Genomic DNA, 115343 nt, shown 5'->3' with positions numbered 1-115343 from the left:
ACTACGAATATCCTGCTTGAGGCCGCCTATTTTGACCCTGCGACGATAAGACGCAGCAGAAAAAAACTTGATCTGGTGACCGAGTCGTCATCGCGTTTCGAAAAAGGGGCGGATCCCAATGGTATCCCGTATGCTATCGACAGAGCGGCATACTTGTTTCAGCAGATTTGCGGCGGAAAGGTGCTTTCGGGAGTGGTTGACTGCTATGCGCGGCGCATCGAGCCGCTCAATATTTCCTTCAGGCCGCAGCGATGTAATTATGTTCTCGGGGCTGATATTCCCGCCAAACGGATGAAGCAGATTCTGACGGATCTGGAGATGAAAGTGGATGGTGAGAGCCCAATGAGAGTTACCGTGCCGACTTTCCGTCCTGATATAGAGCGAGAGATTGACTTTGTTGAAGAGGTGGGGCGAATCGAAGGCTACGACAACATGCCGGATGCCACCACCAATATCGGTCCGCTGTTTACGCCGATGCATTACGAGGACAGGTTCCGATCCGAATTGCGAAAGATTATGCTCGGCTGCGGTTTTGATGAAATGGTCAATCACGGGTTGACCGACAGCCAGCGCTCGAAAATCCTGAACCCGGAACTAGAGCAGGTCAGGATCGTTAATCCGGTTTCGGAAGATTTGAATGTCATGCGCAATTCGATGATTCCGACCACACTTAGCGTGGTCGGTCACAATATATCCCACCGAAATCTGGATCTCTGCCTGTTTGAGGTGGGAAAGATATACCTGCCGGGAACGGGGGAGGATGACTGGGTGGAAGAGCCCAGATTGGTGGCGGCCGTCACGGGCAATACGGAGCATACCTGGCGGGATCGTCCGCGGCCGTTCGATTATTATGATTTGTCCGGTGTGGTCTCGCGGCTGGCCAGTCACTTCGGGTGGCCCGAAATGAAATTCGAGCCAAAGCCTTTTGGTTTCTTCAGGGAAACAATTTCGTACGAAATAAGTTTTGAGAATCAGTCGGTCGGCATCATCGGACAGCTAACCGACGAGGTCCTTGGACGGTTTGAAATAAAGCAGCCGGTCTATTTGCTTGAATTGGCTCTTACGGCTCTGATGAAGCGCAGCGGAACTCTAAGACAGTATCAGGAACTTCCTATTTATCCCGCGGCCCCTCGTGATATAGCTGTTATAGTCGATGAGGGTGTTCGGGCCGCCGACCTTATCTCCGCTGTGCGCCAGGCCGGGGGAGAAATCGCGGAGTCTGTTGAAATTTTTGATCTGTACAAAGGAAAACAGATCGAGAAGGGCAAAAAATCGGTAGCGATATCGATCATCTATCGTTCGCGTGCGGGTAATTTATCCAGCGAGCAAGTTGATGAACAACAACAGAGTGTTATAAATACATTAAAGCATAACTTTAATGCGCTAATCAGGGATAAGTAGCAATGAATGATAAACTTGACCTTCTGGCGGAAAAAATAGAAAAGGTTGTTCAGCGGCTGGAGGCTATGACCGTTGAAAACCGCTCGCTTAAACAGCAGAACAAGAGCCTGACGGGCGAATTAAATCAGCTTCGTAAGGATTTTGACGTTCTCAAACTCAGTGCTGCTGACCAGTCGGAGAATGCCCGGACCAAATTGACCAGCATTTTGCACCGTCTGGATCAGCTCGAGAGTGTCAGTGAGTAAGTTTTTTCTTGACTTAAATGCCATAATTCGCATAAATTGTTGTAAGTTAGTAGGATAAGAAAATAGCAGATAAGTATTTATAGACCGATGGCAGATTCTTCAACGTCAAACAAAGTGGTCGTGAATATATTCGGCGAAGACTATCCCATCACGGGAGTGACCGACGCCACTTATATATCTCGCATAGCTGGTTACGTTGATGCAAAGATGAAAGAGGCGGCGCAGAGCAGCCGTGTTGTAGCGCGAGATAAGGTCGCCATTTTAGCGGCGATGTCGATTGCCTCCGAGTTGCACGACGCGAAAGAGACCGGCCAGCTCAGTGGTGAGCGGGTCGAGTCCAGGCTCGATGGCTTGTTGTCTCGACTCGACAAGGTTCTTTCAGAGTTGTCGTAGGTCTCCGAGTAAATACCCTGCCCAGGGTCTGCTCTTTTCTTCTCCATAATTTGATAATAGATGAGACATCCGATGACATCATCGGGTGGGAGGAACACATGAACGACGCGATTATTTTTGTCGCCATTGCTGTGGTCGTCGGGATTATCTCGTTTTTCCTGTTCGCCTATCTTGGCCGTCGCAGTATTCTCAAGGAGAAACTGGCGTCGCGGGAAGAAACCAAGCGGATAATTGCCGAAGCCGAAAATGAAGCCAAGATCAAGAAAAAAGAGGCGGTACTCGAGGCTCGCGAAGAGGCTCTGAAATTGAAGGCCGAGTTCGAGCGCGAGTTCGAGCAGAAGCGACGGGAGCTTGATGGTACCGAGAAACGGCTGACCGAACAGCAAACATCACTTCAGAGGAAACTGGAATATCTTGAGGTTCGCGACAAAGAGCTTATAAATAAAGACCGCAATTTACAGGCGCGGGACAAAGGCATTACTTTCCGTGAGAAGCAACTCGATGAGATCATGGCGGCTCAAAACGAGAAGCTTCAGAGGATAGCGCAGATGACCCCCGAGGAAGCCAAAAAGCAGCTGATGGACAACATGATCAGCGCCGCGAAGATGGAGGCCGCCGCCCACATCAAAGACATCAAAGAAAAGGCCGAGCAGGAAGCGGAAAAGTCAGTGAAGGAAATCATCCTTTCATCCATATATCGCTGCGCCGCGGACCATACGGTGGAGTCGACAGTGTCGGTGGTTAACCTTCCGAGCGACGAAATGAAGGGCCGTATTATTGGCCGTGAGGGCCGCAACATTCGCTCGTTCGAGACGGCTACGGGGATTGATGTCATAGTCGACGACACACCCGAAGCGGTGATTCTTTCGGGATACGATCCGGTTCGCCGCGAGATAGCGAGGATGGCGCTGGAGAAATTGATCACCGATGGCCGTATTCATCCCACGCGAATCGAAGAAGTTGTCGAGAAGTCTCAGAAGGAGATGGAGGTCATTGTCAGGGAGGCCGGTGAGCAGGCCTGCTTTGAGCTTGGTGTTCACGGACTGCACCCGGATATAGTTTATCAGCTGGGAAAACTTAATTTCCGTACGTCATACGGCCAGAATGTCCTGGCGCACAGTAAGGAAGTCGCGATACTGGCTGGTCTTATGGCGGCTGAGCTTGAGCTGGATGCCGTGATGGCGAAAAGGTGTGGTCTGCTTCACGATATCGGCAAGGCTATTGACCGCGAGACCGAGGGTACGCACACCAGCATCGGCGCCGATTTCATAAGGCGTTACAAGGAGAACGAACTGGTCGTTAACGCCATTGAGTCGCATCATGCCGATGTTCCGATGAACTCTCCATATCCGGTACTGGTCCAGGCTGCCGATGCCATATCCGGAGCGAGGCCGGGGGCCAGACGCGAACCTCTGGAGGCGTACATCAAGCGCCTGCAGCAGCTCGAAGAACTGGCCGACAGTTTCAAGGGTGTCGCCAAAGCTTATGCTATTCAGGCTGGCCGTGAGATCAGGGTTATCGTCGAGAATGAGGCGCTGGATGACCTTCAGTGCTCGATTCTGGCCGGTGACCTCGCCGATAAGATTGAAAAAGAAATGCAGTATCCGGGGCAAATCAAGGTTACCATTATCAGGGAAACCCGGGCTACCGAATACGCCAAGTAGCAATATTGACAGCCCGGTGTCGTCTGCAGGCGATGCCGGGCCGGTTGGTCGGTTGAATCGGCGGAGACAACCGGCGCTCGATTTTCTGCTCCGCCTTAGAAAGACATTTCAATGTCATCGTTTAGAATCCTTTTCATCGCCGACATCTGTGGCAAGGCGGGCCGGCAGGCTGCCGCCCATCTGACAAAACCGCTTCGAGAAAAATATGCGGCGGACTACGTGATAGCCAATGTCGAGAACGCCGCGGGAGGTTTCGGGATAACTTCGGAGATGTCGCGCAAGGTCTTCTCTTACGGTGTCGATATGCAAACTTCCGGAAATCACATCTGGGATCGAATCGACATCCTAAAGTACTTCGAGACCAAACCCCGACTGCTTCGTCCGGCGAACTATCCGCAGTCAGTACCGGGATGCGGGTGGTATCTCGACGTTGTCAACGGCACCAAAATAGGCATCTTGAATCTCATGGGAAGGACCTACATGAAGGACCTTGACTGTCCGTTCAAAGTTGCCGACCGAGAACTGGCGCACCTTCGCAAAGAAACCAATTTGATTTTTGTAGATTTCCATGCCGAGGCGACCTCGGAGAAGCAGGCGCTCTGCTACTATCTTGATGGATTGGTGACGGCGATTGTGGGTACCCATACGCATGTGCAGACGGCTGATGAGAAGATTACAAAGCGGGGAACAGCCTACATCACCGATGCGGGCATGACCGGTCCTTATGAGTCCGTAATAGGAATGGAAGTGCGGCCATCGCTGGACCGTTTTCTGACAGGTATGCCGATTCGGTTCTCGACGGCAAGTGAGGATGTCAAGATATCGGGTGTGGTAATAGAAGCCAATGCCGAAACGGGAGAGGCGCTGAGCATCACGAGGTTTAAAGAAGATTTTGACCTCAAAAGTTTCGGTAATAAAAACAGCGAAGAAGACGACGATTAAAAGGCATTAAATATGGCGGCGCAACTTATTGTAGGCAAGGATGTTGCCAATAGTATTCGGCAGGGGTTGAAGCCCCGGATAGCGGCCCTGAAGCAGGCCGGCGTTGTACCGGGTCTGGCGACTGTTTTGGTCGGCGATGATCCGGCGTCGGAAACGTATGTTAGCAGCAAGGGAAAAGCCTGCGAGAAGCTCGGAATGTACTCTCGGAATATCCGTCGGGAGGCTTCACTTTGCCAACAGGAGTTGGTTGAGATTGTAAAGGAGCTCAACGCCGATGATCGAATACACGGTATTCTGGTTCAGTCGCCGCTTCCACCGCACATTGATGAATTGGCCGTGACGCTGACAATTTCCCCGGATAAGGATGCCGACGGGTTTCACCCTTACAATGTCGGCATGATGTTGCTCGGCAGAGGAAGGCTTTTGCCCTGTACCCCGCACGGCATTATTAAGTTGCTTGAGTATTATGATATCAATCCGGAAGGAAAAGAGGTCGTGATTATCGGGCGCTCTAATATCGTGGGCAAACCGGTCGCCGCATTGCTGATGCAGAAGGGCAGGATGGCCAATGCCACGGTGACAGTGGCTCACTCCCGCTCAAAGAATCTGGATACCATCGCGCGCCGGGCCGATATACTCATAGCCGCGATCGGCAAGCCGGCGATTGTCAAGGCCGATATGGTCAAGCAGGGCGCGGTTGTGATCGATGTAGGCGTGAACCGTGTCGATGATGACACCGCCGAGAAGGGGTATCGGCTGGTGGGAGATGTTGATTTTGATGCCTGCCTGGAAAGAGCGTCTTTTATAACCCCGGTTCCGGGAGGCGTTGGTCCTATGACAATTGCGATGCTGATGTCTAATACGGTGACAGCGGCTGAAAATATCGCCCGCAGATTGGGCAAAGCGGTTTGAGGCCTGCAACGGCTTTGGCTAATGTTGCAAGGCTTTACATAACCTTACCTCCGCAAAAGAACTTCTATCGAGAGTTCAGGTATAAAAAGAGAGTCTCCAAGGCTTTATTAAAGCCTTTAAGTTGTCTATTATCAAACGATTACAGACTTATTGCCGTATCCGCTTGGCGGAATATTTTTCTGGGCTGATTTTCAAACCGTCATATCGCAAGGGCATATCGTTTGCAGCTTAAAGTTGGACTATATATGATCAAGCAGAAACAGGACTTTTGTTCATCCATGCGAGTGTCTACCGTTGTCATTCTTGTGTTCTTATCGCTGTTGTTGTCAAGCCCAATTTCCATTAAGGCCCAGGTTGAAGAGCAGCCGGTTGACAGCTATGCCGCTTATTTGCTGGATATTCTCGATGCTACCACGATAACGCCGGTCGAAAACCTCGAGGATTTTGCCGTGACGCTGTCTGAGTCGCGGGCCGGGTATGCTTCCGAATACAAGCTCGACTTTCAGCTCAGGCAGAGCACCTACGATCTGCTCAAAAACGGTGGCTTCAAGCTGGCGTTTCCGGTGGGGTTCGCTCTGGGATCCATAGAGAGTATGGTGATAACCGACAACTGTCAGGCATTCAAGCTCGGGGTGGGGAGTTGGGTTGTCGCTGACCAACTGATAACGATATATCTCCAGCCGATTCGCTGTGATGAATGTGAGGAATCCCTGACGCTGGACGCTACGGTAGCGGACACGACCCTTATCGATATTTCGCTGATAATCAATGCCATCATAAACCATCCGGTAGCCGGTGATTACCAGATCGCCGGGGTGGCTTTCAAGCAAAATGGCGCGGTGATAGCGGGGCCGACTTTTTCCCAGGTATTCACGATCACCGCCAATACCGTTAGCTCGATTGTGGTATCTCCGTCAGAAGACATAACGGTGAAGGCCGGCGAGTCGGTGACATTCACTGCTTCGGCGTTTGATGACCTCGATAACGAGGTCGAAGGCGTATCATTTCTCTGGGGTCTCGATTGCGGCGACTGCCTTGGGTATTTTGAGGGTTCCACGCTCCATGTAACGACCCCTGGTGAGGCCCGAGCGGTGGCTTCGGTCAACGGAGTCAGCGGGCAGTCTGGCCTGATTACCGCCAGGCCAGGTAACCTTGCGCGCATGGAGTTGTTCATCTCGGCATCGCAGGTGGTTAAGCAACCGCTTCTGGGACAGGCCTACCTGGTGCTGTACGATGGATTCGGCAATTTGAAAACCGACTACAGTCTCTCCGGAAATCCCATATACCTGCGCACTACCGGCAGTCAACTGGTACCTGACGTCATTGATGATGACGCCCTACTGGTTAACGGTAGTATCGATCTGATACCGGTCGGAATTACATACCAGGGTATGTCCGCGACGACCGCAATCTATGCTGACGACAACACGGTGATGTCGAACTCGGTCAATGTCAGTTTTAACGGTTATGATGTGAGCGATGTTCTCGATGCTCAGGGGAACACCATCAGCGCAGTATATGCCGGTCAGCCGACAACGGTTTCAGTGGAAGTGTTGAGCGATGGAAATATAGTCGCTGAGAGCCCGGCCACCTTGAGAGCGCGTTTCACCTCCATATCAGAGATAACCGAGACAACCTTTGTTCCGGGAGAGCTCGGGCAGATTGTCGTGGTGCCGCTTGGCCTGCCGGTCATTCAGCACGACATGAATGCCGACGAACTCGTAGTGGAACTGACAGCCCGGTTCAACATAGATGGCGAGATATATGAGACTGTAAACATTCGGTCCTATCCGATTGACGTGATACATCCGGCGACATTTGAGTTTGTCGAGGGAAGTTTCAAGCCGGATACGATTCTTGCCGGTTCTTCTTTCACGGCGCAGTTTGCCGTGTTTTCTGACGGGTTCGACCGGCCCATCGACAGCACCAACGTTGCCATACATGTCGTTTCAGCCCCCGGCGGGGATATCCTGGCCACACTTTACGAAGGGTCGCCGGAGTATGCCGGTTTTGATGGGGGGACTATCAGCTACGACGGTCTGGAGAGCCTTCTCGACGCCGCGCTTTCTTTGAGCACCGGATGGTACACGCTGCGGGTGGATTATGTGCTTTATTCGCTCGGGGCGATATTCACGATCGATAATGCCAATCCTGATTCGATATATGTCATCGGCGATGTTGACCTTGTCGTTGATCCGGGCTTGGTCACTCCTTCGGCGGTGGCTGCCGGCGCGCCGGCACAGTTCAGCTTCGTAGTGAATTCAGGCAGTGTTTTTCCCCTGATGGTGGATTTGGAGCAATCATCGTTTACCGTGACCGGCGCCGGTTTTTCAACGTCGACAAGCCTTAACGTTGAAGGCGGAGAGATACTGCCAGGGGACAATTTGTTTACCAGCGGTCAGATTTTTGTGCCACTGACCGAAGAGGGCAATCAACTCAGTTTAGAAGCCAACATTTCCTTCAAAGTCCCCGGCATAGCGGAGGCCGTCGTCTATAACACCGACTTCTCCGGTCTTCTGATAGAGGTTACCTCGCTTCCCGTAATTCAGATAATAAATCTGGAGGCGGTTGCCCCCAATGTTCCCAACGTGAACACCCTGCAGCAGTTTGAGTTGGTGGGGAAAGTGGCCAATCTCAGCTCGGCGCCGGTGATGGCTGCGGAGCTTCGTCTGACAAGCGATGGTTACTCTACGTTTGAGCCGGCGACGATGATGGTAGATATCCCGGCCAATGATACGATTGATGTATCCTGGGATGTCGTCGCCGCTTCAGAGCCCAATACCGCTGAAATCATCATCATGGAACTGGACCACACCGGAGTTACCCATCTCTCACCCGTTGACAATGTGGCTCTTATTACCATTCAGACGCCTGCCGCGCTGGATCTCACCTACAGTTTGTTTGGCGTCGAGAATTCTCTGGCCGATTATGGCAGTGAGATAAGTCTGACCGTGGAACTGGTCAACTACGGCATGGCCGCGACTTCCGATGGTTCTTATCGAATGACCGTCGAGGGACTGGACCTCGACGGAACTGATACCTATGTGGGGTCTATCAGCGCCGACCGGCACATCGAATTTTCATTCACGGCGCCGCAGAAGGACACCATAATCGAAGTTTATTTTGAGTTGACGGTTTTGCCCGATGACCTCAATACGCTCCAAACTGCTGCTATCGAAGATGTGTCTTTCCAGATATTCATAGGTGTCGTGTCCGGAGACGCTGAGCTTTTTGTGGAGATAATCCCGATCGGCACCAACCTGGTCCTGCCGGGCAGACCAAAAGACTTGTTCGAGGTCAACTTGACCAACACCGGTATCTCCGAAGTCACAACCCTGATGCTGGAGAAGATTTCGATTGTGCTGCTCAATGGATTCGGCTATCCCCTTGACGCGATATCAACCATAAATATCGGCAATACCGGTTTCTACGAGGACGACCAGAAGATTACGGGCTTAACCGCCGGCGACAGTGTGCTCATCTTCAACTTCCAGAATTTTATCTTGGAACCGAGGGACAGCCGCCAACTGGTTTTCAAGGCCGAGCTGAAAGAGACGCTGGAATCCGCAGTAGCTTTCCATTTGAGCAAGTCCGGAGTGGAAGCGCGGTTCCTTGAGGGACCGAATGCCGGGCTGCTCGTTCCTGTGACTTCGGACAGCGAGGGAGAGGATATATCGCCGCCGATTTTGTCGGTGAAGGGTTCCAGTCTGTCCGGTTCATTTACGGTGGAAACGAATCCGTTCAATCCCGAGGACCCGTCGCAATCCCCCGTCAGGTTCTCCTATGAATTACCGGCGGCAGCCGATGTTGAGTTCAGGATTTTCACACTGACCGGCGAAGAAGTGTACTCATCGGAATATTCGGCCGGCTCCAGCGGCGGCATCCAGGGTGAGAATCTGATTGAGTGGGACGGCCGCAATGACGACGGGCAGGTAGTGCGCAATGGCGTTTATGTGGCCCAGATGAAGAATGTGTCAAGCGGTGAGATCGCCTACCTGAAGATAGCGGTGGTGAAATGATGTCGAGGCTTCGATTAAACATATTGGTTCTCTCTGCGGTGCTGCTCGCGGCTTCGTCTATGGCCGGTGATGCCGGTCAGGAATCGCCGTTTTCCGCTGGGGCGGGCGCGCGGGCGCTGGGTATGGGGGGAGCCTTTACTTCTCTGGCCAACGATGCATCGACGATGTATTACAATCCGGCCGGTCTTCCGGTTTTGGAGAGCCAGGAGATCTCCCTGATGCACATGGATCTTTTCGAGGGTACCGTCTACAATTTTGCGGGATGGGTTTATCCCGATGTCAAGCTGGGCGGTTTCGGAATAGCCTATATGCGGATTGGGACCGATGATATTATCAGGCGTGAGAATTTTGTCGAGACCGGAAGCTTCGATTACTCGCATTCACAGTTTTTGATTTCTTACGGCCAGCGTCTACAGGGCGGGTTATCTCTCGGTCTGAGTTTTAAGATTGTCAATCAGTCGCTTGATGACCTTTCGGCCTATGGCATCGGATTTGATCTGGGTATGCTGGCGCGTGTGAACAAGTATGTGCGGGCCGGATTGGTTGTGCGCGATATGGTGCCGGCCGAACTGGAGCTGGATCACTCTTCGGAAATTACCCCGATCACTGTCGCGGGAGGTTTATCATTGAACAACCTCGCATTCAGCGACCAGACCAGCCTGAACGCCGCCTTCGAACTGGAGAAAATTGAGAACCGGACCGTCCGGGTTCACACCGGATTGGAACTACTGTACAACGAGACTTACGCGCTTCGCGCCGGTTACGATCGTGACAACTTGTCGTTCGGGGCGGGCCTGAAATACCGACGGCTGAAGATCGATTATGCGTACAGGGTCCTGGAGTTTCTCGATGACAGCCATCGATTCTCCCTGTCGTTCCTGATAGGTCCTTCCATCACCAAGCAGCTCAGGCGCTCCGAGATGCTCGAAGAGCGGCGGGGGTCGGTGCTGCTCGAAGGGGAAAGGCAGAAACAGTTCGAGTTCTACCGGGAGAAGGCCGACAGTTACTATTCCAATTTCCGTCTGGATTCGGCGCTTGTTTATTATCAGCGCGCTCTGGCCTTTGATGAAGACAATGAGGAAATTGTCGGTAAAATCGCGGCGATTGAGAACGCTCTGACGGTGCAGCTTGAGGAACAGCAGAAGATTCGGTCGACAAGGCTGGAACTTCAGAAATCTATCGAAAATTACTACGCGCAGGCCGAGAATTTCTTCGCCAAGAAGTACTATCAGGCGGCGCTTGACATGCTGAACCTGATTTTTGACATCAATCCGAATTACCTCGAGGCCACCGACCTCAAGCGAGAAATCGAGGATGCGATAACCAGGGATATAGCGCTTGAGTTTGATAAGGCTCGAACCGCCGAACAGGAGAAAAACTCCGTGGCGGCTTTGGAATCCTATAACAGGATTCTGGAACTTGATCCCGGCAACGAAGAGGCGATTGCCAACCGTGAAAAGGTAGCGGCCAGTCTGGATATAGCCCAGCAGCTAAATCGCGGTATAGAGCTGTTTAACGCCGGTTCGTATTCCAGGGCAAGGGCGGCTTTTGGCGCGGTAATCCTTGCCGACCGGCAGAATCCGGTGGCTATCGAATACCTCAGGAAGATCGATGCTCTGCAGGAGAAACAGGTTACCCTCGAGGACCTTCAGAAGGACCGCGTTGTGTGGCAGCATTACCTCGACGGCCTGCGCTATATGCGCAATAAAGAGTATGAGAAGGCCATAGAGTCCTGGAATAAGGTTCTGGAGGTCTATCCCAACAACGTGAATACCCTCAATAACATCGAACAGGCGCGCCTTCGTCTGCAATCGGAGGAGTCCGATTAATTGCGCGCTGTCTGTTTTTTAATAGACGAGTACCAATCGCCTTACTACATTTCGACGTATGTTCCGTCGCCCGATTAAAGAAATAAACGCTGAATTCATTGCCGAGGAAAAATTCCTCGACAGTATTCAGAGAACCGTGAGGGAGAGCTGCACGGCCGCCTCGATGTCGCGCAAGGATACGGCGGCGGTGCTGCTGGCTATGGAGGAGGGGGCGACCAATATTATCCGTCATGCCTATCTGTACGAGAAGGGCATAATCCGCCTGCGTATTGTTATCTATAAAAATCTCATTGTCTTCTCTCTGATTGATTTTGGCCGTTCATTCCAGCCCAGCGGGACGGGCGCCCTGGATCTCGAGCGGCTGGTGGAATCCGGTCGCAAGGGGGGGCTCGGCTTCTACATGATTCAGAAGATCATGGATTCGGTCGAATACATCTCCACCGCCGGGTTCAATGAACTGCGGATGATGAAACACATCAGCGAGCCTTCACCGGTGGGGCGTACATTCCTGAGGCGACTTTTCACCCTCCGGGTGAAATTCTCGGTGTGGACTTTCATAATCATGTCGGTCATCATCGGGGTCTCCATCTATTATTTCGATTATCGAACATCCGAGCAGATGTACACCCATAAGCACGAAACCGTTCAGGCGCTTGCCAAGACGATTGCTGATCAGGCGGGCGGGTATTTCATAAATCGACGGTCGGATGTTGAGTTTGATGAGTTGATCGTCAGCTACCGGCGGGCTAACCCCGAACTGAGACTGATAGTTCTCACAGATGCCTCGGGTCTGATCAGGGCTCATTCGGACGACATCCGCAATATCAGGCGCCTCTACCAACCGCCGGCACAGGTGGATACTTCGATTGTAAACAAGCCACAAACCATGGACACCCAGTGGGAAACCCTTTCTTATCTGGTGACCCCAATTATGTCGGGAGAGAGGGTCATTGGTGATGTCCACGTCACATATTCCACCGCCAATATCTATTTCAAGTTGGCGGAATCGCGCAAAAAGACATTTCTGCTTATACTCGTGCTGGTGATAATCGGTATTGCCGGTATTTACCTTCTCTCGAATTACTTCGTGAACCCGATTCTCAATATCACGCGCAGGGTCAGGCGGTTTACCTCGGGAGAATTGGAATCGGAGCTTCCTTTAACCGGCGCCGAGGAGTTTTTTGAAATCAGTAAGGCCTTTAACCAGATGATGACCCGTCTGAGCCAGGACCAGAAGAATATAGTCGAGCGTGAAAAGATGGCCAAGGAGATCGAAGTAGCTTCGGAGATTCAGAAGACTTTGCTGCCACGTCAGTTGCCGAATCTTCCAAGCCTCGAGATCGATGCTTTCTATCGGGCGGCCTCGGTGATCGGAGGAGACCTTTACGATATTTTCGCGATTAGCGAGAATCGGTACTGTATAACGGTTGCTGATGTATCGGGTAAGGGAGTTCCGGCCTCTCTGGTAATGTCAATATTGAGGACGGTTATTCAGATCCGGGCCGATGAGAAGTCTTCGGCCCGCGATATTCTGATAAAAGTAAACGACTATTTGACGGAGAATATACCGGCAGGTATGTTTATCACGGTTTTTCTGGTGATATACGATGCCGCCAAACATCGGATCAGCTTCGTGTCTGCCGGACACAACCCGATGCTTTTTTACAGGTCCGACGAGAAAAGTCTTTCTTTGCTCAATCCCAAGGGAATGCCGCTGGGGATGCCGTTGGCCGATGGGGTTTCTTTCGCCGACAGTCTTGAGGAGTCGAGTTTGACGCTCAGCCACGACGATCTGTTCTTCATTTTCACCGATGGCATTACGGAGGCCAGGGACCGGGACAACCGCCAGTATGGTATGGATCGCCTGACGGGCTTTTTGGACAGCTATCTTTCGGAGAACGGGACGGCGGATGTGGCGTCGCTTTCAAAGGCGATCGTAAACGAACTGGACGATTTTACCGGTTTTCAGAAAACCACCGATGACGTGACTTTTGTGGTGGCACGTTGCAACCTTGCGGTGGAGTCTGTCCGGGCAACATCGAGACCATCGGTGCAAGTCAAGAAGCTTGGGGCCGAGTCGGCCAATGAGAATCCGGGCTGAGTCGTCTAAGATTTTTCTTGCCTGAAAAGCCCAAAACCATTTTAATGCGTAACATCACAATACGTCTGATTCGGGAAGTTCTTTGACGATGGACAACATATCAATATCTCTATCGGAAGGCGCCGGCAACGAAGTGTCCGAGATTCGGGTTGATGGCGTGATCGATACTCTGACAGCGGGCGAACTCGAGGAAGTTATCGATTCTCTGCTGAAAAGGCAGCGGTATAACCTTGTGGTGGATCTGGCCGGTGTGGATTACATATCATCGGCGGGCTGGGGTATATTCATATCACACATCAAGGAAGTGCGGGCCAATGGTGGAGATATCAAACTGGCCAATATGATTTCCAACGTTCATGAGATATACGAACTGCTCGAATTCGACAACGTGTTAGCCGCCTACACATCGGTTGATGAGGCGCGTGATGCCTTCGTGGGTTTCGGCGAACCGGGCGAAAAAAAAAAGGACAAAAGCTGACCCGGCTGACGGTAGTTGATGCCAGCGGGAAGACCCATCGAAATCTCGCCTCATCTCCGCAATCCTCCAAACCAGAGCCGAACTTTCCCCAGGGGCTTCAAGCCGCGGTTTTGAAGCTGGTCGAACAGGACCCGTTTGCCTCGATACGCGAGATTAAGACGATAATCAACGAGCGGCCCGGCGGTTTGCGTACCAGTTGGTGGCAGGTGTTTTCGATTCTCAGGGAAAACAGGCTTTTGACGAGAAGGTCCCGGTTCAAGTACATACTGGGTCGCCGGTAACCCCTTTTTGTTTGACGATTTGCGATTTAGATATATATTTAAATAGGTATTGTTTTCTATAATGGATTTCCTGTTATGGTATTGCAGGACGTATTAATAACGCTCCTGGCATTGCTGAGTGCTCTACTCGGTTTTCTTCTGCTGAGGCGTATCAGGGCAGAGAGGTACTCAAATGCCGCGATAAGGAGCATGCGGCTGGAGGATTTCTCCGATTTCCTTCGCTCGAACAGCGTCGAGGGGAGTATCGTCGAGGTCGCCCGCAAGGTGTCGGAACTACTGATAAATTCCTTTGGCTGCGACCGAATCGTGTTTGTCCGCAAGAAACGGGGGAGCCTGGACCTCAACTATTATCACGGAATTAAGGGGTTCAATCGAACTGATTTTCACGCGGTCTACAGTGACGAAATGGCCGGTGTCCTGAAAAGCGATTTTCTCCCGCGACCGGTGGAGCGCCTGCGCAGGTTTCTCCCCGTTAAATTCCGGGAACATCTCGATAAATTCGGGATGAACATCTATTTCCCGGTCCTGTGGCGGGACAATGTGTATGGCATCTACTTCGTGCGCAGCAATTACGAAATTAACTCGCCGTCCTTTGCCTTTCTCGTTGCCAGTCTGGCCCAGTCTTTGTCGGCGGCCTATCACATAAAATGGCATGAATCCAAGTACGACGCGCTGCACAAGCAGGTGTCCCAAGCCACTCATCGGCCGCCGGCGGTCGTGCCGCAGGAACAATCTTCAGCGGCCAGGTTTCTCAAACTGGTGCGGCATCGTAATACCGAGACTGTCGTAACCAGGCTGATTGACAACTTCCGTGACGCTACGGGAGTCACGCGGTTGGCCTATGTTTACAGTGCGCGAAATGCCGGCAACGCTCCGACGGTATTGAAGCATGGTATGAGTTCTTCGCTGGAAACACCGAGCGATGAATCGCTTCGCGAACTGGCCTTGGTTCTCGACGGCAGACCGCTGTGGGCGGTGTCTGAATTGGATAGAACATCACCGACTATAACCGGATGGGTGGAGCGTCTTAAGGCTAATGGTCTGGAGTATGTAGCTTCATTCCCACCGACCGGCCGTCGCAGCGGCATACTGGCCTGGGGCGGAGGGCAGGACGCCACAGAAGTACAAAAGCAACTCGAGTTGTTTAAAGCCAATGCCTTTCATCTGGTGGAAAACGCCGAATCTTTTGAAAGAGTTGAGGAGTTATCGTATACTGATGATCTCACGGGCCTGGCCAATCAGCGTTACTTTTTCAGACGGCTTTACGAAGAAATTAACCGTGCCAAGCGTTATGACCGGACGCTCGCGCTTATCATTTTCGATCTTGATGAACTAAAGTATATAAACGACACCTACGGTCATCTTGCCGGCGACAGCATCCTTCGCCAGATGGGAGATATTCTTCGCGGGTCGATCCGCGCCATTGACGTGGTGGCCCGGTATGGCGGCGACGAGTTTTGCGCCATTATGCCTGAGGCAGATAGCCAGATGTGCATGCGTTTTATGAATCGTCTCCAATCCGAAATAGTCGCATACAAGTTCGTGGTTGATGATATTCCCGGGCCGATAAATTGCACTGTATCGATGGGGGCGGCAATTTATCCGGACCATGCTGATGAATCTAAGAAGCTCATTTTCGCGGCTGACATGGCTCTTTTGAAGGCAAAGGAGACAGGCCGTAACAAATCCCTCATCTACAGCGCAACGCATTGATTACAAACGGGTTAAGGTGGGGGCGATGCCATTTCATCTTTACAGGCCGCGGGGTACCGTTTATATTCGACCTCTCCTGTAATTTTGAAACCGATATGCTTTTTTGTTGTTTTAAAATAGATTACCCGATTATTACTACCTGAAAGGGAAACAAATTGGTGTTTATGAAACATATGAAATTCAGAACGTACATAGTTGCTGCCATGCTGTTTATGGCAGTTGGATATGCTGTGGGAGCCGAATACCGCATAGGCCCCAGTGATCTTCTGGAGATAAGATTCTGGCAGGACCCCGACCTCAACGTTGATGTGAGGGTGGGACAAGATGGGATGATAAGCCTGGATATTATTGGCCAGATTCAGGCGGCCGGAAAGACGACGATTGAGCTGCAAAACGACATTGTCCGCCAAATGTCTCGTCTGAATACCAGGGTCTCACAGGCTGTAGTGCGGGTGATTGACTATCAGTATCAGTACGTTTTCGTTAAGGGGCAGGTTTTGAATCCCGGTAAACTGACTTTTGAAGAGATTCCGGACCTTTGGACGATAATCAACGAAGCAGGTGGAATCACCGAAACGGGCGATTTGACCCGGGTCACGATCATCCGCGGAGGTACCGACGCCGGCAAGATCGAGGTTGTGGATGTGATCGAGGCGATTGAATCCGGCAGGCTTGACCAGTTGCCCGGGATTCGTCGTCAGGACACGATTGAAATACCCAGAACACCGGCCGGTATTCCGTCGGCTGATATCAGTCAGCAGGTGACACGCAAAAATGTGATATACGTTATCGGAGCGGTTAACGTGCCGGGGCCGATTACTTTTCAGGACGATGTTGATATGATGGAGGCTCTGGCGCTGGCGGGTGGCCCAACCATTGACGCGGACATGAAAAAAGCGCGTATAATCACTAAGGATGGTTATTACGCCCAGACAATCGAAATCAATCTGGAGAAATACTCTCAGCAGGGTGTTCCGTCACGGTACATTATGAAGAAGGAAGACACTTTTGTTCTGCCATATCGGCGGGACAGTTTTCTCGGTATCGGTTTGACCGGAGCCGCCACAGTGGTCGGTATAATCACTTCGGGTGTACTTTTGTATGATGCTCTTACCAGGGATACTGGCACGACCGGTCGATAACCGGTAAATAGCTTTTTAGGGATACAGGACGTGGATGACAATAAGTCTCGACAGATCGATGTAAAAGAAATACTTGCCTTAGTTCTCAGGCGCAAGTGGCTGATTATCCTCCCCGTAATCGTCATTACCATCGTGGCTGCGGTGGGCACTCGTTTTTTGACGCCCAAGTACAGTTCATCGACTATCGTGTGGATCGACAGGTCTTCGAGTGTCTCCCGCGAACTTCTCAACATCGTGGGTGAGCGCCGCGAGACTCGTGAGGAACTTCAGAGCCGGCAATTGGCGTTGGAAACGGAAATTACTTCCAAGAATTTCCTGATTCAACTGATTCAGGAATTGAAGCTTGATAATGATCCTGAAATTACGCGCCAGGCCGCCAAGGCCAGGGAATCGGCCCCCGAGTTTTCACTGGAGCAGCTGAAGTACAATATGTTGGTCGAGAGACTCCGCAAGCAAATATCGGTGACTTTCCACGGGTATGACCAGATTAAAATTACCGTTGAGTCGGCGAGTCCGATTCTGGCGCGTGATATGGCTGACAAACTTGCGGAGATTCTGGCCCGGGAGAGAGCCAAATATGAACTTGAGAGGATTCTGGACAACCAGGCATTTACCGACATGCAGCTGGAGAAAACGGAATATTATTATCGACTCGCCGTGGATTCCATGAATGCCGCGCAAGCCAGGCTATCGAGACTCCGTTTGCCGGAGAATGTCACATCGGAAGAGAACCAGGCTGCGATTCTTTCCAGTATCGATAAGGTAAACCTTGAGCAAATTGATCTCAATCGAGAACTGGAGTCGCTCGTAAAAAATCTGCGTCAGTTCAATCTCGGGGAAGCGAGGCTGCGCTATACTGACACCATGCTGGATCTGAGAACCGCCATTGACGGTTTGGTATCGACCTATGGCGAGATGATGGAAAAATACGAGTGGAGCGCGCAGAACGTCATTAGCGTGAATATCCGGCTGAACACACAGATCAAGGACCTGGAGCACGTTATAGCGCAGGCTGTGAGGACACAATTCGGAGCCTATCCGACGAATCAGCAGGATTTGCTCACGAGGTACTTTGTAGTGCAGGAAAATCTGGACATTTCAAACTCCAAAGAACGGGGCCTTGAACGTCCGCTGGACGATTTGAGACAGAGGATGGCAATGATTCCGAGACTGGAATCGGAGATCGCCGAACTTCAAAGCCGCGTGGAGGAGGCGAGACGCTACCGTGATGCCTTTAGATCGGAGGAGACCACGGTTGGTATTTTATCGGAGCAGGTTAAGGATAGAACCAAGTATCACGTCATCGAACCGGCTGCGTTAGCGCTTGTGCCGGTCTGGCCGGATAAGCCGAAGATAATCCTGCTTGGCTTTGTTCTCGGCCTCGCCCTGGGGGGATGTTTCGTTTTTCTCACGGAGTTATTGGATAATTCTTTTAGACGGGTAGATGAGGTGGAATCGGTCCTGGGCATAGAGGTGCTCGCCGCAATTCCGAAAGTAGATGAGCTAAAGGTGATTCGTTAGGGTATGGAAACTTATCGATTAAACAGCAAGCTGGTTGATGACAGCAAGGAGTATCTGATCCAGACGACCAACGACGTGAGCCTGGGAAGTATATCGTCGGAGGTATACGTCGACGGTTTGCTGGCCGATGTCGTGAATTTGCCGCACCCGGAGCAAATTAAACCCGAAGAGGTGCTTGCTCTGGTGCAGACGACTCACGACGAGAAGAAGAGAGAGATCGAGACGCTCCTGAAGGCGTATCATGAGGCCCTCGAGAGCGCCAATGCCGAAATGATGTATCACATGGGACTGGCGTTTTTCTATCGTCGTTTTTATGGTGAGGCGCAATCGCTGTTCACGACCGCCATCGGACTCAATGAGAGTTATCACGAAGCCTACAACCTACTTGGCCAGACCGAACTGGCGTTAGGCAACGTGGAGGCGTCCAGCAAAGCTGTCCGGTCGGCCGTAGAACTTCGACCACAGTATGCCGATTATCGTAATAATTTCGGCGAAGCGTTGATGGCTTCAATGGCCCTGAAGGAAGCACAGCAGCAGTTCGAAAAGGCGATCGAGATCAATCTTTACTACTCGGATGCTTACTTCAATCTTGGACTGGCCCTGATTCGACAGTCGATGGAAATCGGTATGCGTCAGATGGCTCCAAATCTCACCGCCAAAGCCAACGACTACTTCAACAAGGCGTCGCTGATATATCCGGATTACAAAACGGCCGTGTTCGAAAGAGGGCTGACGGCGCTTAAAGCCGGTGACACCAGGCAGGCCTTTGCGCTGTTAAGAAAAGTACGGGAAGAAAAGAAGGAAGCTCATGCGCGCCGCTACGCTCCTTACTATATGCGATACGCGCTATATCCGCAGTGGATCAACGAGAAGGCGATCGAGGACAGAATAAGCTTTTTGCAGCGGGAGATTGGCAAGAACCCGACGTATGTCGACCTTTATGTAGAGTTGTCCCGGTGTTATCTCGAACACGCCAGAATGACCTGGAAGAAGGGCGTCGAGCAATATAAAAAGACGCTCGATATAAATCCAGGCCTGACCAAGCTGGCAGCACACCTTCAGGAAGCCGAAGATACTTACGACAGAATAAACGAGGCGGTAAAGAAGATTGCGGAATAACAACAAGAAAGCTGAGGCCAAAGGCGAAACATCAGTCATCGATTTGTTTGATCTCGAGTCTCCTTATGTGACCGAGTATCGTCGGCTGTTGTATCGTCTCCAGAACTCGGATCGGGGCAAAGAGCTGAAGTCGATACTGATTACCTCGGCGTTGACCGGCGAGGGGAAATCCACTGTCTGCGCCTTTCTGGCCATGACGGCGTCGATGAAAAAGGGCCTCAAGACGCTTGTTATCGATGCCGACCTCCGACTGCCCACAATTCATAAGCTTTTTGCCATGAACCTGCACCCTGGTCTGATCGAAGTGCTCGCGCGGGGCGAAGATCCGAAAAAGGCGATTAGAAAAACGAAGGTGGATGGACTGGACGTGCTTACGGCCGGCACTCACGGCGGTAATCCGACGGAGGTTTTCGATGCGGAGGCTATCGGACGTCTCGTGGATGATCTCAAGTTTTACTATGACCTGATCATTTTGGATTGTTCGCCTGTTTTGCCTGTGTCTGACCCGATGCTTCTGGCGTCTCAGGTTGACGCAGTCATCATGGTGGTGAAAACGGGCGAGACTCAGAAAGAAGTAGCCCAGCGGGCCCTGGCAATCCTGGATCCTCGAAAAAACAATATCCTCGGCGCGGTTCTTAATAACATGAATCATACGCTGCCTTATTACTATAACTACGACTACTATCGCTATGACTATCATCAAAGCGGTAAAGGGAAAACATCTCCCGGTAATACTCCCCCGACGGTCGAGTCCGGTCCAGCCCAAGAAAAGCAAATCATCAACGATAAGATCATTCGGGAAAACTGATAAAGGCCGGGGCGAACCGGAGACTGTTTTTTAGTCCGGTTCGAACGTTATTACACTGAATTGTCGGGATTTCACGATGTCGGCTCAGCAGCAGAACATCTTTACGGTGGACCTCGAAGAGTGGTTCGTGGTCGAGGTTCTCGCCAACAGGTACTCGTCGGATAAATGGCCGGAGTTGCCGTCGGTGCTTATCCAGAACTCTCTTACACTTCTCGATTTGCTCAATCGCAAGAAGGTCAAGGCGACGTGGTTCGTGCTGGGCTGGTGTGCCGATAAATACCCGGACCTGATTCAGGAGATTTTTGGCTACGGTCATGAAATTGGATGTCACAGCTATTACCACAGGCGGGTCGATTCTCTTTCAAGGGATTTGTTCAAGAAAGACACCGACAGGGCCATAAACGCTATTCTGAAAGCCACCGGTGTGCTACCCTATGGTTACCGTGCCCCCAGCTGGTCGATCAATGCAAGTAATCCGTGGGCCTTTGAAACCCTGGCCGAGATGGGTTTTCTATACGACAGTTCGGTTTTCCCCATAAAGCATGACCTCTACGGTTGGCCGGACGGTCCTCGGCGACTTTTCAGGATGGAGTTTCCGGGGGGGCGTACGATGTATGAACTGCCGGCAACGACCTATCCGCTGTTTGGAAGAAACGTTCCGGTGGGCGGGGGAGGCTATTTCCGCCATTCCCCCTACTGGTATTCGAAACGTATGATTCAGAAAATGAACGGTGAAGGCCAGCCTGTCGTGTTTTATATTCATCCGTGGGAAATTGATCCCAACATTCCCCGGATAGAGGGTCTGTCGCTGTTGCAACGTTTCCGAACCTACAGTTCGACCGCTATCCTGCGCCACAAGGTCGAAAGGCTTCTGGAGGATTTCACCTTCACCACCGCCGCTGAATATATGCAGCTTTTCAAGAAGAAACGAATCGGATTCGAATGACAAAACAACGTTTCTCGCGCCGCTTTGGTCGGTATTGATGTCTTCGCGGGCGTCCCGTCTGTCGAATTTTCAATTTATTCCTTGACTAAACTTGTATAAGTATAAAACATTAATGCGTGAGCAGCTGTGCTAAGTTAAATGAGGAGAAGGTGATGCGAAAATTCTTAATTTTGGTGATGGTTGGGTTCATGTTGGCCTCCAGTGTGGATGCCCGGCGGCCCAAAAAGAAAGCCGGTAGTATAGACGGTGGGAAGTATGTGGACGCCCAGTACAATTTCACGCTGACGATGCCTGAGAATTGGAAATTTAAGATAGGAGATGCCGACGACAAAGCTCGTCTTGTTCTCACACAGAACAACTATAAAATTCCGCCTCAGTATCTCAACGCTTCGGACTATACCAGAATTCCCAGGACGGTAGTATATGTTGATACTACCGGCATGGCAGCCGCGGATTTCATTGACTCGCTGGTGAGTGAAAACTACAGCTCGAGTCAGATGAAAGCCATCTATGCGGAATTCGAAATCCTCTCGAGCGGTGGCGACGGCTCCGGAATGTCAAGGGAGAAACTGGTTCCCAGGCAGCGTCGACCCATGGAAATCGGCGGCGAGCGAGGTCTGATCTGGTCCGGTAAGGTCAAGTACCGCAATGAGATTTCCCTGTCCGAATCCTCGATGGGGGCGGAACGGGTCTATGGCGGTTACGAAGGCTCAATTGTCGGTGTCAAGAAAGGCGACCTGATAATTCTTTTCCACACAATGTGTGAGGAGGATTACTCCGACGATGTCATGACGGAGATGACGACGTTTGTCGGCACACTGGAGTTTTCGAAATAACTTCGAGAAAAAGTTATTGTTTTATCGTGCTGGTTTGGTGATCTTTAGTGACATTTTGCAGCGGCGTTTAAGTCGGTGATAGTGTAGAAACCAGCCAGGATTTGGAGGCGTTATGTGGGCAGTCAGGGCGGTTTTGGTGGCCCTTTTGGTGATTGTCGTGGTGGCTTTCGCCTATTTCAACGTCAGCCCGTCACAGAAGGTGGACGTCAATCTTGTTTACGCTAAGTATCTCGATGTTCCACTGGTGACGGTTGTGTTCTGGTCGTTTGTGGCCGGACTGGTGATGTCCTTGTTTCTGTTCATATCTGTCTATGTTCGGCTATCCGTTCAGGTCAGGGCAGCCACCAGGCGCATCCAGTCTCTGGAGGGCGAGGTTGGCGTCTTGCGCAATCGTCCTATTGAGGAATCGGCCGACCTGCTGAGGGGTTCGGACGAAAAGCGTCTCGAAACAAAATCTCCTTTTGCGGATGGTGAATAATGTTTCCTGAATATCTGTTTACTTTTCTTATACTCTTCGCTGCAGTGGCGGTGTTTTATCTTTTGTATGACCGCTTTCTATACAAGCCGAACAAGCCGCAGACGGATCTTTATGTCGACGCTTTGCGCGATCTGCTCGATGGTCGTCAGGAAAGCGCCTTTACCAAGTTCAGACAAGTAGTGGTTGAGGATTCAAACAATATCGATGCTTATCTCAGGCTTGGTCAGATTCTTCGGGACAACAAGAAACCGGACCGTGCCCTGCAGGTTCATAAAGATCTGACACTCCGGGTCGGGTTGCCGAACGCGCAAAAGTACGAGATTCTAAAACAACTCTACGCTGATTATGTCGATCTGGACAACGCCGATATGGCCCAGGCAGCTCTCAAAGAAATGGTTACGATTAAACCGCGTGATCGCTGGGCGTATATCAAGATGCTCGAAGTCCAGAAGAAAATGCAGGCGTGGGATGAAGCCTATGAAACTGCCGTGATGCTTCTCAAAATAGAGGGCAACAAAACGAAAAAGCCGCTTGCCTCTTTCAAGTATCACCAGGGGGAGGCGCTGTACAAGAAGCGCGAGTACCACAAAGCGCGAATACTGTTCAAGGAGGCACTGGGGTTCGACCCCGCCTATGTCAAGGCCTATCTGGCCATAGGTGATTCCTATTACGATGAGAAGCGCTACGAGGACGCTGTGAGTTTCTGGAATAAACTCATAGCGACCGTTCCCGATGAAGGTCACCAGGTGATTGAAAGGTTGAAAAAGACGCTGTTTGACCTCGGCCGCTATGGTGAAATCAACAGCATTTGCCAGGCAATTCTAAAGCACTCTCCGAAGAATCTCGAGGCCCGATTGTGTCTGGCCGAATTTCATGAGAAGAAGGGGGAGATGGATATTGCCGAGGAGATTCTCAGCAGCATCGTGGATGATTATCCTCATGAAATCAAGGCCGTGGTGGAGTTGATCAGGATCCATCTCCAGAAGGGAGAGAACAAGAAGATCCACGACCTTATCAGAACCATCGAAAACAAAAGACAGAAGCTTCAGTTCCGTGCTGCCAGCAAGATCGCCGATACTTCGCTGATCGGCATTACGAACGAATAAAAATCAACCCTCTTGGGTATTTACAAGCATGAAAAAGCTGTCCTTCATCCTGTCCGTGATTGTGCTATTGCCGCTTCACGTTTCCCGGGCTGACAATATCTTTTCTTTGATTCGAGATGGTAAACTCGATGAGGCGGCGGACTCGCTCTCCGATGTTACCACGGCATCGACCCGTGACGGCAACAGGCTCTTTTATCGTAGCCTGCTTGAGGGCGATGCTGACCAGTCGGCCCGACTTATGGAGGCGGCGCTCAGAAGCTCCGTGGCGCCGATTTACCGTCAGGAAATCTATTACCGTCTGGCTCTCTATCATTTGCTGAAAGAAGACTATACGCGGTTGAGTGAGCTGGTAAGTGAGTACCGGACGCACTGGGAGAACGGCAAGTATCGGGCGGAAATGCAGCGTCTTTCCATACTTATCGATGAACGGCACGCCAATTACGACGCCGCCATCAAGCAGTCGGACCGATATCTGCTCGAGTACAGCTCGGGCGAAGCTAATCACTGGGGTATGGTCGACAAAGCAAGAATAATGCGTCGCTTTGACAAGGATGTCGGCGCGCACAATATGTTGCGCAAGTTGTCGCGGGAAAAGTCGGGACCGGGTGTCGCGGTGGCTTTGTACATGCTGGCCGAGGAAGCCATTCGCCAAAAGCATACCGATGACGCTGTCTTTTACTATAATCTTCTGCGTGAAGCTTATCCGGCTGCCATAGGTCTTGACGCTCTGATGGAGAAGATGGAGAACCTGACCTACTCCGGAGATAATCGCGCCGAAAAACTGACCGGCACATTTTATTCCGTTCAGGTCGGCGTTTTTTCGGTAAAGGATAACGCGGAAAAACAGGCCGATATGTTCAAACAGTACAACCAGAAAGTAGAGATCAGGCAAAAGAACGTATCGGACGTCAAATATCACGTTGTGTATGTGGGCCGTTTTACCGATTATGAAGAGGCCCGTAGATTCAAAACGATGCTGGAGTCAAACCATAAGGAAGCATACCAGGTCGTTGCTCGATGAACAAACCCTCCGATAAATCATCAGCTTCAACCCCCTTGATGCGTCAGTACTATGCCGTAAAGGAGAAGCATCCTGACAAGATTCTTTTCTTCCGGATGGGCGATTTTTATGAAATGTTCGGTGATGACGCGGTGAAGGCGGCTCCCATTCTGGGTATTGCCCTTACCTCGCGATCTCACGGCGCGGCGGAGTCGATTCCACTGGCGGGGGTGCCGTATCACGCCGCCGACCGTTACCTGGCCAAACTGTTGTCTTCGGGCCAGAAGGTTGTCGTGGTGGAGCAGGTTGAAGATCCCAGGACCGCTAAGGGTATCGTGAAAAGGGAAATTGTCGAAATCCTGACGCCTGGTACGGCCACTTTCGAGACTGAGGGGTTCAAACAACGGCCTCAATGTCTGGTGGCGGTGTGTGAAAATAAACGCGGCCTGCTCGGGCTGGCTGCCCTCGATATGACGACGGGCACATTCACCATACACGAAGGGGAATTCGGCGATGCGGTCGAGCGCCTCAAAGTGCTTGATCCATCGGAGATTATCTTTCCCTGCGATGTAGAAAGGGAGGAGTTTCAGCAACGGCTGGGGTTGACCAACGGTGCCTCGATGCTGACGGAGTTCGGCGAATGGAACTTTGACTTCAAAACCGCTGAACGTGACCTCAACGAGCATTTCGGAACCGCCACACTGGAGGGGTTCGGTGTCGCCGACCAGCGGCTGGGTGTATCGGCGGCAGGAGCGATACTCAGGTATCTTAAAGAGAACCACCGGGAGCATCTTTCTCACATCGATAAAATCTCCGGCTTTGATGACAGCGAGCGGATGGCTCTTGACTTCTCCACCGTTCGCAATCTCGAGCTGGTAGAAAATATTGCCCGGGCGACTCAAGAAAACAGCCTGCTGTCGGTAATTGATCGCTGTCAGACGGCTGCCGGCACACGGCGCCTCCGGGCGGCTCTTCTCAGGCCGTTTAAGACTAAACAGAAAATCGATCTCCGACTGGGCGGGGTTTCCGAGCTGGTCAAAAACAGGGAGATGGCGTTTCAGATACGCAGGCACACCCGCCTTCTGACGGATATCGAAATGCTGGCCGGTCGGCTGGGGCTGGGGAAATTAAATCCACGCCAGATGAAGAGCGTCAAAGAAGGTTTGCTTATAAGCAAGGTCATTCGTGAGTTGCTCACCAGAGCGGAAAGCGTTCATCTTGGAACGCTCGGTGGGGCGATTCCTGACAACGAGGAAATCATCGCCAGGATCGGCAGCGCGCTCAGCGACGATCCCCCTCAGGTTACCAACAAGGGTGAAATCTTCAGGCCGGGATACTCCGAACGTCTCGACGCCTTGAACGATTCGATCCGGGACGCCCGGCAGTATATCGCCGGCCTTCAGGCCAAAGAGCGCGAGCGAACCGGCATCACCAATCTGAGAGTCGGCTTCAACAAGGTGTTTGGTTATTATATCGAGATTACCCGGTCGAATCTGGACGCGGTACCCGATGACTACATTCGCAAGCAGACACTGGTGAACGCCGAGCGCTACATTACGCCGGAACTCAAAGAAAAGGAAGAACTGATTCTCAATGCGGAAGAGAAAATATTCCGTCTCGAACAGGAACTCTATCAGGAATTGATGGAGTATCTTAACGGTCATATCAGCGATATAAAGATTACCGGGGATATTCTTGCCGAGGTGGACCTGGTGTCAGCACTGGCGGAACTCGCCGTTGAGAACGGGTATTGCAGACCGGAGATTTACGAAGACACACGACTTAATATTGTCAGCGGGCGCCACCCGGTGATCGAGGCGGTATTGCCACCCGGTACCTTTGTGGCCAATGACGTGAGTTTGTCCGGGGATTCGCTTATACACATTCTTACGGGTCCCAACATGTCGGGTAAATCCACGTATCTTCGTCAAATAGGGCTGATTGTCATACTGGCTCAGGTAGGTTCATATGTGCCTGCCGGCGCCGCTGAGATTGGCCTGGTGGATAGGGTCTTTACGCGCGTGGGGGCGCTGGACAATCTTGCGCGCGGTCAGTCTACCTTCCTGGTGGAGATGATAGAGACAGCCAATATTCTTCACAACGCCACCGATCAATCGCTGGTGTTGCTCGATGAAGTGGGCAGGGGAACCTCGACGTTTGACGGATTGTCCGTGGCCTGGGCGGTTGTGGAGCATATCAACGAAGCAATCCAGGCCCGTACCGTTTTTGCGACCCACTACCACGAGTTGACCGGTATGGCCGAGATTTACGAGAAAGTTCACAACTACCAGGTGGCGGTAAAGAAATGGGAAAGCAAAGTTATATTTCTGCACCAGATTATTCCCGGCGGATGTGATGATTCATACGGCATTGAAGTAGCCAAACTTGCGGGGCTGCCTAAATCCGCGCTCGGCAGGGCGCGCCAGATTCTGAAACTCCTGGAGTCGGGTAAGTTCACTCAGAGTGAACTCGGCAAGGGAATCTATAAACAGAAAGTACAGCCCACGTTGTTTGACGCCAGACCATCGGCCATCGAGCAAACGATTAAAGACGCCGACCTTGACCATCTTACTCCCATTGACGCTCTCAATCTGCTGCGGCAACTCAAAGACGATATGGAGTGACTTGACCTTGGTGGAACAAACGCGCAGATGGATAAGGCCCCTGCCGGAGCGGGTGATTAACAAGATTGCCGCCGGGGAGGTTATCGAGCGGCCCGCCGCGGTTGTAAAGGAACTGGTGGAAAACTCTATCGACGCGGGCGCCACACGCATCGAAATTATCATCGAGAAATCAGGAACCCGCCTGATAAAAATAGTCGATAACGGGTGTGGTATACCGGCCGAGCAGGTAGAGATCGCCTTCTCCCGTCACGCCACCTCGAAAATTGCCAGTTTCGACGACCTGAATAGCCTTTATACCTATGGTTTTCGCGGCGAGGCGCTGCCGTCGGTAGCTTCGATATCGCGTCTTCGTATGGTCACGCGGCCGCATGACGCCACGGTTGGCACCGAGATAATTTACGAGGGCGGGGTACTTCAGTCCAAACAGCCGACCTCAGCTTCACCCGGCACGATAATCGAAGTCGAGAATCTGTTTTACAACACTCCCGCGCGCCGGAAATTCCTCAAGGCGGAAACCACCGAGGCACGGCACATCTCGCGCACGGCTATGGCGCTCGCAATCGGACGACCCGATATCGCGTTCTCATACAACCTCAACGGTAGAAGTATCTTCTCCTTACCGGCCGATTCAGAGCTGTGCGACAGAGTAGCCGCCGTACTGGGAGCGCAGGATAAACTGGTAAAGGTCCAGGGCGAGATGGGACCGGTTAAAGTTTCGGGATATATCGGTTCTCCTGAAATGGTGCAGAACAACCGCTATGGTCAATTTGTCTTTATCAATAGCCGTTATATCTATTCGCCGAGCTTGTCACACGCTCTGGCGGCAGGCTATGGCGAGCTTATCGCACGCGGTACTTTCCCGACCGGGGCGCTACTTCTTACGGTGGATCCGACTGAAGTGGACGTGAATGTTCACCCGACCAAGGCCGAAGTCCGACTCTCGCGCGAAAGAGAGATACACGACGCTGTTTATAGGATTGTGAAGGAATCTCTGCAGCAGGACGGTATCGTACCTGTCTTTAAGCCTTCGGCGCAGTCCGGACCATGGCAGGGAAGTGCATCGGGTTCTGATCGAAGGGCAGGCGGTTATATCCCGGGTGTTCAGGGTCACCACGAAGTCGATTTCAGTCTTCTGAAAGAGTTGTACAAAAAAGCCGGCTCTGAAACGCCGGCAGGAGGGCAGGACGTGGTGCGGGTCGACCGGAGCACCGGCGAAGTGATCGATGAGTTGCGCAGCGGTGCACCGGACGAGGGCGATGCTGCGGCACCGGCGGGTCTTCGCCTTATTGGCCGATTCGCCAATTTATATCTGCTCTTTCAGTCTGGCGATAACCTATATATCATCGACCAGCACACAGCTCATGAGCGCGTGCTCTACGAAGAGATTCTCGCCAAGGTGGAAAGTCAGTCGGTGGAGGCGCAGACGTTGCTCTTTCCGGCCCAGGTAGAGTTGAACCCTGAACTTCTGACTGTATTTGACGAGGCAGCCGAGCTGCTGAATAAATCGGGGTTTACCGTTTCGCATTTTGGCGGGAGAATGGTCAACATCGAAGCGGTGCCGTCGATTCTGTCGCGCAAGTCTCCATCGGAAGCATTCACGAAAGTTCTCGATGATTTCGCCTCGCTCAAAGCCTCCGGTCATGACATGAAAAAAGCCATGGCTCAGTCTATTGCCTGCCGTTCAGCCGTAATGGCGGGCGACAGGCTCTCAGACGAAGAGGCCATTCATTTGATTGGCCGCCTGCTCGAATGCGACAATAGATATTCCTGCCCCCACGGACGTCCTACCTTTGTGAAGCTAACCCGGGAAGATTTGGACAGACAATTTGGCCGTGCCTGAGAAGCCGATACCGATTATCTGCGGCCCCACAGGCTCGGGCAAGACAGCGGCTGCGGTTGAACTGGCCGGCGAATACCCCGTGGAGATAGTCTCGGCCGATTCCCGTCAGATTATTCGCCATCTTGATATCGGCACGGCAAAACCAACACCCGAGCAAAAATCCATGGTCAAATTTCACCTGATTGATCTCATCGAACCGGGGGAACGTTATTGTGCTTTCAGGTTTATCGATGAAGCCAATGAGGCGATAGAAGATATTCTTTCCCGTAAGAAAATCCCTCTCGTGGTCGGCGGCACGGGATTGTATTTAAGGGCGCTGACCGAGGGGGTGGTGGAGATAGAACAGGACGATATGTCGGTGTGCGAAGAACTGGCATCCGAGATGGAAAGTCTGGGCCCGGAGGAAATGTATCGTCGCCTGACAGAGATTGATCCGCTGGAGGCAGCCAAGACCCACCCTCACAACAAGGTGCGGGTTATCCGGGCGTTGGAGATATTCCAACTTACGGGCAAACCGAAATCGGAACTGATGGCTTCGGGAGCCTATCGAAAAGGTAGGTATGAGTTCGAATATTTCTGCCTGACACCTCCGCGCCCGGGTCTTTATGAGGCAATAAACCGGCGTGTTGATCGGATGATGACCGATGGTCTGTTGGAGGAGTTGAAAGTCCTGATTCAAAAAGGATATCGGGAGCGGATCCGAAGAGCTAATGTAATCGGCTATGGCGAACTGCTTGATTATCTTGATGGAAACTTTTCACTGTCTGAAGCTGTAAGCATTATTAAGCAAAACAGCCGAAGATACGCCAAAAGGCAGATGACATGGTTTAGAAGGCAGCCGGACTGCGTATTTTTTGAGGATAGGGAAAGTTTACTCAATTCGATCGACCTTAGGGGCTGGCCCGGCGAAAAATGATACGAGATTAAACTTGACATGGTTTCGAGGGGTGGGTTAAATGTCAACGAGTTAGCTCATTGGGCCTAAAAAAACGGAATTTTCTTCCGATAATTGAAAGAAAAGACAGGAATATCATCATGGATGAGGATATGAGAAAAACACTTCAGACCGCCATCTTACTAACTGTATTAATCCTTTTCACCATTGCCAACATCAGTTGTTCCGGCAAAGGCTCGATGTCATCGCCGCAGATTTATGCCGGTCGGCCACCAGCGGAAGAGACCGATGTTGACTCGGGCAGTTCGTCCGAGGAGGACACGGCCGCGGTGGCAGACAAGCCGTTGCTCGATTTGCTGCTCAACAAGACACCATCCGAACAAGCGCAGACTCAGTCTTCAGACACGACTCAGCGGGAGGATAGTTCCGATCCTCTTGAAAGCGACCCGGACGACTATGAATTAATAGAGGGTGTATTTTACAGTAGTGTCGACCTCGATGACTCAGCGTCGGCTGTCGACGATGACCTCTGGCGTCAATTCGATCTGGCCGAAGAGTATCACGCCATGGGCGTGATCGCCAATCGTGAGGCCAGCTGGGAAGAGGCCCAGTATTATTTTGAAAAGGCTTTGCGCGTGCTGGCTAATATCGACGTTGAGGCCGACTCGGCTCTGACACCCGAGGCGGCGAAATACACCGGTCTTATGGAAGGACTTATTGCGGATTATCGCGTGACGATGCGGTCGTTGGGAAAACTCGACGCCGATGTCTCGCCGACTGTTCTCATCGAGCGGTTCGGCGACCTCGCCAGTCAACTCGGTGATGACACTATGCGGGTTTACCGAAGCGAAGAAGCTCCGGTAACATACGACATTCCGGTCGTAATGAACGAGCGGGTCAAAAGTTCTATCGTCTATTACCAGACTGTAGGAAGAGACGTATTCAACAAGTTCCTTAAGCGCTCGAAAAGGTATACCCCGATGATGAAGAGAATCCTCGCCGAATACGGCCTGCCGCAGGATTTGATCTATCTTTCCATGGTTGAGTCTGGCTACAATCCTCATGCATACTCTTGGGCGAGAGCGATGGGACTGTGGCAATTCATCTCCTCGACCGGACGGTTATATAAGCTTGACCGTAGCTGGTGGTACGATGAGCGCAAGGACCCGATCAAGTCGACCCACGCCGCCTGTCAGTTTCTAAGGGATCTGTACAATCAGTTCGGTTCGTGGGAACTGGCGATGGCCGCCTACAACGGCGGCCCGGGACGTGTGAGTCGTCAGATAAAAAAGCAAAAAACCATCGACTTCTGGAAATTGAAACTGAAACGACAGACTATGGATTACGTGCCGCTGATCATGGCGGCGGCTATTATCGCCAAAAATCCCGAGAAATACGGCTTCTATGATATTGAGCACGAGGATGAGGTTGTTTGGGAAGAGGTGGAAATAGACAAGTGTCTCGAACTGGGTGTTGTGGCCCGGGAGATAGGCTGCAGCGAGGAAGAACTTAAAGAACTGAATCCGGAGCTTCTGAGAAAGTACACCCCTCCGAACACCAAAAAATACACTCTGAAAATTCCGCCCGGAAAAAAGGACCAGTTCTGGGCTGCCTATGACGGTATGCCGTCTCCCAAAGAGACAAGCTGGGTGCAGCACCGCATCAATCGGGGGGAGACCATAAGCAGTATAGCGGCCAAGTATGGTGTCTCCCAATATGCCATTTTCGAGGCCAATAACTTGAGCCAGCGTTCAAAGATATATGAGGGTAAGACGCTGATCGTACCGGTCCCGCTGGATCGTGACTACTCCCAGGCGTCATCGAACCGCAAAAACCTGGATTACTCCGCAAGAAATTCGATATATGTCGTCCGCTCCGGCGATACCATGTGGGATATTGCCAAAGCTTTCGGTACCACTGTCGATGACCTTCGCAGGGACAACTACATCGAGAAAGGTTCTCGAATCTATGTGGGCCAGAAACTGAGAATTCCATCGGGCGCCACACAGCTCAAGGACAAGAACGTCACCTCGAAATCGTCCGCCACGTACGCGTCGACTGAAAGTAGCGGCGGCTCCGATGATGTCAAATCGTATAAAGTGCGGTCAGGCGATACCCTGTGGGACATCGCCCGAAAGTACGGCACGACCACGAGCCAGATCCGCAGGCTGAACGGTCTTGGCCGCTCCAGTCGTATTTATCCCGGACAAGTGCTGAAAGTCGCTTCCGACGATGTCCGGTACGTGATTCACCGGGTGGCGCGGGGCGAGACTCTGGGGGCAATTGCCAGAAGGTACAACACGACTATCGCCCGTATTAGAGCGAATAATAACATTGATGATCCCGACAGGCTCAACATCGGGGAGACACTGAGGATCTATTTAAATTAGACAGGATTCCTATGGCGAAAAGAAGAGATATTATTGTCGGGATTGTGATAGTCACCGTCTTCGTGGTGGCTTTCGTATTTTTTGGGGTAATGTTTGTTGAGATGCTTTCTCCGGAGGGGGAGTTTGAGTTCACGGGAATGGGCGGGAACATTGGTGTGGTGGAAGTCTATGGCGTGATCGACGAGGATTCCGGCCGCAGAGCTATAAGGCTTATCGAAAAGTGGGCGGAGAGTGGTTCGATCAAGGCGATAGTAGTTCATATAAATTCTGGTGGCGGCGGAGTCGCTATTTCTCAGGAGATTTACGACGCCATTCACCGCGCCCGCTTCGACTATGAAAAACCGGTGGTGGCCTCAATGGCCTCCGTTGCGGCGTCGGGCGGTTATTACATCGCTTGCGCCTGCGACAGAGTGGTCGCCAACCCGGGCTCGCTTACCGGCTCGATCGGTGTGATATTCCAGTTCCATACGTTCGAAGGCCTGATGGAGAAAGTCGGCGTTGGGACAGAGACGATAAAGGCGGGCGAGCTAAAAGACGTGGGCAATTACAGTCGGTCAATGACGGCTGAGGAAGAGCTGATGCTTAAATCCGTGGTCATGGATACTTATGAGCAGTTCGTTCAGGTGGTGGCCGACGGCAGGGGCAAGGATATCGAAGAAATCTACCCGCTGGCCGATGGCTCGGTTTTTACGGGTCTACAGGCCTATAACCTTGGCCTGGTAGATACTCTTGGCGGTTTGAACGAGGCACTGGAAGTAGCTGCTGACCTGGCTAACATATCGGGTGAGCCCAGGGCGGTATATCCTTACGAACGCAAAAATGTGACGATTTTTGACCTCCTGGGTAGCGCCGCCAGCCTGCTGGCCCAGCCCGTTAATAAGGTCATTTCCGGGCCGCAGTTGATGTATCTCTATCAGTAACAAGCAAATTTTCTGAAAAAAAGCGCAAAAAACAGTTGATAAACCAATAATTTTCCTTTTCTTTTATGGAAATATTGGGTATCTTTTCCTGCCCCAAAGGGTTAGAAATTTCCCGGAGTGGCAGATTCGACTATATGAAGAGTAAGATTGAAATAAATACCATTAATCAGAATACGTTTTGTCTTGGGAGGACACTGTGACCAAAGCTGATTTAGTTGAAAAGGTTGCCGAGAAAACAGGCCTTACCAGAACAGACGTGGCCGTTGTGGTGGACTCATTTCTCGATACCGTGAAAAAGTCGCTCGAGAACGGCCACAACATCGAAATCAGAGGATTTGGGACCTTTAAGGTTAAGCTACGCAAAGCCCGCAAGGCCCGCAATCCTCGCACCGGTGAAGTTGTACCGGTTCCTGATCGCAAAGTTCCGGTTTTCAAACCGTCGAACGAGTTCAAGAACATGATCACGAAACTGTCTATCTAAGGGACAATCAATGTCAAGATGGAGGATTAATGCCCAGCGGAAAAAAGCGTAAGCGCCTCAAAATTAAGACTCATAAACGGAAAAAACGCAGACGCGCTAATCGTCACAAAAAGAAAGTAAGATAGCTTTTTGATACTGGGAACTATTGTTTCTCCAGTTTTGGAAGATATTTCCGGCTGACGGGACTACGAACACCGGGGCGTGTTCTCCCTGACGGTTTTTTTAAATAGATAATCTTCTGGCAATCAACAGATTAGCCGAGGTGTAGAGTCAATTAATGCCCGCCTACTCAGGTGGGCATTTCTATTGCCTATTATTTCTCGGTGAAATCTGACAGACTCAACATTTGGGCCGTGGCGGCGGTGCTCTTGCTAATCGCCACTCCGCTGAAAGCCGTCGAGCGAGCGGACTTTCTGGTCAATGATGATAATACGACCACAGTCCAGAACGCGCCAAGGCTGGCCGTGGCCGATAAAAACGGATTCGTGATTGTCTGGACAGACCGTCGAGGAAGCACCAACGACATCTATCTCCAGCGATTCGACCCGCAAGGGTATGCTGCCGGCTATAATGCGAAAGTAAACGACGACACCAATAATTCCTATCAATTCGAACCGGCCATCGCGGTCGATCTCTCCGGGCTGTACTCGGTGGTGTGGAAAGATTATCGCAACGATCTCTATCCCTTCGGACCGGATATATACTTCCAGGCCTATGATTCATCGGTCCTCCCGGTTGGAAGCAATGTGAATCTCACGGTCAATGTCCCCGACTCCCTCAAAGAAACGCCCGATCTCGCTCTCGGCGAGTGGGGGGGCGGCGTGGTGGTGTGGGTCGATTACCGCAATCGAAACTGGGATGTTTACGGGCAGATGTTCGAATCAGACGGCAGTCTCGTTGGGACAGATTTCAAGATAAACGACGATATCGGTACGGCTCAGCAGCACGCGCCGCGCGTCTCAGTGTCGCCCCAGGGATGGTTTGTGGTCACCTGGTATGACAACCGTTCCAGTAATGACGATATATTCGTTCAGCGCTTTGACAGCGACGGAAACAGGCTGGGAATAAATGTCAAAGTGAACTCCGACAGCCAGGGAGCCAGGCAGGCGTTTCCCGATGTCGCTGCCGATGGTACGGGAAGATTTACCGTCGCCTGGGTGGACTGGCGCAACGGAGCTTACCCATCCAACCCTGATATCTACGTGAGAACATTCGATACCCTCATGACACCGGTCAAGAGTGATGTTAGGGTGAATTATGACGGCACTCAAAACGCCCAGCGCGAAGCGGCAATAACATCGGATCGCATGGGTAACACCGTGGTGGTCTGGTCGGACTCGACCACCGACGGCTGGAATATCACCGGGCAGATACTTGATAACTCCAGCAACCTGGTCGGATCGAATTTCCGCGTCAACGACTACTTGAGCGGCAACCAGCTTGATCCCGATGTCGGGATGGACGGTGAGTATCGCTATGTCACCTGGGCGGATGATCGCAGCGGGAACTGGGATATTTATGCCTCCATAACACGATATAAACAGCCATCGTTGACTATTACTCCCACTTCAATCAGTCTGGTCATGAACGAGACCGACGCGGTTCCTTCGGCACGGACAGTTGTGGTAAATCATACGGGAGCTGAACCGGTGGATTACACCATTTCGACAACGGTCGATTGGCTCAGCGCTCTTCCGGACTCAGGCGCTACTCCGGACACGGTAAGTGTAACGGTGGCTACGGACACTCTGGTTCAGGGAACCTATTTTGGTACTCTGGTTTTCAGCGACGTGGCCGGTCAGGATTCTTCGCTGGTTGTTTCCGTGAGATTGGACGTGATCGGTCTTCAGAAAGACACGATAAGAATTGACCCGGCAATAGTTGAGGAGGGAGGGGTCGGCAGCACCCCTATTACGGCTGTCATTGTAAACGACCTTGTTCACATCTCACTACCACTTCAATTCGACAAGGATAGCCTGATGGTCGACTCGATTCTTGCCGGACCGACATTGCCGGCTGATGTGGGCCTGCAGTCAACGATCGATACCGCCGGTGGACTCGTCCTGATTGAGTGGACGCCGACAGCAACCATTAGCCCGGGAAGTTACTATCTGGGCGATCTGTACTTTACCGCCGGAGCTGCGAGCGGCGCGTGCTCGATCGACACGGTTTCAAACGACACTCTCCAATTTCGAGTGACAGTGGGGGCCGCCGAATTGATTCCGGATTTCAGCGGCGCCGAGATTACTATTTCTCCGTTGACGGACCTTAGCGGCGATCCGTTGGATGAACTTCCGGGCTCATTTTCCCTCAAGCAAAATTACCCCAACCCATTTAATTCAAGTACTCTCATTAGATATGATTTGCCGGCATTATCTAAAGTAACACTTAAAGTGTATAATATCCTCGGTCAGCCGGTTCGGACGCTGGTTGACAGAGTCCAGCCTTCCGGTTCGTATCGTTTAAGCTGGGATGGCCTCTCTGACGACGGGGATCCCGTGGGGTCGGGCATCTACTTCTATCGTCTCGCAGCGGACCGGATGGTGGCTGTCCGTAAAATGGCCTTATTGAAATAAAGCGGTTCTTCGCGCATAATTTCAAAAATTGCGCTTCCCCCGTAACTTTCTGTTATCCAGAACGTAAACAAACCATGATGAATAAGCAGGTTGAGCGTAACGGAGGAATTATGAGCATTTTGAGAATTTCAACGCTGACTCTTGGGCTTCTGATAACATTGGCTGTCGTAGCCCAGGCGGAGGATACGGGGCGCATTTACGGAAAGATCCAGACCGTCGATGGAGACGTGTTTGAGGGCCTGATCAGGTGGGACAAAAATGAGGGTGGCTGGGTCGACGTTCTTGACGGAGATAAGAATCTTCCCAAAAAGAATCTCAGAAAATCCGAGCGCAAACGTTATCGCGACGAGGGTACGTCGATAAAGATTCTCGGCCTGACCCTTGGAGACAAGTATTCCTCGTGGTCGGATTTCGGAACCGCTCAGTCAGGCATCCGTTTCGGTCACATTAAGTCACTCGAGGTTGTTGATGACGACATGGTATTGCTGACGACGAAATCGGGCATTGAGGTCGAGTTGGAGCACGGTTCTACCGATATCGGCAAAGACATAAGGGAGATTATCATCGAAGACAACCAGGAAGGTGAGATTGAACTCGTCTGGGATGATATCGAATCAATTACTTTCCTGGCTCCGGATAAAGAATATTCGTCAAATTTCGGCGATCGGTTGTATGGTACGCTGACAACGCGCAGAGGAGAGACGTTCAACGGATTCGTCTGCTGGGATATTGATGAGTTGTTCACGGAGGATATCCTCGACGGTGATGAGCGCAACCGCAAAAGAAAGATTCCGTTCGGCAAGATCGCATCCATTGAAAGATACAGCTCCAGCGGAGCGACAGTGAAGCTGGTGGATGGTGACGAAATGCTCCTTCGAGAGTCGAATGATATCGATGATGGCAATCGCGGCATTATTATCTCCGACCCCGCTTTCGGACAGGTGCGCGTGAACTGGGACGAGTTCGAGAAGCTTGATTTCTCCAAGGCCCCCGGAGCGATCGAATATGGTCATTTTGACGGTGGCCAACGGCTTTACGGCACGGTTTACACCGAAGACGGTCAGAAGGTCACGGGTGAGATCCGTTGGGATAATGATGAAGAATATACCTGGGAGATTTTGGACGGCGATTATCATGACATTGAATTCGACATCGAGTTCGGTCTCATTAAAGAGATAAGCAAGCGCTCGTACAGGTCTTGCGATGTTACCGTTTCCGATGGCCGCACTTTCCGTCTTCGCGGCTCGAACGATATTGACGAGGACAATAAGGGTGTTTTCGTGACGCTCGATAACGGCGAAGAAGTGGATATCGACTGGGAAGACTTCGAAAAGGTTGAATTCACCCGAAAGTAAATGTTTGATATAAACGCTCTTTAGTCGCCATACTATTTTCCAAATGTGCCGTCGGGTTTCCCTCCCCTTGGCGGCACATCCTCCCTTCGGGATGTGATTAAGATGCAAATAGAAAGCCCTGAAGTAATTCAGGGCTTTCGCGGTTTATAAATCTTCTCGGAAGGGATTACTGCAGATTGGCCTTTTCTTTGGCCGCCTTGAGTTCCTTCACATGTTCCTTGGCGACCGCCACATCGTTTTTGGCTTTCGGATTCTTGGAGCCGATCCGAATGAAATTCTCCCAGTTGGCTATGTTGGCATCGAAATTCTCGGGGTTGCCCGACTCCACCGCTACCGCGTAGTTGAAGGCCGCACGGTAGTTGTTCGGGTCAACATTCAGAGCGGATTTAAATGCCCCGGCTGCCGAGTTATATTTCTCCTGTGAGAGATAGATGGCGCCAATGGCGGAATGAGCGTTATCGTATTTGGGATCCAGTTCGGCCGACTTCTTCAGGGCATTAATGGCCTGATCCATGTTGCCCGTGTCCTCATAGGCCTTACCCAACATATAGTAAGTCAGATTATCGCCGCCGCCGAGTTGATGGCACTTCGATAAGGCAGCGATGAGTTCTTCGTTGTTTTGCTTGCGATAGTAAACTTTGCCCAGGTCCTTGTAGTACTCAGCGTCGCCGCCCTTGAGGGCGATAGCCTCCTTGAGAGCGATTTCAGCTTCGGCGTATTTCTTGAGAGCGTACTGGACGCGGCCCAGATTGGCGAAGGCATCGGCGTTCTTTTTGTCTTTCTCGGTGGCGGTTTTGAAGTTCTGAAGGGCTTTGTCAAACTGCTTCTGTCTGAAGTATATGGCTCCGAGATTGATGTAGGCGTCGACAAACCCCGCATCCTCACCGATTGCGGCCTCATACGACGTAATCGCGCCAGCCTCGTTGCCGGCTTTTTCGGCGCTCAGGCCGGCATTGAAGTGCTCTTTTGCTTTTTCTGGCTCAGCAAGCAATGTGGCGGGGGCCACCAACGAAGCTGAGAGAACAGCGGTTAGAAACATCAGTGACAAGAAATTTGACTTTCTCTTTTCGAACATAAACACTCCTTACGTTCTCCATTTATACGTTTTACAAATAATGTTCTTAAATGATCCCGTTTTATCACAGAGAGTTTCGATGCTTCAAGAGGGCATCTTTCACCGACTTGTGTTTGAGGGCCAGGATTCTGGCCGCCAGTACGGCAGCATTTTTTGCCCCCGGCGTGCCGATCGCGACAGCCGCCACCGGAATTCCGGGCGGCATTTGAGTAATAGAGAGCAATGAATCGAGACCGTTCAGGGCCGCCGGCAGAGGAACTCCAATTACGGGAAGATTGGAGTGTGCAGCTGCGACTCCCGGCAAAGCAGCCGAAAGTCCCGCCATGGCTATGATTACTTCGTAGCCTTTGGCCTCGGCCCCCGACGTAAGTTCTTTTGTTTTTTCCGGATGACGGTGCGCGGATGATACCTCAATGGTGCCTTCAATGCCGAACGCAGCCAGTTGCTCTTTGCACTTTTCGGCGTATTCGAGATCGGATTTCGAACCGACTATTATTAATACCATAGCCATTTTATAACAACCTCATCAGTTATTAGGTTTCCCGGTCCTGGACCCGATATCGCGACGAAACATGGCGCCGTCAAAGCGAATCTTCGATACCTCCCGGTAGGCTCTTTCGAGAGCCAGCTTGAGAGTCTTATCCATACCCATCACTCCAAGAACCCGACCACCGGCGGTAAGCCACTTTCCGCCCTGCCTGGACGTTCCGGCGTGAAAGACAAAAGAGTTATCGTTATGGACGTCTGACAGCCCCGATATGTTGATGCCGGTCGCATATCTGCCCGGGTATCCGCGCGAGGCCATGACAACGCAGGCGGCTGATTCACTGCGCCAGCCGAGTTTACCAAATGAACCGAGCTTCTGGTTGACAACGGCCATCATAACCTCGGCCAAATCGGATTTAAGCAGAGGAATAACAGCCTGGGTCTCAGGGTCGCCGAATCGACAGTTGAATTCGAGCACTTTCGGACCAGTTTCGGTCAACATGAGGCCCGCGTATAAAACGCCCTTGTAGATAATTTCTTCCTGGGCCAGTCCGTTTATGGTGGGCAGCAAAATGTGTTCATATATCCGCTCCATCATGTCAGCATCCACGAACGGCACCGGGCAGTAGGCACCCATGCCGCCGGTATTCGGACCGCGGTCACCATCGTAAGCTTGTTTGTGGTCCTGACTGGGCAGCAGGGGAAGAACGGTTTTCCCGTCGGCGATTGCCATGATCGATACTTCCTGGCCGGTGAGAAAGGATTCGACGATGATGCGCTCGCCGGCGCCGCCGAAGACCTTCCTGATCATCATCTCATCGATTATTTTCTCCGCCTGCCCAATATCTTTGACAATCACCGCGCCTTTTCCCGCCGCGAGACCATCGGCTTTGATGACCGCCGGAAACTGTACCGACTTGCAAAATCCCATGGCTTCGGCCGCCGTGTCAAAAACCCTGAACGGAGCCGTGGGGATGTGGTGACGGCGCATAAACTCTTTGGAGAATATCTTGCTGCTCTCGAGCTGGGAGGCTCTTTTGTCCGGACCAAAGATTTTGAGTTTTCTTCTCTGGAATTCGTCGACAATTCCCTGAGCCAGCGGAGCTTCAGGCCCCACAACCGTCAGATGGATTTTCTGTTTGGCGGCGAAGTCCGCAAGGCCCTTGATGTTGTCAGCCTTGATGTTAACACATTTCGCCTGCTGGCCGATGCCATCGTTGCCCGGAGCACAGTAAATTTTGTCTACCTTCTTGGAACTCTTGAGCTTCCAGACCAGTGCATGTTCTCTACCGCCGGAACCAACTACCAGTACTTTCATCGTTCCCCAAAAATCTTCTATATTTGGCTGGTTTTCTTAAAACGTAAATTATAAGCCATTCAACCACAAAAGACAAACTGTTTTTTCCAGAGCGACATCTACGGACTATCGTGTCTCCACACTCATTTTAAGGCAAAATCACTGGATGCCACAACAATAGAGAGAAAGATGTTTACTATTTGGCAAAATTGCTTATTTTAGGCTTAATAGTACTCGCCGCAACAGCTTAAACCGAACCTTGCACAGGCTCAAGGAGGGCTCATGTTTCGGATAACATTGTCAGTTATCGTGTTCATCCTCACAGTCACCGTATTGGCCTCAGCAGCGGGGGCTGACAGAATCTCTCAAATCAGAATAAAGCCGATGACAAAACAACAATACCTGGATATGCTCGAAATGGGCATGGATATCAGACGCCAACCCGGACAGGAGTTCGATGCTTTCGCCAATCCATCCGATATTCAAAAACTGCGTCAGAAAGGGATTGGGTTCGATGTCATCCATGACGACGTGCAGGAGTTCTATGTGAGCCGGGCTGAAGAAGCGGACTTCGGCGGATTCATGACCCTCGCTCAAATAGAGACTTATCTTGACGATCTGGCGGCGGCACATCCGACCATAATGACTTCAAAATACTCAATTGGTCTTACAATAGAATGGCGCAACCAGTGGGTGGTCAAGGTGTCCGATAATCCGGGTGTCGATGAAGACGAGCCGGAAGTTTTCTACAACTCTCTCATACACGCCCGTGAGCCTGCCGGAGCGGCTGCTCTGCTGTATTTTCTGGAGTATCTTGTCGCCAATTATGGCACGGACCCCGAAGTTACCTATCTGGTGGACAATCGTGAGCTGTTCTTTTGCCCGGTAGCAAATCCGGATGGTTACTACTACAATGAGGAAATAGCTCCCAACGGCGGCGGTATGTGGCGCAAGAACCGTCGTGAGAACTATGACGGTTCCTACGGTGTTGACCTCAACCGCAACTGGGGCGAGAAGTGGGGTTATGACAACCTGGGCTCAAGCCCGGTACCCAACTACGAGACTTATCGCGGGACCGCGGGCTTTTCCGAACCCGAAACCGAGAATCTTAGAAACTTTATCGTCTCCCGCGATTTTACCATCGTCCACAACTTTCACACATATTCTAACCTGGAATTGTGGTCGCCAAGCTATGACCGGTTCTTTGATTTACGCCAGGAATATTATGCCAACCTGGGCGATACGATAACGCAATACAATAACTACACCCCAGGTGTAGGCTGGACTCTGTATCCGACCAACGGTGACTCTGATGATTGGATTTGGGGCGATACCTTGTCCAAACCGGCGATCATCTCCCTGACTGTTGAAATCGGGTCGAGTTCCGATGGTTTCTGGCCATCGCCGTCGCGTATACCCATACTCTGCGAGCAGAACCTCTATCCTAACCTGTACCTGGCGCAGATCGCCGATAATCCATACGCCATAGCCCCTCCCTTGGTCCCTCAGATTACAAGTCCCGAAGAATCGACCGGCGATTATACAGTAGCCTGGACGCTCGATGATACCGACAACCCCGCTGTCACCTACCGGCTGATGGAATATTCCGACCGACAGGAGGTTGTCGACAATGTCGAGGCCGACTATGGTTACTGGGATGCCGTGTTCTTTTCGCGATCGACCGACAGAGATTATACGGGAAGCTATAGCTGGCACAACGTGTTGAATTACGATGGTTTCGCTTGGCTGCAATCGAGGACGCCTTATGAGGTGAAGACGGGGGATATGTTGCGGATGTGGCTGTGGTACGATATCGAAGCGGGCTGGGATTATTTCTACGCCCAGGTATCGACCGATGGCGGCCTTAGCTTCGAAAACCTGGCGGGCGATTATACAACTAACGATGATCCTAACGGAATGAATCACGGCAACGGTATCACCGGCTCCTCCGGCATTTGGGTTCTCGCCCCGTTCGATCTGACACCATACGAGGGGCAGCAAGTAATCTTTCGCCTATCGTACATCACCGACGACTATTACTATGAAGAGGGTGTCTACATCGATGATATTGAACGGATAGAGATATTCAATACCGTGAACCAGGTGTCGTCCTCCATTACCGACGGTTTCTACAATTTTACGGGCAAGGCTAACGGCGAATACTGGTATAGCGTCGCGGCGACTGACGCCGAGGGACAGGAAGGCTATCTCTCCAAGATGACGCACACGGTCGTCGCGAATACTTTGTGCTGCGTGATTTCCGGTGACATAAATCATGACGGGTTTCTGGATCCGCTCGATGTCACCTATTTCGTGAACTGGTTGTGGAAAAGCGGCTCGGATATTGCGTGTCTCGAGGAAGCTGACTTAAATGGCGATCTTGAGGTCGATCCCCTGGATCTTACATATCTCGTGAACTATATCTGGAAGGGCGGTCCGGCGCCTGCCGGCTGCCATCCGCTTCAATAGACAAGATTTGTCCCGAACAACAGTGCATCACCCCGGCTCGCGGCGCGAACCGGGGTGTTTTTTTGTCAGCATCCATTACTGAAACTTGATTTTCACCAGCATGAAATCCGGGTGGCCGGTGCTTTTAGCGTCTGTCTGTCCGCTCACAATACAATGACCATCGGAGATCATCACGAAGCCGCTTGCCCAATCAGCGCCATCGCTCCCGACAAATTTACTCGCAGCGACCGATCCGTCCGAATCAATCCCGGCGATAAATACATCGTTGTTGTTAAAGGGGGCCTTGGTGACGCCACAGACGAGGACGCTGCCATCGGCGGATGGCTGTATGGAAACGGCGTAATCATAAAATTCATTGCCGAAAGCCCGCGCCCAGAGCTCATTTCCGTCCTTGTCAACTTTGATTACATAAGCGTCCATCAGATCATTACAGTCGGAGAATCCAGCTACGAAGTAGCCGCCGTCGGATGAGGCGCACATGGAGGTTCCCCAATCGAAACCGTGTCCGTGTTCACCGGTGGGATGATAGGCATTTGCCCACTTTTGGTTGCCAGTTGCGTCCGTTTTGATCAAGTAGAAATCGCTGTTGCCGCCTCCGAAGCTGTTGGTGGTCGAACCGATGGCAAAGCCTCCATCGGGCGCAGAAACAATCGAGTTACCCATATCTGTTTTCTCCCCGCCGAAAGTCCGGCTCCAGAGCATCTCCCCGCCGATATCGGTTCTGACCAGGTAAATGTCTTCTTCGCCGGCGCCTTCAGAGGTGGTGTACCCTGCAATAGCAAAGCCGCCGTCGTCTGTTCGACAGACCGCCGTACCGACATCCCAGTTTGCGCCGCCGTACGCGTGTGACCAGATTTGCTGTCCGCTCGGGTCGATTTTGAGCAGGTAAACGTCTTTTTCTCCCGCGCCTATCGATGTAGTGTAGCCGGTGATTACGAAACCGTCCTCGACCGGCAGGACAGCGAGAGCGTAGTCGCTGCCGGGACCGCCGTATGTTCTGGACCAGATAGTGTCGCCGAGGCTGTCTGTATTGATAGCGAGGATGTCAGCGTTATCGCAGCCCTGCGAGAATGTGTAGCCCACCAGCAGGCAGCCGCCATCGGCAGTCGGGCACAACCCGCCAGCGCCATCGGCCGACAACCCTCCGTACTTTTTGGCCCAGATCAAATCATCGCCGGAGAATCCGGCATCGGATACGGTCATAAAGTCAGTCGGCGACATTTTCTCTTCAGATGATTCGGTCTCACGGTTTTCTATTGCCGCCGAAATAGCCGTGGCGTTGGGGATATTGTTATACTGGCCGCGGCTGGAGGTGATCAGGTTGCCGATAATCTGCGGGGCAAAATCGACTCCCTTAAAAATACCACCGGCCGCTTCGAATTCCTGCTGGTATCTGGCGCTGCCGGTGATCGACCTGCCGTTAATAAGGTCAAGCGCTGCCAGCACGCGGACGCCGGCGCAGGAGGCAAAAACGGGAATATCCTTGGATGCTGCCCCGGCGATAAGGCGCATGGTATGATCGTTGCCAATGATATCCGCAAACGGTTCGCGATCGGTGAACTGTGTGGAGGTGAGAAGGACTATGGCGTCAAACCCCGATAAGTCCGCCATCTGCGACAAAAGCGTGTCGACCGTCATAGGCAAGCCGCCGCGCGGGACACTGAATGGCTCGCAGATCGCGACGGTATCGGTGAGTCCGGCGCAGGTAATGGAATAACCGTACTGCTCAAGTGCATCGCGAAGCAGAAAGTAGTTGATGCCGAAACCCTCGGGGACTATGGCGAGAATTCGCTTGCCGTGAGTCTGTTGCTCAGGCTCATTTGAGCAGCCTGTCATGATTATCATAGCGGCGAGCGCCATCAGAATCACTATGGCTGGCGTTTTTCTTCGAGATTCTATCATTGGCGAGGTTCCTCTTTTGGTGTTTGTTTAATTGGCGCACCTGTTTCATAGACGAATCAACCGAGATTTTGTTTCGTTCGGAACGCGCCTTCGCCCTCAGGCGCAACAGTAAGTGTGCCAACAAAATATGGCGCTCTGGCCTCGTTCCCCCAATATGCTGCTCAGAGCGAAGGTTGGCATCAACTGGTGATTCATCGACGTATATTCGCTATCAATCGCGAGACTGTTACGTGCATATTGTAAGGGGTACGGCGCGCAGTCTACGCTGGTCTTGACGTTTTTTTTATGCTGACAGGTTGACGCTGCGGGCATGGGGAGGTACATTGCGTCATTATAATTGAGAAATTTGTCTATTATGCTACCGGCGACATTCAAACAGACTAAATAACGCGCGCCGGTTTCACATGTTTTGAGGTATGGCGGTTCGAGGGTTCTCAAAAGGAGGTTGATATGTACAGATCCGTGAGGGCATGGGGGCTGTCGATGGTTCTGACGCTCACCTGCATGTTGGCCTTTTCCTGTTCGGACAACTCGACGGGGGGAGACGTAGATGATGACGAGGATAATGATGGTCTCGCCCCGAGTGCTATTGTCGATTTACGGGTGGCTGCTGTAAACACCAACTCTGCTTTGCTTCGGTGGACAGCCCCTGGCGATGATGGTTCGACGGGATGTGCCTACGAGTACGATCTTCGAGGATCAACGGATTCCATTACAGCCGCGAATTTTTTATCGGCGATTCAGGCAACGGAGGTTGATCCGCCACTCCCGGCCGGTATGACTCAGGAGTATACCGTGGACGGTCTTCAGTCGGGTCAGAAATACTATTTTGCCATAAAGACCCGCGACGTGGCTGGCAATTGGAGTGGATTATCGAACTGTCTGAGTTTGACCTGTCTCGTTGATGAGGTTGTGGTGTTTGCCGATACGGCTCTGGTGCGGGTGGTTCGCGATACAATTGGGTTGGCTACGGGTGACATTCATTTTTCCGATGTTCAGAATATCACTGATTTTGGCGCGACAGATCTTACAATTGAAGATTTAACAGGTCTGGAGTATTTTGTCTCGGTTCACTTTCTCTTTCTGTACGGTAACAATATCAGTGACCTTACACCATTAGCGGATCTGGATGAGATATTCGCGCTGGGGTTGGCTGACAACAACATTTCGGATTTATCCCCGTTGGCCGGCATGACCGGGCTTCGTCAACTCATCGCAGGGGAGAATCCGATCAGCGATATCACACCGCTGGCCAATATGAGTTATCTTGGCTGGCTCCGGCTCAATTCCACCGATGTAACTGATTTCACGACCCTATATGGGTTGGACTCTTTAACGGAATTGGATCTTGGCAGCAATCAGCTGGGGGACGTCAGTTTTGCGGCTAATCTAACGCAGGTAAAAACTCTAATATTGAATGGCGACAACATTAGCGATGTAACCGCTCTGGGGAGTTTGACGGGATTAGAAATCCTGAACCTTGTCTTCAACCGAATAGCCGATATTACACCGCTTTCAGGATTGACCGGCATTAGGGAATTGAACCTGCGCTACAACGAGATTGTTGACATCGAGCCACTGGTCAACAATCCCGGTTTGGATTCCGGTGACGTCGTGTTCTTACAGAACAATCCCCTTTCAGAGGAATCAGTAAATGAACATATTCCCGCGCTCGAGGCCAGGGATGTGACAGTTTATCATTGATTTTGAGAATTTCTGAAAGCGTCCTGAAGCTTTGAGCCGACGCCGGCGGGCTTACTGCCGGCGTTTCGTTTGTTTGACGACGGCCAGATGTAACCGCTTTTGCCCCAAGCAAAAAGCAGGGGTAAGCAGCGTTTTTTGTGGTCGCCTTTGGATATAATCAGTTGACAAAGCGTCTATAAAATGTTTACTTCAACTTTTCGCGAAGCGGCTTCAGGGGCAAAGCAGCCGAGCGAAGTGTGTGGAATATAACGAAAGGCTTTTGAGGATATCACCATGAAAAAATCAGTGATCTTGCTTGCGGCTCTGTTGTTACTTTTGCTCAATTTGACCGTGATGGCCCAGGAAGAAGAAGAAGAATGGGCTCGCGATATTCTGGAGATGAACTTCTTCGGCGGCGTGGACGGCCCCACCTCGGATATGCTCGAATGGAACGATTCCCTGGGCGCCAAGACAGGTTACAATGTTGGCATGGATATAGGATATTTTATCTCCAACCCACTGGTGGCGGGAATTTCGTTCAGGTTCGCTGAATACTCAATCGCGGCCTACAGTCACGATGAGGCGGCTGCGGATCTCAAGCACCGAATCTATAATCCCCAGGTCTATGCCAAGTATTATCTGATGCCTTATTCGAGCTATTCGCCGTATGTGAAGGCCAACATTGGCCTGACTTTCAACAAGTTTACCACTTATGTCGACAGCGATGGTGATGGAGACAATGACCGGTACCGTCAGCTTTCCTACTCCCCGGCACTTTCATACGGGATAGGCGCGGGCGGATTCATTTACACGGCCGACTACGGCGGCTTCTTTATTGAAGGCAACTACCACATTATCAAATCCGCCGAATCCGACCATGAGTACGAGGGAACGACCTACGTGTTCGGCGATGATCTTGCGGTTTGGGAGATTCACGCCGGCGTAAGAATTCTGATTGGTTCCGGCGACTGATGTACCAACGAGTTTGAAAAAAACCCGCCCCTTGGCGGGTTTTTTGTTTGCCTGAAATGAGGGCAATATCTAAGTTTTATGCGATGAAAGACTTGAGACTTCTAATCGTCGATGACGAGCAGAGCCAGCGCGACCTGCTCAAGGGTTTCTTAACTAAAAAAGGCTTTGAGGTTCACACCGCTGAAAGCGGTGAGGCAGCCTTGGAGCAGTATCACAAAATATTCGCGCCGCTGGCGCTGGTTGATTTGAAAATGCCGGGTATCAGCGGCCTGGAACTTCTCGATCGATTGAGGGAGATTAACCCGTTCGTACAGGTGATCGTGCTGACCGCCTTTGGCTCAGTTGAAACGGCTGTACAGGCGATGCGGTCCGGCGCCTTTGATTATCTCACCAAGCCAATCGAGGATCTCGATGAGCTTATCGTCAAACTCCACCGGGCAGCCGAGCAGAACCGACTTGTTGTCGAGCACAAGGTAATGAGTGAACGTCTGGCGGAAATTTTCCCCAGTTCTGAGATAATTGGTCGGTCGGAGGCTATCAAAAAGGTAAAAGAAATGATATCGCTGGTGGCCCCCAAGGATGCTACGGTGCTTGTGACTGGACCATCGGGCACGGGCAAGGAACTGGTCGCCAGAGCCATTCACGCCCTGTCGCCTCGCGCGGAAAAGAAGCTGGTGGCTATCAACTGCGCGGCTTTCCCGGAAAATCTTCTGGAGTCCGAACTCTTCGGCTATGAAAAAGGCGCCTTCACCGGTGCGGACAAAGCCAAGCAGGGACGGTTCGAACTGGCTGATGGCGGCACGCTGTTCCTTGACGAAATCGGGGAGATGCCGGTTACGATGCAGGTGAAACTTCTCAGAGTGCTCGAAGATCGAAAAATCGAGCGGCTGGGCTCGGTCAAAGAAATCCCGCTCGATATAAGGATAATCGCAGCCACCAATCGAGATCTTGACAGGTTGGTTGAGCAGCAGAAGTTCCGCGAAGATCTGTTCTACAGGCTGAATGTCATTCGAATCTATTTGCCTCCTCTCAAAGACCGGGCAGGGGATGTATTGTTGCTGGCCGATGAGTTTATTAAAAAATACTCAAGGAAAGTCGGAAAAGAAATCAGGGGTATCGACCCTGAAGCGGCGGAGCTGTTGGTAAACTACTCCTGGCCGGGCAATGTCCGCGAACTTGAGAATATCATCGAGAGGGCGGTTGTTCTGACCCGCGATGACAGAATCCGCAAAACAAATCTCAGCGGCCTTACTACGGGAGGCCCCACCGTCGGCGGCGCCATGACGACTCTTGCCGAAATGGAAAAACGGCATATCAAGAGTTGTCTGGATAGCCTCGGATGGAATATGTCGCTGTGCGCCGAAAAGCTGGGAATACACCGCAACACCTTGAGAACCAAGATCAAAGAATACGATTTGTCGCCAAACGACCAATAAGAGTGCGTCCTTTTCATTGTGCGCACAATTATTGTGCGCTGCCATGTTACTATTAATCCCCTAAAATCAGTTAAGTGTTGACCAGCTAAGCACTTGTCTGCTTCGGCACGGGTTTTGATTAACTATTAACCGAAGACAACAGAATTCCTAAGGAGATTGGGTTATGAAAACGAAAATATTCGCGCTGGTTCTGGCCGCGACGGCCTTGTTTTTCGTCGGATGCACCGATGACGAGCCTGATGTTATCGTCGCTGATTTCACTCCGGCTGCTCCTCAGGGCGTTTATTCCGTTACAGGTGATGGAGAGGTTTATGTTTTCTGGAACGGTCCTTATGAAAGCGATATCACGGAGTACATAATCTGGCGTTCCTTTGAACCCACCACGAATTATGCAGAGATAGGCCGGGTGGATGCGGTCGCCAACCCGGATCTCGATCTGTATATCTACGAATATATCGACGACGCTGTGGTTAATGGAGTGACTTATTACTACGCCGTCTCTTCAGTCGACCAGGCGGGTAACGTTTCTGAATTGTCGGCTGAAAATGTTTTTGATACTCCCAGACCTGAAGGACAGGCGGAGGTTTTCGATTCCACGGTGATACCTGAGGCATCGGGATACAGTTTTGCCGCCCAGACGACGGTAAGCTGGGACAACACGGCGGCGGACATAGTCATCGACCGAATATATCTCGATGTAGACGAAACGCAGAGTGTGTTCTATATAAACGCCGCCAACATTAACACCGATCTCCAGGACATGGGGTATACCTCGAGTTTCGACGATATCGGCTGGGCGCCGACCGAGGGGTGGTCGGAAATCGGCTGGGTCGAGGTGGTATTGTATCACACATATGTAATCTGGACGGCTGATAACAATTTCGCCAAGATGCGTGTGACGGCGATTCATACGAATTCGATTACGTTCGAGTGGGCTTATCAGACTGACGAAGGCAATCCTGAACTCAAGCCGGTCGTCCTGGAGAAGCCGGTTCACGGTGAGGACTACCTTAAGGTGAGCTTTTAACACTCTGGATAGAAATATAAGTGAAAGGAAGGTAAATAAAGTGTTACGCAGCATCACAAAACTACTCGGCATGACGGCTCTTCTGGCTGTCATACTTGCGCCGGTTGTGAGAGCGCAGCAGGACGAAGTTTTTTCGGCCGAAGACTACGACCAGATCAAGATTGACCGCTACCTGGATGTGGAGATTTGGACAAATCATTCGGATGACGAGTTCTACGACGGTGATAATCTGGTATTGAATTTCCGCGCCAACCGCGACGCGTTCGTGGCGATTTATTCGATCGACAGCCGCGGGCGGGTTAACATGCTGTTCCCGGTGGCGCCGGAGGCCGACAATTTCATTCGCGGCGGGGCAACCTATAGTCTTCCCGGTGGCGATGATGATTTCGATTTCGTGGTGAGCGGCCCCAGCGGGGTGGAGAACATTCAGATTATCGCTTCGCGCGAACGATTCCCGCTTCCGGACTGGTACCCATCGTCGGGCCTTGTCTGTGACTGGGACGACCGTCTGGATTACATGGACTATCTGAATTCGCATTATTTCGTTCGCTACGGCGGGCAGCGCTTTGCGTTCGATCGGGCCGCGATCTATATCAATGAGTGGGAACCGGAATACTACCGCCCGATTCACTATCCGCACTATCCTACCTGGACAGTGTGTGGTAATGTCTATATCGACTATCCGTGGGGCGGTACGGTTTATATTGACGGTGTTTACTGGGGTGTGGCGCCGTTGTATATACCGAGGATCTATATCGGATGGCACACCTTCACGGTTTACGATTACTATGGTTACTGCTGGGAGTACCCGGTGCATATCACCCGCTACCACACGGTTGTTCTGGACCGGACTATCGTGAACCCGCTTCCCACAGTGGTGTCGAAGTACAAAGACGTTCGTGTGATTGGCTATCGCGACCCGATTACCAGCGGTTACCCGACATTCAAGACCAAGTCCGTGGTGGGTACGCCCTCGAAGACGGTCATAACGGGCTCCAAGACGGTATCCAAGGTCTCCACCGACCAAGTGTCGCTGGACAAGAAGTATGTCCGGGGCGCCGCGAAAGTTGTAAAGACCGATCGCGGTTTTGAGACAGTCGGTAACGTGACCAAATCAGGCGCGGCTGCCAAGTCGAAAGACGCCGGTGAGTCGGCGCGTTCATACCAGTCGGGCAAATCGAGAGGGTCGGATGCCTCGGGTGATGCCCGTAAGTCTACCGTCTCGGAAAGAACATCACGCTCCACCGGCAGTGAAAAAGCAACCCGTTCGTCCGGTAGCCAGCGGGTGACCAAGGGCAGCTCGAGCAGTAAAACATCGAGCGAAGCCGGTTCGGGTTATTACCAGAAGAAGTCGGGTTCGAGTTCGAGTTCGCGAGGAGCCGCCAAGACAGTCACCAAAGGTTCATCCGACAGAGGCTCGTCAAGCAGCGGGTCAAGACCGACCAAGGTGGAAAAGCAGTCCAGTGGTTCGGGATCATCAAAAGCGACCGCTCCGGCGAAAAGCAACTCCTCGAGCGACAATTCATCGAGCAAGAGCAAATCGACCGATAACAAACCTGATAACAGCACCAAAAAGTCCAAGAAGTAAGTGGGAAGGATTTTGGTTGCTAAGAGAGATTGTAAGGTCTAAATTATTGACGGAGCAGTGAAAATGAAAACGATGCTTACATATCTGATAGCAGGCTTGTTTCTGTTCTCCGTCGCCGGCAATGTCGCCGCAATCGAGAAAAAGGAAAAGCAGCCGCAAAAGGTGACCCAGAAGAAGTCGGATCAGGACAAGAAGAAAGAAGAGGCCAAAAAGAAGTCTGATTCGAGTTCTGAGCAGAACAAGAAATACGATGACTTCGTAGATAAAAACAACAATGGTATCGATGATCGCAAAGAGAACCTGAAGAAGAAGTCGACAGACGATAAGACGGACAAGAAGAAAGACGATAAAAAGGAAGACGACGAAGGTTAGAGCGATCAGATATGATTTTTTCCCAAACCGGCCACGGTCATTTAGCCGCGGCCGGTTTCTTTTTGAGTCCCCTGGCGCGAAATTCGTTTCCCAGGAATCATTTCGCCTTGACAATTGTTATAAATAACCCGTAATTTATTAGCGCTCTGCCATTGCGGCTGCCAAAGTGGCAGGTGTGGGTGATTCATATGGCTTTCGAAAATTTAACACAACGTGAAAAAGAGATTCTCGAGAATCTGATCAATTACTATATCGCCACCGCTGATCCGGTTGGCTCCAGAGCTATTGCCAACAAATTCCAGATGGGGATATCCTCGGCCACCATTCGCAATACTCTTCAGGACCTCGAGGAACTTGGTCTGGTCACTCAGCCGCATACATCGGCCGGTCGCATTCCCACCGATCTGGGATACCGCGTATATGTCGATTATCTGTTGAAGCCGGATGCTCTCACGGAGAGGGAGAAGAAGTTCATTAAGGGTTCAATTCTCCGCGAGGGTCGTGGAATCAGCGAGATTCTTGGTCAGACCTGCAAAGTCTTAAGCGAGATTACCAATCAGCTTGGAGTTACAATCGCGCCCCGGTTTGAAGAGGGTGTTTTAAAGGCCCTTAAGCTTATACCTATTGCCGATGGTCGCCTTATGGTGGTGGTGGTGGTGCATTCCGGTCTGGCCAAAAGTGTGATTATCGAGATCGAGGCGGACCTGTCCGAGCCGACATTGCGCGAAGTTGAGTCGGTTCTCAACGAGCGTCTGGCCGGGCTTACGCTCGGCGAGATCAAGGAGTCGATCTCAAAGAGAATGGCTGATTTGCCGGGCCACGGTCGGCTGATTAAACTGATAATCGATTCCAAGGACAAGATATGGTCCGAAGGTCGTTCGGAAGATATTCACGTGGCGGGCGCTGACCATCTGGTGCAACAACCGGAGTTCGCCGACCTTCGAAAAGTCTCCGGTCTGATAAAGATGATCGAGGACGGCAAGGTGTTATCGGATTTCCTTAACCGCGCGGTCGAGGAAGGATTGTTTATCACCATCGGTAAAGAAAACCAGTTTCAGGAGATTATGAGCTGTTCGCTGGTCAGTTCCAAATACCGCGTGGGCAAGGTTTCCGGGACGATTGGAATCATCGGACCGACACGAATGGCATACAGCAAACTGGTATCGGTCGTGGAGTACACGGCCAGGACTATTACCGAAGTGCTTTCGGGATTGGATGAGAATAAGGAATAGCAGAGGATGACTGAGAAGAATAAAGATGACGCGAAGACCGATAAGAATCGGGACGAGCGGGATGAACAGACGACGAACAGGAGAGAGCCATTCGAAGATACGGGCGTCGAGTCGGAGAAAGCCGATTCACCGGAAGAAGTATCATCGCAGGCGCAGCCGTGTACCGAGGAAGAAATGTTGCGCCGGCGCGTGGCCGAGCTCGAAGACAAGCTTCTGCGAAACGCGGCCGAGTTCGAAAACTACAAGAAAAGAGTGGCCCGTCAGTATGAGGACATGGTTCGTTCCGCCAACGATGCCGTCATGCTCGAATTCCTGGACATCGTTGACAATTTTGAACGGGCCTTGAGCCACGCCAACAATAACGCTGACTCGGAGTCGCTCCGTAAAGGGACGGATCTCATCTTAAACCAGATGATTAATTTGCTTAAGAAGTATAACATTACCCCCATCGAGGCTGTGGGGAAACCGTTCGACCCGAATTTTCACGACGCCATGATGCAGATAGAATCGGAAGATCACGATGAAGGAGTGGTGGCGATGGAAATGAGCAGGGGGTATCGTCAGGGGGACAGGATTCTCCGCCACAGCAAAGTGGGTGTCAGTTCAGGTAGAAAAATGACGAGTGACAAATAAAGGAGTGTATCGAATATGGGGAAGATAATAGGAATCGACCTGGGAACCACCAATTCGTGTGTGGCGGTCCTGGAAGGCAAGGAGCCGGTGGTAATTCCCAACCTGGAAGGTTCGCGCACCACTCCATCGATAGTGGCTTTTACCAAAGATGGAGAACGTCTGGTCGGCGCGGCTGCCAAGCGACAGGCGGTGACGAATCCGGAAAATACCGTCTTTTCGGTCAAGCGTTTTATGGGAAGACTTCACAACGAGGTATCATCGGAAGAGAAGATAGTCCCTTATAAAGTAACAGAGAATGACAGGGGAGCGGTATTAATTGAAGCCGGCGGGAAAACATATCAGCCGCCGGAAATTTCAGCGATGATTTTACAGTCGCTCAAAAGCGCCGCGGAAAGCTACCTGGGGCAGGAAGTAAAGCAGGCCGTGATAACGGTCCCGGCATATTTCAACGACTCGCAACGTCAGGCAACCAAGGACGCCGGCAAAATAGCCGGACTGGAGGTCCTCAGAATAATCAACGAGCCTACGGCGGCATCGCTGGCCTATGGTCTTGACAAAAAGCGTAACGAGAAAATCGCTGTATATGACCTTGGCGGCGGAACGTTTGATATATCCATTCTGGAAATCGGTGACGGGGTCTTCGAGGTCCGTTCGACCAACGGCGACACTCACCTTGGCGGCGATGATTTCGACCAAGCGGTTATAGACTGGATGGCTGATGAGTTTCGCAAGAGCAACGGGATAGACCTTCGCAAAGACCGCATGGCTCTACAACGTCTGAAGGAAGCAGCGGAGAAGGCCAAAATCGAGTTGTCATCGACGATGCAGACGAATATCAACCTGCCGTTCATAACCGCAGACCAATCGGGCCCGAAACATCTCGATCTGACCCTCTCTCGTTCGAAATTCGAGCAATTGGTGGATCATCTGATTCAACGCACCGTAGGACCGTGTAAGGCGGCGCTGGCTGACGCCAAGCTGTCGTTCCAGCAGATTGACGAGGTGGTGCTCGTGGGTGGTATGACGCGTATGCCGCGAGTCATTCAATTGGTCAAAGAAATATTCGGCAAGGAACCCCACAAAGGCGTGAATCCTGATGAAGTTGTGGCCATCGGCGCGGCCATTCAGGGCGGCGTATTATCCGGCGACATGAAGGATATCGTTTTGCTCGATGTAACGCCCTTGTCCCTGGGTATCGAAACGCTCGGGGGTGTTATGACCAAACTCATCGAGAGAAACACGACCATCCCAACGAAGAAATCCCAGATATTCTCGACTGCCGATGACAACCAGACGGCCGTGTCGATTCACGTGCTTCAGGGCGAGCGCAGAATGGCCATCGACAACCGAACGCTGGGGAAATTCGATCTCGTGGGTATCCCGCCTGCGCCGCGGGGAATTCCTCAAATCGAGGTAACGTTCGATATTGATGCCAACGGTATCGTTCATGTGAGCGCCAAAGATATGGCCACCGGTAAAGAGCAGTCCATACGCATTGAAGTATCATCGGGGCTGTCGGAGCAGGAAATCGATAAGATGGTCAGTGACGCCGAGAAGCACGCCGATGAGGACAAGAAGAAAGCCGACTTGATTCAGGCTCGAAATGAAGCGGACCAGATGGTCTACACCACCCAAAAGACGCTCAAAGAGCTGGGTGATAAAGTTTCGGAAGACGAAAAAAAGAAGGTGGAAGCCGCTATTGCCAGAGTTAAGGAAGTCATAAGCGGCGATTCGGTCGAGACCATCAATAAGGCGAAGGAAGAACTGATGCAGGCATCACACAAGATCGCCGAAGAGCTGTACAAGCAGTCGCAGGCGCAGCAGGCGGCCGGCGCGGGAGCAGATCAGCAAAAGGCTCAACCGGGTAAAGCTGATGATTCCGACAAAGGTGATGGCGCTGTTGACGCTGATTTTGAAGTTGTCGATGACGACAAGAGTTAGATAAAACAAGGTTATGGCCAAGAGAGACTACTACGAAATCCTGGGCGTTGACCGGGGTGCCTCGGAAGACCAGATCAAGTCGGCTTATCGTAAGCTGGCGATGAAGTTTCATCCGGATCGCAACCCGGGCAACAAGGAAGCCGAGGAAAGTTTCAAAGAGGCCACCGAGGCTTATGAGGTTTTGAAGGATCCTCAGAAGCGGCAGGCCTACGACCAATTCGGTCACGCCGGAGTAGGGCAGGGCGCAGGGTTTGGCGGTGGGTTCGGTGGATTCGAGGGTTTCGATCTCAGCGATGCCCTCAGGGCCTTCATGCGGGATTTCGGCGGCGGATCGATCTTCGATGATTTCTTCGGTATGGGCTCAACAGGACAGCGTCGCCGCCGCAACAAGGGGGAGGACCTTAGAATAAGGATTCCGCTTTCTCTCGAAGAAATCGCGAAAGGAATTGAGAAGTCCGTCAAGGTCAAGCGTCTGGTGGTCTGTGAAACCTGTGATGGCTCCGGTATGGCGGCCGGGTCATCCAAAAAGACCTGCCCGCAATGTAAAGGGGCAGGACAGGTGCGCACCATTTCAAGGACCTTTCTGGGCACCGTTCAGCAGGTAACGACATGTAATATGTGCCGGGGAACAGGGGAGATAATTGCCGAAGCTTGCGGCGCCTGCCGGGGTGAAGGTCGCGTGCGGGGAGAATCTCAGGTCTCAATCAAAATTCCTGCTGGAGTCGCGAGTGGCAACTACATGACGGTAGAGAACATGGGCAACGCCGCTCCCAACCGCGGAGAGCCGGGCGACCTGATTGCCATTTTCGAGGAGAAAGAGCACGACCAGTTCACGCGGCACGGCAACCATGTGCTGTGCGAACTTCCAATATCATTCGCTACCGCCGCCATGGGCGGTACGGTATCGGTCCCGACTCTGAACGGCAAAGCCAAGATAAAAATTCCCGCCGGGACCCAACCGGGTAAGGTCCTCAAGATGCGCGGGCAGGGAATACCACATCTTCATTCTTCGGGCCGGGGCGACCAGTTGGTTCGTGTGGTGGTATGGGTTCCGACCAGAATCAGTGAGTCCGACAAAGAGTTGCTCGAGAAACTTTCCGAATCGGAATCATTCGTGCCGCCTCCGGCGAGCAAGTCGTTTTTTGAAAAATTGAGAGAAACACTGGGGGTATAGAGTGTTTGATAACTCCGCCGAATTCTGGGTTGAGGTTTCTGTCGAGGTTCCGGGCAGCCTGTGTGACGCTGTCTGCAATTTCGTGATTGAAAATCTCAGTAACGGTATTGTCCTGGAGGACGAAGAGGACAGCGCCGTGACTACAATCAAGTTCTATATTCCCGACAACGGTGTCGAGCAGAGCCGTCAGCAACTCGGCGCCTATCTGACCAGTCTCGTGGCAATGGATAACGAGCTTCAAACAGTGCCCGAGATAAGACAGAAAAAGATCAAGAGCGCGGAGTGGGAGGATGAATATCGCAAGTCGGTGAAGGTGACAGTTGTTGGGGGCGATGTTGCCGTGCGGCCGCCATGGGAAAATGCGCCACCCGAAGCGAAATATGACATCATTGTTGAACCCAAAATGGCATTCGGGACAGGCACTCATGAAACAACACAGGGATGTTTACTGGCCATAAGGGACAATGGTTTTGCCGGCATGCGCTTTCTGGACCTCGGATGCGGCTCGGGTATCCTTGCGATCCTCGCCGACAAAATGAAAGCGGGATATATCAAAGCAATCGACTACGATCTGCTGGCGGTCGAGAACTGCGGTGAAAATTTTATCATTAACAAGGTAGCCGCTCCTCACGATATCGTTCACGGATCGATAGAAAAGTGTGAAGATGACGAGCCTTACGATTTTGTCTGCGCCAATATTATCAAATCGACCATTCTGGATATTCTTGAGTCTCTCGATAAATTAACCGCGCCGGGCGGCTACCTGGTGTTATCGGGGCTTCTCGAGCAGGATGAGCAGGGTATTACAGACGGGCTCCAATCGCTGGGGCTGACCAATTTCAGCATCCACGCCGAGAACGAGTGGCGCACTTTTACGGTCCACAAGGAGTAATCTTGGAACCCCCGATTTTTTATGTCGAGCCGGATTCTCTGAGCGACGGTCTACTGGTTCTCTCAAAAGCAGAAAGCCACCACGCGGTAAAAGTAATGCGGATGAAACAGGGGGATGTGCTGATAGCTGTCGATGGTCTCGGCGGCGGTTTTAGAGGGGAGATAGCGAAAATCACACGTGAGAAGCTGGTTGAGGTCCGGGTTCACTCCCAGACGCGAAATATGGGAGAACCACAAGTGGTGCTGACGCTGGCGGCGGGTTTATCGACCGGGTCGAAATTCGATACGGTGATCGAAAAGGGAACGGAGTTGGGTGTCAAACGTTTCGTGCCACTGATTACCGAAAAGTCGAAAGTGACGGTTGATGACCCGAAACGGGCGAGAACAAAGGTGGCTCGCTATGAAAAAGTAGCGCTCGCCGCCATGAAACAATGCCGACGGTCTTATCGTCCTGAAATCGCGCAGCCGGTGACTTTCACCGACTACTTGAAAGAAATAGGCCCGGAGTCGGTCAACCTCATATTCCATCCGTCGGCCGGTAGCCGTCCGCTGGAAGAGTCCGGTTTATCCGCCCACACCAGACGGGTCAATATTATCGTAGGGGCCGAGCCGGGGTTCAGCGCCGAGGAGATGAATCTGGCGCTGGACAAGGGAATCAAGGCTGTTTCTCTTGGGCGGCGCATACTCAGGGCGGAAACAGCCGGGCCCGTAGCCTGCGCGCTGGTAATGAATGCACTCGGCGAATTGAGATAATCGGTTTTCTGCCGATAATAATCTTGATATGAATTATCCGGACTACATAATGGTCGCCCTGACCGGTCTGGCGGTCGGATCATTTCTCAATGTCGTTATTTACAGATTGCCACTGAAACGCGGCTTTTTCCTTTCCCGATCAGTATGTCCAAAATGCTCAAACCAACTCAAGTGGTATCACAATATTCCTGTGATCAGTTATCTGGCGCTCGGTGGAAAATGCGCTTTCTGCAAAGCAAGAATATCTGTTCGTTACCCGCTGGTTGAGTTGATGAATTGCCTGTTGTATTTGTATTTTTTCCGGCAGTTTGGTTTGTCTACGGAGTTTTTCGTTTACTCTATCCTGTCTTCGGTCTTGATAGTCGTCTTTTTCATCGACCTGGACCACATGATAATACCCGACTCTATCACACTACCGGGAATTGTCCTCGGCCTGGCCGTCTCTCTGCTGCCCGGCCAATTGGGTATAGTTGACTCGCTCATCGGTCTCGTGGTCGGGGGCGGTTCGCTCTGGCTGGTTGCCATTCTGGGGGACTGGCTGTTTAAGAAGGAATCGATGGGAGGTGGCGATATCAAACTGACCGCCATGCTGGGCACACTTCTGGGATGGAAGAAGATACTTCTGATTTTTATATCTTCGGCCGTCATCGGACTCGTCGTCTCGATCGTGATAATGGCCTTTTCGTCGAAATTGCGTCGAGAACGGATGATACCTTTCGGGCCTTTTATCGCGCTGGCGGCTCTGCTGGCTATCTGCTATGGAGAGCAGATTATCCGCTTTTACGTGAACAATTTCCTTCGCGTATAGCTTTGCCAAGCCTTCCTCAACTGTCTTAATTTATTGCCGATATATGGCTTAGAGCCATGATTAAGCACAAAAGCAAATTCGAGCAGGCCGTTCACCTGGGTCTTTTGGTGATAATTTTCATCCTGCTGTTTCTCAATTTCAGGTCCAATCTTCTGGTTTACGATGCCTACAGCTCCGAGCGAAAGAACACCACCGTGCGGCTCAACAGCGCCGCCCTGTCGATCGGTAAAACCGTGCAAAAGGAGGATGTGGACTATATTGGCATCGCGCGGGAAGACGAACTCAAGGTTAAATATAAGCTGAGTTCCATTACCGTGGTGCCGTCGAATACAATAGATCAAATCCACCAGGCGGACGGCTGGCTTCAGGTGGAAACGGGGGGGAAGATGTTCGCGATTCCCGCGTCGATCAGAGAAGCGCTTTCGCAATCACGACACCGGGAGCTTACCAGGGGCGACGAGGCCGAGTACTTTTTCTCGTGCGTGGTACCATCGAGCGACGGCCGGAAGATACTCGTTCTCTCCACGATAGCTCCTGAGCTGGCCTATCTGGAGGATTCATCGAGATCTTTAATCGCCGTCAACACCGTCGCTGTTCTGATTATCATGGCCCTCTACATTGTCGTCTTCAGATTCATTCTCGCACCGTTCCGCAAGATCCGAAAACAGGCGCTCGATGCCGGCCGCCCGGTGGAGGAGAGTACGGACGATGTCGAAGCGATGGTTGAGGACTACCAGAAGATAATCGGTGAGCTTAAGGAAAAAGAATCGCAACTGCTGCTTTTGAATCAGGCGATTCAACGAAAAGCCGACAGCCTGCAGCATTTCAATGAGTATCTTCTCGGGTCGATTACGTCGGGACTGATTATGGTCGATACCGAAGGCAAAATCGTTTCGATAAACAAAGCCGCCGGGACCATTCTTAAAGTTGACCCGCCGGAGTTCACCGGCAAGCATTTTGGATCACTATCGATCTTCAACGGACAAAACGCCCAAGAGCTGAAATCGGTTTTAAAGGAAGACCAAGCGAAATCATACCGGGAACTGGAAGTGGAGCTTGATGCTGACAACGTTCTCAGTCTCGGTGTCACCATATCGGCCCTGAATGATTACACCGCTCACAAGGTGGGAGCATCAATCCTTATAAATGATCTGACTGAGATTAACTGTCTGCGAAAGGAAGTCGAAGCAAAGAAGCGCCTGGTTGCCCTGGGTGAGATGGCGGGTGGACTGGCGCATCAACTCCGCAACAGCATCGGCGCCATGCGGGGCTACAATCACCTCGTGCGCAAGAGGCTGATCAAAAATGCGCTCGACACGGAGACTATCGACGCCCTGGACGATGAGACTCGAGAGGCTGAATCGCTGATTGATCGTTTCCTGAGTTTTGTGAGGCCCTTCGATTATTCTCCGGAAAAATATGACCTTGTTGTTCTCTTTGCCGACTTACTGGATAGTTTCACGGTTCGTCCGGAGTACCGGCTTATCGATTTCAAGTTAGACACGGGCGGGCGTGAGTTACCGCCGGTGGATGTTGACGCGCTTCTGATCAAGCAGGCGGTCGGCAATCTGGTAGAAAACGCGGCGATAAGCTACGGGGAGATGCCGGGTGGTGTCGAGCTAAGCCTTTGCGCACAGGCGGATCGCGTCGCGATACAGGTCCGGGATTTCGGCTGCGGGATTTCGCCCGAGAATCTCGATAAAATCTTCACGCCATTCTTCTCAACACGACCTTCAGGAACAGGTCTGGGATTGCCTCTGGCTCGAAAGATAGTGGATCTGCACGGCGGCTCTTTGTCGGTGGAATCCCACGTGGATCGGGGAACGGTCTTTTCACTCACGCTGCCTCTTGTCGGCCCTAAACAGCCTGCCAAACACCGCAAAAATCCAGTCGCTACGGTGTAAAAAAAGTCCTTGGGTTAGTTTCGGTTTTTGTTATATTTGGGCCGATTCTTAACAGGAGGAGATATGTATTCACCGTCTGATTTTCGAAAAGGCCTTCGGATTATCGTCGATGACCAGCCGTATTACGTAATTGAGTACCAGCATTTCAAGATGGGTCGCGGCAAGGCCAACATTCGCACGAAACTAAAACATATCAAAACCGGGGCGGTTGTCGAGAAAGTCTTCTCGAGCAATGACGCTTTCAAACCTCCTGACATGGAATCCAAGAAAATGCAGTATCTGTACGAGAATGCCGGTGAATTCTCGTTTATGGACACTGAGACATTCGAACAGATAGCGATCCCGGTGGACAAACTCGGCGACGCCAAGTGGTACCTTCTGGAGAACGAAGAGTACAAGGTGCTCTTTCTGGACAATGAAGCTCTTTCGGTCGATCTGCCGGCTTCGGTTATTCTGGAGGTGGTCACAACGGAGCCGGCCGCTAAGGGTGACACTGTCACCAATGTCACCAAGCCCGCTACTCTCTCGACCGGCTTGACCGTTAAGGTCCCGCCTTTTGTCAAAGAGGGGGACAAGGTGAAGGTCGATACCCGCACGGGCGAATATCTCGAACGAGCCAATTAGAAATGAAGTCTTTGCACCGGGTTATCGGTGTCGACGAATCAGGCAAGGGGGACTTTTTCGGTCCCCTTGTCATTGCCGCCTTCTTAGCCGATGACAACGACAGCGCTTTGCTTCGCGCTATCGGCGTCCGCGACGGCAAACAGATTTCCGATAAAAAGATCATCGAGATTGATCGTGAACTCCGCGCCGACTATGCTCATGCGGTAGTGGTGATCGAACCGGCGAAATACAACAAAATATACAAAGAGATAAAAAACCTCAATAAGCTTCTGGCTGATGGACATGCCGACGCCATTGCGCAGGTGTTGAAAAAGAATGACGCGGAACTGGCGATATCCGATAAGTTCGGCAAGTCGGAACTGGTCGAGTCGGCTTTGGTCCGCAGGAAACTCTCAATTGAACTCCGGCAGGTAGTGCGGGGGGAGAGCATCGTCCAGGTAGCCGCTGCGTCGATTCTGGCGAGGGCGAGATTCATATTGGAGATGCAGCGATTGTCCGATGAGTTCAGTTTCGAGCTGCCGCGAGGCGCTGCCGCGCACGTGGATGAAGCCGGCAGAAGAATCGTGGCGCTCCACGGCCCCGAAGTTCTCGATAGAGTGGGGAAGACTCACTTTAAGAACTTCCATCGTATCGTCAATCCTACTCTTTTTTAGACAAATAAAAAGCCGGACCACTGGTCCGGCTGTCCGTGTCTATTTTGAGAAAAATCAATATCCGCTGGAAATCAGTTCTCCTACTATGTCACCATCGGGGTAACTGCTATCGGTGGCTCCGATTACGTATTTGACCAGACCGACATTGGCCACAAACCAGTAGTAGTTTGTTTTACCTACCGTCTCACTCGCGTTATATATTTTTACGGCTCCGCTGTAGTAAGTGCCGTCGCCGAGACGAAGTCCTTCGCTTCCGGCTACAGTCATAATGTCTCCACCGCTGGACGGGAATGTCTTGGCGGTACCTTCGGTGCCGTCGACATCATCCTTATCATAGTCCGTGATAATGTCAATGAACTGGTCGTCGATATAGATATCCGTAAAACGCGACCAGCTGTTGCCCAGCAGCAACGGCATCTCCAGTATCTTCTCAGGAGAAGCCGAGGCGCTCTCGTAAAAATACACCGCGTCGGACGTGGCATGAACATAGCCGGTATCAAGTCCGTCTCCGCTGGTGGAGAACCACTCTACGGCCGAAATGCCGGCCAGCTGGACCTGGCGGCCCACTTCAAGGGTAACCATATCATCTGTGCCGTCGGAGTATTCTACGCTGTAAATGGTTGTGTAACCCTCGGCCAGCGGCAAATAAGCGGTGCTTTCGGTACCTGCCACCCAGTCATCCGCCGAGATGACGTTGGTGATGGTATTGTCGGAACATCCGGTCAGGATCGCGACCAGAAGGACAGTAGTAATACGAATTGCTGCTTTTGTGAATAAGCGATTCATCTGCGTACCTCCCTCAATTGTTGGGGATTTCAAATTGTTTCTGCCCCGAATGGAGCAACGATGGTGCCAACTGTCGGCTCGTATCGTGATGTAATTGCGGTACAGACGGATAGGCCGTATTATTAAACCAATGGTTGATATGGCAGGTTCTGGGAATAGTCGGGAAAGTCCAACTCATTTGGGGGAATATCCCACCGCCGTGTCTCCTAACAAATGGCTCAGTGTTGCCGATAATCTAATAATAGTAACAACCTTGTCGGCCAGGAGGGAGAATTCGTGCAATTATTCGACATTATCGTGGCAATGATATTTCTATGTTCTCTGGTGGCCGTATCCAGATTCCGCCAGCACCTGACGGCCGAGGACAGGCAAAGCTATAATCATATTGCTTTTGGACTTTCGATTCTGGCGATGATATCGCTGGTACAGATATACAAAGGACTCGGGGTTTTTGCGTCCGTGCCGTTTATCTCCGATCCGCTCTTTTTCAAGCTGGCCTATTGCATAGGGGTTATGACCGGACTGACCTTTCTAATAAACGGGGTTACAACCTGGGTGCCATTGTCCCGGTCATACCGCATGTTTAACCGGGAAAAGATCCGTAAGCTTGAATTAATCAAGAAGACAGAGCAACTGGCGCGGGTTGAAAACCGATTGCCGGTGGTATTCAAGAAGACTCTGGAGCAGATGTTGAGCGCTCATGATTTGACCAAAGGCGCGGTCTTTGCCTATTCATCCAGCTCAAGCAAATTTATCCTCGTAAGTGAATGCCACGCCGAAGAGCAGGACAGCCCGGATTTGCACGACATCGTCTTCTCACCCTCGGCTGCCGCCGCTTTTGCCAGGCACTGCGGCGTAACGGCCGATATCGTTATTGACAGCCTCCCGCACGGGATAGACATGCCGCAGCTGGTTCTTCCGGTGCTGGCTGGTGATCGCCTGGCAGGTCTGTTTTTGCTTTGGGGTGAGAATTCATCGCGGCTTTCCGATGAGGAGAGGATGAATCTGAAGATAGCCGCCGATATCATTGGCCGAAAGATGCACCTTGATGTGCTCCAGATGGGATCATCGTTCGAAAAAGAACTGCGGCAGTGGCAGGCAAATTTAGAATCAAACCTCGACCGTACGCGGGACGCCAAAGAAATTCTGGCAGGCCTCGCTCAGCAGCTTGGAAATAAAGTAGCGTTTGACCTGTTCAGCCTGACAATGGTGTTCGGCAAAAACGTCGCGCAGCGATATACCCTCGGCGGGACAGGCGGAGTCCTGAGTGAACCTAATGTTGATTTTGAGCGGGCCGATAGTGTGACGCGCGAAGTTTTCGTGCGCGGCAATCCGCTGTACCTGGCCGATAAAGCTGATGAGCGCTGGGGCCGCGTGGATGATATCGTAACGATGGGAGAGTATCAATCGATGTGGCTGCATCCGGTGAAAATCGGTAATTCAGTCGAAGCGGTGATGACGCTGGCAAGTAAAGAGCCCCGGTATTTTACGTCCTCTCGTCGGCAGTACATTGAAGCGCTCGTGCCGACCCTGTCCGGATTCGTTACTCTCGACAGGCACCGCAGAGAAATCGGGGTGAGAGAGCGCCGGGCATTCGCCGTCAACAATTTCGTCTCCGAGATTAGAGGAGAACAGGACCTTCAGACGGTGTTCTCGCACGCGGCTTCGATCCTGTCAAAGGAACTGAAACCCACGGTGGTACGCGTCTCGACGGTTGATGCCGATGGGGCTTTCTTGAATTCGCGGGCTCTGGAATCGAACGGCAAGATCGGTTCCGTTACTCCAGCCGGAGGCTCGATGATCTTATCGCTCATGCCGTACCATCAACTCGTACTCGATACGGGTCGACCCATGATGATAAATCAGGAGCAGACTGATAGAAAGATGACCCAGCCGGAATCGACGCAGGTGTTCGGGATCGATCTGAAATCCGCCCTAATTGTGCCGGTGAAAGTGAATTCATCGAATGTCGCCGTTATAAGCCTCGCTGATTCACGCAACTGGTCGGATTATCAATTCACTCAGGCGGATATTCAGTTCGTGACCTCGATCGCCGTAGTTCTGGAAATGGCTATCCATATAGCGCGGACCCGTAAACCGGCGCGTTCGACTCTTAAGATCGTCAGGTCGAAATCTGTCGACCCTGGTATCCCCGAGCCGGAAGCGAGAAACCGCATCAGGTCATCCCTGACCGGCATTTTGGGTTCCGTGGAATTGCTCAAAACCAACCCGACGCCGACCGAAGAGAGTATCGAGAGGTGTCTTTCGATAATAGACAAATCGGCCCGACGGATCAACGAGTATATTGGCGCGGTCGATTCTCAATGAAGGCCTGATTCAAGGGAGCACAAGACAGGAGAACGGGCGTGGAACCTCTGGATCAGAACGTGTCATTAGCCGCAAAGCGGCGAACAGGCAGGTCCCGTCCGGTTGGGCAGGGGGCGTCAATTCTGGTTGTCGATGATGACCAGTCAATCTGCGATGTTTTATCGGATATTCTCGCTACGGCGGGTCACCGGATCACAAAATGCCTCGATGGCCACAGTGCCCTTGAGGTTATCGGCCGCAGCCAGTTTGACCTGGTAATCACGGATCTTGGCATGCCGGGAATGTCAGGACTCGAACTGGCCGAGCTTATCCACGCCGCAATACCAGATCTTCCGGTGGTCCTGGTGACGGCCTTGGGGTCGCAGTTTACCGATGCCGACGTGGTGCGCGGCGGAATTGCGGCCGTCCTCGATAAGCCATTCCATTTCCATCAGTTACACGATACAGTTAATAAAGCGCTTAAAGTCGTAGCCTGACAAAAAAAGGTTTGCGTTCCGTCCGGCAAACCGTATATTCTATATTAAACATATCTTCGGGGCGAGGCGAAATTCCTCGACCGGCGGTTAAAGCCCGCGAGCCGGGATAGCTCCCGGTTGAATCTGTGAAATCCAGATGCCGACGGTACAGTCCGGATGGGAGAAGATCAGGCAGGTTTACGTCTGCTTTGCAGCGCCCCGAAGTGTATTTTGGGGTTTTTTTATGGCTTTGACTGCCGACAGCAACTACATGAAAATGGCCCTTGACCTGGCCCTTAAGGGCCGGGGCAAGACAGCTCCCAATCCGATGGTTGGAGCCGTGATTGTGAAGAAGGGCAGAATAGTCGGACGTGGCTATCATCGGGCCATCGGCAAGGAGCACGCCGAGGTGATGGCTCTCAAACAGGCGGGCAGTCAAGCCCGCGGGGCTACCCTCTTTGTGAACTTGGAGCCCTGCTGTCACATCGGGCGCACCGGTCCGTGCACCGAAGCTATCAAAGAAGCCAGGATAAAGCGCGTCGTTTTCTCCATCAAAGACCCCAACCCGGTCGTCAATGGCAAGGGAATGCGGAGCCTCCGCAAGGCCGGCATCGAGGTAGAAGCGGGTCTGCTTCGCCATGAAGCGCGCCTGTTAAATGATGCGTACATAGGCTACCACGAGAATAAGCGGCCGTTTGTCATTGTCAAAATCGCGCAGTCACTGGATGGCCGGATTGCCACCTCGCTTGGCGACTCGAAATGGATAACATCGCCCGCCTCCCGACGCTATGCTCATCAACTTCGAGCACAGGTCGATGCCGTAGTGGTCGGCAGTAACACCGTCAAAATCGATGACCCAATGCTGACTGTCAGACATATCAAAGGACAGGACCCTTATCGAATTGTCTTATCAAGCACCATGGGTCTGCCGTCCGGCGCCCGATTATTTAAAGACAATGGAGACTACCGAACAATAATCGCAACCACGGAGAGGGCGGTCAAGCAAGGCTCTGTTCATAAAGGTAATCCAGGCGCGATTCTGTGGGCGGTGAAGAGCCGGAGACAACACGAAATCGACCTCGGCGACTTTATCGACAAGGCATACAACTTTGGTCTCCAGTCGCTGCTCGTGGAAGGCGGAAGCAGCCTCGTTACGTCTTTTCTGCGGGAAGGCCTGGTGGACAAGCTGGTGGTCATTACGGCGCCGCTTATCGTAGGCAGGGGGATGGAGTCTGTGGGTCAGCTCGATATTCGCAGTCTGACCCAGGCTCTCAGATTCGACCAGTCCTTTACTTTCGCCAGCGGGCCGGACACGGTGTTTGTCGGGTATCCCAAGAAAGAGAGGGCCTGATGTTTACCGGCCTTATAGAAGCAGTCGGGCTGCTCGAAAATGTCAGGGAACGTGGCGGATACCGTCTGTTGAAAATCAAAACCGAAATGGCAGCACAGGGATTGAAGGTTGGCGAATCAATAGCTTGCGATGGCGCCTGTCTCACTGTGACCGAATACGGCGGCGGCGCCTTTGTTGTCGAGGCGTCGCAGGAGACGGTCGCCCGGACGATTGTCGGTGAATATCACAAGGGAAGCCGCATAAATCTGGAGCGCGCCCTGAAAGCGGGCGATCGACTGGGCGGGCACCTGGTGTCCGGGCACATTGATGATACCGGCAAGGTTGAATACCTCAAGGCGGTCGGTGATTCATTGGAACTGGCGGTCTCGTTCGATTCCATTTACGACGAACTCGTCATCGAAAAAGGCTCCATATCGATAAATGGCGTCTCTCTGACTGTGAACAAGACCAAACCGGGATGGCTCAGTGTGAACCTGATTCCGCATACGGCCAGGGTCACCACCCTCGGAGAGATGAAAAAAGGCACGGCCGTAAATCTTGAATTTGACATGATTGGCAAATACATATTGAAAGCAACGAATAAACAAAAACACGGTAATCTTACTATAGAGAAACTTAGAGAAAGCGGATGGTAACAATGAATAGCCGATATAAATTCAACACCATACCGGAGGCGATCGAGGACATCAGGGGCGGCAAATTCATCATTGTCGTTGATGATGAGGACCGGGAGAACGAAGGCGACCTGATTATGGCAGCCGAAAGGGTGACTCCCGAAGCCGTCAATTTCTTCGCCATGCACGGTCGCGGTCTGGTGTGCGTGTGTCTCACCGAGGAACGGATCGCGCAATTGAAGCTGCATCCGATGGTTGACAACAATACCGCCAAGCTCGGTACGCGGTTTACGGTATCGGTCGATGCTGTCGACGGTACGACCACCGGCATTTCAGCTTACGACCGGGCGGTCACGATTCAAACGATTGTAAGCGACAAGAGCAAGCCTGAAGACCTGGCTCGCCCGGGACATATATTCCCCATTCAGGCCGTGAAGGGCGGCGTTCTCTCGAGAGCCGGCCATACCGAAGCTTCCACCGATCTGGCAAGGCTCGCCGGCCTCAAACCGATTGGCGTGCTCTGCGAAATAATGGACGACGATGGAACGATGAAAAGAGTGCCCAAACTGATGGAGTTTGCTCAAAAGTACAATCTGAAAATCATTACTATCAGAGACCTGATTGCATATCGCCGTCAGAACGAAAAACTGGTGGCGAAAGTCTCGACGGTGGAACTTCCCACCGAATTCGGCAGCTTCAAGCTCCATCTATACAAGTCCGACATCGACAACTACCACCATTTGGCCCTGACGAAAGGTGATGTCTGCGGCAAGAAGGATGTCCTGGTGCGTGTTCATTCGATGTGTCTGACGGGCGATGTTTTCGCGTCGAGCCGCTGCGACTGCGGCAACCAGCTTCACAAGGCGATGCAGATGGTCGAGAAAGAGGGCCTGGGAGTTATTCTGTATATGAGGCAGGAAGGCCGCGGTATCGGGCTGGCTAACAAGATTCTGGCGTACGAACTTCAGGATCACGGCCGTGATACGGTGGAAGCCAACGAGGAACTGGGATTTGAAGCGGATCTTCGCGACTACGGTATCGGGGCTCAAATTCTCGTCGATCTCGGCCTTTCGTCAATACGCCTTTTGACCAACAATCCCAAAAAGGTCATTGGGCTGAAGGGTTACGGGCTGGAGATAGTGGAAAGGGTACCGATCCAGATTGAACCGAACAGTTTCAATCTGACCTACCTTGCCACGAAGCGTGATAAGATGGGACACATATTAAATCTAAAGTAGATTGGAGATATTTGTGAACTATAAGGTTTACGAAGGAAAGCTTGAGGCTGCCGGCAAGAGTTTCGCTCTGGTGGTGAGTCGCTTCAACAATTTTCTGACCGACAAGCTGCGCGATGGCGCTATCGATTGTCTGGTCCGACACGGTTGTGATGAGAAACAGATCTCGGTCGCCTATGTGCCGGGAGCATTCGAAATACCTTATGTCGCGGCGAAGCTGGCGTCCACCGACAAGTACGACGCGGTCATTTGCCTGGGAGCCGTTATCCGGGGAGATACCCCGCATTTCGATTATATCAGCAACGAAGCTTCCAAGGGGATAGCGAAGGTCGCGCTCGAGACGGGCAGGCCGGTAATTTTCGGGCTGGTAACGGCCGATACCCTGGAGCAGGCCATCGAGCGTTCCGGCACCAAGGCCGGTAACAAGGGATGGGATGCCGCGCTCTCCGCGGTTGAGATGGTCACCCTTTACGCCTCGCTGGGTAAATAATGAAAGAATCGCCCCGAAGCCGTGCTCGCGAGCTGGTACTTCAATCATTGTATGCATGGGAGCACGGGGAAGTAGAGCCGAAAGAGGCTTTTAAAAAGATATCGAGCGAGGACAAGCTCAGCCCCAAGAATGTCGAATTCGCCCTCGCCCTGCTGAGGCTCGTGATGGCCCATCAAGGCCAGGCCGATGATCATATAGCGGAGCTCGCCGAAAACTGGAATCTGGAGCGTATTGCCGCGATCGACAGGACCATCTTGCGCATGGCCATTGTCGAGTTGCTGATGATTCCCGATACGCCGGTCAAGGTCGTCCTGAATGAAGCAATTGAACTGGCCAAGAAATATTCCACGCTGGAATCCTCAAAATTCGTCAACGGTATCCTGGATAATTTTGTAAAAAGACAACAGAGGAGAATTGACCAGAGCAGTCGTTGACCGAAATCGCGGCGACCTCAAAGAATTTGTAATTTGACATCGAACCGCATATATTTGCATTTCTTTAGAGATTGCGTTAGCACGAAACCTTCTTTCGCGGGAATATATTCGTTATCGGACCGATGAAATTATCTACTTCAGCGAGTTTTGATCGCCCCAACGCCCTTGTCGCTTTCGCGGTATGGTTGGCGGTGGTTGTCGTGTATACCTTGACGAAAGCGCCGACCCTGTCGTTCTGGGACTGTGGCGAATTCATCGCCGCAAGCTATATCCTGGGTATTCCCCATCCGCCGGGTACTCCGCTCTACATTCTGATTGGCCGCCTTTTCAGCCTGATCCCCTGGTCATCCGATATCGCCGTTCGCCTCAATATGCTTTCGGTGATATCATCATCGTTTACCGCTCTGTTCGGTTATCTGGTCCTCGTAAGATTGCTCCGGGCATGTTTCCAGGTGGACAAAAGCACGCTTACGCGGGTCATTGTATATGCCGGCGGCGCAAGCGGAGCCCTGTTTTCAGCCTTCTCATTGACCAACTGGAACAACTCGGTGGAGACGGAAGTGTACGGCCTGTCGATGATGATGCTGATGGCGGTCGTCTGGCTCGGACTTCTTTACTACGAGCGCGCCGGCACGAACGCCGGCCAGCGCTTTATGCTCCTGGCTTTCTACGTGGCCTTCGCGGGCATCGGCGTACACATGACGACTTTTCTGGCTCTTCCGGCGGTAGCGCTGCTGTTCATTTTGAAGCCGGGGACACCCGGGCGGATATGGCTGGGCGTCGGAGCCTTTGTTCTATTCGAACTCTATCTGATATTCGCCTTGTCTTCGCGCCCGAATGAAATACCTTATTATATCCCGGTGGCTATCGCCCTAATCGTCTATCTTTTCTATATCTTCTCATACGAAAAAATGCCGACCATATATCTCTGGGTCGCCGGAGGGTTACTTATGTCCGTAATCCCTCTGGCGGGACACGCGGTTCGCGCCATCAGCGGGTCAAGCGGGGCAAATTCGATGGCAACTGCACTCGACACCCTCGGCGTGATAGGCAAGGTCTCGTTTGTTCTCACTGCGGCGGGCGGTTTGTTCCTCCTGTACAGGTATTTCAAATTGCCGCGCGAAAGCGAAGCTCGATCCCACTTTTTAGTGTCGGCGATATTCATACTGGCGGCAGGTATAATGACCGGTATCGTGGCGCTCAATATAAGGGGATACCATATCTTCCTGCTGGCGACCGTCATAGTCGGAATTGGTCTGTTCGTAGCCATCTATCGATATGTGAACTGGACCACTCTTATCGCCCTGGCCTGCGTGTCCACTGTCGTGCTTGGCGTCTGGGAATTTTTCTACAGTCTGATTGCGGGGGCTATCGTGATACTGGTAGCCGGTCTTGTTCTCAAACGGCCCGGCTGGAAAAATGCCCTGGCAATATTGCTCGTCGCGGTGCTGGGCTATTCGACCCATATGTTCATTCCGATCCGGTCGGCACACAAGCCGATGCTCAACGAGAACAATCCCTCCGAAAGCCTCGAGGCCACCATCAACTTCATCGAACGAAAACAGTACGGCAGCCAGTCGATGGTCGAGCGGATGTTCGAGCGGCGGGGAGAGTGGGGAAATCAGTTGGGAGATTACCGCCGCATGGGTCTGTGGCGCTTCTTCAAAGAACAATATGGCGTGACCGGCGTGCGCTTTGTACCGCTTTTCGTCGTTGGGCTTTTTGGTATCTGGGAACTTTTGCGACGGCGTGCGCGGGCGGGAGTGCCCTTTGTCGTCCTGTTCCTGTTGGCGTCGGTTGGCCTGGTGCTGTATATGAATTTCGCCGATGGTACCCGGCAAAATCTGGCAACGGGGCTGGATTATATCGAAGTGCGTGACCGGGATTACTTCTTCACACCCGCATACATAATGTTTGGACTCGCTATAGGATTGGGTCTGGCATCGGTGGTGCATTTTATAAGGGAGAGCTTACAGGGCAAATCGAAAACGGTGCGCAATTATGTCGCGGGCTTGTCGCTGGTATTGTTTTTGCTGCCGTCGTTCACGCTGGCCAACAACTACTTTCTGTCGGACCGCTCCCGCGATTATATGCCGTACGATTATGCATGGAATTTTTTGATTTCCGCGGATCCAAACGCCATACTCGTAACCGTTGGCGACAACGATACTTTCCCGCTCTGGTGTCTTCAGGAGGTCTATCATATCCGTCAGGATGTGGACATTATTAATATGTCGCTGGCCAACACGAAATGGTATATCAAACACCTTGTTTATCCCATGGGCGTCGATCTGGGCTGGACAGAAGGGCAGATAGACTCGCTGGTCGTTTTTCGCGATCAATTTGGTAATATCCACCGGCTGGCGAATCAGGTCGTGTCGGCGGCAATTAAAGAAAATTATGGACGTCGCCCGATCAATTTCCTTATGACCGTGCCCCCGTCTTCGCGCAAGTTCATGGGACAGAATATCGACTCGCTGCTGGTCATGAATGGTCAGGCCTGGCGAATGACACGGACTAACGGAACCATGACAATCGATGTCGAGGCCAGCATAGATCTGCTTACCAACCCCGATAAATTCAAGTATCGGAGTATAGCCGACCCGACTATATACAAGAGCGAAACAACGCTTCGTCTTACCGAAAACTATGCGGGAACGTTTATGCGGGTAGCCGATACGCTTTTAAGGGCCGGCGATTATGGACGGGCAGCCTGGCTCATGGAAAAAGCGGTGGAATATATTCCTCATTCGACTGACGCTATCACTTATCTGGCATCGATATATGCCGACATCGGTCAAAGAGATAAGCTTCAGCGGCTTATGGAAACGTCGGTGTACGCCGATATAAAACCACTTACGGCGCTTATGGCAAGGCTGGAGATGAGGCAGGGTAATTCCGGGGCGGGCGAAAATATCCTCCGGCAACTTTTGCAGCAGTACCCGAACTACAGACCGGCCCTGGAAGACCTCATGCGCTTTTATTTCGAAACCAGGCGGCTCGATGACTTGCGCAGCCTTCTTCGAAGCTGGGTGCAACGCAATCCCGATGACGCTGAGATCTCCGGACTTCTGAACAATATTGAAAAGGAAATACGCCGGCTCGACTCACTTAAAGGCGTCAATCAATGAAAATTCTTGCGCTGAACTGGAATGATCTGAAGAACCCTTATGCCGGAGGCGCCGAAGTACACCTCGAGGAGCTTCTGCGTCGTCTGGTCACCTGCGGACACGAGGTTACGCTCTTTTGTTCCGGATGGACCGGCTGCCCGCCAGAAGAGACCATTGCGGGAATTAAAATTATTCGCCGCGGTAACAGGTACAATTTTAATCTGATTGCACCTTTTCATTTGCGAAAGCTCGTCAGGGAAAACCGGTTCGATATCCTGATTGAAGATATCAATAAAATTCCTTTCTATACGCCCCTGTATCTTAATCTGAAGACACTGGTAGTAGTGCCGCATCTTTTCGCAACCACGGTCTTTCACGAGATTAATTTCCTGCTCGGTACATATATTTATCTGGCGGAGAAACCGCTGGTGCCGGTTTACCGGGGACGACCTTTCAACGTTATTTCCGAATCGACAGCCGAGGATATCCGTCTCAGGGGAGTGCCAAAAGAAGATATATCGGTGATCCACTGCGGAATTGACAGGGAGCTTTACTCATTTGACCCGGCCGTGACGAAATACGATGATCCGACGATTCTATACCTCGGCAGGATTAAGAAATACAAGTCAGTGCAACACCTGATACAGGCATTTGCGATCGTGAAAAAGCAACTGCCGACATCGCGTCTTATGGTGGTCGGTGACGGGGACTACCTGGATGACCTCAAGAACCTGGCGTTACGGCTCGGACTGAGTGAAAACATAGAATTCCCCGGTTATGTCTCGACACAAGAAAAGGTGACCCGAATGAGGCGGGCTCACGTGGCTGTGCTGCCGTCACTGAAAGAGGGCTGGGGGTTGACAAATATCGAAGCAAATTCAGTGGGTACCGCTGTGGTCGCTGCGGATTCACCGGGGTTGAGAGACTCGGTCCGCGACGGTGAGACTGGTTTTCTCTATCCGTATGGTAATATCGATCAATTTGCGCAGAAACTTCTGTCGGTGCTGACAGACGTTGATCTGAGGATTCGATTGGAAAAAGGCGGTCTTCAGTGGGCCGAAAAATTCAACTGGGACAATGCTGCCGCAAAATTCAACGCTCTTTTGCAGCAGCTCGCGGGAGAGAAGAAATGACTGCGAGTCAGCGCAAGACCATTTACATTGTGGTGGGGCTGGTTATATCCGGGCTACTGATATGGGCGCTGTTTCGCAATATCGACATAGCCAAACTGGTGACCGCGCTGAAGGACGCCGAGTATCTGTGGCTCATCCCGAATATCCTGATGATTGTGCTCACCATGTATCAGCGGGCGTATCGCTGGAGATTCATGCTGGCCCCGATTAAGCGCGTAGAATTCTCCAATCTGCTGGCGGCTACCTGTATCGGCTTCATGGCGAACAACGTGCTCCCGCTCAGGCTCGGTGAGTTTGTGAGAGCATATTCGCTGTCAAGCCAGGACAAGGGAGTCACGAAATCGGCGTCGCTGGCAACGATCTTCGTTGAACGGATGGTTTTTGATTTAATGGCGCTGCTGGTCATTTTCGGAGCGGTGATTTCTTATTCGCCAAGCTTGCGCGCGCATATCCAGGACAATATGGTCGCCGCCACCAAGCTGGCCATCGCTATCGCGCTGATTGGCCTTCTGGCAATGCTTTTGCTGGCCACCAAACCCAGCCAGATAGGAAATTTCCTTAAACGGTATCTTTCGTTTCTGCCTGACAAGGCGACCGATCTGCTGCAAAGTATAATCATCAAATTCTCGCGCGGCCTGGAGTTTCTCACTGACTTCAGGGCCGTCATATCGGTGAGTGTTCAGACCCTGCTGATCTGGATACTGATGGGACTGTCAAACTATTTTGTCTTCAAGGTATTCGGATTCAATATCCCGCTCGACGCCTCGTTCGTCTTGCTCGTGGTCGTGTCAGTCCTGATACTGGCGCCCTCGACTCCCGGTTTTCTGGGCGTTTATCATTATGGGGTCGTTATTTCCCTCAGCGTGTACGGGATCACCGATGAAAGGGCCCTGTCGTGCGCCCTGGTGCTTCACGCCACGCAGTATGTCGTCGTCACCCTTATGGGATTCTATTTCCTCAAGAAAGAACATCTCACCCTTAAGGACCTGGAAAAGACAGCTGCCGCAGAAATATAGTCCGGCGGCCAATCACCATCGACATCTTAGCCCTGATCCCGGTTAAAAGTTCAAACTTGACACTCAGATTCGGCCCGCCTATTCTGCCAATAAGAATAGTAGGCGAGTTCAATGAAAAAAATCCTGATTGCTGCAGTGCTGCTCGTTTTGATTGTAGCCTTGAGCTATGTCAAGACCTATCGTGAACATGACCGGAGCATGGCCTTTTACAATAAAGGGACGGCACAGGCCGGGATAAGCCTTGATAGCGCGCGGCAAGTAGCCGACTCTCTTCAAATGGCCCTGGCCGAGAAAGATGTCGTCTACGCAGACTCGCTGACGCGCAAAGACCAGGCCTATCGCTCGACCGTTGACTCACTGGAAAATCTGGTTGACGAAACACAGAACCAATTGGAGGCCGCTAAAGCTGTCGCGAAACCAGCCGCTACTTTGGTCAAGACATCCGCGCCCACCACAAAAACTCTGACTATGCATGAAAAGATCCTGCAGTATTACAAGGATCGCTATGCCCAGTTGCCTAAAGACCTGTCTGCATACGAGAGACGAATCGCCATTAATGAAATAAGGGAAGAAACCTCACTGAAATTCAATATCTCCCTCGAGGAATTGAAGAAGATACGGACTGAGTATAAACTTACTTATTAGACTGTGGGTTTGCGGTGACTCCCAGAAAAGAGTATGAGTTTGCCGAAGTACTTGTGGATAAGCTCATGACCAATTCGTTGGTGGCCAGTAAGGGGCTGTCCAACAGTGTCTTAAGTGGGATCAACTCGGGGCCTGGTGCGCTGAAGAAAATGCGAAATAGGCTCAAGTGGCACATAAGGAACACCCTCTCCGCTCGCCAGAAACAGGTAATGGAATACTACCTTAACGGCATGACTGAAAGGGAGATCGCTCGCGTCTTGGGCGTAACCCAACAGGTAGTAAATATTTACAAGTGGCGCGCCCTAAAGAAACTGCAGAAAGTTGTTGCAATTGACCCTCGATGATTTGTATCTATATAGTGAGGCGGGATATTTAGGAAACATATTTGCGACTGTCCTAAAGTCAACAGTGGCCAGCCTGGCTGACAGGAGGTGAATCCGAAGTACCTGGTTTAATCCCTAAAATGTTTTCATCGCTTACTTCTGTTTTGAGCAGCTACTTCATTCAAGCCACAGGTAGTGGGAAAACACAAATTAGGGAGCCAACTATGCCAAGACGCAAAGACGAAGATACCTACGCCGAAAAAGGGGAGAAGGATTGCTGGCATTCTTACAGTCTTCAAGTGCTGACGCCTTCTAAGTTCTCCTCTGTGGTTGGTAAAATCCTGGCAGGCAGGTACAGTCTACTGGTCGCGAACCACGACAAACCGGTAGCGAGCAGAGCTCACTGAGACATTGTCCGGTCGCACAATATCGTTCCTTTAGAAATTAGCGGGGTCTCCCATCGGGGACCCCGTGTTTTTTGACATGGCTTCGGGAAAACAATACTTGGCCATCGCCGGTTTGCGTGAACCCCGCCTCAGTCACGGTTGTATAAAAGCAGATAATTACACGGTTGAAAATCACGGAAGTTTTTGTATCTTCTCTGGCAGAATTCGAAGACAGCGTTGAGATGGAAGGAACGAAGGGAAAATGCTAATCAGGCAGATTGTCGTGCTGTTAGCCCTGTCAATCGTCCTCGGAGTGGGTGTCAATCTGATTTCACCGAAAGGGATTGACTTTATCGGAAATTACCGGTCACTATCCAGTGGCGATGGGCCGATAGTCCCGCCCGCGGCGGAGCCGGGCGACCCGCCGTTTATAGCGGTTGATGTCGCTGAGATGGAGTACAGCAATCACGAGGTTACTTTCATCGACTCCCGTGATCCGGCCGAGTTCGAGTGCGGCACTATTCCCGGCAGCGTAAACATACCCTTTGAATATCTCCCCGAGGAGAATATCGGAGCTTATATCGATTCCGCTCTCGGCGGTTCGCCGAAAGACCGGCCCTATATAATTTTCTGCAGCGGTGAGGAATGTGATTTGTCGCTGCATCTGGCCAGAAACATGCAGGCGCTGGGGTATTCACGGACATCGATATTTTTCGGCGGAGCCAGGGAGTGGGAAAAGTTCGGCCTTGAGATGGAGAGGAGAGCGCCATGCGAAAAGTAGTGGGTAGTGATTATGTGACGATGGCGGTCCGGTTGACGCTGGGAATAACCTTTGTCTATGCGTCGTATTACAAGCTGGTTGATCCATCGGAATTCGCTCGCTCGATCTGGTACTATCATCTTATGCCCGGATCCTCGATAAATCTGCTGGCCATAATTCTCCCGTGGCTGGAACTGCTGTGTGGCCTGTGCCTTATCGCGGGAATTTATTATCGCGGAGCAATTGTGATTGTCGCTGGAATGACCGTAGTATTTATTATAGCGATGAGCAGCGCCCTCATGCGGGGGATAAATTTAGACTGTGGCTGCTTTAAAGCCTCGGGAGATGGAAATTCGTCAATCTGGCAGTCGATACTGTTCGATATGGGACTTCTGATACTTGCCGCCTGGCTGTGGTACAGCCCGTCGAAGCGCTGGAAGCTCGGGCGGGCTTAGTCGACCACGATTCGGGGGGTAATCAGAATCATCAAGTCCGTTCTTTCGGTCTCTTCCGAGCTTGAGGTGAACAACAATTTGCCCAGCAGCGGAATCGAACCCAGAAGCGGGACTTTCTTTTCTGACTTGATTATGTCTTCCTTGAGCAATCCGCCCAGCGCGGCCGTCTGACCGTCATCAACGGTGATCCTTGTCTGGACCGATCTCGAGATTGTGATCGGTTTCTGGGCTTCGGCGGAACCCGTATAGCCGATAATGTCTTCCACCCGCGGCTCCACATCCATGGTAATGCGGCCATCCTCGTTTATTCTTGGCGTCACCTTGAGCGAAATACCAACAGCCTCATCGTAGAAAGTCAGGATATCCTGCGTGGCCGCGCCTTCGGTGAAACGGTTGACTGTCGGAATCGGAATGATTGTCTCACTTTTTATTACCGCCTGATGATTCTCAAGCGTCGTTATGTGCGGGTCCGATATCAGCTTGCTGTTATCGCTCTGCTCGAGCATATTGAGCACGGCCGTGACTTGATTGACCGAGAGGGCCCCCCAGGTCCAGTTGCCGTTATTGGGATCAAGCACTCCCAGCTTACCGTCCGTGGAACTGGAGGCAGTGTTAGTCGTCGAGGAGGTGGAGGACGACGCCCCAAAATTGCTCGTAACCGCGCTGGGCCACTCGATGCCCAGTTTGGTTTGAGTGCCCATGTTGGTCTCGATGATCTTGACTTCGATTGAAATCAGTCGTTCGGGCTGATCGAGACTTGTAACCAGATTCAGCATTCTGCTTATCACCGATGGGTAATCGGTAATGGCGATTCTGTTGGGCGCGTACAACTGTCCGGATGTCGAGGTAGTCGCGTCATCGGTTTTGTCCAGGATTACGATATTTCCCTTGTTCGACTTAATTGTCTCCAGCGCCGACTTGGCCGCTACGGCGTCGGCGTATTTCAACGTAACGATTTCGCACTCAAGTTCGCCAACGGCGTCCATACCGACCGGTTTAACCACGATAACATCGTTGCGAAGATAGTAATTGTAACCGTTGGGATAGAGTATTGACTCCAGAGCGGTCTCGATATCTACATCCTGAAGCTGAACGGAAACATTACCCTGAACCTCGCCCGAAAGAACCAGATTGAGAGAATACTGCTCGGCGATCATGTTGAGAACCATCTGGAGCGAAACATCTTCCATCTTAAGCGACAGCTTTTGGGAGTTGTCGAAAATGGCCGCATTGGCGGAGCAGGCCGCAAGCAGCGCAAATAGCGTTATGCCGATCATGTATTTTCGTATTCTCATATATCTATCCTTTGGTAACGGTTAGCGTCATAGTGTTCCCGTTATACTGGAGCTTAACGGTTTCTTTATCGATCGAGATTACTTTTGCTTCGGAAACAGTGTCACCGGCTTTTACCCTCTTGTTATTAATGATGGCAACAGGACTGTCACTATTATAGAAAATGCCCGACAGCTTCCATTTGAGTGCAGAGACGCGGCTATGCGTCTGGGCGGCGGCACCTTTCACCACGCGAAAAGGATCGCTACCCCACGGTTCTTTTGACTTTTGCTCGACATTTACAAGCTTGGGTTTCGCTGGGGCAGGCGCGGTTGGCGCAGCGGGCTGAGCAACCGAGGCGCTTTGCTGCCTCTCCACAGGCTGGGGCGATTCGGGTTTAAAGTTGTTGTAACCCCAAATCAACGCGGCAACCATCAGCGCGGCTATAATCTTCTTTCGCGTGCTCTCACTCATACTTCGTCCTTGAAACTTCCAAGAAGCGCCTTGAAACCGAAATGAAGGGTGATTTTGCTCTTGTCGTCGGCATGCCCGTACATTTTACAACTGTTAATGCCGCGAAAGTAGTCGGCCTGTTCGACCGTCTGCACGAACTTACCGAAATTGATATAATCACCCTCGATAATCAGTCCGATATTGAGAAACTGCGGCTGTCCGGAATCCGGAATAATCGTGTTCAGATACAGCAGCTCCTCAACCGGCGGTGTAATGTCGGTCACTACGAGGTTTCGAACGGAAGCTTCCTCTTTGAGTTTGTCAAACAGCTTCAGCACGTCCTTCTTCGTGTACAGCCGGGAGTTAAGATCGTTGCGAAGCTCCAGCAGGCTCTTGTGCTTCGCTATATATAGGGGTAAGTCAGCAATAGTCTGCTGGAAATCCGCCAATCGTTTTTCGGCGTCCACTATCTGAAGACTGAGCGTTTCCCGCTCCTTGATACCGGGAGCATAAATGCTGAAGAACCACAGGCAGCACAGTGCCACGGCGATTGACGCATAAGTGACGACCAGCCGGTTCATGCAACCCCCTTCATGTTGAGCTGGAAGTCTATCTCGAAGTGGCCCTCGATCTTCTTTTTCACGTGCCTTACGACTTTAACATTTTCATAGAACGGTGATGCCGACAGGTTCTCCACGAACTCGGCGAGAATCAGTTCGGGGGGGATGTCGTCCGATATAACCAGCCCGTGAAGGTAAAGGTTTTGATCTTTCTCATCGGGCTTGTAGTCAAGATAAAGCAACTTTACGGGGCCCGGCGTCAGTTGCGACAGCTCCTTCAGATTCAGGGCCAGATAGCTCGGGGATTCCTTTATCTGGTTGAGGTAGGACTGGTCCATGGCAATGCGCCGTTTGATGAGATTGTATGTGTGAAACGCTTCCGAGTTCTGAAATTCCGCTATTTGGCGATTCAACTCAATCAGATGGTTTTCTTGAGATGAGATTTCATTTCGACCGACTCCCCACGATGTGGCGAGCAAAATCAACAAAACACCAACACCAATCCGGCCGTAAGTTCCGACCCGACCCTTCTGTTGTGCTGTCCTAAGCTCAGGGGGGAGAAGGTTGGCCAAGGCGATCTGACAGGTCGAGGCGGCCAAAACCGGCAAACAGACCGGGAAAATCTCGGACTGAAGTTCGTCCCTGGTGCTGAGATCGGTGAGGTTTGCGACTGGTAAAGGTTCCAGCTCAATTCCGCTCTTGGCGTTCAATAGTTCCAGCAGTTCCGAGCTGTAGGCAAGATCGCCATAAACATAAATTTTATCATGAAGACTGACCGAATACTGGCCGGCGTAGTAGTCGAGCGAAGTCTGGATTTCGTTGGAGATTAATTCCGCGAAAAACTCATACTTTGTCATCTCCGGCTGAGCGCCAAGCATGTTCGAACTGACGGCCGTAGCGTGAGAGAATTCGAGATTCGCTCCTTTATAGAACGAAATCTCCGTAGACTTCAACCCGATATTGAGAAGAGTGTAACTTTTGTCCTCATGAAACTTCGGGATGTGTTTTAAAAACTGACCGATGACGTCCTGAGTATGATAAATCTGCACTACGGGTAACCCGAGCATCTCGAACGGCTCGAGCTGTTCCTGTATATATCTGCGGGTGGCTGCCTGCAGGCCGATCTTGTAGCGGACATTGTCATCTCTTTCGATGCTAAAGACCGGGCGATAGTCATAAACACAGTCGGCAGCAGGGAAGGGGATTTGTTTTTTTACTTCAAACTGAACAGCCGAGTCGAGTTCGCGCTTTTTCATCCTGGGCATCAGGAAGCTTCGGAAGGTCGTTTCGTTGCTGGAGACCGCCAGGGTTATTTTGGCGCGACGCCCCCCGTATTTGGAGGCAAAGTCACCGATCTCTCGAAGCAGCTTTTCTTTCCTGGCCTTGTCATCGTTCTGTCCTCTCGGGAAATACTCTTTCTTGATGTCGAGCACTTGGCGGGATTTACCCACGTGACGAACGGCCGCCATCTGAATAGCGTGTTCGTCGACGCAAAACGATACGGTTGTGCCGAGGAAATGGCTGTTCTTGGGACGGATCTTGGTCATAGAAAAGGCGGGCCTGGCAGGCTTGGGCGGGCTGCCAGGCACACCTTCCGGGTTTTTCTTCTTTGACCAAAAATCCAGTTTGAGCATATAAACCCCGGTCTAAAAGCCAACAATAATGCTGTCAGAACCACCAACGGAAATGATTCTCCGACCTGCCGGTTGGTAGACATAAGCTACGTTCCAGGCATCTTTCAGATAATTGCCGTCGGTGCTGTCGATATACGGGCCGTTCCAGCCGAGCGCGGTCAACTTATTGTAAGCGGACACGGAGTCCGGCCTGCTGACCAGGTCCTGCAGCTGAGACGGTACAAAGCCAACGTCGCCTTCAAATCCACGGTCGACATATTTCCCCCCGGCGATTGCGTCGGGGTTGCCCGCAATGGCAACCTTGAGCGTCGCCAGCTCTTTCTGCGTAGCCGTAATCTTGGAACTCTCGGTAACGTCGCCGAGCTTAGGCACCGCAACAGCCGCGAGAACTCCGAGCACGACTATAATCATGACAAGCTCGATCAGCGTGAATCCATTCTGAACGAGCTTGCCCCCAGCCGAACTGTATTTTGAATGCGATGAAGTCACGGTAATTATTCTATTACCACTCGTTCTCGCCAGCTACGTCGCTGTTAAGCCATATCTCGCCATCGGCGGCCAGATAAGCCCATCCGCAATCCGTGCCCACGAGTGTACCCTTGGTAACGCCGGTAACGACAGAGTCCGGATGATCGGCATCGGCGCAATACGGATTTTTCGGAACGCCCTGTGCCATGATAGCCGCGCGCACGGAGTCTATCGGAGGCCAGTGCGCACTGTCGATTACAGCGTGGTTGGCATAATAGATTGTGATGGCTGAGCGCAGGGCGCCGAGCGCGCCTCTGGCCGCTGCTTCTTTGGCTTCGCCCGAGAGATCCTGATATTTCGGGATGGCCACAGCAGCAAGAATGCCGAGGATCACGATGATCATGACCAATTCGATTAAGGTGAAACCTTTCTGGTTCGCTTTGAAAGACATACTTCCTCCTAGCAGGTGTAATTGGTTTCTAAAATGGTTTACTCTTCTATAAATCGGTAAAAAAGCCCTTTTTTTTAACCCCCTCTAACCGTTAAAAACTTTGATTAAGTTCCACATCGGCAAGAATATAGCCAGAGCCATAATCAGCACGAAAACGGAGACAACCAAGGTCAGAAGCGGTTCGAGAATAGCTGTCAGGTGCCGGGAGGTATACTGAACCTCCTTGGAGTAGAATGTCCCCAGCTCGTCAAGCATCCGCTCCAGGGCGCCTGTCTCTAAGCCTATAGCAATCATATGCTTGGCCATATCAGGAAAGAACTCGAACTCTTCGTCCATCAGATTGGAATCAGAGCCTCGCCGAAACAGCTCTTCCAGCCGTTTAATCTCAAGACTTACAGCCACATTCTTAACCGAGTCGGCCAGAATCTGCAGCGAATGAATGATGGGCAGACCGGATCGGAAAAGAATCCGAAACATCATGGAAAATCGAGCCACGTTCCCTTTCAGGATCAGTTGCCCGAATATTGGTAATCTCAACAACCGGCTATCGACCCACAGACGGCCCTTTTCATTGCTGACGAGTTTTCGAAATCCGAAACCCGCCGCGACTAAAACGCCCAGCAAAACAGCCCAGTATCTGGTAAAAAAGTTACTCGTCCCGATGAAGATTCTGGTGGCAAGGGGCAATTCCGCGTCAAAAGATGAGTAGAAATCAACAAATTGCGGAATGACATAAGTCATAAGGACCACGAAGGCGATACCTATGACGAGGATCACGATGGCAGGATAGCGAAGTCCGGACCGAATCAGACGGGACAACTCCATCTCCTTTTCCATCATCGTCGAAAGCTCGTCGAGAATATCCTCGAGCCGACCCGATTCTTCGCCCGCGGCGATACTGTTACGATAGACACGGGAAAACAGATCATCGTGTTCGCCCATGGCCTCCGATAGTGATTTACCCGATTGTATGCTGTACTTTATCTGCTTGAGCGCGAGGTTGAACTTGCCGTCCTCGGGCCCGACTTTGATAATCGAAAGCGCCCGCAACAAGGGAATGCCGGACCGATACATGGTAGCCAGGTTGTTCGTAAAGATAATAAGATTCTCATAGTCGGCTCGGCTGAAGCCGAAAAAGGTAAACGACGGTTTAGCCTTGATGGCGGAAACCTTGACCGGAAGAAAATTCTGCGACGAAAGATACTCGAGAACCTGTTCAGCGTTATCGGCTGTCAGAGTGCCCTTCTGCTGAACCCCGTTTTCATCGAGAGCCTTATATCTGAACTGCGTTGGCATCGGAATCGGTCACTTTCACCTTGACGTTCGGATCGCGGTAGACATCGACATTCGATGTCTCCTTGAGCAGTTCCTCGAGGCAAACAATACCGGAGGTGAGTTTTTCGAGACCCATCTCAAAAAGAGGTATGTAGCCGTACTTGTGCGCTTCCTCTTTGATCCGGTTCAGTGAAGCGTTGCTTATTATCAACTCGGCTATGGCCGGATTGACTTCAATGAATTCGAAAATGCCGGTCTGTCCCTTGAATCCGGTCATCTTGCACGCGGGACAACCTACCCCGCGCTTAAAATCGATGTGGTCGGCCAAATCCATGAGCCCCGCCCGATGCAGGATTGGATCCGGTGGACGGTAGGATTCTTTGCACTCCGGACAGTTCACTCTGACTAATCTCTGAGCAAGTACGCCCTTGATAGCGGAAGAGACCAGGTAGTTTTCAATGCCCATATCCACAAGGCGTGTTATAGCCGATGGAGCGTCGTTGGTGTGAATCGTGGAAAAAACCAGATGACCCGTCAGAGAAGATCGTATGGCCATCTGCGCCGTCTCGGCGTCACGTATCTCGCCGATCATTATGATGTCGGGATTCTGACGGAGGATCGAGCGCAGGGTCGACGGGAAAGTCAGTCCGGCCTTCTCGTTTATCTGAATCTGGATAATCAGGGGCAGGGAATATTCCACCGGGTCTTCAACCGTGATAATATTTTTCTCGATTGAGTTGATTTCCTGCAGGGCGGCATACAGCGTCGATGTCTTACCGCTTGAGGTTGGTCCGGAAATTAAAACCAGCCCTTCAGGCTTGTAAATGACATTCTTCCACCGCTCCTCAAGGCGCTTGTTGAAACCGAGTTGTTCGAACCGCAAGAGAAGATTCCGACGGTCGAGCAGGCGAATGACTATTTTTTCTCCATGAATCGTTGGCAGGGTGGAGACACGCAGATCCACCGTCTGACCTTCGACCTTCATGAAAAACCGCCCGTCCTGCGGCACGCGTTTCTCCGATACGTCGAGATTGGCCGCGATTTTGATGCGCGATATCAATTCGTTCTGCATCGACTTGGGCGGCGCGGCCTCTTCACGCATGACACCGTCGACACGGTACCGTATCCTCAGGCGGGCTTCTTCCGGCTCGATATGAACGTCCGATGCCCTTTCCTTTACGGCTTTGGCAATGATCAGGTTGGTCAGCTTAATGATGGGCGTTTCGGACTGAGGATCGGTGAGTGATGAAATACCGTCCAGAGTCTTGGCGACCTCCTCATTGCGGGTACCCATTATGTGTGAAAGGGAGTCGCCAACCGAATAGTACTGATCGATGGCGTCCTTGATCTCGGTAGCGGTAGCGATAGCCCTTTTTATGTTCATCCCGGTGAGGTATTTGATTTCATCGATAGCGATAATATTGAGAGGGTCGGCCATCGCAATCGTGAGCGTGTTGCCGATTTCGAAAACAGGTATCAGGATGTACCTTCGTGCGACATCGACATTTACCCTCTGCACGATTTGCGGGTCGATGACCATGGAGGACAGGCTGATTTTTGGAATAGCGAGTCGCTCCGAGACCGCGTCAATCAGTTGGTCTTCAGTGATATAGCCCTTTGAGACAAGGGCTTCTCCGAGTCGCTTGCCGAGCGCTCCCTGTTCGCGTAGTCCCTCCTCAAGTTGCTGAGAGGTTATCAGCCCCTTTTCGACAAGTAAATCGCCTATCTTCTTTTTAGCCATAACCCCGTAATGTTTAAAGATTTTGCGGTTATTATATTATCGGAGCTAATTCAACATCCCTTAGGGGTCAAAAAGATGATTTTGGTGAAGAAAATCTTGCCAGGATACGTCTTTTTGTTAAATTGAGCAAAACTGGAGCAGCGTTTGAAGTCCCGCCAGACAGGTAAATACATTTCCCTTTTCATTTTAGTGCTGAGCTTATGCGCCTTTGCTGGTAGTGCAACCCGCTCGGCCGATCGGCCGCTGGAGGGCACGGATTATTCGAGTTTCGACGGTGTCTTAATTGACAGCGTCGTGATAGACAACCGCAATGTCTACAATACCGACGAAGAGTCCTATAGTCACTTCATTTTCAAACTGGCCAATAAACTCCACATAACCACGAGGAAGTACATTATAGAGCGGGAGCTCTTGCTCGGCGAGGGAGACCCTTATTCGGCCGTACTGGCCGAAGAAAGCGCCCGCAATATTCGTAACGGTCTGAATGTTTACGATGCTTGGATTGAACCGGTGACACTACCCGATGGAAGCCTCCTTTTGCGGGTGGTGACAGTGGACCAATGGAGCTTCTCGGGAGGCGTAAATTACAGTCGTGAGGGAAACGAAACCCGCTGGCAGATTGGCGTTGAGGAGAAAAACTTCCTCGGCAACAATCAATTCCTGTCGTTGTACTATTACTCTCAATCCGATGATGACGATTACGTGGAATCGAAGTTCTTCGAAAATCGCCTGCTGGGAAAGCCCTATCAAGTCGGCCTGACGTTCAGCAACAATCCTGTCGCCGAAGTCCAAAGCCTCAGCTTCGGCCGACCTTTCTACGACCTCGGCCAACACACGGCATTCAGCGGTGTTCTGAGCGCTTACAGCGGTCGACGCGACGTATATAACGATTCCATCAGGATCGGAGAGTCTTACGTCGATGGCGATCAGTTCGACGCCAGCTATGCCTACCGCCTTGGCGACCACAGCCGAAAGTTGCGACTACAGGTAAACTATCAGTATCGTTACGAACGAAATTCAGAGCAGACGATATTTTCAACCGCGCCTGAGGACAGCCTTCTTGCCCGGAGCAATTTCGCCGACGATTCACTGTTCCACTATGTGGGGCTCGAAGCAAAAGCCTCCAAATTCGATTACGTGAAGATGCGCAAGATTGACGGTTTTGCGTATACCGAGGATTTTATTGTCGGCTATTTCGCTCAGGCCGAGTATGGACGAGCCTTCAATTCCGACTTCAAGCTGCATCAATACGATCTCGCCAGATTCATGATCTCGCGATATACGGCTGATGGTTCAAATCTGCTGCGCCTCGATTACGTCCATTATCTGTGGTTCTATACTGATAAACAACTCAGGCACATGGCCCAATTCATAGGCCGTTACTACCGCAGAGTCAATGGCGTCGTTACACTGGCCCTTAACGTGAGTTATCTGTCGGATTGGGATGCCTCAGGGCGAAACAACCTTATCCTTGGCGGCAATACCGGGATTCGGGGTTATGACAAATACTTCAAGACCGGCAATCGACGTGCCGTGCTCAATGTCGAGAGTCGGTTCTTCACCAACATCAAGATACTGTCGGCCCTCTTCGGCGCCGTGGCCTTTGCCGACTTCGGAAATGTCTGGAAAGATGACGAAGAGATCAGTTTGAAGGGCATGCATTCCAGCGTGGGAGTCGGACTACGAATAGGTTTTGAAAAGTCCACCAAGAATATCGTTCGAATCGATCTGGCCTTCTCGGATCAGAATCAGTGGGAACTATCAATCGGTACCCATCAATATTTCCAGGCGCAGTCGACGTTCTGGTAATTTCCGTCGCCTCAAAAATAACTCAACCACCGTACTACTCTTTCGGATGGAATACCACCAAATCGCTCCGGTTTGTCGGCCAAAAAAAATGACAGACAGTTTTGTCCCGGTTTTTTTGTTGACAGTATTTGTGTATCCGGCTATCAATTAACATAGTTAAAGAGCAACTACCAGAATGAGTCTGACAGGGATTAGTCAGTCCATTCACACGAGAGGGGGATTAATGACTGACGGTTTCGTGCCGAAGTTCTTAATCTGTACTGAATGCAACGAAGAGTTTGTCTTCACTATTGCCGCACAGGAGTACTTCGCGGAAAGAGGGTACACGGAAGATCCCAAACGCTGTAAGGCCTGCCATACTCGGTATAAGAAGGCGATGCGAGAACAGAAAAACCACCCGGTTGTCGAACATCCTCAATACGAGTATCCTGATTAAAAAAACCCCGACCAATCGTGGCCGGGGTATTGCTGTACAGTAGGGGAGTACTGCGGATAGTTACATCTATTGAGCTCTCGTCATCGAGCCAGTATCATCTTTCTTAGCTGTTTCTGACCGTTCATCTCCAGCTTGCACAGATATATTCCCGAAGCGACCGAACCGCCGGAGCTGTTTGTTCCGTCCCACTGGATTTCCGTCTGTCCGGCGGCAATATCGCGGGAAAGCAATGTCTGTACTCGTCGTCCGAGGATGTCAAAAATGTCCACAACGGCATAACCGGGGTCCGGGGAATAAAATGAAATAGTCGTGGTTGGGTTGAACGGGTTGGGATAATTCTGAGACAGCCTCAGCGAAGTCGGGAGAATATCCGAATCTTCGGCATCATCGTCTTCTTCGGTATCGCCTTCATAGCTGCCCGAAAATGAAACATAGAAATCAGCCGTCATGGAATCTCCCGAAGGTGATATGTTTTCAACCGAGACGTACGAGTTACCGTCCGTATATGAGCTTGATGTCACGGCCGACAGAGCGTTGAACGAGCTTGCCACTCCGGAAATCGGGAACGGGTCATTTCCGTCTCCGGCATCAGCTGCTTTCTCCAGTTCAAACAATCCATCGGCCTGTTCGAGAGCGACCAGATAATGCGATGCCGGATTAAGCCCCGGGTACCACTCGTTGTCATTGTCGTCCTGGGTATCGTCGATGTGCCAGATAAGCAATCCGTCCGAAGGCAGGTAGGTGTCATACCCGGTTCGTTGCCTGTTCTCCACAAGGAAATACTCGTTCTCGATTGCCCCGGATGTCCAGAGACGATAGATGTCGCGTGCGTTTTTGACATCGTAGATCGTCTGTGACGTTACGTTGCTGGTTACATTGGTGGCTTGATTAAAGCCCATCTGGATGCGGCTCCAGGCGCACGGAGCGGCCGGCAATTCACCGAGCCCACGTGGACCGAGCCAGCTTCCAAAAGCCATGATGCCCCAGGAGCCAATACCGTTTGAGCTGTAATCGGTATCGTAGAGGTCGGGCAGTCCGAAGGCGTGTCCCAGTTCGTGGGCGAAGACGCCGATGGTCATGTCGCCGGCGGCCAGCAGGTACTCCGGCTGCATTGTGTAGTTCGAAACATAAACACCATCATTGGTCGCTCGCGGCGTGATCTGCCACTGGTGCGACCACATGTCGTCATCCGAGCCGGTAAACTCGGCGCCCGGGCCGGCGTGAACGACCATCAAAACATCGACGAAGCCGTTATTATCATTATCATAGCGGGAGAAATTGACCGAGCCGTCGACAATGGACACGAGGTCCTCCACCAATCTCTGAGCATTGTTAGGATAACTGTCGGGGTTCACGCCGTTTTCACCGTTAACATAATACGCGTACGTCTGCGGAGCGCCCACCCATCCCAGCGAGGATGGTAAATTGACGGTGACTATGTCGAGCTGGGCGTACGATGCCTCCCGGTAATAATGCCTGACACTGACGTTGGTGGTGCTGAACAGCAGGTCATCAAAATAGGATGCGCCGGTGGCTGCCGGTTTGTCGGAGAAAGTTACCAATATCGCCAGCACATTGAAGGACCCCATAACCTCCGGCGAAAGGCTCAGGAGGGTGGTCTGTTTGTCATCTTTGCGGTCAAAACTTGCCGGGCCGGATTCGAGTCCCGCGCTTCTGAGATCGGCCTGGTGTGTCATGAAGTAGGCTGGAGCTTTCTTCTCGAGCGCGGTCGCCTCAAGCAGCTCCGGATGCGGCGGGGCCGCTGCCGTGCTCTGGCTAAGCACCATGACCCCAAGCAGCATCCCCGATATCACGGCTATGGCAAATCTGGTTCGAACGGCGCGGTACATTCCAACTCCCTTTGCTTAGAAATACAGTCCGGTTGTGACAGCGAAATTGAGCCCCTTCGACGAATAGCCTGACAGCGAACTCCCGGTTACAAAGGCGTAGTCGACGAAGAAATAGGGCAGGTGAAATCCGGACCCGAACGAGAAAGCGCTATTGCGATTGCCACCCGCCGAATAGCCCATTCTAAGCGGAAAAGCCGAGACGATGGAATATTCTGCGCCCGCTGATATGCGCGGCTTGGTGGTGCCGCCGACTTCACTGCTGAATCCCTGTTCCCAATCGACTGCCCACAGAAGCTTTCCTGAAGTCTTGGCGACGCCCAGCGTCATCACGGACGGTAGATTCGTAGTGAAACTGCCTATCTCTTCGGTATAGTCTTCGGATACCACATAGTCTTCGTCCATGTTGTCAACCGTCATGGTATCGAAGCTGAAATAGTAGCCGTGCTCTTCGGTGTCTTTTGTCCATTTGATGGCGCTGACGAAATTTCTGATTCTGCCGCCAACGGTATAGTTATCGTTGAGCTTGAGCGCGGCCCCGAGATCAACCGAGTAACCCGAGCCGCCGGTAGCGGTCTGGATAACCATGTTGCCTTCGCCCATGAATCCGGTGGCGAAAGTCGCCGCGATTCCCCGAAGTTCAACCACCTGCTCGACGGCAAAGCCTCGCAGATAGCGGAAAGTGGCCCCGACCGCGAATTCCCGCGAGCCCGATTTGTACAGAGAGCGGCCATAGGACAAATAGGCCGAGGCGTATGCGATAACATCTGAATAAGAACCGGTGACCTCGATGGTATCGGCGAAGGTATTGCCGTTAAGGATCAGGTCGATGATGTCCTTGTTGAGATTGACATCGGCAACGCCATTACCGGCGACGCCGAACACGAAGGGTCCCATCGCTATCGCGAGGGCGGTGGCCTCCGCTTCGGCCGTCAGTTTGAGACCGTCATCGGACACGCGATCAAGGATGTATTCTTTATCTTCATCGGTTAAAAACGCGCCGGTATATTTGTTATAATCACTGAGCGTGAAGGAATTGTTGGAGATATTGGCTCCCACACCTACCAGCTCGACCCCCTTCAACTGATACTGGGCGAAGCCCAGGTTGGCGGGATTGAGCCGGGCGGCATCGGCGCCGCTGGCAAGCGATATACCCGCCGAGCCCATCGCCACGCTACGAGCCGATGATATCCCCTGGCCGTTTGCGTTCTGGATGATCAGGGCAAACAGGGCAACAACAATGGTAATCGTTACCAGGCTAAAACTGAGCCATCCCCGACGATTATCGCTAAGTACTATGCTCTTCATGATAGGCTCCTTTTAAAACTCGCCGTCGAAGCGATACTCGACTTCGATACGTCCGTTGATGGTTATGTAGTCGTTCTCTGTAAGCAGGACACCGGCCGTATCGGAGCCACTGAGAAAGAGCTGTTGCCTGATATAGAGCATTTCGTTCTTTAGAATCTGTATGTCGGTGCTATCGAGCACGATCTCTCCTGAACTGATAGCCTCGGCGCTGGCGATTCCGGTGACCAGCGACACCGGCGCCGGTTCACATCTGAGCGTATCCAGCGTCAACTGAGGAGTCGTATAGAGCGATACCGAATCACCGCTGAGATGCACTGTCGCGGTAACGCCAAGAGGAAGGTGGTTGGCTATACTATAGATGAACCGGGAATTGATGACATGGTCGGTAATCGCGTCGATATCATCCTGCTCGATCTCTTCAACCTCCACATCGAGATCGGTTATCTCGGCCTCGGAAAGCTTCACACCGAGAGGGGCGTAAATACTGACCCGCGCGAAAACATAATCGTTTGCCGTAATCGTTCCGTGATAACTTCCATCACCGAACTCAACCGACCCGGATATATCTACAGCCGAGGGCAGAGGTGTCAAAAAGTCGGCAACATCATCGTTAGTAATGTCGCTCACCCGGTACAAGTCGTCGCCACGAGCTTCGATATCCCCGGAAATATTCAAAACCTTGCCATTGTCACCGGAAAGCTGGATGTCCAGATGACCCGGCATGTCGACGCCGTTCTCGATTCGAAGGGTAAGGAAGGCCGCAACCAAACCGACATTGTCAAAACCATCAGGTACATCGAGCTCTTCGTGGATATCTTCAAAGGCCGCCGAGGTATTGTCGAAAACACCCGTTACACTGTTAAAGGTTAGGTTGATCAGGGCGGCATTGACGCTGAAACTGTCGGTGTAATGAACGATAACCGACTGACCGCCGGAACCGGGCAGATGCGCAACTATGACGACATCGACCGAGTCACCTTCGGGTATAAGGTCATATCCCGCCAGATTCTGATTGATGAGAAGCGTCTGTCCGGCGGAAATTTGTCTCGAAATCGCCAGAGAATTGCCGGACAGCTCCAGGTTCGGCACAGCGATATCAAGAGTCGCCGGCAGCGGTGTGTTGTTAGTGACAGCCAGTTCCAGCTCTCCGCCGGCGAGGCGCGCCGTGTCTATGGTCTCGGAAGCATCGATATCCAACCCGACTCTCTGCGAGAAGGGAAGGTCCTCAAGTTCGGGGACCTCGGCCATAGCTGCGGTAACCAGAATTCCCTCCCTGAAACTGACCTCGGTGGTGATACTCTTACCAACCGGGGCAATGTGGATATCCTGCATCGGATCAGAGTGACTGAAGACAGTCACTTGAACACTGTCCGATATATTCTTACCCGCCACTGATATCACCAGCGAATCTTCTTCGTTGTGGTTCAACGGCAAAGTAAAATATCCGGTGTCAATAGTAACCCCGGCACGCGCGTCGATAAGGCGCACGACAACATCATAAAGCGTCAATCCGAGACGGTTGGTAACATTGACCTGGATACTTCCACTGGCGATTTCGGCCCACGTAAACGAGTCGAGTTTGCGGTTGTTGTCGGCGGAAAGCTCCGTGTTGGCCGGCACGATTATCGTGTCGAAGCCGGGTACAACCGGAAAACCCGCCATCAATGAGTCGATATCGATAACCGAGATTTCATCCGATGGCGTACTTATTTCAATCAGTCCGAGCGTTTCGGAAAGATCATAGCTGAGATCAGGCACCGAGAAGTCGTCTTCATTGAGCTGCACAGTGTCGATATCTTCTTCGATTGAAAAGGCGACACTGCCGTTGGTGTCGATGAATATCTCGTCCTGGTCAACCTTGCTGACCAGTTCTTCCATGGTGTAGGTGCGGTTGACTACCGGAACTACGAACGTAGTGTTCCAGGTTGGTGATTCGGGGCTCTTGACAGTGCACTGGGCGAGGGTCAAGAAGACCACAATGACTACTATCCCAATAAATAGTCGGCTTGAAAATTTGAAGAGGAAGCCCTGCCAGAAATTGGTCGGCTCCGGTTTGCCTCTTCTCGTTCGACGTCTATCCATAGTATCCCCACGGTTAGATGTTTCCTTTTAGTCCAACGGGGGAGACTGCAAAGCCAGTGCCGCGACGTCCTATGTGCCATAAGGCCTTGAATCTCAGCGCAGTAAGTACAATGGCGCTTTTTTGATTATCGGCTGAAGGTTATCGAAACATTAGAGAGGTATGGGAGAAATCCCACATTTGTTTTATGCGATAGTATTTCGTATATTGACCCATCAGGAGGGATAATCGCATGGGCATGAACAAATACGATCGGATGCTTCACATCCTCAACCTTTTGCGCACACGAAGAAACCTCAACGCCGCTCGGCTCGCCGATGAATGCGGGGTGACAGAGAGGTCCATCTATCGCGACATAATATCACTGTCGGAAATGAATGTTCCAATTTACTACGACAACGGCTATAAACTCGCTTCCGACAATTTTCTGCCGGCGCTGAACTTCACCGCCGATGAATATCACCTGCTCAGACTCGCTTTGGAATCCTCGCCGCTCATAAAAGCCGGAGGCTACGAGGAAGTCTTCAAGAGCGTCAAAGCCAAAATAGACAACTGCCTTTCCGAGCAGGTCCGCAAAGAAACAAAGTTCGCGCCGACAACAACCCACATCGAAAACCCTCTGTCCGGCGAGAGAGAAAAAGGGGAGAAGTACTACGATGTTATCGAGCAGGCGATCGCCGGGTGCCGACGAATCAAGGTCGACTACGAGTCGATTTCTTCGGGACGATCCGCCAGAATTATCGACCCTTACTTCATAGTCTTTCGCGGTCACGCCTTCTATTTCGTGGGGTATTGCCATACCCGAAAAGATTTCAGGACATTTCGAGTCGATCGCGTTCACAATGTTGAGATACTTTCTGACATTTTTATCAAAAACTCTGATATCAGACCGCAGACATATTTCGAGGGAAGCTGGAGTGTTTTCAGCGGTGAGCCGGTCACGGTAAAAGCCGTTTTCTCGGGTACTGCCGCCAGGGTGGTGTCGTCCAACAAACATCATCCGGACGAAATGGTCGAACCCTTGGATGATGGCCGGGTGCGCTATGCCACCACGGTGCGCGGAATCGAGGAAATCCAGCGCTGGCTCATCGGATTCGGCGATCAGGTCGAGGTGCTTGAGCCGGATAACCTCAGAAAAAGTTTGGCGCGAATCGGCGAATATTTCCGTACTCTTTACAAATAGAACTTGACGACCCATCTATGTCTTATCATTTTGTGAAATAAATGATCTCCCAAAGAGTTAAGCATATCGCCATGGGAGGGGTTATTGCCGCGCTTTACGTAGTTTTGGCGGTGGTATTTCTCCCGATTTCTTTTGGCGTTTACCAGGTTCGTTTTGCCGAGGCGCTCACGGTCCTTCCGTTTTTGACCCCGGCGGCAATCCCCGGTCTGTATATTGGCTGTCTTCTCGCTAACATCATGGGCGGCATGGGCTGGCTCGATATCGCCGTCGGCCCGCTTTTTACCCTTCTCGCGGCTTTCGCCACCCGCTGGGTCAGAAACCGGTTTGGAAATACCCTTACCGGCGTCTCTCTGGCTCCCCTTCCGGCAGTCTTGTTCAACGCCTTTGGCGTCTCCTTTTACCTTGCCCCGATAATGGGAGTGAATTATTGGTTCGCGGTTCAAATGATCGGTGTCGGACAGCTGATTGCCTGCTATGTATTAGGCGTACCGCTATTGCTTTTGCTAAGGAATCGCAGCATTTTCGTTTGACTTTCCGGAGCCTCCTCATTAGAATATCCAGAAATATTCGCCGGAGTTGTCAATTTTTCAACCAGGCGATAAACGCAATGGAGAATATGATTTACAACCAGTTAGGGGATATCAGATGATGAAGATTTTGGTTACGGGAGCGGTGGGCCAGATCGGGTCCGAACTGACGCTGGAACTGAGAAAAATCTACGGCGCCGGCAACGTTGTCGCGGGCGGAAATCGCACCAAACCGAGCGGTAAACTTCTTGAATCCGGTCCGTTCGAAATCTGCGACTGCACCGATATCAAGCAGGTCGAAAGCGTAGTCAAAAAATACAAGATCAATGTCATTCACCACCTCGCGGCCATCCTTTCCGCGGTCGCAGAGGCGAAGCCAACCCTGGCCTGGAATGTCAATATCAACGGTATGTACAACGTCCTCGAAGTTGCCCGCGAGCACAAATGCGCGGTCTTCGTGCCGTCCTCCATCGGCGCCTTTGGTCCGACCACGCCGCTGGATAACACTCCGCAGGACACCGTGCAGCGTCCGACCTCCATGTACGGCGTCACCAAAGTCGCCGGCGAACTCCTGTGCGACTACTACTTCAAGCGCTTCGGCGTCGACACCCGTGGTCTTCGTTATCCCGGCATCATCTCCAACGAGACCCTCCCCGGCGGCGGCACGACCGACTACGCCGTGGAAATTTTCTACGAGGCCATCAAGCACAAGAAATACACCTGTCCGCTCGGCGCCGGCACTTTCCTCGATATGATGTACATGCCCGATGCCATCAAGGGCGCTGTCGAACTCATGGAAGCGAATGCATCGAAGCTGAAACACCGCAACGCCTTCAACGTGACGGCCATGAGTTTCGATCCGGAAATTCTGGCGGCAGAGATAAAGAAACACATCCCCGGGTTCAAAATGGATTACAATGTCGACCCGGTCAAGCAGGGTATTGCCAATAGCTGGCCCAACAGCATGGATGATTCCGCCGCCCGCGCTGAGTGGGGATGGAAACCGGAATACACCCTGCCGGTCATGGCTAAGGACATGATCGATGTACTTTCGAAGAAGTTGGCCTGAAATTCCGAGATAAATAAGAAGATTTGACCTGAACAATAGAGGATCCAAATGGAAAGATTGAACAAAGCCCTTACGGCGGCGGTGAACGAGCTCAAAGCCAAAGGTACTGCCAAAGGTAAGGAACTGGTTATTACGGGCGTGAAGCCGGCGACGAAGACTAATTGCCCGCGCTTTTATGTCGAAGGTTACGGCGATAAAGAATTCATCAAAATGAATTCCAACTCTTATATGGGTCTGTCGCTTCGCAAAGACATGATCGAGGCCGAAGAAGAAGGCGCCAAGACATTCGGCGTCGGGCCGGGCGCCGTGCGCTTCATCAGCGGCACCTACAAAGTCCACACCAACCTCGAAGAGAAACTGGCCAAGTTTCTCGGTCGCGAAGCGGGCATGATTTTCAGCTCGGCTTATGTTACGAGCCTGGGCGTGCTGGTTCCGCTCTGTACCGCCGAAACCGTGTTTATCTCGGATGAGCTTAACCACAACTGTATCATCCAGGCCATGCGCCTCTCGCGTCCGTCGGGCAAGTTCATCTATAAGCACAACGATATGGCCGATGCCGAAGCCAAGATCAAAGAAGCTATCGGACAGGGCAAGCGCGCTCTGGTTGTGACCGATGGTATCTTCTCGATGCGCGGCGACAACGCTCCGCTCGATGTACTTATTGACCTGTGCCACAAGTACAACGATAAATTCGAGGAAGGCATCGTCAGCGTGGTCGATGACTCCCACGGTATCGGCGCGTTCGGCAAGACCGGTCGCGGCACCGAAGAGTACTGCAATACTCGCTGCGATGTTTTGATCGGTACGCTCGGCAAGGCGTTTGGTGTCAACGGCGGGTTTGTCGTCTCCAGCGCCGCGGTTATTGAGTTTTTGAGAGAAACCGCCCCGATGTATATCTATTCCAACCCGATCACTGTTTCCGAGGCGAAGGCCGCCACAAGGGCGCTGCAGATTCTCGACAGTGACGAAGGCCGCAAGATTGTGGCTCATGTCGCTGCGATGACCAAGCGCTTTGAAGACGGTATTGTGAAGGCGGGCTTTGAGACCATTCCGGGTCCGCATCCGGTAGTGCCGCTCATGGTGCGTGACACTGCCCGCACGGCTGATATCGTGAAGTGGCTCAAGGAGCACGGCGTGCTGGCGACCGGATTGAATTATCCGGTGGTGCCGAAGGGTTCCGAAGAGATTCGCTTTCAGATTACCGGCGAACACCAGCCTGCGGATATCGATTATGTGATCGATGTCTTGAACAAGTACCAGCAGGCACACAAGTAGGTTAGAGTATTTATCTCGAATAGTAGGGCAGGATCCCTGCGATCCTGCCGTCACAAGTATAGATATTAACCGTAGGGCAGGATCCCTGCGATCCTGCCTTTGTAATCTGCCATCTTCGTGTTTGGGGAGGAAAATGTCCAAACTCCGTCGCTATTACTCTGAAAACAGTAACTATTTTGTGACGGCCGTCACTTATGCCCGGATGCCGATTATTGTCGAGCACTTCGACATCCTCTGGGAGGGGATCACCAGATATAGAGACAGTCTCAATTTCGAACTCGTAGCGTGGGTGGTGCTGCCGGACCATGTTCATCTCATGGTCACACCAAAGGCAGTGGACTTGTCGCGAATAATGCACAGTATCAAGTCCTCGTTTGCCTCCCGATATAGGAAACTCCACAACATGTATCGGGGGCGTGTCTGGCAGAATCGTTTCTGGGATCATGTCATTCGCGACGAGGACGATTTTGACAGACATTTGGATTATACCCATCGGAACTCGGTAAAGCACGGCTTTAGCTCAGGCCCATTTGATTGGTCGTATTCTTCGTTTCGAAAATTTCATGAAATGGGCATTTACGAAGGTGACTGGGGTCTGATTGCCCCACGTAATGAGGATAACGACTACGGCGAATAGACAGCCTGATCGAAAAGTGGCAGGATCGCAGGGATCCTGCCCTACGTTGATTGCCGAGGTTGGGAAGAAAGAGCGTTTATCAACCCGAATACTTCCTTTCCTCTATCGCACTTGTCCGACATCGCTTAGATTAGGCCGATCTGGCTCCCTTTCGTAAACATTCTTTCTCTTGTAGGGCAGGATCCCTGCTCGGTAGAGTCTTCGCCGAAGGCGAAGAGATCCTGCCGGTCTTCTGTGCCCGGCAGATGTCCTCATCTGCCGTCACGAGGCGAGAGGACACAGCCGCCGCCGGGTGGCAGGCTCAAACTTGCTTTGGGCCTGACGTGCGTGCGAAAACTAGGCCCAATGGTAGGCGTTTGATTTATCAAACGCATCACGCTATATTACCACCATCATGTTCAAAGATATTCAAATCGAAACGGGGCGGCTGATTATCAAGCCATTCAAGATGGAAGACGACATCGCACTTCAAAAGATAGTCTCGCAGCCGGAGGTGGTCCACTATCTGCCGGAAGATGTCATGTCGCTCGATGAGGTACGTCACATCCTCACCTGGTTTCAAACCTGCTACGAACGCAACACGCCCGACAACATTATCAAATGGACTCTGGGAGTGTGGTTGAAGTCCGAGGCACTGGATTCCGGCCTTCGCCGGAATGACGCAGAGGGGGGATGTGTTGGAGAAAACGAGCTTCGCCTAATTGGTTGGGCGGGGATTGGACCATGGGAACCGGATGAAACCGAAATCGAGCTCTTCTACGGCTTCGGCAAAGAACACTGGGGAAAAGGCTTCGCGACCGAGGCGGCGCAAGCAGTGATGGACTACGCGTTCGATAAAATAGGCCTTAAGCGGCTTATCGCTGTCGCCAATCCGGAGAATATCGGTTCGGTGAGAGTACTCGAGAAAATCGGCATGAAGTTTGAGAAGATACTTAACGGAATGCCTCAGCAGTTTTCCAACGACGAGGGTTCACACTTTTTTGTGATGATGAGGTCCTGACAACAGTAGGTCGGCGTTCCGCCGGACATGCCGCGAGCAACGCGAGTGGCCATGAACCAAGAAACCCGACATCCATCGACCAACGGAACATTGTAAGATTTCTCCCGTAAGTCGAAATGACAGCCTCGTGAGATAGATAGATTTGAAAGGATTAATATGCGCGTGTTGATTATTCAGAATTGTGCTCCCGAAGGCCTCGGGCTTTACGAAGACTATCTCAAAGAAAACAAGATCGAACATCAAGTCTTTCACGCCTACACCGGCAAGCGGTTCCCATCGCAAAAGCAATTCGATGCTTTCATAATCGGCGGCACGCCGCTATCCGTCCGTGAGATTCGCAGGTACCCCTTCATGATGAACGAGCGCAAGTATATCAAGAAAGCAATCGCGGCCAACAATCCGGTTTTCGGCATCTGCGGTGGAGGACAGTTGGTAGCATCGGCGCTGGGCGCCAGGGTCCGGAAAAATCCCGTCATGGAAATCGGGGGTTGTCAGGTGAAGCTGACGTCGGACGGTAAAAAGAGCCGGTTTTTCAGAGGGTTTCCATCGAAATTCGAGGTTTTCCACTGGCACGGCGATACATTCGATATCCCTGAAAGTGGCAAGCGGCTTGCTGAAAGTGCTGACTGCCAGAATCAGGCATTCGCGGTGGGCAAGGCGATCGGAGTGCAGTTTCATATCGAGGTGACCGCGAAGACAGCCTCCCGATGGTCCGATGAGTATCCCGGCGAACTGAAAATCGTAAAGAAGTCCAAAAGCCGGGTCGTGCGCGAATGCAGAGCACGTGAGGCTGGAATGAAGAAGCTCGTGTATCAGCTGATGAACAATTGGCTGGGGAGATAGATGCCGACGCTACCACCGCATGAGATCGGTGCTCTTGAACTCCCATTGAGGGGTAACGATCGGATCGGGGGAGGAGGTTGAGTACCAGGGAGACAGGTCGGGATTCATCGGATTGGACAATATGTGTATATCCTGAGCGGGCGTAAATCCCTGGGCCAGCAAATAAACCGTCTCGCCGGTGGAATCGCTTCGGGCGACATCGAATACAATAACGACATGTCCGGGCAGGCCGCCCTGAATGAGAACATCACCAATCTGAATATCATCGATATCGGTACGGTTTTCCATCTCGCGGCTCAATGAATACGAACCGGCGTAGGTGAAGACGGTGTTTAGATATTCCCGAAAATTGATATACGAAGAATCTCTTATGGCTGACCGTTGCCAACTGACACTATTACCCTTGACCACCGGCCGTAGCCCGTTGATCCAGTCGCGGTAAGAAGCCCGATCGCCGGAGGTGAAGTTGAAAGCGATACTGTCATACATGCCGCGTGAATAGAAGTACTCGGCGCGCAGGCGCATGACGGCGTCGGCGCACTGCTGAAGGTCCTTGTCAGCGGTGTCTATCTCGACTACAGCGCAATAAACTGATCGGTCGGACTTCTCGCGGCCATCATAAAGGTAAACTTTCGCGCCATCCGGTCTCAGCGGAAGATTCTGCAGCCAATGGGCAAAGCTCCCCGGTTCTGTGGCCGGGCGGGTGTAGCCGTCGGGGGGTTGGAATCGAGACCGTATGGTTTGGGTGGTATCGTAGTTCTCGAGCCAGGGGTAGGATTGGGCGTTGGCGATAGTTGTCAATGCAACAAGGGCGATAATGGTCAGATTGGTTTTCAAAAGGCTCTCCTGCGGTCTCGTTTATGGTTATAGTCCGGTGATCCATACAAGGTTCCCGCAGACAAGGTTGACCGGCGAAATACTTTCCTTTAGCGGGCGCTCAATATCTACTATCGAGATGCCGATAATGGAGTAAATGGGAGGATTTTGATATGAATCTCAATCCGGTTATTAAATTCGATATCGACTGCCGTGTTCCGGCTGAAAAGGCAAAAGAGCGCCTTGTCGAAATCACCAAAAAGCAGAGTTTCTTTACCCCCGACTTCGGGCAATTCAACGCGACGGATAAGAGGCGCTATATCGGTCGGATAGGCGAGAAAAGATTTTCCCTGAAGACCCGTCCCCGGAAATCGCTGGCCGGGTTTTTCCTGCACACCAACCGTCAGATTGTCATTTCGGGCGAAATCGAACCGCGCGGACCGTGGTCGCTGGTGAAAGTGGTGATCAGGCCTACCCTCGATGTTATCATCAGCTGGGCCATTGCGACTTTCACAATTCTGTATATGCTCTGGGTGGTGACGACGGAGCAGGCGCAGGATTCGGACTGGGTGGTTCTGGTCATGGCCAGTCTGTTTCTATTCGTTTACATTAAGACGTACATGTGGGTGTCATTGAGGGAGCGAAAGTTCCTCTGTGAGCTGTTCGGCACCGGAGCAACAGCGACGTTGGATCAAACGCCGGCGCAGGTGACAAGCAGTTGGTCGAGCAGGGGCTTGCGATGAGCCTCAATCCCCTATATAGATTCGTCATCGACAGTCCCCTTGGACTGGAGACCGCCTGGCAGAAGCTGGTACATGTCACGGCCCAGAAAAAGCGAATGTTCAGGTTCTCCGAGAGGGTTGTATCGCAGCATTCCGAGGAAGACGTTCAGTACGTGGGTTATCTGGAGCGGTACAAGTTCAAGCTGTACCGTCCAAACGCCCGGTTTGTCAAGATGCTACGCCTGCCAGAGTATACGAACATGGTTATCAAAGGGGAGATGAAATCGGGCGGAGCTGGTTCTCTTATAAATGTTACCATAAGACCACCATACTACCAGATGTTCTTCTGGGTGTTTGCAGTTTTACTTCTGATCACTTTTGTGGTTTGCCTTATATACGAAGCCGAAGGGGTAAAAGCGTGGACAGGGCTGGGGATATATAGTATTGTCCTGTTTGGCTTGATCGCCGGGGCTCTGGAGGGGTATGTCCGGGAACGTCTCACTCTCGAACACCTGTTCGGCGTGGTTTCTGACGACGAGAAGGAGTTCATTGAGGCCATGGCCGAAGATGACAGGGAATATCTGAAGACGATAGTCGACGAAGATGACTGGTTCGACCATGACGATGATTCCGCCCCGGGAAGACCGACCTTGAACGAGCGCGGTTTTGGGAAAAAATAACCGTTGACGCAGTGCTTTCCGTTTTGCATCCTGTGTTTACATAACACAGGAATTCTTCCGAGTTTAACATCACTGTTCAATTGATTCCTTCACCGAAGCTTCAAAAGCGGAGGCCAATATGCACAAGTATTTGTTTGGATTGGTCATTGTGCTCTGTCTGGCGTTGTTCGGATGTCAGGCAAACCAGGAGCCGATGGTTGACGTAGCGCAGCAGCAGGCGGAGGCGATGGCGCAGAAGTATGTCGAGATTTACAGTAGCGGCAACATGGATTTGGTTGCCGAAGTTATTGACACAGCTTATGTAGGGCATGGCCCCGTGTCGCCCGAGCCTATCGTGGGACAAGATGGTTTCAAAGCGTGGGTGCAGCGAAACCGCGACCAGTTCTCCGACCTTACGCTGTCGTTCGACCGCGTGATCGCCAAAGGGGAGTGGGTAACCTTCAAGTGGCGCGTTACGGGGACCAACGATGGGCCGATGATGGAGTATCCCCCGACGGGACAGAAGATGGATATCTGGGGTGTGACTCTGAGCCATGTCGTAAACGGCAAGACGGTTGAGGAGTGGTTCGCCTATGACCTGATGACGGTTTACAACCAGCTTGGTTTTAAGCTGGTGCCTCCGAAGGTAGAGACCGGTAAGAAAAAATAGGGCATTTCGTTCATAAGTGAACCTTGCAATTAGCGTTCTAAAAGGGATGTGCTCGAGCATATCCCTTTTTTTGTTGCCAGTAAGCGCCATGGAGGGCTATTTTGCCGCCATACCCAGAAGTGAGGTGGCGACATGAGAACAGCACATATAATTCTGCTCGCGGTTGTATTCTGCTGGGCGTGGTTAATGACGGGCTGCGTTGAAACAGAAACCAAGCGCACCACGAAGAAGGTCGATGTCAGCAACGTACAGGTTTATCAGCTCGATGCCGCTAAGCCGAGGATCCGGGTCGGGGTCACGGGCACGGTCGAACAGCAGAGGATGCTGACCGGGATGCTGCAGGTTGAGATTGACGATGGTCAGAAACGTTATTCGTTCGGGGGAGAAGTTTGTACACCGAACGCTGGTGACAGCGCCGGAACAATCTGGGCGCCGTGGGTCAACACGCCTGATACCGGGACAGTAACATTTTCCTTTCGTCTGGTGGATGAGGTTGGATCAAGCATGATCAGTGATAAGGTCAGTGCGGAAATCGCGCCTGATTTATATTCGCAGGTACAGCTTGGCATATTTAAAGATGATCCCTGCGCCGGAACAACGAATATTATCTTATGCAGAGAGTACACCCTTCCGCGGACGATTCAAGATGAGGAAGGGGAACGTCTCTTTCTGATCTGGTGTGGGCAGAGTCTGAGCGGGGATGGCAATCAAAGTGAGTAGACGCTATAAGTCTTTGACGTTTGCAACATTCAAGGGGGTATTTCTGTCTCACATATTGTGGTAGTGTGCGTAGAACCAGATTAAATTTCAAACATAGGAGGTCTTGCGTGACCATCAGGTCAATCTTTCCAACGCTGGCGGTGCTGGCTGTGTTGTTGACGGCATGTGGCACAGTTGGTTACAAGGAGGTGCCGCAGTATACAATCGAGCAGTTCATGGACAAGGTGACGTACGGCGGGTCATCGTTCTCGCCCGACGAAACGAATATATTATTGATGTCGGATAAATCCGGGGTATTCAACGCGTGGACGGTAAATATCGAGAGCGGTGCACTGACGCAGGTCACAAAATCCGAAACGGAGGCGATATTCCCGATCTCTTACTTCCCGCTCGACCAGCGGATCCTCTACGAGAGTGACCAGGGAGGCAACGAAATCTCGCACATCTATTTGCTCGATGAGCAGGGTAACAGTCGGGACCTGACGCCGAACGACGGCGCGAGAGCCTCTTTTGCCGGATGGATGTATGATGATCAGAGCTTTCTTTACGAAAGCAACGCTCGTGATCCGCGGTTCCTGGATATCTACGAAATGAACATCGAAACATTCGAAAGCACGCCGATTTATCTGAATGACTCCGGATACTTTTTCGGGGGAATTTCCGATGATGAGCGATATCTGGCATTTCTCAAAGTGATTACGGAACACAACAATGAAATGTATCTTCTCGACAGGCAGACAGGCGAGATGATGCATTTGACGCCGCACGAGGGCGATGTTGCCTTCTCACCCTCGGGATTCAGTGTACATTCCGAAAGTCTCTACTACCTGACGAACGCGAACAGCGAGTACAATTATCTCATGCGCTTCGATATAGAATCGGGACTTCACGAAAAGGTTTTCGAGACGAACTGGGATGTACTTTACGCGTACTTTTCGCGTAGCGGCAAATATCGGGTTATCGCGATCAACAATGACGCCAAGACGGAGATCCGTGTGGACAACATGGAGACAGGTCAGCCGGTGAAGCTTCCCGAGATGCCGGACGCGAATATTACTTCGGTAAGAATTTCCCGCAGCGAAGAGTTGATGACGTTCTATGTGGAGGGTTCCCGGTCACCCCGTAACCTGTTTACCTACAATCTAAAGACCAGTGATTACAAGCAGTTGACACATTCCATGACTCCGGAGATCGATATCGATAATCTGGTTGACGCTCAGGTAGTCAGGTACAAGTCCTTTGATGCTCTGGAGATTCCCGCTCTGCTTTATAAACCGCATCAGATCAGGCCGGAAGAGTCAGCGCCGGCGATAGTGATGGTTCATGGCGGCCCGGGAGGACAGGCGAGAGTAGGGTATTCGTCGGATGTCCAGTACTTTGTCAATCACGGTTATGTTGTTATTGATGTCAACAATCGCGGAAGTTCCGGTTATGGCAAAACCTTCTTCAAAGCCGACGATATGAGACATGGCGAGGACGATCTGGCTGACTGCGTTTACGCGAAGCATTTCCTGGCCACAACCGGTTATGTGGATACCAGCCGGGTGGCAATCATGGGCGGCAGCTACGGCGGGTATATGGTTCTTGCCGCACTGGCGTTCCAGCCGGAAGCATTTGCGGCCGGAGTGGATTACTTTGGAATTTCCAACTGGGTGAGAACACTTGAGAGTATTCCGCCGTACTGGGAGGCCTTTAGGGAGGCGCTCTATGTTGAGATGGGTAACCCATCGGTTGACGGAGATTATCTGCTCAGCATATCGCCGCTCTTTCACGCAGACAAGATCAGGCGGCCGCTCATGGTTTTACAGGGAGCCAACGATCCGCGGGTGATACAGCCGGAGTCCGACGATATTGTCGAGGCAGTCAAAAATAACGGTGTTCCGGTGGAGTATCTTGTATTCGAGGACGAGGGACATGGCTTCTTGAAGAAGGAAAACCGGATCGAAGCATCGAAGGCGGCCTTAACGTTTCTCGATACCTACCTCAAGGGACAGGCTGAAGACGCGGCTCAATAGTACGAGCGCGTCTTACCTTTTTCGATGGTTTTCAGGCGGGGAATTCTTAGAATGCCCCGCCTGAATTTGTTTCGAGGGTCGGTACTGGCCGGGGTCCAAAGAGGGGTAGGCGCGGTTAGCGTGTCTTGCGGCTCTCCCCTCGTTTATTCCAAGTCTCGTGACGGAAGCTGACCAGTTTTCCGGTCCCGGTTCGGCTGACAGTCAGCTGTTTCCGAGTGGTTAGGCCCCGCGATATTAATCAGTTGTTATTTAGCACATTGACTTCGTAATATGTAAAGATATTCACGGACATTTTCACAGGGAGTTGGTTTATGGTGTGTGGTCAAACCAAACGGCTAATCGGACAATCTGCGTCATTCATGAGCCGGTTGCTTCCGATGGTTCTCGTGCTGCTTGTGCCATCAATCGTGGTTGACGCGGCGCCCGAAAATGTTGCGACATTTTCGATTGTGGCGCATGACTCGGCGACAGGGGAACTTGGCGTCGCGGTGGCGTCGCGTTTCTTTACCGTCGGCAATGTCGTACCGTGGGCTAAAGCCGGTGTCGGGGCGATAGCGACCCAGGCCTATGCCAACACGAGTTTTGGCTGGCGGGGATTGGAGCTGCTCGAGCAGGGGCTTACCCCGGAAGAAGTAAAAGCGGTCCTTTTGAGAAATGATGACAATCCCGGCAGGCGTCAGTTCGGAATTGTATCAGCCGATGGTAAGGCTGCTTCTTATACCGGTGACGGCTGCAGCGCGTGGGCGGGAGGACGTTCCGGCCCGCATTATGCCGTACAGGGAAATATCCTTGCCGGTGGCGCTGTCGTCGAGGCTATGGAGCAGGCTTTTCTAAACACAACAGGGACAGTCGCGGAACGGCTCTATGCCGCTCTGTTGGCAGGTGAGGCGAACGGTGGAGACTCCAGAGGAAAGCAATCAGCGGCGCTGCTTGTCGTGAAAGAGGCTACCGGGTATGGCGGTTACACCGACCGGGCCATAGACATCAGGGTCGATGATCACGAGGAGCCGTTTGTTGAGCTGGGACGCATTCTGAAGATTGCCCAGATGAATTATGCCTGGAACGAGGCATGGACTCTCTTCACCCAAGCAAGATATGAGGAAGCTCTGCCTCCAATGGAGCGCACCGCAGAACTTGCTCCGGACTATGGCGAGGTTTTTTATGACCTGGCCTGTATTCGTCTGGCGGTGGGGAATGCCGACGGCGCAATTTCGGCGTTGAGAAAGGCCCTCGAATTGAATCCAAAGCTGGCTGCTCAGGCCGGCAACGATGATGATCTGGCGGCACTTAGAGATACACCGGAGTTCAAGGAGTTGACGGGTGGACAATAGGCGTTGCTGTGGCAGCGCCCAGCCCTGAATGCCTCGACCTGCGTCATGGTTGACACGGTCTGCGATGGCTCCGCAAATTGTGCGAGTTGTGGCAGCGCGATTGGAATTCCTGCTGCCGATTGAAGCGAAAAACTTGTTGCTAAGGGGTGAAAACCGCCGTAATTTTGTGTTGTCAGAAGTAGATTCAGCAGTATTTTTTTGACCTGGTTGTGTGTTTTACCGCTTTTCCGTTTTTTGTTTCTAAGACAGTCCGGAGAGGGAGCTGCAGCGAGATAAAAGGACTACACCGTTTTAGTGATTAAAAGAGAGGGATGGTATTCTATGTCGGATAATCAAAAGCCAAGCATCAAGTCGATCATTTTGTATGGTATAGCGATAATCGTGGTTGCGTTTGTGGGCGTGCTGGCCGGCAACTGGTTTGTCTCCTGGCGACAGGAACGTCAATGGGCCGAGCAGGAAGCTTACGCGGAGGCTAACAGAAGTTTGCTCAGGATCAACGAGCCGTTTCCGACTGAGCAATTGTACGACCTGGATGGCAATGCAATCTCAACTGAGCAACTTATCGCTGGAAAACCGCTCTTGATTCTGTTCATCGCCCCCGGATGTGAGCCGTGTAAGAACGCGCTGGATGTGTGGACGCCAGAGATTGCGGGGATATCTGACAGAGCAACAGTCATCGGCATCGCCGCCGGTGATGTGGATGATGTCGCGGCTTACAAAGCGAAACTCGGACTGCAATTCCCTATCTATTGCGATGTGGATTATCTGTTTCCGCAACAATATGACATTATTAATTTCCCGAGCATTGTCGGGGTTACGTCCGACGGTCTGGTGGGGTTCGTGAAGCACGGGTATCGGGGGGATTTCTCCCTCGACGATGCTTACGATCTTTTTAGTCAATCCGAGTAGGAGAGACAAGATTGTTTATCTGCCATCGCATCAGACGGCGGCGGTATATATGGAACTCCACTGTTTTTTAACCCAACGAGAGGAGGTGAACGACAGCATGAAGAAAGTATTCAGCCTGATAGTTTTAGTGGTATTCACGATTTCATTCGTGGCCGCTATATTTGTTAGCGATGCCGGCGCAATCCCACCGGATACGTACGAATGTATCGACGGGAAGCTGTGGGTCTGCACGTGGGACTATGTAGGAGGTGTCAACTCCTCAAAATTGATATACAACTGTCATTGGGCGGGGCCGTGCTAAACAATTCACTCCCATTAAAGTTGTGATAGATTCAACCGACGCCGCAGGTTCGCGGTGTCGGTTCCTTAAATTAATATTTGCAGGAGATTATCGTTGTGCTAAGAGGATTTTGCTTGACACTATTTTTGGTACTTGCCGTTTCCTTTGCGGTTGGCGCTTTGGTCTCCGACGTTTCCGCATCAGAGCAAACCTGCTGGATTACTTGTATCGACGGTGTGCTTTGGAAGTGCTGCGAGGTACCTCGTGGTCCATACGTGGTGCTGCTGAGGTGTCGTGCAATTGTTCCGACTACTCCATGTTAAGGATTCTTTGATTCTCTGCCGCGAAGCTCGCGTGTTTGGCGAGCTTCTCTCATCTGGCCGCTAGTCTGTTCGCCCGTGGCGTCCTTCATTTTTGGTGCTATGATTAGCGTTCGCAAGACAAAAAGCGAAGCGATGCGACCACGAGTGTGTCGGCGGGCATCTATTGTAACGCTACACGTATGTGAAAATCAAGAATGGTTCATAACCTGAAAGGTCTCTATAGGATTGCCGGGAATTCAGAAAAAGGGGACTTAGCCTCTGTTTTAGGTTGTAATATGTCTGATATTCTCGTATTTAGTCATGAGGGGGATGCCGTGATACAACCGAGACTACGGGAAACGGCAAAACGGTGAACGATGTTCGTTTCGGTGCCAGTTGACAATGATGGAACCTCCGGGCTCCTGATTTGCTTGCGCTGAACAAGCAATTTATAAACTGAAAGATGGAGGTTCGAATGAGTCAGGTAAAAAGTGGCGACAAAATCAAAGTCCACTACACCGGTAAGCTCGAAGATGGGAGTGTCTTTGATACATCGAAAGAGCGTGGTCCGTTCGAATTTACGGTCGGCGCCGGCAATGTAATCCCCGGATTCGACACCGGTGTCATGGGAATGGAAGCGGGCCAGTCAAAGACAATCACCATCCCGGCCGAAGAGGCGTATGGTCCCCGTCGCAAAGAACTCGTGGCCGAGGTCAATAAAGAAGTATTTCCGGAGGGGTTAGAACCGGCTATCGGTCAGCAGTACCAGATGGAACATGCCAGCGGTGAACCAATCAATGTTGTTGTTGCAAAGATAGAGGGAGACACGGTGACGCTGGATGCGAACCATCCTCTGGCCGGGAAAACCCTCATTTTCGATATCGAGCTGGTTGCTATCGGATGAGCAAAGCGGCGTGGCATTAGTATCACGTAACGCGGGAAAGTAGTGTAAACGCGAGCATTGGTTTTGGAGGGTGAAGGTTTATGCCGGGCTATTTTCAGAACAATTCGGGACGGTCACGGGCGCTTGCCGCGAGTTTTGCGGTGGGCGCTGTTTCATTTGTCGTCTACTGGTTGACAGCGTATCGGACCATTGCATGGTGGGATAACGCCGAATACACAGCGGTGGCTGTGAGTCTCGGCGTGGCGCATCCTCCCGGCTCTTTGCTTCTGACGATCCTCGGCTGGCTGGTCACCAGAATCCAGTGGGGCATCTCTGATACATTCGTGCTCAGTCTGACAGCGGCGGCAATTGCATCGGCTACTGTGGGGCTGGTATTTTGGGTTGGCCGGGGCGCCGTGCGCGCACTGACGACATCGGAGCAAAATCTCCAGGTAACTGTCTCCATCTTGGCCGCGTTTAGCATGGCTTTTGCGGCCACATTTTGGAGCTATGCGACACGATTTTCGCCTTATATCCTTACAGCTCTAATGACGGCGCTCATTTTTTGGGCGATGCTCAAGTGGTGGGACAGGGCCGAGGGAGCGGGCGGATTGAGGTGGCTTTTTGTCATATCGCTGCTGTTCGGGTTGGATTTCAGCGTTCACCGCACGAACCTGATTCTGCTCCCGGCACTCGCCGCGTGGGTGATATTTCGCCGTCCGCGTACCTTGATCTCAGGAAAAGCGTGGCTCTACGGTTTGAGTGGCCTCGCCGCAGGGCTCATTGTCCATTTTCTGATTATTCCCATAGCGGCGGCTAACCCGATCATTAATGGAAACGACCCGAGCACACTGACGCGATTCTGGGAGTATGTGAGTCTCAAGCAATACGGCGGCGGGTTTCTCGTTAATCTGTTCCCGCGAAAGTCGTCTTTCTGGTCCAATCAATTGGTTGATTATCTCAAGGCGTTCTCTGAGAATTTCTTTTTTGTGGACGGACAATTTAGCGCGGTTGGTCTTGTCCCCGGGCTACTCGGTTTGGCCGGACTGGTCTCGCTCTGGAGAATGGGATGGAAACTTGGCGCCGGCATGCTTGTGATGTTCCTTTGCGCCAGTCTTCTGATGGTCTTTTACCTGAATATGCCGGCGGATTTTTTCCGTGATTTCGCCCGGCACTACCTGCCATCATTCGTCATCTTCGGCGTTTTTGTCGTTTACGGGGCGGCGAGCCTGACTCTGTCTCTTTCGAGGAAGAGAAATGTAGTCAGGTGGCCTTTGACAGCCATATTGGTATTGCTTATCGGAGCATCGTCGATCAATCAGCTTTGGAGTCGATATGCCTTGATGAATAATTCCTATAACAGGATAGCCGATGAGAGCGCCCGAAACTACCTCAAGGGACTTGAGCCGAATGCTGTCCTGATTACATCGGGGGATGCCGACACATGGCTTCCGCTGTGTGTTCAGATCGCTGATGGGTATCGCAAGGATGTTACCGTCTGCAATGTACACCTTCTAAATACATCATGGTTCGTACGAACTCTTCTTGAGCGTGAGCCGGATTTTCCGATTAGTCTTGGCGAGGCTCAACTGGCAGCCTTGAGGCCGATTGTCTGGCAGGATTCGACCGTGTTGATTCCACCGAAAGAGGGGACTGACAGTCTGAGAGTGCTGGTTGAGGCGACGATGTACGGAGACCACAGGATTTTGATGGTGAGCGAGCAACTCCTGCTTGAGATTATCAGGGAGAATAAATGGGAGCGACCGATATATTTCACTTTTCCGCCCCGGTGGTTGGAACCTCATGTCAGATGTGAGGGGATAGTGTCCAGACTTCTGCCGGCTCAGCAGGCGATTATCGACAGAGATATTCTCAGGCGGAATCTATTCGAAACTTATGGTTACGCCGGGTACGAAGATGAGTCGATACCTCTGGAGCAGCCGGCGATGTCAGTAGCGTTGAATCTGATGAGGGCGTTCGTTATGCTGGCCATGGAAGATATAAGTTCAGGCGACGTTGAGGCGTATCGCACGACTCTTCAAAAGATGGAAGAGATATTACCGGAGAGCCGCATAGAGCGTCCGAATCACGTGAAAGCCTTCTTGCAGCAACTCGAGGGCGCCGCCCGCCCGGACAGCAATAGTGATGCAAGATGAACCGTCACGGGAAACGCGGACGCACGGGTCCAGTATCGCTTTTTGAGCGCTATGATTTGCCCTTGACAAAATGACAGTTCGTGTCGATATTAATAATGTGAGTTCCGCTTAATGGGAACGTGGTTAATACAAAAGTAATCGTTCCCGCCGCGAAAAGTGGCAATCAGAGTAGGAGCTTGCGCAACATATTACAAGGTTTTTGTAAAGCCCCCCTGAGCCAGCTCGGGGGGGTCAAATTTTGGGGGCCACTCTGCGTGAAAAGACTGATTTACTACGCTGTCTGCCTGGTCTTAGTCGCTGTCGGGGCTGTACTTGCGGCGATCGAAATTGAGACGCTGTTGATTAATCGGGAGGTCACCAGTTGGCCCACTACAACCGGTATAGTAGTAGAGGCTAAAGTCGTTGGCGAGCGGGCGATCAGACCCCGGATTGTCTACCAGTACCGGGTGGATAGTGTTATTTATCAGGGCGAGTCCAGTCTGAACGCTCCTATGTTCGGTGGCAAACGCAAGAAGTATGATGTTGCGCAAGAACTTGTTAGACAATATGATGTCGGACACCACGTAACAGTGCACTTCAACCCGGATTCCGTAAGTCAGTCGGTTATCGCGCCGGTGATAACGTGGGCTATATACGGTCGGTTGGCTTTTGGAGTTACTATATGTATGCTCGGGCTGGCAGGGATGGTTGGTCCGATCAGGAGAATTGTATCGGGTTAATGAGTGGGGTTATTAGTAATTTGCCTGGCAGATGCGTATTTATTTGGGAAACAAAAACAGTATGGGGGCGTTTGAGCTTTGGTGTAGCTGGTGACGTCTTGACGTACCGGCGCTAAAGTATTATAATGAGAGGCCGATTTAAGGAAAGCCGAATGGCGAAAGTCGGTCTTTTGGCGGACGTAGCCTGCCTGCCAAAAAAATGCGCCTGACGCGAAAAAATTGTAAAAAATTGTCTTGACTTTAATTATGCGGGCGCATATACTTGGTTTCTGCCAATTATTATGGCAGTATTTTTTTCGCAAATTTTGTTCTTTGAAAACTAAATAGCCATACGAAGACAAGAGTATTTTTACTCTTTGAAATGTCGCGGGTCTTGGATCTTTTTGAGATCTTGAGACAATTTATAATCAGTAATAAATCTGAATGTCGCGTTCCGATGTGAGGTTCAGAGCATCAAAATCTAGTAAATAGAATTTTATAATATTTACGGAGAGTTTGATCCTGGCTCAGAACGAACGCTGGCGGCGTGCTTAATACATGCAAGTCGTACGAGAAAGCTCGGCTTCGGTTGGGCGAGTAAAGTGGCGAACGGGTGAGTAACACGTGGATAATCTACCCTCAAATCTGGGATAATTCTCTGAAAGGAGTTGTAATACCGGATAATACCATTTAACGGCATCGTTTTTTGGTCAAAGGCGGGGCAACCTGTCGTTTGAGGATGAGTCCGCGTCCCATTAGCTTGTTGGTGAGGTAACGGCTCACCAAGGCTCCGATGGGTAGCCGGCCTGAGAGGGTGATCGGCCACACTGGGACTGAGATACGGCCCAGACTCCTACGGGAGGCAGCAGTAGGGAATATTGCGCAATGGACGCAAGTCTGACGCAGCAACGCCGCGTGGGTGATGAAGCTTCTTGGAGTGTAAAACCCTGTCAGTGGGGAAGAACCGTATGGGGAGTAACTGCCCTATACCTGACGGTACCCGCAGAGGAAGTCCCGGCTAACTCCGTGCCAGCAGCCGCGGTAATACGGGGGGGACAAGCGTTGTTCGGATTTACTGGGCGTAAAGGGCGCGTAGGCGGACTTTCAAGTCGGGTGTGAAAACCGGCGGCTCAACTGCCGGCCTGCATTCGATACTGTTGGTCTTGAGTACATGAGAGGAAAGCGGAATTCCAGGTGTAGCGGTGAAATGCGTAGATATCTGGAAGAACACCAGTAGCGAAGGCGGCTTTCTGGCGTGATACTGACGCTGAAGCGCGAAGGCTAGGGGAGCAAACAGGATTAGATACCCTGGTAGTCCTAGCGGTAAACGATGGGTACTAGGTGTCGGAGGTATTGACCCCTTCGGTGCCGCAGCAAACGCATTAAGTACCCCGCCTGGGGAGTACGGTCGCAAGATTGAAACTCAAAGGAATTGACGGGGGCCCGCACAAGCGGTGGAGTATGTGGTTTAATTCGAGGCAACGCGAAGAACCTTACCTGGGTTTGACATGCTTGAGCCAGCCGGTGAAAGCCGGTTTTCCCTTCGGGGACTCTTGCACAGGTGCTGCATGGCTGTCGTCAGCTCGTGCCGTGAGGTGTTGGGTTAAGTCCCGCAACGAGCGCAACCCTTGTCCATAGTTGCCATCAGGTTATGCTGGGGACTCTATGGAGACTGCCGGTGATAAGCTGGAGGAAGGTGGGGATGACGTCAAGTCCTCATGGCCCTTACACCCAGGGCTACACACGTACTACAATGGTCGGTACAGAAGGTTGCAAGACCGCGAGGTGGAGCTAATCCTAAAAACCGGCCTCAGTTCAGATTGGAGTCTGCAACTCGACTCCATGAAGGTGGAATCGCTAGTAATCGCTGATCAGCAGGCAGCGGTGAATACGTTCCCGGGCCTTGTACACACCGCCCGTCAAGCCACGGAAGTTGGGAGCACCCGAAGTCGCTTGCCTAACCGCAAGGAGGGCGGCGCCGAAGGTGATACTGACGACTGGGGCTAAGTCGTAACAAGGTAGCCGTAGCGGAAGCTGTGGCTGGATCACCTCCTTTCTAAGGAGCACGGTGTTGCTTATGCTCGCCACCGCGAGCGTAAACATCGAGGTCAACCGCGATATCTTATCGAGTTTAATACTCTGTCTTCGTCGGCTATTTGAATTTATAAGATTTAGCCGTCTTATTAGGCGGGTGACCGAGACTACGGGCCTATAGCTCAGTTGGTTAGAGCGCGCGCCTGATAAGCGCGAGGTCGGTGGTTCAACTCCACCTAGGCCCATTTGGATGATTTCGGGGATGTAGCTCAGTTGGGAGAGCGGTGGCTTTGCAAGCCACAGGTCACCGGTTCGATCCCGGTCATCTCCAAAATTGGCAACAAGAATCTTATTGATAATAATAGATTGGCCGCCCGGCGGCCGCTGTTCTTTGACAACTTCATAGTGTTTTTTTGTCTGATACAAGTGTGTATCTTCCAATAGGCTGTATAACAGTTTATTGAATGTATGCTCTCAAGTAGGTTTTAATCAAAACTGAAGGTTTTGTAAAAACTTCGGTTAAGCTACTAAGGGCATACGGTGGATGCCTTGGCACAGGTAGGCGAGGAAGGACGTGGCTAACTGCGATAAGCTCCGTTTAGTTGTAAACAAACTTTGAGACGGAGATGTCCGAATGGGGCAACCCGGCTGGAGTAATATCCAGTCATCCCGCACTGAATACATAGGTGCGGGAAGCGAACGCGGAGAACTGAAACATCTAAGTACCCGCAGGAAAAGAAAACAATAGTGATCCCCTTAGTAGCGGCGAGCGAAACGGGAATAGCCTAAACCGATTTGTACGTTAAAGCCTGTCGGCGTTGTGC

At 51.8% G+C, this 115343-nt stretch carries 97 protein-coding genes, 2 tRNA genes, 2 rRNA genes, 1 pseudogene and 1 riboswitch (2 of these 103 only partly in view); of the genes and pseudogenes, 85 read left to right on the top strand and 17 right to left on the bottom strand.

The window, feature by feature from the left end:
• The 29 genes from pheT to AB1483_10995 all read left to right on the top strand — a co-directional run.
• On the top strand, positions 1–1401 hold the 3' portion of the coding sequence (gene pheT, locus AB1483_11135) for a phenylalanine--tRNA ligase subunit beta (GenBank protein MEW6413007.1). It extends 984 nt beyond the left edge of the window; only the last 1401 of its 2385 coding nucleotides appear in the window; the start codon falls outside the window, past its left edge; its stop codon occupies positions 1399–1401.
• Between the two features lie 2 nt (positions 1402–1403).
• Positions 1404–1646 carry a cell division protein ZapB gene (gene zapB / locus AB1483_11130; GenBank protein ID MEW6413006.1) on the top strand — a complete coding sequence of 81 codons (243 nt, stop codon included), beginning with the start codon at positions 1404–1406 and terminating at the stop codon, positions 1644–1646.
• A gap of 87 nt (positions 1647–1733) precedes the next feature.
• Positions 1734–2039: a cell division protein ZapA gene (locus tag AB1483_11125; protein ID MEW6413005.1), complete on the top strand. Its 306-nt coding sequence runs from the start codon at positions 1734–1736 to the stop codon at positions 2037–2039.
• Between the two features lie 98 nt (positions 2040–2137).
• A complete protein-coding gene (gene rny / locus AB1483_11120; protein MEW6413004.1) occupies positions 2138–3703 on the top strand; it encodes a ribonuclease Y in 1566 nt (521 codons plus the stop codon).
• A gap of 111 nt (positions 3704–3814) precedes the next feature.
• On the top strand, positions 3815–4645 hold the full coding sequence (locus AB1483_11115; GenBank protein ID MEW6413003.1) for a TIGR00282 family metallophosphoesterase: 831 nt from the start codon (positions 3815–3817) through the stop codon (positions 4643–4645).
• A gap of 12 nt (positions 4646–4657) precedes the next feature.
• Entirely contained in the window at positions 4658–5557 is a 900-nt protein-coding gene (locus tag AB1483_11110; protein ID MEW6413002.1) for a tetrahydrofolate dehydrogenase/cyclohydrolase catalytic domain-containing protein, read from the top strand.
• Positions 5558–5802: 245 nt separating this feature from the next.
• A complete protein-coding gene (locus AB1483_11105) occupies positions 5803–9576 on the top strand; it encodes a FlgD immunoglobulin-like domain containing protein (GenBank protein MEW6413001.1) in 3774 nt (1257 codons plus the stop codon).
• The gene (locus AB1483_11100) at positions 9573–11405 is read left to right on the top strand and encodes a PorV/PorQ family protein (protein ID MEW6413000.1); all 1833 of its coding nucleotides are present in this window, start codon (positions 9573–9575) and stop codon (positions 11403–11405) included. The genes AB1483_11105 and AB1483_11100 overlap by 4 nt, the downstream gene beginning before the upstream one ends.
• Positions 11406–11463: 58 nt before the next feature.
• Positions 11464–13506, top strand: coding sequence for a SpoIIE family protein phosphatase (locus AB1483_11095; GenBank protein ID MEW6412999.1), 2043 nt, complete (start codon positions 11464–11466; stop codon positions 13504–13506).
• Between the two features lie 88 nt (positions 13507–13594).
• Complete coding sequence (locus AB1483_11090; protein ID MEW6412998.1) at positions 13595–13984, top strand: STAS domain-containing protein; 390 nt, start codon at positions 13595–13597, stop codon at positions 13982–13984.
• A 110-nt stretch (positions 13985–14094) separates the two neighbouring features.
• Entirely contained in the window at positions 14095–14265 is a 171-nt protein-coding gene (locus tag AB1483_11085) for a hypothetical protein (GenBank protein MEW6412997.1), read from the top strand.
• A 75-nt stretch (positions 14266–14340) separates the two neighbouring features.
• A complete protein-coding gene (locus AB1483_11080) occupies positions 14341–15978 on the top strand; it encodes a GGDEF domain-containing protein (GenBank protein ID MEW6412996.1) in 1638 nt (545 codons plus the stop codon).
• 164 nt (positions 15979–16142) lie between these two features.
• On the top strand, positions 16143–17120 hold the full coding sequence (locus AB1483_11075; GenBank protein ID MEW6412995.1) for a polysaccharide biosynthesis/export family protein: 978 nt from the start codon (positions 16143–16145) through the stop codon (positions 17118–17120).
• 30 nt (positions 17121–17150) lie between these two features.
• Entirely contained in the window at positions 17151–18641 is a 1491-nt protein-coding gene (locus AB1483_11070) for a Wzz/FepE/Etk N-terminal domain-containing protein (GenBank protein ID MEW6412994.1), read from the top strand.
• A 3-nt stretch (positions 18642–18644) separates the two neighbouring features.
• Entirely contained in the window at positions 18645–19760 is a 1116-nt protein-coding gene (locus AB1483_11065) for a tetratricopeptide repeat protein (protein ID MEW6412993.1), read from the top strand.
• Positions 19750–20568 (top strand): CpsD/CapB family tyrosine-protein kinase, encoded by an 819-nt coding sequence (locus AB1483_11060; protein ID MEW6412992.1) that lies wholly within the window; start codon positions 19750–19752, stop codon positions 20566–20568. Before AB1483_11065 ends, AB1483_11060 begins: the two co-directional genes overlap by 11 nt.
• Before the next feature lie 76 nt (positions 20569–20644).
• Positions 20645–21514: an XrtA system polysaccharide deacetylase gene (locus AB1483_11055; GenBank protein MEW6412991.1), complete on the top strand. Its 870-nt coding sequence runs from the start codon at positions 20645–20647 to the stop codon at positions 21512–21514.
• A gap of 152 nt (positions 21515–21666) precedes the next feature.
• Positions 21667–22350, top strand: a complete 684-nt coding sequence (locus AB1483_11050) for a hypothetical protein (protein ID MEW6412990.1) — start codon at positions 21667–21669, stop codon at positions 22348–22350.
• A gap of 112 nt (positions 22351–22462) precedes the next feature.
• A complete protein-coding gene (locus AB1483_11045) occupies positions 22463–22828 on the top strand; it encodes a LapA family protein (GenBank protein MEW6412989.1) in 366 nt (121 codons plus the stop codon).
• On the top strand, positions 22828–23934 hold the full coding sequence (locus AB1483_11040) for a tetratricopeptide repeat protein (protein ID MEW6412988.1): 1107 nt from the start codon (positions 22828–22830) through the stop codon (positions 23932–23934). Before AB1483_11045 ends, AB1483_11040 begins: the two co-directional genes overlap by 1 nt.
• 28 nt (positions 23935–23962) lie before the next feature.
• Complete coding sequence (locus AB1483_11035) at positions 23963–24955, top strand: SPOR domain-containing protein (protein ID MEW6412987.1); 993 nt, start codon at positions 23963–23965, stop codon at positions 24953–24955.
• Positions 24952–27558, top strand: coding sequence for a DNA mismatch repair protein MutS (mutS, locus tag AB1483_11030; protein MEW6412986.1), 2607 nt, complete (start codon positions 24952–24954; stop codon positions 27556–27558). Before AB1483_11035 ends, mutS begins: the two co-directional genes overlap by 4 nt.
• A 10-nt stretch (positions 27559–27568) precedes the next feature.
• Positions 27569–29398, top strand: a complete 1830-nt coding sequence (gene mutL, locus AB1483_11025; GenBank protein MEW6412985.1) for a DNA mismatch repair endonuclease MutL — start codon at positions 27569–27571, stop codon at positions 29396–29398.
• Positions 29391–30314, top strand: a complete 924-nt coding sequence (gene miaA, locus AB1483_11020; protein ID MEW6412984.1) for a tRNA (adenosine(37)-N6)-dimethylallyltransferase MiaA — start codon at positions 29391–29393, stop codon at positions 30312–30314. Before mutL ends, miaA begins: the two co-directional genes overlap by 8 nt.
• Before the next feature lie 131 nt (positions 30315–30445).
• Positions 30446–32683 carry a LysM peptidoglycan-binding domain-containing protein gene (locus tag AB1483_11015; protein ID MEW6412983.1) on the top strand — a complete coding sequence of 746 codons (2238 nt, stop codon included), beginning with the start codon at positions 30446–30448 and terminating at the stop codon, positions 32681–32683.
• Positions 32684–32694: 11 nt separating this feature from the next.
• Positions 32695–33603: a signal peptide peptidase SppA gene (gene sppA / locus AB1483_11010; protein MEW6412982.1), complete on the top strand. Its 909-nt coding sequence runs from the start codon at positions 32695–32697 to the stop codon at positions 33601–33603.
• A 196-nt stretch (positions 33604–33799) separates the two neighbouring features.
• A complete protein-coding gene (locus AB1483_11005) occupies positions 33800–34084 on the top strand; it encodes an HU family DNA-binding protein (GenBank protein MEW6412981.1) in 285 nt (94 codons plus the stop codon).
• Positions 34085–34407: 323 nt separating this feature from the next.
• Positions 34408–36660, top strand: a complete 2253-nt coding sequence (locus tag AB1483_11000; GenBank protein MEW6412980.1) for a FlgD immunoglobulin-like domain containing protein — start codon at positions 34408–34410, stop codon at positions 36658–36660.
• A gap of 110 nt (positions 36661–36770) precedes the next feature.
• Positions 36771–38015, top strand: coding sequence for a hypothetical protein (locus tag AB1483_10995; protein MEW6412979.1), 1245 nt, complete (start codon positions 36771–36773; stop codon positions 38013–38015).
• Positions 38016–38181: 166 nt separating this feature from the next.
• Here the strand turns inward: AB1483_10995 and AB1483_10990 are convergent, their stop codons facing one another.
• From AB1483_10990 to purD, 3 genes are all read right to left on the bottom strand, one after another.
• Positions 38182–39090 carry a tetratricopeptide repeat protein gene (locus AB1483_10990; protein MEW6412978.1) on the bottom strand — a complete coding sequence of 303 codons (909 nt, stop codon included), beginning with the start codon at positions 39088–39090 and terminating at the stop codon, positions 38182–38184.
• 64 nt (positions 39091–39154) lie between these two features.
• Positions 39155–39601 carry a 5-(carboxyamino)imidazole ribonucleotide mutase gene (gene purE / locus AB1483_10985; GenBank protein ID MEW6412977.1) on the bottom strand — a complete coding sequence of 149 codons (447 nt, stop codon included), beginning with the start codon at positions 39599–39601 and terminating at the stop codon, positions 39155–39157.
• A gap of 15 nt (positions 39602–39616) precedes the next feature.
• Positions 39617–40894: a phosphoribosylamine--glycine ligase gene (purD, locus tag AB1483_10980; protein ID MEW6412976.1), complete on the bottom strand. Its 1278-nt coding sequence runs from the start codon at positions 40892–40894 to the stop codon at positions 39617–39619.
• A gap of 261 nt (positions 40895–41155) precedes the next feature.
• On the opposite strand from purD, the gene AB1483_10975 reads away from it, so the two are divergent.
• Positions 41156–43342: a M14 family zinc carboxypeptidase gene (locus AB1483_10975; GenBank protein ID MEW6412975.1), complete on the top strand. Its 2187-nt coding sequence runs from the start codon at positions 41156–41158 to the stop codon at positions 43340–43342.
• A 75-nt stretch (positions 43343–43417) separates the two neighbouring features.
• Here AB1483_10975 and AB1483_10970 read toward each other — a convergent pair whose 3' ends face one another.
• A complete protein-coding gene (locus AB1483_10970) occupies positions 43418–45244 on the bottom strand; it encodes a DJ-1/PfpI family protein (GenBank protein ID MEW6412974.1) in 1827 nt (608 codons plus the stop codon).
• A gap of 450 nt (positions 45245–45694) precedes the next feature.
• Between AB1483_10970 and AB1483_10965 the strand changes: the two genes are divergently transcribed.
• The 16 genes and pseudogenes from AB1483_10965 to rnhC all read left to right on the top strand — a co-directional run bounded on the left by AB1483_10965 (position 45695) and on the right by rnhC (position 62935).
• Complete coding sequence (locus tag AB1483_10965; GenBank protein MEW6412973.1) at positions 45695–46948, top strand: leucine-rich repeat domain-containing protein; 1254 nt, start codon at positions 45695–45697, stop codon at positions 46946–46948.
• Positions 46949–47221: 273 nt separating this feature from the next.
• Positions 47222–47899, top strand: coding sequence for an outer membrane beta-barrel protein (locus AB1483_10960; protein MEW6412972.1), 678 nt, complete (start codon positions 47222–47224; stop codon positions 47897–47899).
• An 83-nt stretch (positions 47900–47982) separates the two neighbouring features.
• Positions 47983–49335 carry a sigma-54 dependent transcriptional regulator gene (locus AB1483_10955; GenBank protein ID MEW6412971.1) on the top strand — a complete coding sequence of 451 codons (1353 nt, stop codon included), beginning with the start codon at positions 47983–47985 and terminating at the stop codon, positions 49333–49335.
• A gap of 163 nt (positions 49336–49498) precedes the next feature.
• On the top strand, positions 49499–50362 hold the full coding sequence (locus AB1483_10950) for a hypothetical protein (GenBank protein ID MEW6412970.1): 864 nt from the start codon (positions 49499–49501) through the stop codon (positions 50360–50362).
• Positions 50363–50402: 40 nt separating this feature from the next.
• Complete coding sequence (locus tag AB1483_10945; GenBank protein MEW6412969.1) at positions 50403–51950, top strand: DUF4384 domain-containing protein; 1548 nt, start codon at positions 50403–50405, stop codon at positions 51948–51950.
• 63 nt (positions 51951–52013) lie between these two features.
• A complete protein-coding gene (locus AB1483_10940) occupies positions 52014–52322 on the top strand; it encodes a hypothetical protein (GenBank protein MEW6412968.1) in 309 nt (102 codons plus the stop codon).
• 188 nt (positions 52323–52510) lie between these two features.
• The gene (gene hrcA, locus AB1483_10935) at positions 52511–53554 is read left to right on the top strand and encodes a heat-inducible transcriptional repressor HrcA (protein MEW6412967.1); all 1044 of its coding nucleotides are present in this window, start codon (positions 52511–52513) and stop codon (positions 53552–53554) included.
• Between the two features lie 6 nt (positions 53555–53560).
• Positions 53561–54187: a nucleotide exchange factor GrpE gene (gene grpE / locus AB1483_10930; GenBank protein ID MEW6412966.1), complete on the top strand. Its 627-nt coding sequence runs from the start codon at positions 53561–53563 to the stop codon at positions 54185–54187.
• 15 nt (positions 54188–54202) lie between these two features.
• Positions 54203–56110 (top strand): annotated as a pseudogene (gene dnaK / locus AB1483_10925) (molecular chaperone DnaK).
• Positions 56111–56141: 31 nt separating this feature from the next.
• Complete coding sequence (gene dnaJ, locus AB1483_10920; GenBank protein MEW6412965.1) at positions 56142–57302, top strand: molecular chaperone DnaJ; 1161 nt, start codon at positions 56142–56144, stop codon at positions 57300–57302.
• Between the two features lies 1 nt (position 57303).
• Positions 57304–58194, top strand: coding sequence for a 50S ribosomal protein L11 methyltransferase (locus AB1483_10915; protein MEW6412964.1), 891 nt, complete (start codon positions 57304–57306; stop codon positions 58192–58194).
• A 2-nt stretch (positions 58195–58196) separates the two neighbouring features.
• A complete protein-coding gene (locus AB1483_10910) occupies positions 58197–58946 on the top strand; it encodes an RsmE family RNA methyltransferase (protein MEW6412963.1) in 750 nt (249 codons plus the stop codon).
• A 28-nt stretch (positions 58947–58974) separates the two neighbouring features.
• A complete protein-coding gene (locus AB1483_10905) occupies positions 58975–59754 on the top strand; it encodes a prepilin peptidase (protein ID MEW6412962.1) in 780 nt (259 codons plus the stop codon).
• A gap of 56 nt (positions 59755–59810) precedes the next feature.
• Positions 59811–61658, top strand: a complete 1848-nt coding sequence (locus AB1483_10900) for an ATP-binding protein (GenBank protein ID MEW6412961.1) — start codon at positions 59811–59813, stop codon at positions 61656–61658.
• 63 nt (positions 61659–61721) lie between these two features.
• Positions 61722–62282, top strand: coding sequence for an elongation factor P (gene efp, locus AB1483_10895; GenBank protein MEW6412960.1), 561 nt, complete (start codon positions 61722–61724; stop codon positions 62280–62282).
• Positions 62283–62284: 2 nt separating this feature from the next.
• Positions 62285–62935 carry a ribonuclease HIII gene (gene rnhC / locus AB1483_10890; protein MEW6412959.1) on the top strand — a complete coding sequence of 217 codons (651 nt, stop codon included), beginning with the start codon at positions 62285–62287 and terminating at the stop codon, positions 62933–62935.
• 54 nt (positions 62936–62989) lie between these two features.
• Here the strand turns inward: rnhC and AB1483_10885 are convergent, their stop codons facing one another.
• On the bottom strand, positions 62990–63721 hold the full coding sequence (locus tag AB1483_10885; GenBank protein ID MEW6412958.1) for a hypothetical protein: 732 nt from the start codon (positions 63719–63721) through the stop codon (positions 62990–62992).
• A 276-nt stretch (positions 63722–63997) separates the two neighbouring features.
• Here AB1483_10885 and AB1483_10880 point away from each other — a divergent pair, with 276 nt between their 5' ends.
• The 15 genes from AB1483_10880 to AB1483_10810 all read left to right on the top strand — a co-directional run bounded on the left by AB1483_10880 (position 63998) and on the right by AB1483_10810 (position 78456).
• Entirely contained in the window at positions 63998–66049 is a 2052-nt protein-coding gene (locus AB1483_10880; protein MEW6412957.1) for a GAF domain-containing protein, read from the top strand.
• A 38-nt stretch (positions 66050–66087) separates the two neighbouring features.
• Positions 66088–66525 (top strand): response regulator, encoded by a 438-nt coding sequence (locus AB1483_10875; GenBank protein ID MEW6412956.1) that lies wholly within the window; start codon positions 66088–66090, stop codon positions 66523–66525.
• A 48-nt stretch (positions 66526–66573) separates the two neighbouring features.
• Positions 66574–66697, top strand: a riboswitch (FMN riboswitch).
• A gap of 51 nt (positions 66698–66748) precedes the next feature.
• The gene (ribD, locus tag AB1483_10870) at positions 66749–67855 is read left to right on the top strand and encodes a bifunctional diaminohydroxyphosphoribosylaminopyrimidine deaminase/5-amino-6-(5-phosphoribosylamino)uracil reductase RibD (protein ID MEW6412955.1); all 1107 of its coding nucleotides are present in this window, start codon (positions 66749–66751) and stop codon (positions 67853–67855) included.
• Positions 67855–68490: a riboflavin synthase gene (locus AB1483_10865; protein MEW6412954.1), complete on the top strand. Its 636-nt coding sequence runs from the start codon at positions 67855–67857 to the stop codon at positions 68488–68490. The genes ribD and AB1483_10865 overlap by 1 nt, the downstream gene beginning before the upstream one ends.
• Before the next feature lie 2 nt (positions 68491–68492).
• Complete coding sequence (locus tag AB1483_10860) at positions 68493–69707, top strand: bifunctional 3,4-dihydroxy-2-butanone-4-phosphate synthase/GTP cyclohydrolase II (GenBank protein ID MEW6412953.1); 1215 nt, start codon at positions 68493–68495, stop codon at positions 69705–69707.
• 13 nt (positions 69708–69720) lie between these two features.
• The gene (gene ribE, locus AB1483_10855) at positions 69721–70194 is read left to right on the top strand and encodes a 6,7-dimethyl-8-ribityllumazine synthase (protein ID MEW6412952.1); all 474 of its coding nucleotides are present in this window, start codon (positions 69721–69723) and stop codon (positions 70192–70194) included.
• A complete protein-coding gene (gene nusB / locus AB1483_10850) occupies positions 70194–70628 on the top strand; it encodes a transcription antitermination factor NusB (protein ID MEW6412951.1) in 435 nt (144 codons plus the stop codon). The genes ribE and nusB overlap by 1 nt, the downstream gene beginning before the upstream one ends.
• Positions 70629–70750: 122 nt before the next feature.
• Complete coding sequence (locus tag AB1483_10845; GenBank protein ID MEW6412950.1) at positions 70751–73759, top strand: DUF2723 domain-containing protein; 3009 nt, start codon at positions 70751–70753, stop codon at positions 73757–73759.
• Positions 73756–74871 (top strand): glycosyltransferase family 4 protein, encoded by a 1116-nt coding sequence (locus AB1483_10840; protein ID MEW6412949.1) that lies wholly within the window; start codon positions 73756–73758, stop codon positions 74869–74871. Before AB1483_10845 ends, AB1483_10840 begins: the two co-directional genes overlap by 4 nt.
• On the top strand, positions 74868–75887 hold the full coding sequence (locus AB1483_10835) for a lysylphosphatidylglycerol synthase transmembrane domain-containing protein (GenBank protein MEW6412948.1): 1020 nt from the start codon (positions 74868–74870) through the stop codon (positions 75885–75887). Before AB1483_10840 ends, AB1483_10835 begins: the two co-directional genes overlap by 4 nt.
• A gap of 111 nt (positions 75888–75998) precedes the next feature.
• Complete coding sequence (locus tag AB1483_10830) at positions 75999–76532, top strand: hypothetical protein (protein ID MEW6412947.1); 534 nt, start codon at positions 75999–76001, stop codon at positions 76530–76532.
• 65 nt (positions 76533–76597) lie between these two features.
• Positions 76598–76876 (top strand): LuxR C-terminal-related transcriptional regulator, encoded by a 279-nt coding sequence (locus AB1483_10825; protein MEW6412946.1) that lies wholly within the window; start codon positions 76598–76600, stop codon positions 76874–76876.
• A 203-nt stretch (positions 76877–77079) separates the two neighbouring features.
• Positions 77080–77262, top strand: coding sequence for a hypothetical protein (locus AB1483_10820; protein MEW6412945.1), 183 nt, complete (start codon positions 77080–77082; stop codon positions 77260–77262).
• Positions 77263–77503: 241 nt separating this feature from the next.
• Positions 77504–78022 (top strand): rhodanese-like domain-containing protein, encoded by a 519-nt coding sequence (locus AB1483_10815; protein ID MEW6412944.1) that lies wholly within the window; start codon positions 77504–77506, stop codon positions 78020–78022.
• Positions 78010–78456, top strand: coding sequence for a MauE/DoxX family redox-associated membrane protein (locus tag AB1483_10810; protein ID MEW6412943.1), 447 nt, complete (start codon positions 78010–78012; stop codon positions 78454–78456). Before AB1483_10815 ends, AB1483_10810 begins: the two co-directional genes overlap by 13 nt.
• Here the strand turns inward: AB1483_10810 and AB1483_10805 are convergent.
• The 8 genes from AB1483_10805 to AB1483_10770 form a co-directional block, all read right to left on the bottom strand.
• Complete coding sequence (locus tag AB1483_10805; protein MEW6412942.1) at positions 78453–79751, bottom strand: hypothetical protein; 1299 nt, start codon at positions 79749–79751, stop codon at positions 78453–78455. The genes AB1483_10810 and AB1483_10805 overlap by 4 nt on opposite strands.
• Before the next feature lie 4 nt (positions 79752–79755).
• Complete coding sequence (locus AB1483_10800; GenBank protein MEW6412941.1) at positions 79756–80202, bottom strand: hypothetical protein; 447 nt, start codon at positions 80200–80202, stop codon at positions 79756–79758.
• A complete protein-coding gene (locus AB1483_10795) occupies positions 80199–80762 on the bottom strand; it encodes a hypothetical protein (protein ID MEW6412940.1) in 564 nt (187 codons plus the stop codon). The genes AB1483_10800 and AB1483_10795 overlap by 4 nt, the downstream gene beginning before the upstream one ends.
• Entirely contained in the window at positions 80759–82375 is a 1617-nt protein-coding gene (pilM, locus tag AB1483_10790; GenBank protein ID MEW6412939.1) for a pilus assembly protein PilM, read from the bottom strand. Before pilM ends, AB1483_10795 begins: the two co-directional genes overlap by 4 nt.
• Before the next feature lie 12 nt (positions 82376–82387).
• Positions 82388–82864, bottom strand: coding sequence for a prepilin-type N-terminal cleavage/methylation domain-containing protein (locus tag AB1483_10785; protein ID MEW6412938.1), 477 nt, complete (start codon positions 82862–82864; stop codon positions 82388–82390).
• Positions 82865–82877: 13 nt separating this feature from the next.
• Positions 82878–83294 carry a prepilin-type N-terminal cleavage/methylation domain-containing protein gene (locus tag AB1483_10780; GenBank protein MEW6412937.1) on the bottom strand — a complete coding sequence of 139 codons (417 nt, stop codon included), beginning with the start codon at positions 83292–83294 and terminating at the stop codon, positions 82878–82880.
• Positions 83295–83378: 84 nt separating this feature from the next.
• A complete protein-coding gene (locus AB1483_10775) occupies positions 83379–84590 on the bottom strand; it encodes a type II secretion system F family protein (protein ID MEW6412936.1) in 1212 nt (403 codons plus the stop codon).
• On the bottom strand, positions 84568–86310 hold the full coding sequence (locus tag AB1483_10770) for an ATPase, T2SS/T4P/T4SS family (GenBank protein ID MEW6412935.1): 1743 nt from the start codon (positions 86308–86310) through the stop codon (positions 84568–84570). Before AB1483_10770 ends, AB1483_10775 begins: the two co-directional genes overlap by 23 nt.
• Before the next feature lie 144 nt (positions 86311–86454).
• Here AB1483_10770 and AB1483_10765 point away from each other — a divergent pair, with 144 nt between their 5' ends.
• Together AB1483_10765 and AB1483_10760 are read left to right on the top strand one after the other, a co-directional pair.
• Positions 86455–88119 carry a hypothetical protein gene (locus tag AB1483_10765; GenBank protein MEW6412934.1) on the top strand — a complete coding sequence of 555 codons (1665 nt, stop codon included), beginning with the start codon at positions 86455–86457 and terminating at the stop codon, positions 88117–88119.
• A 223-nt stretch (positions 88120–88342) separates the two neighbouring features.
• A complete protein-coding gene (locus tag AB1483_10760) occupies positions 88343–88555 on the top strand; it encodes a zinc-ribbon domain containing protein (protein MEW6412933.1) in 213 nt (70 codons plus the stop codon).
• Between the two features lie 80 nt (positions 88556–88635).
• On the opposite strand, the gene AB1483_10755 is transcribed toward AB1483_10760, so the two are convergent.
• Genes AB1483_10755 through AB1483_10745 form a run of 3 tightly spaced genes read right to left on the bottom strand, consistent with a single transcriptional unit; the run spans position 88636 to position 93792 of the window.
• Entirely contained in the window at positions 88636–90405 is a 1770-nt protein-coding gene (locus AB1483_10755) for a M6 family metalloprotease domain-containing protein (GenBank protein ID MEW6412932.1), read from the bottom strand.
• Positions 90406–90420: 15 nt separating this feature from the next.
• On the bottom strand, positions 90421–91710 hold the full coding sequence (locus AB1483_10750; GenBank protein MEW6412931.1) for a DUF5723 family protein: 1290 nt from the start codon (positions 91708–91710) through the stop codon (positions 90421–90423).
• Between the two features lie 12 nt (positions 91711–91722).
• Positions 91723–93792 carry a hypothetical protein gene (locus AB1483_10745; GenBank protein MEW6412930.1) on the bottom strand — a complete coding sequence of 690 codons (2070 nt, stop codon included), beginning with the start codon at positions 93790–93792 and terminating at the stop codon, positions 91723–91725.
• A 230-nt stretch (positions 93793–94022) separates the two neighbouring features.
• On the opposite strand from AB1483_10745, the gene AB1483_10740 reads away from it, so the two are divergent.
• From AB1483_10740 to AB1483_10710, 7 genes are all read left to right on the top strand, one after another.
• Complete coding sequence (locus AB1483_10740) at positions 94023–94973, top strand: YafY family protein (protein MEW6412929.1); 951 nt, start codon at positions 94023–94025, stop codon at positions 94971–94973.
• Between the two features lie 41 nt (positions 94974–95014).
• Complete coding sequence (locus tag AB1483_10735) at positions 95015–95503, top strand: QueT transporter family protein (GenBank protein MEW6412928.1); 489 nt, start codon at positions 95015–95017, stop codon at positions 95501–95503.
• Positions 95504–95618: 115 nt separating this feature from the next.
• Positions 95619–96569, top strand: a complete 951-nt coding sequence (locus AB1483_10730; protein MEW6412927.1) for an L-threonine 3-dehydrogenase — start codon at positions 95619–95621, stop codon at positions 96567–96569.
• Between the two features lie 42 nt (positions 96570–96611).
• Positions 96612–97844, top strand: a complete 1233-nt coding sequence (locus AB1483_10725) for an aminotransferase class I/II-fold pyridoxal phosphate-dependent enzyme (protein MEW6412926.1) — start codon at positions 96612–96614, stop codon at positions 97842–97844.
• Between the two features lie 133 nt (positions 97845–97977).
• Positions 97978–98481: a transposase gene (locus tag AB1483_10720; GenBank protein ID MEW6412925.1), complete on the top strand. Its 504-nt coding sequence runs from the start codon at positions 97978–97980 to the stop codon at positions 98479–98481.
• Between the two features lie 394 nt (positions 98482–98875).
• Positions 98876–99481 carry a GNAT family N-acetyltransferase gene (locus AB1483_10715; protein ID MEW6412924.1) on the top strand — a complete coding sequence of 202 codons (606 nt, stop codon included), beginning with the start codon at positions 98876–98878 and terminating at the stop codon, positions 99479–99481.
• Between the two features lie 156 nt (positions 99482–99637).
• On the top strand, positions 99638–100324 hold the full coding sequence (locus tag AB1483_10710) for a type 1 glutamine amidotransferase (GenBank protein ID MEW6412923.1): 687 nt from the start codon (positions 99638–99640) through the stop codon (positions 100322–100324).
• A 9-nt stretch (positions 100325–100333) separates the two neighbouring features.
• Here AB1483_10710 and AB1483_10705 read toward each other — a convergent pair whose 3' ends face one another.
• The gene (locus tag AB1483_10705) at positions 100334–101161 is read right to left on the bottom strand and encodes a DUF4846 domain-containing protein (GenBank protein ID MEW6412922.1); all 828 of its coding nucleotides are present in this window, start codon (positions 101159–101161) and stop codon (positions 100334–100336) included.
• 152 nt (positions 101162–101313) lie between these two features.
• On the opposite strand from AB1483_10705, the gene AB1483_10700 reads away from it, so the two are divergent.
• The 15 genes from AB1483_10700 to AB1483_10630 form a co-directional block, all read left to right on the top strand.
• The gene (locus tag AB1483_10700) at positions 101314–101883 is read left to right on the top strand and encodes a hypothetical protein (GenBank protein MEW6412921.1); all 570 of its coding nucleotides are present in this window, start codon (positions 101314–101316) and stop codon (positions 101881–101883) included.
• Positions 101880–102542: a hypothetical protein gene (locus tag AB1483_10695; GenBank protein ID MEW6412920.1), complete on the top strand. Its 663-nt coding sequence runs from the start codon at positions 101880–101882 to the stop codon at positions 102540–102542. The genes AB1483_10700 and AB1483_10695 overlap by 4 nt, the downstream gene beginning before the upstream one ends.
• A gap of 118 nt (positions 102543–102660) precedes the next feature.
• On the top strand, positions 102661–103191 hold the full coding sequence (locus tag AB1483_10690) for an ester cyclase (GenBank protein MEW6412919.1): 531 nt from the start codon (positions 102661–102663) through the stop codon (positions 103189–103191).
• Between the two features lie 132 nt (positions 103192–103323).
• The gene (locus AB1483_10685) at positions 103324–103911 is read left to right on the top strand and encodes a hypothetical protein (protein ID MEW6412918.1); all 588 of its coding nucleotides are present in this window, start codon (positions 103324–103326) and stop codon (positions 103909–103911) included.
• Positions 103912–104018: 107 nt separating this feature from the next.
• Positions 104019–105926, top strand: a complete 1908-nt coding sequence (locus AB1483_10680; protein MEW6412917.1) for a prolyl oligopeptidase family serine peptidase — start codon at positions 104019–104021, stop codon at positions 105924–105926.
• Positions 105927–106237: 311 nt separating this feature from the next.
• A complete protein-coding gene (locus tag AB1483_10675) occupies positions 106238–107257 on the top strand; it encodes a DUF1028 domain-containing protein (protein ID MEW6412916.1) in 1020 nt (339 codons plus the stop codon).
• A 321-nt stretch (positions 107258–107578) separates the two neighbouring features.
• Positions 107579–108166: a redoxin domain-containing protein gene (locus AB1483_10670; protein ID MEW6412915.1), complete on the top strand. Its 588-nt coding sequence runs from the start codon at positions 107579–107581 to the stop codon at positions 108164–108166.
• Positions 108167–108263: 97 nt separating this feature from the next.
• Complete coding sequence (locus AB1483_10665; GenBank protein ID MEW6412914.1) at positions 108264–108467, top strand: hypothetical protein; 204 nt, start codon at positions 108264–108266, stop codon at positions 108465–108467.
• Positions 108468–109223: 756 nt separating this feature from the next.
• Positions 109224–109652 (top strand): peptidylprolyl isomerase, encoded by a 429-nt coding sequence (locus AB1483_10660; protein ID MEW6412913.1) that lies wholly within the window; start codon positions 109224–109226, stop codon positions 109650–109652.
• Between the two features lie 80 nt (positions 109653–109732).
• Entirely contained in the window at positions 109733–111787 is a 2055-nt protein-coding gene (locus AB1483_10655; protein MEW6412912.1) for a DUF2723 domain-containing protein, read from the top strand.
• A gap of 254 nt (positions 111788–112041) precedes the next feature.
• Positions 112042–112506, top strand: a complete 465-nt coding sequence (locus tag AB1483_10650) for a DUF3592 domain-containing protein (GenBank protein ID MEW6412911.1) — start codon at positions 112042–112044, stop codon at positions 112504–112506.
• Positions 112507–112989: 483 nt separating this feature from the next.
• Positions 112990–114541 (top strand): 16S ribosomal RNA (locus AB1483_10645).
• 149 nt (positions 114542–114690) lie between these two features.
• Positions 114691–114764 (top strand) — tRNA-Ile (locus tag AB1483_10640).
• Between the two features lie 13 nt (positions 114765–114777).
• A tRNA-Ala gene (locus AB1483_10635) sits at positions 114778–114850 on the top strand.
• Between the two features lie 186 nt (positions 114851–115036).
• A 23S ribosomal RNA gene (locus AB1483_10630) occupies positions 115037–115343 on the top strand (it continues 2706 nt past the right edge of the window).
• The 16S and 23S rRNA genes sit together here with 2 tRNA genes alongside, the layout of an rRNA operon.

The organism is Candidatus Zixiibacteriota bacterium (assembly GCA_040756055.1).
GTDB lineage: Bacteria > Zixibacteria > MSB-5A5 > GN15 > FEB-12.
Note: the sequence above shows the minus strand (reverse complement) of the source record. Positions and strands in the feature narration are given on the sequence as shown.

Excerpts from the sequence above, each read along its gene's own strand:
- zapB (MEW6413006.1), top strand. The coding sequence starts at position 1,404 with ATGAATGATAAACTTGACCTTCTGGCGGAAAAAATAGAAAAGGTTGTT.
- AB1483_11125 (MEW6413005.1), top strand. The coding sequence starts at position 1,734 with ATGGCAGATTCTTCAACGTCAAACAAAGTGGTCGTGAATATATTCGGC.
- rny (MEW6413004.1), top strand. The coding sequence starts at position 2,138 with ATGAACGACGCGATTATTTTTGTCGCCATTGCTGTGGTCGTCGGGATT.
- AB1483_11115 (MEW6413003.1), top strand. The coding sequence starts at position 3,815 with ATGTCATCGTTTAGAATCCTTTTCATCGCCGACATCTGTGGCAAGGCG.
- AB1483_11110 (MEW6413002.1), top strand. The coding sequence starts at position 4,658 with ATGGCGGCGCAACTTATTGTAGGCAAGGATGTTGCCAATAGTATTCGG.
- AB1483_11105 (MEW6413001.1), top strand. The coding sequence starts at position 5,803 with ATGATCAAGCAGAAACAGGACTTTTGTTCATCCATGCGAGTGTCTACC.
- AB1483_11100 (MEW6413000.1), top strand. The coding sequence starts at position 9,573 with ATGATGTCGAGGCTTCGATTAAACATATTGGTTCTCTCTGCGGTGCTG.
- AB1483_11095 (MEW6412999.1), top strand. The coding sequence starts at position 11,464 with ATGTTCCGTCGCCCGATTAAAGAAATAAACGCTGAATTCATTGCCGAG.
- AB1483_11090 (MEW6412998.1), top strand. The coding sequence starts at position 13,595 with ATGGACAACATATCAATATCTCTATCGGAAGGCGCCGGCAACGAAGTG.
- AB1483_11080 (MEW6412996.1), top strand. The coding sequence starts at position 14,341 with ATGGTATTGCAGGACGTATTAATAACGCTCCTGGCATTGCTGAGTGCT.
- AB1483_11075 (MEW6412995.1), top strand. The coding sequence starts at position 16,143 with ATGAAACATATGAAATTCAGAACGTACATAGTTGCTGCCATGCTGTTT.
- AB1483_11065 (MEW6412993.1), top strand. The coding sequence starts at position 18,645 with ATGGAAACTTATCGATTAAACAGCAAGCTGGTTGATGACAGCAAGGAG.
- AB1483_11055 (MEW6412991.1), top strand. The coding sequence starts at position 20,645 with ATGTCGGCTCAGCAGCAGAACATCTTTACGGTGGACCTCGAAGAGTGG.
- AB1483_11050 (MEW6412990.1), top strand. The coding sequence starts at position 21,667 with ATGCGAAAATTCTTAATTTTGGTGATGGTTGGGTTCATGTTGGCCTCC.
- AB1483_11045 (MEW6412989.1), top strand. The coding sequence starts at position 22,463 with ATGTGGGCAGTCAGGGCGGTTTTGGTGGCCCTTTTGGTGATTGTCGTG.
- AB1483_11040 (MEW6412988.1), top strand. The coding sequence starts at position 22,828 with ATGTTTCCTGAATATCTGTTTACTTTTCTTATACTCTTCGCTGCAGTG.
- AB1483_11035 (MEW6412987.1), top strand. The coding sequence starts at position 23,963 with ATGAAAAAGCTGTCCTTCATCCTGTCCGTGATTGTGCTATTGCCGCTT.
- mutS (MEW6412986.1), top strand. The coding sequence starts at position 24,952 with ATGAACAAACCCTCCGATAAATCATCAGCTTCAACCCCCTTGATGCGT.
- AB1483_11015 (MEW6412983.1), top strand. The coding sequence starts at position 30,446 with ATGAGAAAAACACTTCAGACCGCCATCTTACTAACTGTATTAATCCTT.
- sppA (MEW6412982.1), top strand. The coding sequence starts at position 32,695 with ATGGCGAAAAGAAGAGATATTATTGTCGGGATTGTGATAGTCACCGTC.
- AB1483_10995 (MEW6412979.1), top strand. The coding sequence starts at position 36,771 with ATGAGCATTTTGAGAATTTCAACGCTGACTCTTGGGCTTCTGATAACA.
- AB1483_10990 (MEW6412978.1), bottom strand. The coding sequence starts at position 39,090 with ATGTTCGAAAAGAGAAAGTCAAATTTCTTGTCACTGATGTTTCTAACC.
- purE (MEW6412977.1), bottom strand. The coding sequence starts at position 39,601 with ATGGCTATGGTATTAATAATAGTCGGTTCGAAATCCGATCTCGAATAC.
- purD (MEW6412976.1), bottom strand. The coding sequence starts at position 40,894 with ATGAAAGTACTGGTAGTTGGTTCCGGCGGTAGAGAACATGCACTGGTC.
- AB1483_10975 (MEW6412975.1), top strand. The coding sequence starts at position 41,156 with ATGTTTCGGATAACATTGTCAGTTATCGTGTTCATCCTCACAGTCACC.
- AB1483_10970 (MEW6412974.1), bottom strand. The coding sequence starts at position 45,244 with ATGATAGAATCTCGAAGAAAAACGCCAGCCATAGTGATTCTGATGGCG.
- AB1483_10965 (MEW6412973.1), top strand. The coding sequence starts at position 45,695 with ATGTACAGATCCGTGAGGGCATGGGGGCTGTCGATGGTTCTGACGCTC.
- AB1483_10960 (MEW6412972.1), top strand. The coding sequence starts at position 47,222 with ATGAAAAAATCAGTGATCTTGCTTGCGGCTCTGTTGTTACTTTTGCTC.
- AB1483_10955 (MEW6412971.1), top strand. The coding sequence starts at position 47,983 with ATGAAAGACTTGAGACTTCTAATCGTCGATGACGAGCAGAGCCAGCGC.
- AB1483_10950 (MEW6412970.1), top strand. The coding sequence starts at position 49,499 with ATGAAAACGAAAATATTCGCGCTGGTTCTGGCCGCGACGGCCTTGTTT.
- AB1483_10940 (MEW6412968.1), top strand. The coding sequence starts at position 52,014 with ATGAAAACGATGCTTACATATCTGATAGCAGGCTTGTTTCTGTTCTCC.
- hrcA (MEW6412967.1), top strand. The coding sequence starts at position 52,511 with ATGGCTTTCGAAAATTTAACACAACGTGAAAAAGAGATTCTCGAGAAT.
- grpE (MEW6412966.1), top strand. The coding sequence starts at position 53,561 with ATGACTGAGAAGAATAAAGATGACGCGAAGACCGATAAGAATCGGGAC.
- dnaJ (MEW6412965.1), top strand. The coding sequence starts at position 56,142 with ATGGCCAAGAGAGACTACTACGAAATCCTGGGCGTTGACCGGGGTGCC.
- AB1483_10905 (MEW6412962.1), top strand. The coding sequence starts at position 58,975 with ATGAATTATCCGGACTACATAATGGTCGCCCTGACCGGTCTGGCGGTC.
- AB1483_10900 (MEW6412961.1), top strand. The coding sequence starts at position 59,811 with ATGATTAAGCACAAAAGCAAATTCGAGCAGGCCGTTCACCTGGGTCTT.
- efp (MEW6412960.1), top strand. The coding sequence starts at position 61,722 with ATGTATTCACCGTCTGATTTTCGAAAAGGCCTTCGGATTATCGTCGAT.
- rnhC (MEW6412959.1), top strand. The coding sequence starts at position 62,285 with ATGAAGTCTTTGCACCGGGTTATCGGTGTCGACGAATCAGGCAAGGGG.
- AB1483_10885 (MEW6412958.1), bottom strand. The coding sequence starts at position 63,721 with ATGAATCGCTTATTCACAAAAGCAGCAATTCGTATTACTACTGTCCTT.
- ribD (MEW6412955.1), top strand. The coding sequence starts at position 66,749 with ATGGCTTTGACTGCCGACAGCAACTACATGAAAATGGCCCTTGACCTG.
- AB1483_10865 (MEW6412954.1), top strand. The coding sequence starts at position 67,855 with ATGTTTACCGGCCTTATAGAAGCAGTCGGGCTGCTCGAAAATGTCAGG.
- AB1483_10860 (MEW6412953.1), top strand. The coding sequence starts at position 68,493 with ATGAATAGCCGATATAAATTCAACACCATACCGGAGGCGATCGAGGAC.
- nusB (MEW6412951.1), top strand. The coding sequence starts at position 70,194 with ATGAAAGAATCGCCCCGAAGCCGTGCTCGCGAGCTGGTACTTCAATCA.
- AB1483_10845 (MEW6412950.1), top strand. The coding sequence starts at position 70,751 with ATGAAATTATCTACTTCAGCGAGTTTTGATCGCCCCAACGCCCTTGTC.
- AB1483_10840 (MEW6412949.1), top strand. The coding sequence starts at position 73,756 with ATGAAAATTCTTGCGCTGAACTGGAATGATCTGAAGAACCCTTATGCC.
- AB1483_10835 (MEW6412948.1), top strand. The coding sequence starts at position 74,868 with ATGACTGCGAGTCAGCGCAAGACCATTTACATTGTGGTGGGGCTGGTT.
- AB1483_10830 (MEW6412947.1), top strand. The coding sequence starts at position 75,999 with ATGAAAAAAATCCTGATTGCTGCAGTGCTGCTCGTTTTGATTGTAGCC.
- AB1483_10825 (MEW6412946.1), top strand. The coding sequence starts at position 76,598 with ATGACCAATTCGTTGGTGGCCAGTAAGGGGCTGTCCAACAGTGTCTTA.
- AB1483_10820 (MEW6412945.1), top strand. The coding sequence starts at position 77,080 with ATGCCAAGACGCAAAGACGAAGATACCTACGCCGAAAAAGGGGAGAAG.
- AB1483_10815 (MEW6412944.1), top strand. The coding sequence starts at position 77,504 with ATGCTAATCAGGCAGATTGTCGTGCTGTTAGCCCTGTCAATCGTCCTC.
- AB1483_10810 (MEW6412943.1), top strand. The coding sequence starts at position 78,010 with ATGCGAAAAGTAGTGGGTAGTGATTATGTGACGATGGCGGTCCGGTTG.
- AB1483_10805 (MEW6412942.1), bottom strand. The coding sequence starts at position 79,751 with ATGAGAATACGAAAATACATGATCGGCATAACGCTATTTGCGCTGCTT.
- AB1483_10800 (MEW6412941.1), bottom strand. The coding sequence starts at position 80,202 with ATGAGTGAGAGCACGCGAAAGAAGATTATAGCCGCGCTGATGGTTGCC.
- AB1483_10795 (MEW6412940.1), bottom strand. The coding sequence starts at position 80,762 with ATGAACCGGCTGGTCGTCACTTATGCGTCAATCGCCGTGGCACTGTGC.
- pilM (MEW6412939.1), bottom strand. The coding sequence starts at position 82,375 with ATGCTCAAACTGGATTTTTGGTCAAAGAAGAAAAACCCGGAAGGTGTG.
- AB1483_10780 (MEW6412937.1), bottom strand. The coding sequence starts at position 83,294 with ATGTCTTTCAAAGCGAACCAGAAAGGTTTCACCTTAATCGAATTGGTC.
- AB1483_10775 (MEW6412936.1), bottom strand. The coding sequence starts at position 84,590 with ATGCCAACGCAGTTCAGATATAAGGCTCTCGATGAAAACGGGGTTCAG.
- AB1483_10770 (MEW6412935.1), bottom strand. The coding sequence starts at position 86,310 with ATGGCTAAAAAGAAGATAGGCGATTTACTTGTCGAAAAGGGGCTGATA.
- AB1483_10760 (MEW6412933.1), top strand. The coding sequence starts at position 88,343 with ATGACTGACGGTTTCGTGCCGAAGTTCTTAATCTGTACTGAATGCAAC.
- AB1483_10755 (MEW6412932.1), bottom strand. The coding sequence starts at position 90,405 with ATGTACCGCGCCGTTCGAACCAGATTTGCCATAGCCGTGATATCGGGG.
- AB1483_10750 (MEW6412931.1), bottom strand. The coding sequence starts at position 91,710 with ATGAAGAGCATAGTACTTAGCGATAATCGTCGGGGATGGCTCAGTTTT.
- AB1483_10745 (MEW6412930.1), bottom strand. The coding sequence starts at position 93,792 with ATGGATAGACGTCGAACGAGAAGAGGCAAACCGGAGCCGACCAATTTC.
- AB1483_10740 (MEW6412929.1), top strand. The coding sequence starts at position 94,023 with ATGGGCATGAACAAATACGATCGGATGCTTCACATCCTCAACCTTTTG.
- AB1483_10735 (MEW6412928.1), top strand. The coding sequence starts at position 95,015 with ATGATCTCCCAAAGAGTTAAGCATATCGCCATGGGAGGGGTTATTGCC.
- AB1483_10730 (MEW6412927.1), top strand. The coding sequence starts at position 95,619 with ATGATGAAGATTTTGGTTACGGGAGCGGTGGGCCAGATCGGGTCCGAA.
- AB1483_10720 (MEW6412925.1), top strand. The coding sequence starts at position 97,978 with ATGTCCAAACTCCGTCGCTATTACTCTGAAAACAGTAACTATTTTGTG.
- AB1483_10715 (MEW6412924.1), top strand. The coding sequence starts at position 98,876 with ATGTTCAAAGATATTCAAATCGAAACGGGGCGGCTGATTATCAAGCCA.
- AB1483_10710 (MEW6412923.1), top strand. The coding sequence starts at position 99,638 with ATGCGCGTGTTGATTATTCAGAATTGTGCTCCCGAAGGCCTCGGGCTT.
- AB1483_10700 (MEW6412921.1), top strand. The coding sequence starts at position 101,314 with ATGAATCTCAATCCGGTTATTAAATTCGATATCGACTGCCGTGTTCCG.
- AB1483_10695 (MEW6412920.1), top strand. The coding sequence starts at position 101,880 with ATGAGCCTCAATCCCCTATATAGATTCGTCATCGACAGTCCCCTTGGA.
- AB1483_10690 (MEW6412919.1), top strand. The coding sequence starts at position 102,661 with ATGCACAAGTATTTGTTTGGATTGGTCATTGTGCTCTGTCTGGCGTTG.
- AB1483_10685 (MEW6412918.1), top strand. The coding sequence starts at position 103,324 with ATGAGAACAGCACATATAATTCTGCTCGCGGTTGTATTCTGCTGGGCG.
- AB1483_10675 (MEW6412916.1), top strand. The coding sequence starts at position 106,238 with ATGGTGTGTGGTCAAACCAAACGGCTAATCGGACAATCTGCGTCATTC.
- AB1483_10670 (MEW6412915.1), top strand. The coding sequence starts at position 107,579 with ATGTCGGATAATCAAAAGCCAAGCATCAAGTCGATCATTTTGTATGGT.
- AB1483_10665 (MEW6412914.1), top strand. The coding sequence starts at position 108,264 with ATGAAGAAAGTATTCAGCCTGATAGTTTTAGTGGTATTCACGATTTCA.
- AB1483_10660 (MEW6412913.1), top strand. The coding sequence starts at position 109,224 with ATGAGTCAGGTAAAAAGTGGCGACAAAATCAAAGTCCACTACACCGGT.
- AB1483_10655 (MEW6412912.1), top strand. The coding sequence starts at position 109,733 with ATGCCGGGCTATTTTCAGAACAATTCGGGACGGTCACGGGCGCTTGCC.